This window comes from Streptomyces sp. NPDC050535 (genome assembly GCF_044457665.1).
Classification (GTDB): Bacteria; Actinomycetota; Actinomycetes; order Streptomycetales; family Streptomycetaceae; genus Streptomyces.
In genome coordinates this window covers 226,015-339,376 of sequence record NZ_JBITHE010000003.1, presented here as the reverse complement: position 1 = coordinate 339,376, position 113,362 = coordinate 226,015, and the positions used below count along the sequence as shown (strand labels likewise).

At 70.9% G+C, this 113,362-nt stretch carries 97 protein-coding genes and 2 pseudogenes (2 of these 99 running past the window's edge); 43 read left to right on the top strand and 56 right to left on the bottom strand.

Going from position 1 to position 113,362, the window contains the following annotated elements; genetic code table 11:
• Both ACIBLC_RS09560 and ACIBLC_RS09555 read right to left on the bottom strand, forming a co-directional pair.
• On the bottom strand, window positions 1-1,419 hold the 5' portion of the coding sequence (locus tag ACIBLC_RS09560) for an ATP-dependent DNA ligase (RefSeq protein WP_399210187.1). The gene continues 120 nt to the left of window position 1, outside the view; the window shows 1,419 of its 1,539 coding nt (coding positions 1-1,419); its start codon is at window positions 1,417-1,419; the stop codon falls past the left edge of the window.
• Window positions 1,420-1,763: 344 nt separating this feature from the next.
• Window positions 1,764-2,699, bottom strand: a complete 936-nt coding sequence (locus tag ACIBLC_RS09555; protein ID WP_399210186.1) for an NAD(P)/FAD-dependent oxidoreductase — start codon at window positions 2,697-2,699, stop codon at window positions 1,764-1,766.
• Window positions 2,700-2,776: 77 nt separating this feature from the next.
• On the opposite strand from ACIBLC_RS09555, the gene ACIBLC_RS09550 reads away from it, so the two are divergent.
• The 6 genes from ACIBLC_RS09550 (at window position 2,777) to ACIBLC_RS09525 (ending at window position 8,262) form a co-directional block, all read left to right on the top strand.
• Window positions 2,777-3,481 (top strand): helix-turn-helix domain-containing protein, encoded by a 705-nt coding sequence (locus ACIBLC_RS09550; RefSeq protein ID WP_399210185.1) that lies wholly within the window; start codon window positions 2,777-2,779, stop codon window positions 3,479-3,481.
• 86 nt (window positions 3,482-3,567) lie between these two features.
• A complete protein-coding gene (locus tag ACIBLC_RS09545; RefSeq protein ID WP_399210184.1) occupies window positions 3,568-4,545 on the top strand; it encodes an NADPH:quinone oxidoreductase family protein in 978 nt (325 codons plus the stop codon).
• Window positions 4,542-5,726: an acyl-CoA dehydrogenase family protein gene (locus ACIBLC_RS09540; protein ID WP_399210183.1), complete on the top strand. Its 1,185-nt coding sequence runs from the start codon at window positions 4,542-4,544 to the stop codon at window positions 5,724-5,726. The genes ACIBLC_RS09545 and ACIBLC_RS09540 overlap by 4 nt, the downstream gene beginning before the upstream one ends.
• A complete protein-coding gene (locus ACIBLC_RS09535) occupies window positions 5,723-6,808 on the top strand; it encodes an acyl-CoA dehydrogenase family protein (RefSeq protein WP_399210182.1) in 1,086 nt (361 codons plus the stop codon). The genes ACIBLC_RS09540 and ACIBLC_RS09535 overlap by 4 nt, the downstream gene beginning before the upstream one ends.
• Window positions 6,809-7,066: 258 nt before the next feature.
• Window positions 7,067-7,921 carry a phosphatidylinositol-specific phospholipase C/glycerophosphodiester phosphodiesterase family protein gene (locus ACIBLC_RS09530; RefSeq protein ID WP_399210181.1) on the top strand — a complete coding sequence of 285 codons (855 nt, stop codon included), beginning with the start codon at window positions 7,067-7,069 and terminating at the stop codon, window positions 7,919-7,921.
• Window positions 7,922-8,067: 146 nt separating this feature from the next.
• Window positions 8,068-8,262, top strand: coding sequence for a hypothetical protein (locus ACIBLC_RS09525; RefSeq protein WP_399210180.1), 195 nt, complete (start codon window positions 8,068-8,070; stop codon window positions 8,260-8,262).
• A 39-nt stretch (window positions 8,263-8,301) separates the two neighbouring features.
• Here the strand turns inward: ACIBLC_RS09525 and ACIBLC_RS09520 are convergent, their stop codons facing one another.
• Complete coding sequence (locus ACIBLC_RS09520) at window positions 8,302-9,531, bottom strand: phosphodiester glycosidase family protein (protein ID WP_399210179.1); 1,230 nt, start codon at window positions 9,529-9,531, stop codon at window positions 8,302-8,304.
• 739 nt (window positions 9,532-10,270) lie between these two features.
• Between ACIBLC_RS09520 and ACIBLC_RS09515 the strand changes: the two genes are divergently transcribed.
• From ACIBLC_RS09515 to ACIBLC_RS09500, 4 genes are all read left to right on the top strand, one after another.
• Window positions 10,271-11,266 carry a methyltransferase gene (locus ACIBLC_RS09515; protein ID WP_399210178.1) on the top strand — a complete coding sequence of 332 codons (996 nt, stop codon included), beginning with the start codon at window positions 10,271-10,273 and terminating at the stop codon, window positions 11,264-11,266.
• A gap of 270 nt (window positions 11,267-11,536) precedes the next feature.
• Window positions 11,537-12,460, top strand: a complete 924-nt coding sequence (locus ACIBLC_RS09510) for an aromatic prenyltransferase (RefSeq protein ID WP_399210177.1) — start codon at window positions 11,537-11,539, stop codon at window positions 12,458-12,460.
• On the top strand, window positions 12,460-13,773 hold the full coding sequence (locus tag ACIBLC_RS09505) for a cytochrome P450 (protein ID WP_399210176.1): 1,314 nt from the start codon (window positions 12,460-12,462) through the stop codon (window positions 13,771-13,773). The genes ACIBLC_RS09510 and ACIBLC_RS09505 overlap by 1 nt, the downstream gene beginning before the upstream one ends.
• Window positions 13,774-13,919: 146 nt before the next feature.
• Window positions 13,920-14,993: a methyltransferase gene (locus ACIBLC_RS09500; RefSeq protein WP_399210175.1), complete on the top strand. Its 1,074-nt coding sequence runs from the start codon at window positions 13,920-13,922 to the stop codon at window positions 14,991-14,993.
• A 75-nt stretch (window positions 14,994-15,068) separates the two neighbouring features.
• Here the strand turns inward: ACIBLC_RS09500 and sigJ are convergent, their stop codons facing one another.
• Complete coding sequence (sigJ, locus tag ACIBLC_RS09495) at window positions 15,069-16,007, bottom strand: RNA polymerase sigma factor SigJ (RefSeq protein WP_399210174.1); 939 nt, start codon at window positions 16,005-16,007, stop codon at window positions 15,069-15,071.
• A gap of 172 nt (window positions 16,008-16,179) precedes the next feature.
• On the opposite strand from sigJ, the gene wrbA reads away from it, so the two are divergent.
• From wrbA to ACIBLC_RS09480, 3 genes are all read left to right on the top strand, one after another.
• Window positions 16,180-16,791, top strand: a complete 612-nt coding sequence (gene wrbA, locus ACIBLC_RS09490; protein ID WP_399210173.1) for an NAD(P)H:quinone oxidoreductase — start codon at window positions 16,180-16,182, stop codon at window positions 16,789-16,791.
• Window positions 16,792-17,204: 413 nt separating this feature from the next.
• Complete coding sequence (locus ACIBLC_RS09485; RefSeq protein WP_399210172.1) at window positions 17,205-17,738, top strand: ParH-like protein; 534 nt, start codon at window positions 17,205-17,207, stop codon at window positions 17,736-17,738.
• Window positions 17,731-19,044 carry an MAB_1171c family putative transporter gene (locus ACIBLC_RS09480; protein ID WP_399210171.1) on the top strand — a complete coding sequence of 438 codons (1,314 nt, stop codon included), beginning with the start codon at window positions 17,731-17,733 and terminating at the stop codon, window positions 19,042-19,044. The genes ACIBLC_RS09485 and ACIBLC_RS09480 overlap by 8 nt, the downstream gene beginning before the upstream one ends.
• Here ACIBLC_RS09480 and ACIBLC_RS09475 read toward each other — a convergent pair.
• Window positions 18,961-21,336, bottom strand: a complete 2,376-nt coding sequence (locus ACIBLC_RS09475) for a LuxR C-terminal-related transcriptional regulator (RefSeq protein ID WP_399210170.1) — start codon at window positions 21,334-21,336, stop codon at window positions 18,961-18,963. The genes ACIBLC_RS09480 and ACIBLC_RS09475 overlap by 84 nt on opposite strands.
• 206 nt (window positions 21,337-21,542) lie before the next feature.
• Between ACIBLC_RS09475 and ACIBLC_RS09470 the strand changes: the two genes are divergently transcribed.
• A complete protein-coding gene (locus ACIBLC_RS09470) occupies window positions 21,543-22,019 on the top strand; it encodes a helix-turn-helix domain-containing protein (protein WP_399210169.1) in 477 nt (158 codons plus the stop codon).
• 76 nt (window positions 22,020-22,095) lie between these two features.
• Here the strand turns inward: ACIBLC_RS09470 and ACIBLC_RS09465 are convergent, their stop codons facing one another.
• From ACIBLC_RS09465 to ACIBLC_RS09410, 12 genes and pseudogenes are all read right to left on the bottom strand, one after another.
• Window positions 22,096-22,782, bottom strand: coding sequence for a 2OG-Fe(II) oxygenase (locus tag ACIBLC_RS09465; protein WP_399210168.1), 687 nt, complete (start codon window positions 22,780-22,782; stop codon window positions 22,096-22,098).
• Between the two features lie 67 nt (window positions 22,783-22,849).
• Entirely contained in the window at window positions 22,850-24,523 is a 1,674-nt protein-coding gene (locus ACIBLC_RS09460) for a B12-binding domain-containing radical SAM protein (protein WP_399210167.1), read from the bottom strand.
• Between the two features lie 292 nt (window positions 24,524-24,815).
• Window positions 24,816-27,995, bottom strand: coding sequence for an AAA family ATPase (locus ACIBLC_RS09455; protein ID WP_399210166.1), 3,180 nt, complete (start codon window positions 27,993-27,995; stop codon window positions 24,816-24,818).
• 145 nt (window positions 27,996-28,140) lie between these two features.
• Complete coding sequence (locus ACIBLC_RS09450) at window positions 28,141-29,691, bottom strand: MFS transporter (RefSeq protein WP_399210165.1); 1,551 nt, start codon at window positions 29,689-29,691, stop codon at window positions 28,141-28,143.
• Window positions 29,688-30,392, bottom strand: coding sequence for an iron-containing redox enzyme family protein (locus ACIBLC_RS09445; protein WP_399210164.1), 705 nt, complete (start codon window positions 30,390-30,392; stop codon window positions 29,688-29,690). Before ACIBLC_RS09445 ends, ACIBLC_RS09450 begins: the two co-directional genes overlap by 4 nt.
• Window positions 30,389-31,423 (bottom strand): hypothetical protein, encoded by a 1,035-nt coding sequence (locus tag ACIBLC_RS09440; RefSeq protein WP_399210163.1) that lies wholly within the window; start codon window positions 31,421-31,423, stop codon window positions 30,389-30,391. The genes ACIBLC_RS09445 and ACIBLC_RS09440 overlap by 4 nt, the downstream gene beginning before the upstream one ends.
• A gap of 82 nt (window positions 31,424-31,505) precedes the next feature.
• Window positions 31,506-32,606 carry a radical SAM protein gene (locus tag ACIBLC_RS09435; protein WP_399210162.1) on the bottom strand — a complete coding sequence of 367 codons (1,101 nt, stop codon included), beginning with the start codon at window positions 32,604-32,606 and terminating at the stop codon, window positions 31,506-31,508.
• Between the two features lie 4 nt (window positions 32,607-32,610).
• Window positions 32,611-33,243 (bottom strand): GAF domain-containing protein, encoded by a 633-nt coding sequence (locus ACIBLC_RS09430; RefSeq protein WP_399210161.1) that lies wholly within the window; start codon window positions 33,241-33,243, stop codon window positions 32,611-32,613.
• Window positions 33,224-34,183, bottom strand: a complete 960-nt coding sequence (locus tag ACIBLC_RS09425; protein WP_399210160.1) for a S8 family serine peptidase — start codon at window positions 34,181-34,183, stop codon at window positions 33,224-33,226. Before ACIBLC_RS09425 ends, ACIBLC_RS09430 begins: the two co-directional genes overlap by 20 nt.
• 321 nt (window positions 34,184-34,504) lie before the next feature.
• Window positions 34,505-34,627: pseudogene (locus ACIBLC_RS09420) on the bottom strand (IS5/IS1182 family transposase); the annotation flags it as partial.
• A pseudogene (locus tag ACIBLC_RS09415) lies at window positions 34,605-34,772 on the bottom strand (IS5/IS1182 family transposase); the annotation flags it as partial. The pseudogenes ACIBLC_RS09415 and ACIBLC_RS09420, both read right to left, overlap by 23 nt.
• A gap of 158 nt (window positions 34,773-34,930) precedes the next feature.
• Entirely contained in the window at window positions 34,931-35,851 is a 921-nt protein-coding gene (locus ACIBLC_RS09410; protein ID WP_399210159.1) for a LysR family transcriptional regulator, read from the bottom strand.
• A gap of 125 nt (window positions 35,852-35,976) precedes the next feature.
• Between ACIBLC_RS09410 and ACIBLC_RS09405 the strand changes: the two genes are divergently transcribed.
• From ACIBLC_RS09405 to ACIBLC_RS09395, 3 genes are all read left to right on the top strand, one after another.
• Complete coding sequence (locus tag ACIBLC_RS09405) at window positions 35,977-36,786, top strand: inositol monophosphatase family protein (protein ID WP_399210158.1); 810 nt, start codon at window positions 35,977-35,979, stop codon at window positions 36,784-36,786.
• 55 nt (window positions 36,787-36,841) lie between these two features.
• Window positions 36,842-37,486 (top strand): NADPH-dependent F420 reductase, encoded by a 645-nt coding sequence (locus tag ACIBLC_RS09400; RefSeq protein ID WP_399210157.1) that lies wholly within the window; start codon window positions 36,842-36,844, stop codon window positions 37,484-37,486.
• Window positions 37,487-38,189: 703 nt separating this feature from the next.
• The gene (locus tag ACIBLC_RS09395; protein ID WP_399210156.1) at window positions 38,190-38,717 is read left to right on the top strand and encodes a hypothetical protein; all 528 of its coding nucleotides are present in this window, start codon (window positions 38,190-38,192) and stop codon (window positions 38,715-38,717) included.
• A gap of 243 nt (window positions 38,718-38,960) precedes the next feature.
• Here the strand turns inward: ACIBLC_RS09395 and adh are convergent, their stop codons facing one another.
• The 5 genes from adh to xylB form a co-directional block, all read right to left on the bottom strand.
• Entirely contained in the window at window positions 38,961-40,484 is a 1,524-nt protein-coding gene (adh, locus tag ACIBLC_RS09390; protein ID WP_399210155.1) for an aldehyde dehydrogenase, read from the bottom strand.
• Window positions 40,485-40,540: 56 nt separating this feature from the next.
• Complete coding sequence (locus ACIBLC_RS09385) at window positions 40,541-41,890, bottom strand: GAF domain-containing protein (RefSeq protein WP_399210154.1); 1,350 nt, start codon at window positions 41,888-41,890, stop codon at window positions 40,541-40,543.
• A gap of 119 nt (window positions 41,891-42,009) precedes the next feature.
• A complete protein-coding gene (locus tag ACIBLC_RS09380) occupies window positions 42,010-42,609 on the bottom strand; it encodes an N-acetylmuramoyl-L-alanine amidase (protein WP_399210153.1) in 600 nt (199 codons plus the stop codon).
• A gap of 524 nt (window positions 42,610-43,133) precedes the next feature.
• Window positions 43,134-44,342 (bottom strand): ROK family protein, encoded by a 1,209-nt coding sequence (locus ACIBLC_RS09375; protein WP_399210152.1) that lies wholly within the window; start codon window positions 44,340-44,342, stop codon window positions 43,134-43,136.
• Window positions 44,343-44,387: 45 nt separating this feature from the next.
• Window positions 44,388-45,833, bottom strand: a complete 1,446-nt coding sequence (gene xylB, locus ACIBLC_RS09370; protein ID WP_399210151.1) for a xylulokinase — start codon at window positions 45,831-45,833, stop codon at window positions 44,388-44,390.
• Between the two features lie 182 nt (window positions 45,834-46,015).
• Between xylB and xylA the strand changes: the two genes are divergently transcribed.
• Together xylA and ACIBLC_RS09360 are read left to right on the top strand one after the other, a co-directional pair.
• The gene (gene xylA, locus ACIBLC_RS09365; RefSeq protein WP_399210150.1) at window positions 46,016-47,182 is read left to right on the top strand and encodes a xylose isomerase; all 1,167 of its coding nucleotides are present in this window, start codon (window positions 46,016-46,018) and stop codon (window positions 47,180-47,182) included.
• A gap of 503 nt (window positions 47,183-47,685) precedes the next feature.
• Window positions 47,686-48,303 carry a hypothetical protein gene (locus ACIBLC_RS09360; protein ID WP_399210149.1) on the top strand — a complete coding sequence of 206 codons (618 nt, stop codon included), beginning with the start codon at window positions 47,686-47,688 and terminating at the stop codon, window positions 48,301-48,303.
• Between the two features lie 81 nt (window positions 48,304-48,384).
• Here ACIBLC_RS09360 and ACIBLC_RS09355 read toward each other — a convergent pair whose 3' ends face one another.
• The 3 genes from ACIBLC_RS09355 to ACIBLC_RS09345 form a co-directional block, all read right to left on the bottom strand.
• Window positions 48,385-49,728: an esterase-like activity of phytase family protein gene (locus ACIBLC_RS09355; protein WP_399210148.1), complete on the bottom strand. Its 1,344-nt coding sequence runs from the start codon at window positions 49,726-49,728 to the stop codon at window positions 48,385-48,387.
• 88 nt (window positions 49,729-49,816) lie between these two features.
• Window positions 49,817-51,100, bottom strand: a complete 1,284-nt coding sequence (locus ACIBLC_RS09350) for an SWF or SNF family helicase (protein WP_399210147.1) — start codon at window positions 51,098-51,100, stop codon at window positions 49,817-49,819.
• Complete coding sequence (locus ACIBLC_RS09345; RefSeq protein ID WP_399210146.1) at window positions 51,097-53,955, bottom strand: SNF2-related protein; 2,859 nt, start codon at window positions 53,953-53,955, stop codon at window positions 51,097-51,099. The genes ACIBLC_RS09350 and ACIBLC_RS09345 overlap by 4 nt, the downstream gene beginning before the upstream one ends.
• A 324-nt stretch (window positions 53,956-54,279) precedes the next feature.
• Between ACIBLC_RS09345 and ACIBLC_RS09340 the strand changes: the two genes are divergently transcribed.
• The gene (locus ACIBLC_RS09340; protein WP_365440234.1) at window positions 54,280-54,462 is read left to right on the top strand and encodes a hypothetical protein; all 183 of its coding nucleotides are present in this window, start codon (window positions 54,280-54,282) and stop codon (window positions 54,460-54,462) included.
• A 299-nt stretch (window positions 54,463-54,761) separates the two neighbouring features.
• Here ACIBLC_RS09340 and ACIBLC_RS09335 read toward each other — a convergent pair whose 3' ends face one another.
• The 3 genes from ACIBLC_RS09335 to ACIBLC_RS09325 form a co-directional block, all read right to left on the bottom strand.
• Window positions 54,762-55,679 (bottom strand): hypothetical protein, encoded by a 918-nt coding sequence (locus tag ACIBLC_RS09335; RefSeq protein WP_399210145.1) that lies wholly within the window; start codon window positions 55,677-55,679, stop codon window positions 54,762-54,764.
• Between the two features lie 145 nt (window positions 55,680-55,824).
• Window positions 55,825-56,130, bottom strand: coding sequence for a hypothetical protein (locus ACIBLC_RS09330; protein WP_399210446.1), 306 nt, complete (start codon window positions 56,128-56,130; stop codon window positions 55,825-55,827).
• Window positions 56,131-56,314: 184 nt separating this feature from the next.
• Entirely contained in the window at window positions 56,315-56,848 is a 534-nt protein-coding gene (locus tag ACIBLC_RS09325) for a PadR family transcriptional regulator (RefSeq protein WP_399210144.1), read from the bottom strand.
• 111 nt (window positions 56,849-56,959) lie between these two features.
• Here ACIBLC_RS09325 and ACIBLC_RS09320 point away from each other — a divergent pair, with 111 nt between their 5' ends.
• A complete protein-coding gene (locus ACIBLC_RS09320; protein WP_399210143.1) occupies window positions 56,960-57,721 on the top strand; it encodes an alpha/beta fold hydrolase in 762 nt (253 codons plus the stop codon).
• Between the two features lie 7 nt (window positions 57,722-57,728).
• Here the strand turns inward: ACIBLC_RS09320 and ACIBLC_RS09315 are convergent, their stop codons facing one another.
• The gene (locus ACIBLC_RS09315) at window positions 57,729-58,328 is read right to left on the bottom strand and encodes a class I SAM-dependent methyltransferase (RefSeq protein WP_399210142.1); all 600 of its coding nucleotides are present in this window, start codon (window positions 58,326-58,328) and stop codon (window positions 57,729-57,731) included.
• Window positions 58,329-58,480: 152 nt separating this feature from the next.
• On the opposite strand from ACIBLC_RS09315, the gene ACIBLC_RS09310 reads away from it, so the two are divergent.
• From ACIBLC_RS09310 to ACIBLC_RS09290, 5 genes are all read left to right on the top strand, one after another.
• Window positions 58,481-59,254, top strand: a complete 774-nt coding sequence (locus ACIBLC_RS09310; protein ID WP_399210141.1) for an MHYT domain-containing protein — start codon at window positions 58,481-58,483, stop codon at window positions 59,252-59,254.
• A gap of 61 nt (window positions 59,255-59,315) precedes the next feature.
• Window positions 59,316-61,850 (top strand): nitrate- and nitrite sensing domain-containing protein, encoded by a 2,535-nt coding sequence (locus tag ACIBLC_RS09305; protein WP_399210140.1) that lies wholly within the window; start codon window positions 59,316-59,318, stop codon window positions 61,848-61,850.
• Entirely contained in the window at window positions 61,847-62,284 is a 438-nt protein-coding gene (locus ACIBLC_RS09300; protein WP_399210139.1) for a roadblock/LC7 domain-containing protein, read from the top strand. The genes ACIBLC_RS09305 and ACIBLC_RS09300 overlap by 4 nt, the downstream gene beginning before the upstream one ends.
• 19 nt (window positions 62,285-62,303) lie before the next feature.
• Entirely contained in the window at window positions 62,304-62,717 is a 414-nt protein-coding gene (locus tag ACIBLC_RS09295; RefSeq protein ID WP_399210138.1) for a DUF742 domain-containing protein, read from the top strand.
• Window positions 62,718-62,955: 238 nt separating this feature from the next.
• Window positions 62,956-63,561, top strand: coding sequence for a GTP-binding protein (locus ACIBLC_RS09290; protein ID WP_399210137.1), 606 nt, complete (start codon window positions 62,956-62,958; stop codon window positions 63,559-63,561).
• A gap of 107 nt (window positions 63,562-63,668) precedes the next feature.
• On the opposite strand, the gene ACIBLC_RS09285 is transcribed toward ACIBLC_RS09290, so the two are convergent.
• Entirely contained in the window at window positions 63,669-64,097 is a 429-nt protein-coding gene (locus ACIBLC_RS09285) for a PPOX class F420-dependent oxidoreductase (protein WP_399210136.1), read from the bottom strand.
• A 92-nt stretch (window positions 64,098-64,189) separates the two neighbouring features.
• Here ACIBLC_RS09285 and ACIBLC_RS09280 point away from each other — a divergent pair, with 92 nt between their 5' ends.
• Window positions 64,190-64,600, top strand: a complete 411-nt coding sequence (locus ACIBLC_RS09280) for a roadblock/LC7 domain-containing protein (protein WP_399210135.1) — start codon at window positions 64,190-64,192, stop codon at window positions 64,598-64,600.
• A gap of 127 nt (window positions 64,601-64,727) precedes the next feature.
• Window positions 64,728-65,825 (top strand): DUF6397 family protein, encoded by a 1,098-nt coding sequence (locus ACIBLC_RS09275; RefSeq protein ID WP_399210134.1) that lies wholly within the window; start codon window positions 64,728-64,730, stop codon window positions 65,823-65,825.
• 16 nt (window positions 65,826-65,841) lie between these two features.
• Here ACIBLC_RS09275 and ACIBLC_RS09270 read toward each other — a convergent pair whose 3' ends face one another.
• Both ACIBLC_RS09270 and ACIBLC_RS09265 read right to left on the bottom strand, forming a co-directional pair.
• Window positions 65,842-66,708: an acyl-CoA thioesterase gene (locus ACIBLC_RS09270; RefSeq protein ID WP_399210133.1), complete on the bottom strand. Its 867-nt coding sequence runs from the start codon at window positions 66,706-66,708 to the stop codon at window positions 65,842-65,844.
• A gap of 19 nt (window positions 66,709-66,727) precedes the next feature.
• Window positions 66,728-69,241: a DEAD/DEAH box helicase gene (locus tag ACIBLC_RS09265; RefSeq protein WP_399210132.1), complete on the bottom strand. Its 2,514-nt coding sequence runs from the start codon at window positions 69,239-69,241 to the stop codon at window positions 66,728-66,730.
• Between the two features lie 145 nt (window positions 69,242-69,386).
• Between ACIBLC_RS09265 and ACIBLC_RS09260 the strand changes: the two genes are divergently transcribed.
• On the top strand, window positions 69,387-70,181 hold the full coding sequence (locus ACIBLC_RS09260) for a metal-dependent hydrolase (RefSeq protein WP_399210131.1): 795 nt from the start codon (window positions 69,387-69,389) through the stop codon (window positions 70,179-70,181).
• 17 nt (window positions 70,182-70,198) lie between these two features.
• Here the strand turns inward: ACIBLC_RS09260 and ACIBLC_RS09255 are convergent, their stop codons facing one another.
• The 4 genes from ACIBLC_RS09255 to ACIBLC_RS09240 form a co-directional block, all read right to left on the bottom strand.
• Window positions 70,199-70,489 (bottom strand): type B 50S ribosomal protein L31, encoded by a 291-nt coding sequence (locus tag ACIBLC_RS09255; protein WP_399210130.1) that lies wholly within the window; start codon window positions 70,487-70,489, stop codon window positions 70,199-70,201.
• A 42-nt stretch (window positions 70,490-70,531) separates the two neighbouring features.
• Window positions 70,532-71,002, bottom strand: coding sequence for a DUF5709 domain-containing protein (locus ACIBLC_RS09250; protein ID WP_399210129.1), 471 nt, complete (start codon window positions 71,000-71,002; stop codon window positions 70,532-70,534).
• 234 nt (window positions 71,003-71,236) lie between these two features.
• A complete protein-coding gene (locus ACIBLC_RS09245; protein WP_399210128.1) occupies window positions 71,237-73,018 on the bottom strand; it encodes an ABC transporter ATP-binding protein in 1,782 nt (593 codons plus the stop codon).
• Entirely contained in the window at window positions 73,015-74,859 is a 1,845-nt protein-coding gene (locus tag ACIBLC_RS09240; RefSeq protein ID WP_399210127.1) for an ABC transporter transmembrane domain-containing protein, read from the bottom strand. The genes ACIBLC_RS09245 and ACIBLC_RS09240 overlap by 4 nt, the downstream gene beginning before the upstream one ends.
• Window positions 74,860-75,209: 350 nt before the next feature.
• On the opposite strand from ACIBLC_RS09240, the gene ACIBLC_RS09235 reads away from it, so the two are divergent.
• Window positions 75,210-76,826 carry a peptide-N4-asparagine amidase gene (locus ACIBLC_RS09235; protein ID WP_399210126.1) on the top strand — a complete coding sequence of 539 codons (1,617 nt, stop codon included), beginning with the start codon at window positions 75,210-75,212 and terminating at the stop codon, window positions 76,824-76,826.
• 164 nt (window positions 76,827-76,990) lie between these two features.
• Here the strand turns inward: ACIBLC_RS09235 and ACIBLC_RS09230 are convergent, their stop codons facing one another.
• Window positions 76,991-77,446, bottom strand: coding sequence for a MarR family winged helix-turn-helix transcriptional regulator (locus ACIBLC_RS09230; protein ID WP_399210125.1), 456 nt, complete (start codon window positions 77,444-77,446; stop codon window positions 76,991-76,993).
• 124 nt (window positions 77,447-77,570) lie between these two features.
• Between ACIBLC_RS09230 and ACIBLC_RS09225 the strand changes: the two genes are divergently transcribed.
• Complete coding sequence (locus tag ACIBLC_RS09225) at window positions 77,571-79,370, top strand: ABC transporter ATP-binding protein (protein ID WP_399210124.1); 1,800 nt, start codon at window positions 77,571-77,573, stop codon at window positions 79,368-79,370.
• Window positions 79,371-79,413: 43 nt separating this feature from the next.
• Window positions 79,414-80,256, top strand: coding sequence for an endolytic transglycosylase MltG (mltG, locus tag ACIBLC_RS09220; protein WP_399210123.1), 843 nt, complete (start codon window positions 79,414-79,416; stop codon window positions 80,254-80,256).
• Between the two features lie 16 nt (window positions 80,257-80,272).
• On the opposite strand, the gene ACIBLC_RS09215 is transcribed toward mltG, so the two are convergent.
• On the bottom strand, window positions 80,273-81,370 hold the full coding sequence (locus ACIBLC_RS09215) for an FAD-dependent oxidoreductase (RefSeq protein WP_399210445.1): 1,098 nt from the start codon (window positions 81,368-81,370) through the stop codon (window positions 80,273-80,275).
• A 99-nt stretch (window positions 81,371-81,469) separates the two neighbouring features.
• On the opposite strand from ACIBLC_RS09215, the gene ACIBLC_RS09210 reads away from it, so the two are divergent.
• Window positions 81,470-81,892 (top strand): secondary thiamine-phosphate synthase enzyme YjbQ, encoded by a 423-nt coding sequence (locus tag ACIBLC_RS09210; protein WP_399210122.1) that lies wholly within the window; start codon window positions 81,470-81,472, stop codon window positions 81,890-81,892.
• 30 nt (window positions 81,893-81,922) lie between these two features.
• On the opposite strand, the gene ACIBLC_RS09205 is transcribed toward ACIBLC_RS09210, so the two are convergent.
• From ACIBLC_RS09205 to ACIBLC_RS09185, 5 genes are read right to left on the bottom strand one after another with little or no spacing between them, the layout of a single operon-like run.
• Window positions 81,923-82,807, bottom strand: a complete 885-nt coding sequence (locus tag ACIBLC_RS09205; protein ID WP_399210121.1) for an STM4011 family radical SAM protein — start codon at window positions 82,805-82,807, stop codon at window positions 81,923-81,925.
• A 7-nt stretch (window positions 82,808-82,814) separates the two neighbouring features.
• Window positions 82,815-84,170 (bottom strand): STM4012 family radical SAM protein, encoded by a 1,356-nt coding sequence (locus ACIBLC_RS09200; protein WP_399210120.1) that lies wholly within the window; start codon window positions 84,168-84,170, stop codon window positions 82,815-82,817.
• Window positions 84,167-84,973: an STM4013/SEN3800 family hydrolase gene (locus tag ACIBLC_RS09195; RefSeq protein ID WP_399210444.1), complete on the bottom strand. Its 807-nt coding sequence runs from the start codon at window positions 84,971-84,973 to the stop codon at window positions 84,167-84,169. The genes ACIBLC_RS09200 and ACIBLC_RS09195 overlap by 4 nt, the downstream gene beginning before the upstream one ends.
• Window positions 84,974-85,031: 58 nt before the next feature.
• A complete protein-coding gene (locus ACIBLC_RS09190; RefSeq protein WP_399210119.1) occupies window positions 85,032-86,183 on the bottom strand; it encodes an STM4014 family protein in 1,152 nt (383 codons plus the stop codon).
• 34 nt (window positions 86,184-86,217) lie between these two features.
• The gene (locus ACIBLC_RS09185; protein ID WP_399210118.1) at window positions 86,218-87,186 is read right to left on the bottom strand and encodes an STM4015 family protein; all 969 of its coding nucleotides are present in this window, start codon (window positions 87,184-87,186) and stop codon (window positions 86,218-86,220) included.
• Window positions 87,187-87,405: 219 nt separating this feature from the next.
• Between ACIBLC_RS09185 and ACIBLC_RS09180 the strand changes: the two genes are divergently transcribed.
• Window positions 87,406-87,732: a hypothetical protein gene (locus ACIBLC_RS09180; RefSeq protein WP_399210117.1), complete on the top strand. Its 327-nt coding sequence runs from the start codon at window positions 87,406-87,408 to the stop codon at window positions 87,730-87,732.
• Window positions 87,733-87,856: 124 nt separating this feature from the next.
• Window positions 87,857-88,882: a DUF6745 domain-containing protein gene (locus ACIBLC_RS09175; RefSeq protein ID WP_399210116.1), complete on the top strand. Its 1,026-nt coding sequence runs from the start codon at window positions 87,857-87,859 to the stop codon at window positions 88,880-88,882.
• Window positions 88,883-88,921: 39 nt separating this feature from the next.
• Here ACIBLC_RS09175 and ACIBLC_RS09170 read toward each other — a convergent pair whose 3' ends face one another.
• Entirely contained in the window at window positions 88,922-89,407 is a 486-nt protein-coding gene (locus ACIBLC_RS09170; protein ID WP_399210115.1) for a hypothetical protein, read from the bottom strand.
• A 336-nt stretch (window positions 89,408-89,743) separates the two neighbouring features.
• Here ACIBLC_RS09170 and ACIBLC_RS09165 point away from each other — a divergent pair, with 336 nt between their 5' ends.
• The gene (locus ACIBLC_RS09165) at window positions 89,744-90,169 is read left to right on the top strand and encodes a PASTA domain-containing protein (protein ID WP_399210114.1); all 426 of its coding nucleotides are present in this window, start codon (window positions 89,744-89,746) and stop codon (window positions 90,167-90,169) included.
• A gap of 44 nt (window positions 90,170-90,213) precedes the next feature.
• On the opposite strand, the gene ACIBLC_RS09160 is transcribed toward ACIBLC_RS09165, so the two are convergent.
• On the bottom strand, window positions 90,214-91,389 hold the full coding sequence (locus ACIBLC_RS09160) for a spore photoproduct lyase family protein (protein WP_399210113.1): 1,176 nt from the start codon (window positions 91,387-91,389) through the stop codon (window positions 90,214-90,216).
• A 269-nt stretch (window positions 91,390-91,658) separates the two neighbouring features.
• Here ACIBLC_RS09160 and ACIBLC_RS09155 point away from each other — a divergent pair, with 269 nt between their 5' ends.
• The 6 genes from ACIBLC_RS09155 (at window position 91,659) to gap (ending at window position 99,282) form a co-directional block, all read left to right on the top strand.
• Entirely contained in the window at window positions 91,659-92,375 is a 717-nt protein-coding gene (locus ACIBLC_RS09155; protein WP_399210443.1) for a YqjF family protein, read from the top strand.
• A gap of 361 nt (window positions 92,376-92,736) precedes the next feature.
• Window positions 92,737-93,093, top strand: coding sequence for a VOC family protein (locus ACIBLC_RS09150; protein ID WP_399210112.1), 357 nt, complete (start codon window positions 92,737-92,739; stop codon window positions 93,091-93,093).
• Window positions 93,094-93,399: 306 nt separating this feature from the next.
• A complete protein-coding gene (locus ACIBLC_RS09145) occupies window positions 93,400-95,790 on the top strand; it encodes an ATP-binding cassette domain-containing protein (RefSeq protein ID WP_399210111.1) in 2,391 nt (796 codons plus the stop codon).
• A 71-nt stretch (window positions 95,791-95,861) separates the two neighbouring features.
• A complete protein-coding gene (locus tag ACIBLC_RS09140; protein ID WP_399210110.1) occupies window positions 95,862-97,031 on the top strand; it encodes a cytochrome P450 in 1,170 nt (389 codons plus the stop codon).
• Window positions 97,032-97,111: 80 nt separating this feature from the next.
• Window positions 97,112-98,068 (top strand): GlxA family transcriptional regulator, encoded by a 957-nt coding sequence (locus ACIBLC_RS09135; protein ID WP_399210109.1) that lies wholly within the window; start codon window positions 97,112-97,114, stop codon window positions 98,066-98,068.
• A 215-nt stretch (window positions 98,069-98,283) separates the two neighbouring features.
• Window positions 98,284-99,282: a type I glyceraldehyde-3-phosphate dehydrogenase gene (gene gap / locus ACIBLC_RS09130; RefSeq protein ID WP_399210108.1), complete on the top strand. Its 999-nt coding sequence runs from the start codon at window positions 98,284-98,286 to the stop codon at window positions 99,280-99,282.
• Between the two features lie 140 nt (window positions 99,283-99,422).
• On the opposite strand, the gene ACIBLC_RS09125 is transcribed toward gap, so the two are convergent.
• The 4 genes from ACIBLC_RS09125 to ACIBLC_RS09110 form a co-directional block, all read right to left on the bottom strand.
• Window positions 99,423-100,634 (bottom strand): PP2C family protein-serine/threonine phosphatase, encoded by a 1,212-nt coding sequence (locus ACIBLC_RS09125; protein WP_399210107.1) that lies wholly within the window; start codon window positions 100,632-100,634, stop codon window positions 99,423-99,425.
• A gap of 298 nt (window positions 100,635-100,932) precedes the next feature.
• Window positions 100,933-102,885 carry a primary-amine oxidase gene (locus ACIBLC_RS09120; protein WP_399210106.1) on the bottom strand — a complete coding sequence of 651 codons (1,953 nt, stop codon included), beginning with the start codon at window positions 102,883-102,885 and terminating at the stop codon, window positions 100,933-100,935.
• Window positions 102,882-104,426, bottom strand: a complete 1,545-nt coding sequence (locus ACIBLC_RS09115) for a gamma-glutamyltransferase (protein WP_399210105.1) — start codon at window positions 104,424-104,426, stop codon at window positions 102,882-102,884. The genes ACIBLC_RS09120 and ACIBLC_RS09115 overlap by 4 nt, the downstream gene beginning before the upstream one ends.
• Complete coding sequence (locus ACIBLC_RS09110) at window positions 104,423-105,076, bottom strand: cyclase family protein (protein WP_399210104.1); 654 nt, start codon at window positions 105,074-105,076, stop codon at window positions 104,423-104,425. Before ACIBLC_RS09110 ends, ACIBLC_RS09115 begins: the two co-directional genes overlap by 4 nt.
• 137 nt (window positions 105,077-105,213) lie before the next feature.
• On the opposite strand from ACIBLC_RS09110, the gene ACIBLC_RS09105 reads away from it, so the two are divergent.
• Entirely contained in the window at window positions 105,214-105,915 is a 702-nt protein-coding gene (locus ACIBLC_RS09105; protein ID WP_399210103.1) for a GntR family transcriptional regulator, read from the top strand.
• A 35-nt stretch (window positions 105,916-105,950) separates the two neighbouring features.
• Here ACIBLC_RS09105 and solA read toward each other — a convergent pair whose 3' ends face one another.
• The 7 genes from solA to ACIBLC_RS09070 all read right to left on the bottom strand — a co-directional run.
• A complete protein-coding gene (gene solA, locus ACIBLC_RS09100) occupies window positions 105,951-108,398 on the bottom strand; it encodes an N-methyl-L-tryptophan oxidase (protein ID WP_399210102.1) in 2,448 nt (815 codons plus the stop codon).
• Window positions 108,395-109,852, bottom strand: coding sequence for an aldehyde dehydrogenase family protein (locus ACIBLC_RS09095; protein ID WP_399210101.1), 1,458 nt, complete (start codon window positions 109,850-109,852; stop codon window positions 108,395-108,397). Before ACIBLC_RS09095 ends, solA begins: the two co-directional genes overlap by 4 nt.
• 409 nt (window positions 109,853-110,261) lie before the next feature.
• Window positions 110,262-111,110 carry a creatininase family protein gene (locus ACIBLC_RS09090; RefSeq protein ID WP_399210100.1) on the bottom strand — a complete coding sequence of 283 codons (849 nt, stop codon included), beginning with the start codon at window positions 111,108-111,110 and terminating at the stop codon, window positions 110,262-110,264.
• A 29-nt stretch (window positions 111,111-111,139) separates the two neighbouring features.
• Window positions 111,140-111,598: a cytidine deaminase gene (locus ACIBLC_RS09085; RefSeq protein WP_399210099.1), complete on the bottom strand. Its 459-nt coding sequence runs from the start codon at window positions 111,596-111,598 to the stop codon at window positions 111,140-111,142.
• A complete protein-coding gene (locus tag ACIBLC_RS09080) occupies window positions 111,595-112,359 on the bottom strand; it encodes an amidohydrolase family protein (RefSeq protein WP_399210098.1) in 765 nt (254 codons plus the stop codon). The genes ACIBLC_RS09085 and ACIBLC_RS09080 overlap by 4 nt, the downstream gene beginning before the upstream one ends.
• Window positions 112,356-113,357 carry an ABC transporter ATP-binding protein gene (locus ACIBLC_RS09075; RefSeq protein WP_399210097.1) on the bottom strand — a complete coding sequence of 334 codons (1,002 nt, stop codon included), beginning with the start codon at window positions 113,355-113,357 and terminating at the stop codon, window positions 112,356-112,358. The genes ACIBLC_RS09080 and ACIBLC_RS09075 overlap by 4 nt, the downstream gene beginning before the upstream one ends.
• Window positions 113,354-113,362, bottom strand: the 3' end of a protein-coding gene (locus tag ACIBLC_RS09070) for an ABC transporter ATP-binding protein (protein ID WP_399210096.1). It continues 1,044 nt past the right edge of the window; only the last 9 of its 1,053 coding nucleotides appear in the window; its start codon lies beyond the right edge, outside the window — the gene reads right to left on this strand; it ends in the stop codon at window positions 113,354-113,356. The genes ACIBLC_RS09075 and ACIBLC_RS09070 overlap by 4 nt, the downstream gene beginning before the upstream one ends.

Below are 113,362 nucleotides of genomic sequence, written 5' to 3'. Positions count from 1 at the left end.
GCGCGTGGACCGCTGGAGACCGTCGTACGCGATCTCGACGACGAGTTCGGGTCGTACGGTCACCACGTGGCCGTTGTCCTCCACGGCCAGCCCCCTCAGATGCTCGGTCTGCCAGGTCAGCATCGCGTCGGTCATGCCCTTGAACGTCTTGCCCAGCATCGCGAAGGACCCGTCGTCGGTCCGCGCGCCCAGATGCAGGTTCGACAGCTTCCCGGTGCGCCGCCCGTGACCCCACTCGGCAGCGAGAACCACCAGGTCCAGGGTGTGTACGGGTTTGACCTTGAGCCAGGACGCGCCGCGCCGGCCCGCGCTGTAGGGGGCGTCCAGGGCCTTGCAGACGACACCCTCGTGGCCGCGGGCGAGTGTGTCCGCGAGGAACCTCTCCGCCGTGGCGAGGTCCTCGGGGCCTTCCACGAGCGTGCGCCGCACCCGCATCGGCTCGGGCACCAGCCGGGCCAGCTCCGTGTGCCGCTCGGCGAACGGCAGGTCCAGCAGGTCCTGCCCGTCGACGGACAGCGCGTCGAAGAAGACGGGGGAGACGGGCACCGCGGCGGCGGCCGTCGCCACGTCCACGCGCGAGCCCACCCGCCCGGCGGTCTCCTGGAAGGAACGGGGCCGCCCGTCCGCGTCGAGGGCGATGACCTCGCCGTCCAGGATGAACGCCGTCTGCTTCAACTCCAGTGCGGCGGCGGTCAGTTCCGGCAGGCGGTCGGTGATGTCGTCGAGGGTGCGGGTGTAGATCCGCACCTCGTCGCCGTCGCGGTGGACCTGTACGCGGATGCCGTCGAGTTTCTCCTCGACCACGCAGGCGCCGAGCTTGCCGACCGCCTCGGACACCGAAGCGGCGGAGTGCGCCAGCATCGGCAGCACCGGGCGGCCGACGGTGAGCCGGAAACCGTCCAGCGCCGCCGGACCGTCGGAGAGCAGCGCCTGCGCCACCGTCTGCAACGATCCCGCGAGCATCACCGCCCGCCGTACGTCCGCCGCGGGCGCCCCGGTCGCCTGGGCGAGCCCCTCGACCGCGACCGCGTCCAGCGCGCCCTGCCGGACCTCGCCGGTGAGCAGCCCGTGCAGGAAACGCTGCTCGTCCTCGGTGGCCGCCGACATCAACTCGCCTACCAAGCGCGCGCGTTCGGCCTGCGAACCGGAGCCGGACACGCCGCCGAGTTCGGTGAGCCGTGCGTCCACCTCGCGGACGGTCAGGGTCGGGTCCGGCGCCGGGGAGACGGACGTACTGAGGATCTTCCAGCCGATGCCGAGGCGGCCCTGGGGGAGGCGGCCCGCCAGATAGGGGATCACGATCGGCACGTCGTCCGGCCCGGCGTCCCGGAAGAGCCCGGCGAGCAGGGCGGTCTTCCGGGACCGCGCCGAGGTGGCGGCGACCTCCTGGGACACTTGGGCGAGCCGGCTCAGCAGCATGCAGCCATGGTGCTACGGAGTCGGCCGCTCTACATCCGCACGGGTCGCCAGTGCCGGGCGCGGCCCGCCGTACACCCGCACGACTTGCCCCGACCCCGGTGGGTGACGCCGGACTCCCGCGCGGTTTGCCCGGCGCGGGTCGCCGTATACCCGTATGGCTGTCCCGACTCTGGCGCGGCCGCCGTGCACTCCCGTGGCTGCCCTGCACCCGCAGGGCTTGCCCGGTTCCTGGCGCGGCCCGTCGGATACCCGCACGGTTTGACCCGTGCCTGGCGCGGGCCGCCGTACTACCCGTATGGCTGTCCCGTGTCTTGCGCGGTCGCCGTCCCCCCCCGGCGGATGTCCTACGCCCGTACTGCCGCGTCGAGGTCCGTGAAGAGCAGGTCCGCGTTGATCGTGGCGCCTGCCCGGTATCCTCCGCTGGCCGCGTTGATCACCTGCTCCGCGAATCCCATCGCGTTGCCTGCCGCCCAGACGCCGGGCACGGTCGTCTGGCCGGTCTCGTCGACCACGGGGTAGGTGCCGAAGGGGGTCTCCTTCAGCTCGGCGCCCAGCCGCTCCAGCAGGCCGGTGCGCGGGACCGCGCGGGGGGCGACGAACACCACGGAGCGGTCGTGGACCGTGCCGTCCGCAAGCCTCACCCCCGTGAGCCGGTCGTCCTCGACGACGAGCCCCGCGACCTCGCCGGGCACCACGGCGACCCCGGCCGCGGCTAGCCGGCGCAGGTCGTCATCGGTCAGCTCGTTCTCGGCGACCGTGTGCAGGAACAGGGTCACGTCCTTCGACCACTGGCTGACGATCAGTGCCTGGTGCACGCCCAGCGGGGTGCTGGCCAGCACCCCGAACGCCTGGTCGCGGACCTCCCAGCCGTGGCAGTACGGGCAGTGCACGACATCCCGGCCGAACCGCTCGGCGACACCGGACACCGACGGCAACTCGTCGGCCAGGCCGGTGGCGAGGACCAGCCGCCGCGCGTGCACGGTGCGCCCCTCGGCCAGGGTCACGTCGAACTCCCCGGCGGCGTCCCTTACCACGTCCACCGCACGGTCCCGGACCAGCTCCACGCCGTAACCCTCGATCTCCCGCCGCCCCTCGGCGAGGAACTCGGCGGGCGGCATGCCGTCCCGGGTCAGATAGCCCTGCATGTGCGCGGCGGGCGCGTTGCGCGGCTCGCCCGCGTCGACGACCAGGGTGGAGCGCCGGGCCCGCCCCAGGATCAGCGCGGCCGACAGTCCTGCCGCGCCGCCGCCGATGACGATCGCTTCGTACCTCTCGGTCATGGTGACCACCTCCACTGAGAAGGTCCCTCAGAGGGGGCGGGATTGACAAATGGCTTTGCCGATTCTGCAATATGGGGATGAGTGACACCGATGCGAGCGAAACCGATGTGAGCAAGCCCGGCACGAGCGGGTCCGGCGTCAGCGGCACCGATGCGAGTGGGGGCGACCTGAGCGGCGGCGATTCGAGTGCTGCGGGAGCGAACGGGGACTCGGCGACGGACGAGGTGCTGGCCGAGGTCGGCCCGCGGCTGCGGCGGATCCGGAAGGAGCGGGGGGCGACGCTCGCGGGCCTGTCCGAGGTGACCGGCATCTCCGTGAGCACCCTGTCGCGCCTGGAGTCCGGGCTGCGCCGGCCCAGTCTGGAGCTGCTGCTGCCCATCGCCCGTGCCCACCAGGTGGCGTTGGACGAGCTCGTCGGTGCGCCCCCGGTCGACGATCCGCGGGTGCGGGCGAAGCCGATCTCGATGCACGGCCGTACGTACTGGCCGCTCACCCGGCAGCCCGGCGGGCTCCAGGCCTACAAGGTGCTCGAACCCGTTCGCAGGATGGAGCCCGATCCGCGGACCCATGAGGGCTACGAGTGGCTGTACGTACTGGCCGGGCGGCTGCGGCTCGTGCTCGGCGAACACGACGTGGTGCTCGGTCCGGGGGAGGCCGCGGAGTTCGACACCCGGGTGCCGCACTGGTTCGGGTCGACGGGTGAGGGGCCCGTGGAGTTCCTGAGCCTGTTCGGCCCGCAGGGGGAGCGGATGCACGTCAGGGCGCGGCCCAGCCGGTCGTGACGTGCGCGACTGTTCCCTGATCGGCAAGCGACCGCTTAGTATGCGATGGAGCCCGGTCAGACGAAGCAGTCCCGTGGAGGCCCCGCATGCAGGCATGGCAAGTGCACCAGAACGGCGAGCCGGGTGAGGTGATGCGCCTCGGCGACGTGGAGCGGCCGGTGCCCGGCGAGGGCCAGGTCCTGCTCAGGGTGCGCGCGGCGAACATCAACTTCCCGGACGCGCTGATGTGCCGCGGTCACTACCAGGTGAAGCCGCCGCTGCCGTTCACGCCCGGTGTGGAGATCTGCGGCGAGACCCAGGACGGCCGCCGTGTGATCGCCAACCCCGCGCTGCCGTACGGCGGTTTCGCCGAGTACGCCGTCGCGGACGCCCGAGCCCTGCTGCCCGCGCCCGACTCGCTCGACGACGCCGAGGCGGCGGCCCTGCACGTCGGCTACCAGACGGGCTGGTTCGCCCTGCACCGGCGCGCGGGCCTCGAGGCCGGCGAGACCCTCCTCGTGCACGCCGCGGCCGGAGGCGTCGGCAGCGCCGCCGTGCAGCTCGGCAAGGCCGCGGGTGCCACGGTCATCGGCGTCGTGGGCGGCGCAGACAAGGCCGCCGTCGCCCGCGAGCTGGGCTGCGACGTCGTCGTCGACCGGCGGGCGGAGGACGTCGTCGGCGCCGTGAAGGAGGCGACCGGCGGCCGGGGCGCCGACGTGATCTACGACCCGGTCGGCGGCGAGGCCTACACCCAGTCCACCAAGGTCGTCGCCTTCGAGGGCCGGATCGTCGTCGTGGGCTTCGCGAGCGGGACCATTCCCAGTCCGACGCTGAGCCACGCCCTCGTGAAGAACTACTCGATCCTCGGCCTCCACTGGGGCCTCTACAACACCAAGAACCCGAAGCTGGTCCAGCACTGCCACGAGCAGCTCACCGAACTGGCCGCGCGGGGCGCGATCAAGCCACTGGTGAGCGAGCGCGTGCCGCTCGGCGGTGCCGCGGCGGCCGTGCAGCGGCTCGCCGACGGTGTCACGACGGGCCGCGTCGTGGTGGTCCCCTCGCTCGGGAACGGAGCAACCGCATGACCGACGCCACCGAACTGCGCCGCCGCACACAGGAGTTGCTGGCCGCGAACCCGCCTCGAACCACGGACCGGACGGACTTCCTGAAGGCCCGCTTCGACGCCGGGCTCGCCTGGGTGCACTACCCCGAGGGGCTCGGCGGACTCGGCGCCCCGCGCACGCTCCAGGCCGTGGTGGACGCCGAGTTGGAGGCCGCGGGCGCGCCGGACAACGACCCCCGGCGTATCGGCATCGGCCTCGGCATGGCCGCCCCGACGATCCTCGGCTTCGGCACGGAGGAGCAGAAGAGGCGTTTCCTGCGCCCGCTCTGGGTCGGGGAGGAGGTCTGGTGCCAGCTCTTCAGCGAGCCGGGCGCCGGGTCCGACCTCGCCGCGCTCGGCACCCGCGCCGTGCGCGACGGTGGGGGAGACTGGGTGGTCAACGGACAGAAGGTGTGGACATCCAGCGCCCACCTGGCCCGCTGGGCGATCCTCATCGCCCGCACCGACCCGGACGCGCCCAAGCACCGCGGCATCACGTACTTCGTCCTCGACATGACCGACCCGGGCGTCGAGGTGCGGCCACTGCGCCAGATCACCGGCGAGGCCGAGTTCAACGAGGTCTTCCTCACCGACGTACGCATCCCCGACGCGCACCGCCTCGGCGAGATCGGCGACGGCTGGCGGGTCGCGCAGACCACACTGATGAACGAGCGGGTCTCCATCGGCGGCATGCGCATCCCGCGCGAGGGCGGCATGATCGGCCCGGTCAGCAGGACCTGGCGGGAGCGCCCCGAACTGCGCACCCACGACCTCCACCAGCGCCTGCTGAAACTGTGGGTCGAGGCCGAGGTCGCCCGGCTCACCGGCGAGCGGGTGCGCCAGCAGCTGGTGGCGGGACAGCCCGGCCCCGAGGGCTCCGGGCTGAAGCTCGCCTTCGCCCGCCTCAACCAGGAGATCAGCGGCCTGGAGGTCGAACTCCTCGGTGAGGAGGGCCTGTTGTACGAGGACTGGACAATGCGCCGGCCGGAGCTGGTCGACTTCACCGGTCGCGACGCCGGCTATCGCTACCTCCGCTCCAAGGGGAACAGCATCGAGGGCGGGACCAGTGAGGTCCTGCTGAACATCGTGGCCGAACGCGTGCTCGGCCTGCCCTCCGAACCGCGCACCGACAAGGACGTCGCATGGAAGGACCTGGCGCGATGAGCGACCTGCTGTACTCGGAGGAGGAAGAGGCGCTGCGTGCCGCCCTCCGCGACCTGCTCGCCGACCACTGCGACGCGGCGGGCGTCATCGTGCGCACGGAGTCGGAGGCGCCGCACGACCGCGAACTGTGGAAGGCGCTCTCCGACGGCATGGGCCTCGCCGGTCTCCTGGTGCCCGAGGCGCAGGGCGGCCAGGGCGCCACGCACCGCGAAGTCGCCGTAGTACTCGAGGAGTTGGGCCGCGCGGTCGCCCCCGTGCCGTATCTGACGAGCGCCGTCGTCGCCACGGAGGCGCTGCTCGGCTGTGGGGGTGAGGAGGCCGCGAAGCTGCTGAGCGCACTGGCGTCAGGACGGACGGTGGGCGTGCTCACCGTCGCCCTGTCCGTGGCACCGGGCGGCGCCCACAAGGCCGTACGGTACGAAGACGGGGGCCTGCACGGGGAGTTGACCGGCATCGCCGACGCGTCGGCGGCGGATGTGCTGCTGGTTCCGGCGACGGACGGGGACCTGTACGCGGTGGACGCCGACGCGGTCACCGTCACGCCGCAGGTCTCCCTGGACCTCACCAGGCCCCTCGCCACGGTCGCCTTCGACGGAGCGCCGGCCCGCCGTCTGGGCGCCGCCGAACCGGCCGTACGACGGGGCCTGCGCGCCGGCGCCGGGCTCCTCGCCTCCGAGCAACTGGGCCTGGCCGACTGGTCCCTGACCGAGACGGTCCGCTACCTGAAGGACCGCAAGCAGTTCAACCGGCCCGTCGGCGGCTTCCAGGCGCTCAAGCACCGGCTCGCCCAGCTGTGGCTGGAAGTCGTCCACACCCGCGCCGCCGCCCGTAACGCCGCCGACGCGCTCGCCACCGGCGGTGAGGACGCCGACGTGGCGGTCGCCCTCGCCGCGGCCTACGCGGCGCCCGTCGCCGTCCATGCCGCCGAGGAGGCCGTCCAACTGCACGGCGGCATCGGCATGACCTGGGAGCACCCCGCCCACCTGTACCTCAAGCGCGCCAAGGCGGACTCCATCGCCTACGGGACGGCGGGGGCACACCGCGAGGCGCTGGCCGGACTGGTCGACCTCCAGGCGCCCTGACCCGAGCCCTCTTCCCAGCAGGCCCGCCCCCACCTGGGGGCGGGCCTTCGCGCTGCTCTGCCCCGACGCCCTCACGGCCGCCGTGTGGCCCTCGTCCGAACGCGGGGCCGATGAGGTGAACGTGTGGAGGCGGTCCAGCCAACTCCCCGCACGGGCCTGCTCCTTGGGTGCCGGAGGATCGCATAATCTCCCCCAGTCCCGACTTCGCTCGACCGGGGGGACCTCCATGGTCCTTACGGCACTTCCAGGGAGGCAGACATGGCCCTTACCACCCGTCGCAGAGCCCTCACCACCCTTGGCGCCGCCCTCGCGGGCACCGTCGCGCTGCCCGCCACCTCCGCGCTCGCGGGCGACCGGAAGCACCGGCCGCGCCCGCTGTGGCGAGCCCACGCGCACAACGACTACGACCACCCGCGCCCCCTCTTCGACGCCCTCGACCACCGCTTCGGCAGCGTCGAGGTCGACATCTACCTGGTCGGCGACCAGCTCCTCGTCGCCCACGACCCCGTCGACCTCGACCCGTCCCGCACCATCGAGTCCCTCTACCTCGACCCCCTCGCCGCCCGCGTGAGGGCCAACCACGGCTCGGTGTACCGGGGTTACCACACACCCCTGCAACTCCTGATCGACATCAAGACCGAGGGCTCCTCGACGTACCTCGAACTCGACCGTCATCTGCGCCGCTACAAGAACCTCTTCACGACCTACGCGCACGGCCGCGTGCGCCCCGGTGCGGTCACGGCCGTGATCTCCGGCGACCGTGCAGCCCGCATCCCCATGGAGGCCCAGAGTGTGCGGCGCGCCTTCTACGACGGTCGGCTCGCCGACCTCGGCAGTGCGGCGCCCGCCTCCTTCGTGCCGCTGATCAGCGACAACTGGACGCTCAACTTCACCGGGCTGGGCAACGGCCCCTTCCCGGCCGCCGAGCGCGAGAAGCTGCGCGGCATCATCGCCGCCGCGCACTCCCGCCGGCAGAAGGTGCGGTTCTGGGCGACGCCCGATCTCGCGGGCCCGGCGCGTGACGCGCTGTGGAGCGAACTCCTCGCCGCGGACGTCGACTACTTCAACACCGACGACCTCGCGGGTCTCCAAGTGTTCCTCGACGCCCACTAGCCGGCGGCAGCACCCGTACGAACGGCCGTCCGACCGGTCGTGGACACCACACGTTCGGAGTACACGTCAGCCGCACGGACGAACCCTCCGTTACGCGACACTTGCGCCCGAAAGCCGCGGTGTCGACGTGGCGGAGGAGGTTGACGATGGCCATTTCCATCTCTGTGGTGGTACTGCTCCTGATCCTCGCGGTGGTCTTCGTGCGCAACGGCGCACTGAAGCTCTCGCACGCCGTGGTCTGTGTGCTGCTCGGGTTCTATCTGGCGAGCACGAACATGGCGCCGACCATCCATGAGGGGGTGACGGCGACGGCTAACGTCGTGAGCAGCCTCAAACCGTGACTCCGTGAGAGCCGTTGAGGTGTCCTCCCTGCCTGGGGATCACGGGGCGGAGAACACTCCGATGCCGTTCGGCACCGGGCGTTCGGCACCGCCGCTGGGGTGGTTGACGACACTGACGGCGCTCGTACCGGGCTGCTCGGCGACCATGGTCGTAGAGCCGCCGCCGTCGAGGCTGAAGGCGTCGTCGGATCCCAACTGCCGCATGGTGGAGGCGACTTCGGCGATGGTGAGCCCGGTTCGGTACTCGGGCGCGCCGTCGAGGGCGAGGAGCAGCAGGCGCCGTCCGCCGTCCGCGACTCCCACGGCGGTCCGTACGGCCGCGGTCCTGTTGTCGAGACCCGGCAGCGGCAGACCGGCGTTGAGCACCGGATAGCCGCCGACCGCGAAGCGGTAGGGGATCCCGGAGGTCTCCGCCACCAGACGGTGCCCCACCCGGACGGGCAGGCGCTCCGACAGCTTCCGCAACTGCTGGGCGCCCGCCTCGCGACCCACCAGGACGGTCGTGCCGGCGGCGATAGGACCGCTGCCGGGTGCGTCGGACCTCGACACGACCCGCCCGTCGCGGACCGTCACCTCGTAGGTGTCCGTACTGCAGGGCGCGGCCCGGTCGGTGTCCGTGCCGCAGGTGGCGCGCACCCGGGAGACACTTCCCCAGTCCGAGGTGAACGCGCCGATCGAACCCACCGGCAGCGCGTACTGGTTGAGTCCGCCGAGCGGCCACTTCCCCTCGTAACTGCGTACGTAGCCGTCGAGGGCCAGGCCGTCCAGCCGGGCCCTGCGGTCGACGCCCACGCCGAGCACGTCCTGGGTGCTCGTCCCCGGCGGCAGCGCCGGTCCGAAGCGCTGGCCGTTGGGGACCGCCGCCTTCAGCGTGCGCCCGCTCGCGATCGCCGGGCCGACGCTCGCGCCCGTCGCCACGACACCGGGATGCTGCTCTTCCGTGATGTTGAAGAAGTCGCCGTTGACGCCCGCGACGGCGCCTCTGGCGGCGGCCAACTGCGAGACGGGCGCCCGCGACGCGACGGCTCCGGGGTACAGGAGGTCGACCCGCACCTTCGGGTCGCGCAGATCGACGGTCAGCACATGCGCGTGAGCCACACCGCTCGCGGCCGGGATGTCCATCTCCGTGTACCGGACCCCGGCGGCGATACGGACGCCGTTGGTCGCGCCGCTGGCCGGCGCCGCCCCCACCAGGACGGTTCCGGCCAGCGCACCGCATGCCGCGACAACTGTCAGTACAGCTCTGAAACGTCCGTTACGACGTGTCACCGTGCCCCCTGATGTCTCGTCAACTGTCGAAGGACCTCGGGGGAGTTCATCAGACGCCGGGTGGCCGTGACAGTGGATGTCCGCCGACGGCTCGGGAACGGGTCAGAAAACGCACTCCTTCGGGTGCTCCCGTGAGAGGTCGCCGCTCGGGAAACTCGCCCTCCGGGAAGTCGCCTACGGAGTGACGTAGGTCACTCTCAGCTCTTCTTGGTGCGGGGCCCCGTCTGTGTCACGCTTTTCGCAAGTCCCTCCTGCCCAAAAATGCAGCAAGGCAGTAGAGAGTCTCCGCCGACGCTTGAGGACGAAGCCGAGCCCCCGGCTGATCAACAGTCCGGTGCTTGCCTTTCGGCCCGGTCGGCGCGTCCAACCGCCGTCGCCATGCGGAACGCCGAACTACGCGGCGAAGAAAGCCTGCTGACGTGCCCGTACGTGACGGGCGGCCATGACCGCGCCCGCGCCCGCAGACGTACACGGTGCTGGTCGATCCGGATGCGTACCGCGCGGCCGTCGCAACTCACCCGCGCGTCAAGGCCGTCGACCGCGGACACCGCCCGCCCGCGACCCGGGTTCAGCCCGTGCGCGACGCGAGGCACAAGTGTCCGGGCCCGCGCCCCGCACGCCATCTCGCCGTACCGCCGTGCGCGGAACTCACCACCAACCAGGCCGAACGGAGCGCTGACGCCCTGCGCAGCGCGATCCGGCCCCCTTCGCGGTCCACCCGAAGTCCAGGAGGAACAGCATGACGAGCAACCAACCTGCTCCGGACGGCGTACTGAGGTTGATCAACGGCTACTGGGCCACCGGCGTCGTCGGCGCCGCGGCCAGCCACTCGCTCTTCACCCACCTCGAGAACGGTGCGGGGACCGCCGCTGAGCTGGCCGAGCGCGCCGAGATCGCGGAGCGGGGCGCGCAGACCCTTCTGGACGGCCTTCTCAGCGTGGGTCTGGTCGCGCTGCACGAAGGCCGGTACCGCAACACCCCCGAGGCGTCCCTCTATCTGGTCGACGGCAAACCCACATCCCTGGGCGGTTTCGCCATGTTGAAGCTGAAGCACATGGCCGGCCTGTCCGTCCTGCCGGACGTGGTCCGGGCCGGAGGGCCGGTGCGGGACGCGACGATCGGGTGGGGCGACAGCCCGCACTGGGAGGAGATCGTTCCGGCCATCGCCGCGCAGTCGGTTTCCGCCGCCGAGACAGCCGCCGAGGCGCTCGGGCTGGCCGAGGCCGGCGCTGTCTCCATCCTCGACGTGGGTGGTGGTTCAGGTGTCTACTCCGCCATCTGGCTGGCCGCCAACCCGGAAGCCCGCTCGGCCCAGCTCGACTGGGAGCCCATCAACGTGATCGCCCGCCGACTGCTGGCGGAGCGCGGGGTGGCCGACCGGTTCACCACCATCGCCGGGGATTTCCACACCACCGACTTCGGCACGGCGAAGTACGACATCGCGTTGTACTCCCACATCGCCCACCAGGAGGCGCCGGAGGAGAACATCGCGGTCTTCTCCCGCCTGCGCGAGGCGCTCAAGCCCGGCGGTGCTCTCGTCGTCTGTGACTACGTTGTCGAAGACGATCGCAGTGGTCCTGCTCTCCCGCTCCTCTTCGCCGCCGAGATGCTGCTCAAGAGCAAGCAGGGGGGCACCTGGCGGCGGTCCGACTACCACGACTGGCTGGTCAAGGGTGGCTTCACGACCGTCTCGTTTCACGCCGCGCCGCCCGCCACCGTCATGATCGCCCGGTGAGCGGCCGACCATAGGCCACGGAGCAGACAGCCGGACGAACGGCCCTGTGGCTGCCCGACGGCCCAGTGGCTACTGAACGGCGCGGAAGCCCGCGCCGCCGCCATCGACCACTTGTCCATCGGCGAAGTCGACCTGTTCCGTCGGCGCCCTTTCCGCGGGCCAAGGCCGCGTGCCCGGTATCGCGGCATCCCTGTCGGGAGTCCGCCGAGTCCACCGCGCGAAAGCCGGACGTGAGTAACGCCCACCTGAACCGATTCCCTGGAGTAGCCCATGCCGGGTCCAACCGATGCCACCGTCGATGTGGCGAGTGTCTACTCAGCCATCGAGAAGTCAGCCGACCTGCTGGATGTGACCGCTTCGCGTGAGGCCGTCTGGCCCGTCCTCACCGCTTTCGAGGATGCGCTTCCGCAGGCCGTTATCGCCTTCAGAGTGGCCACCAACGCGCGGCACGAAGGAGATTTCGACGCTCGTTTCACTCTTCCCAAGGAGATCGATCCGTACGCCGTGGCCCTGTCGAGGGGCCTGATCGCGGAGACGGACCACCCCATCGGCAGTCTGCTCGCGGACATTCAGCGGCTCTGTTCCATCGACAGCTACGGAATCGACCTCGGAGTCCTCTCCGGATTCAAGAAGATCTGGTTGTATTTTCCGGCGGGGGAGCAAGAGAGCCTGTCCCGGCTGACGGGCCTGAAGTCGATGCCGCAGAGCCTGGCCGGGAACGCCGAGTTCTTCACCCGCTACGGCTTGGCCGAGAAAGTGGACGTGATCGGGATCGACTATCGCAGTCGAACGATGAACGTGTACTTCGCGGCGCCTGCCAAGTGCTTCGAGCGGGAAACCGTCCTGGCGATGCACCGGGACATCGGGCTGCCGAACCCGAGCGAGGAGATGTTCAACTTCTGCGAGAACTCGTTCGGGATCTATACCACCCTGAACTGGGATTCCATGGAGATCGAGCGAATCTCCTACGGTGTGAAGACGGACGACCCAATGGATTTCTTCGCCCGGCTGGGCACCAAAGTCGAACACTTCGTGAAGAACGTTCAGTACGGCGTCGGCGAGCCCAAGATGGTCTACGCCGCCGTGACGTCCAGCGGCGAGGAGTACTACAAACTCCAGTCGTACTACCGCTGGCGCCCCGTCAGCCGGTTGAACGCCGCTTACATCGCAGCTCGTGACAAGGAGTCGATGTGATGAATCGTGTCAATTTAGCAGGCACGCATCCGGGCGATCCGGATGGACGGGACATTCCCGAGTTCCAGTTCAGTCGGATGGAAGACCTCCTGCGCGGGCGTGCGCTCCGCCACCTGATGGTGGACGGCGTCAACGCGGTTTTCGTCAGGGACCCGGTCCTGGTCCGCGCCATCCTGGTGAGCGAGAGTAAAAGCTACGGGAAAGGTGAACTCTTCCGGAAGGCCAGGACCCTCAGCAGGGTGGGCTTGTTCTCGGAGGACGAGATCATGCATCGGCATTACCGGCGCCTGGCGAATCCCTACGTGCGGTCGGCGCAGGTCGATGAATATGTTCCGGACATGCGGGACATCGCTCGCGGATTCACGTCCGCGTGGCGCGCCGGGGAATCGGTGGACATCCAGTCCGAAATGTGCCGGATAACCTGTTCGATCGTCGTGCAGACGCTCATGGCCGGGCTGCCGTCGGAGACGACGGAAGCGCTGAGCGAGAGTCTTTCCCGCCTGGCCTGGGAAATGATCAGGAAGCCGCTCTACGGGAAGGCGGCGGCCCGAGCGGCGCGGCCGAATGGCGGCAAACGGCTGTCTCGGGCGCGCAAGGAATTCGGAGACATGCTGACGGTGTGCATCGCCGATCTCCTGGATTCCCCCGGATCGACAGCCGGCTACCTCTCGACACTCCTGTCGGATTCAGACGAGAAGGGGAACTCCCTCCTGACGGCGGAGGAAGTGTGTGAAGAGGCGGTCATGATGCTGACCGCTGCCACGGTCACCACGGCTTCCGTCATGTCATGGGCGCTCTATCTGATCTCCACGGATCCACTGGTGGAGAAAATGCTCGCCAATGACATGGCGCGAGGGCTGAGCGGAAGCGCCGTGGACGATCATGACGCGTCCGGGTACACTCGCCGCTTCCTGATGGAGGTACTGCGGCTCTATCCGCCGATATGGATCTCATGTCGGCAGGCCCTCTCGGACGTCGTGCTCGGCGACTATCCGCTCCCTGCGGGAACGAATCTGGTATTCAGTTCGTACCTGCTGCACCGGGACCCGGGGCGTTTTCCGGATCCGAGCAGATTTGATCCCGACCGGTGGCTCTCCATCCGTCTCGGCAATATCGACGCCTCCTACATTCCCTTCGGAATCGGATCGAAGGGGTGCATCGGAGAGACGTTCGCCTGGCGGCAACTCGAGGTGATCCTCGAGGCGGTGATGCAGGAATGGACGCTGAGCATCGAGCCTGACCGTAAGGTCCGCACCGCGCCGGAGACCACTCTGCATCCCCGCCGCCTTCTCATGACCCCCCAGCCGCGGTGACCGGAGTCCGCGCATGAGGGCGCGCACCGACTCCGGCCCCATATCCGGAATCTCCCTCAACCAGGGCTCGAGCGGTGCTGGTGAAACTCGGCGGCCCGAAGCACTGGGGCGGGGCCGCGCCCGGAACGTCCACGCGAGGGGTACCTGTGTCCAATTCTGAAGCCGTACTTGCCCGGATGCGCGAGTACATGGTGGGACCCACGAGATTCATGAATCTCTACGCCTGCTTCGAACTCGGCATCGTCGAGGCGCTGCGCAAGGAAGCCGGCCTGACCGCGACCGAACTCGGCGCGGTCGTCGGCGCGAAACCCGACGCGGTGGAGCAGTTGCTGTACCTGCTGGTGAAGGAGGGCTTCGTCGCCCAGGATGAGGGCGACGGCGGCTACACCCTCGACGCGCTCGCAGACGTCGCCGAGACAGACCTCCAGCGCGCGCTGACCTTCATGGGCATGATCAAGACGGGCATGCTGCGGCAGTTGTACTACCTGGCCGACAGCGTGTCGACCGGCACGGTGGTCGGTCTGAAGGAGTTCTACGGTTTCGACGGCACGATGTTCGAGGCGGCGGCCGAAGTGCCGGATGTGCGCGCCGCGTGGGGGCCGCTGGCGCAGAACGAGACCGCCAGCGTCTATCCCTGGTTCTTCCGCAGCTTCGACATCCCGGACGGCGCACGGGTGCTCGACGTGCTGGGCGGTACCGGCCTCGGCGCGATCATGACCTGTCAGCTGAAGGGGTCACCCGGTCTGCGGGTGACCACCTTCGACAGACCCGCCCTGGAAGCCGAGTGTCTGAGGAACTTCGAGGCGCGCGGTGTGGCGGAGCAATGCTCGTTCGTGGGCGGTCAGGTACTGGAGTCCCTCCCGGAGGGTTTCGACGTGCTGCTCCTCAAGCACTTCGTGGACATGTACGACAAGAACGAGGTTCTCACCATCCTCAAGAACGCTCATCGGGCGCTGGAGCCCGGCGGGCAGATCGTCGTCCTCGCCGCGGTGTACCCGGAGGGCATCGGGGACGTCGGCGACTACCAGGTCGACTTCTTCCCGTCCTACATCCTCGGCTGCGTCATGGGACGCGGCGGCCTGCAGAAGGTGTCCACATACCGTAGTTGGCTGGAGGAATGCGGGTTCGAGGTCACGAAGGTGACTGCCAAGGAACCCGCCGACATTCCGGCCGACGCCATCATCAACCGTGTCGTCATATGCGCGACGAAGCGGAGCTGAGCTGCCCGGAGCAGCGCTCTCGGCCGGCATCGGTGTTCGCCGGCCGACCATGCCGACGCGCTGTCCGAGCGCGGGTCAGCCGGCCCTCCAGGGCCGGAGCTTGTCGGGATTGAGTACCGCCCAGACCCGCCTGATCCGGTTGTCCTCGACGTCGAAGGCCAGCACCGACACGGATACCCCGTCCATCTGAGCGACCAGGCCGGGCTGACCGTTCACCGTACTTTCCAGGAGAGTCATGTCGGGCACCGCTTCCATCCGGCCGGCGAAGAAGTGCGCGACGGGCTCCGCGCCTTCGACCGGGTGGAGCGCTGCCGGCACGAGTCCGCCACCGTCGCCGGTCGCCGTGGCGTCGGGGGCCAGCAGGCTGATGAGGGCGTCGATGTCCTTCGCCTCCCATGCCTGCTTGAAGGCCCTGACGACGTCGGCGTGCTGGGCTGCCGGAGCGTCAGCGGACTGCGACGCGCGTATGCGGCGTCGGGCCGATGAGGCCAGTTGTCGGCATGCCGGCGGCGTCCGGCCGACGATCGCGGCCACCTCGTTGAAGGAGTAGCGGAAGACGTCGTGCAGGATGAACGCGACGCGCTCGGCCGGGGTCATCAGGTCAAGCACGACGAGGAAGGCCATGTTGACCGACTCGTCGAGGGTCACCCGGTCGGCCGGGTCGGCAGGGATGCCGCCGCCCCACCGTCCGCTGATCCACTCCGTGGCCGCGGGCAGGGGCTCCGGGACCCAGGCGCCCACGTAGCGCTCCCGCCTGGCCTGTGCCGAGCCGAGCAGGTCGAGACAGATACGACTGGCGACGGTCGTCAGCCAGCCACCGGGGGACTCGACGGCCTCCCGCCGCTGCGCGGACATGGCGTACCAGCGGGTGTAGGTCTCCTGTACGACGTCCTCGGCCTCGGTCAGCGAACCGAGGAGCCGGTACGTGAGATTGATCAGCTGTTTCCGCTCGCTCATGATCACGCTCAGGCTCGGATCGGGCCGGCTCTGCTCGGGCCCGGTTGCGTCGGTCATGATCCCGCAGACTCCCTCGGTCGCTGTGTCCCCGCTGGGTCCGACGAGACATCGCAGCGAGACGTGAGGCGGGCGCGTCACCTCACATTCCGTAGGGCTGCGTCGTCGTACCTCATGAACAAAACACTATCCAGGTGATCCACATGATCCACGTACTCGAGGAAGAGGTCCGATGTCGGAATCCGTGAACGTCTCGATCATCTACTACAGCGCGACAGGCACCGTGCATGCCTTGGCACAGGCGGCCGTTGAGGGGGCGGAGAAGGCCGGCGCGCAGGTGCGTCTGCGCAAGGTGGCGGAAACCGTGCCGCAGGAAGTGATCAACACCAGGGAGGAATGGGCTCAGCACGTACGGGACACGGCCGATGTCGCCCAGGCGACCCTCGATGACGTGGAGTGGGCCGACGTGGTGCTGCTCGGTACTCCCACCCGCTTCGGCAACCCGGCAAGCCAACTGCGGGCGTTCGTGGAAACCACCGGTCCTCTGTGGTTCCAGGGCAAGCTCGCGGGCAAGGTGTACTCGGCCTTCACCTCCTCCAGCACCGAGCACGGTGGCCAGGAATCCACCATCCTGGCGCTGGCCAACACGTTCTACCACTGGGGCGGCATCATCGTGCCCCCCGGCTACACCGACCCGGTCAAGGCGCAGCAGGGCAATCCCTACGGCACCTCCCACGTGGCCGGTACCGGTGCGCCCGGTGAGACCGCGCTGGGGGCGGCACGCCATCAGGCCCGCCGTACCGTCGAGATCGCCGCCGCTCTCAAGGCCGGTCGCACCGCCTGACCCGGTGCGGACCGTACTGACGCGCCGAACTCGGAGATACGACAGACACTGACGGTCGCTCAGCCGCCGCCGGGCACCACCGGCGGCGGCGAAGCGGGCCGAGCCGGAGCGGCCGCCCCCGCAGCCCTGCCTGAGTGCGCGTCAGCCTCTTCCCCTTGCCGCGCGGAGCATGTCCGTCGGCTGGATCTCGGGGGTCGCACGCGGTGTCGTCCGGGGGGCGGGAGGCGCACAACGGGAGCGCGATATGCGCTCTGTCGGCGCACGACTGGATGCCCATACAATCAAAAACGATGCTTTGATCGACGAGGTGATCCTTCATAGCGGATGTCGGAGCGGCCCGGGGGAGGGCCCCCGGGCCGCTCGACGGCAGCAGACGCGGAGCGGCGGCGCCGTTCCGGTGGGAGGGGTCCCAGATGCTCACCGATCGGTCCCACAGACGCCTGCTGTGGCGGAGGGTTCGCACCCTCTCCGAGGGGCTCGAACTGCCTGACCCCTTCGACGCCGAGGCCTTCCTGGCCCTCCTTGCCGAACGGCGTGGCCGCCCGATCGAGGTCCTGCCGGTCGCGGTGGACGCGGGGGTCCCGTGCGGCCTGCTGGTGACGACCGACCACGCCGACTACATCCTTTGCACCCCAGGGACCAGCGCACTGCACCGGCAGCACATCCTCGTGCACGAGGCGGCCCACCTGCTCTGCGGGCACGACCGGTCGCCCGCCCCCGAGGCGCCGGGCGTACGCGCGCTGCTGCCCGGACTCTCCCCCGACCTGGTGCGCCGGGTCCTGGGCCGCACCGTGTACGCCGAGCCCGCCGAGCAGGAGGCGGAACTGCTCGCCTCTCTCATCCTGCATCGCGTGCTGAGGCAGGGGCCCATGCCGGGACGGGACAACGGACGGGCCGGAACCCTCGTCGGGGCACCCTCCCGCCGCCCCTCGCGGCCACGTGTCTGACCTGCTCGCGTACCTCCCGGCCGTCGCCGCGCTGTGGCTGGGCTGCTACGAACTGCGTCTGCTGCGCACCGGAAGCGCCTCGCCCTTCGCGGTGCGCTGCCTGTGCCGCTTCGGATTCTGCATGGCCGCGGCGATGGCCCTGCTGGCCGCTCCGACGATGTACCTGGAGTGGCTGTGGCCGTGGTTCCCGCGGCTGACCCACCTCCTGGGCCGCGAGATGGAGATGACCGCCCTCGCCTTCCTCCCGCTGGCCGTCATCGAAATCGGTCTCAGCCGGCCCCGCCTGCTGACCGCACGGCTGCACATCGCCGTCACCCTCGCGGCCACCGCGCTGTGCGCGGTGCTGTTCCTCTCCTCCGGCGTACGCACCCGGGACGGTTCGCTTCTCGCGGAGGGGACCGGAGCCCTGCTCCTCGCCTCCTGCGACGCGGTCTTCACCGGCTACAGCTTGTGGTGCCTGGCCGTGTTCCTGGTCCCGGTGCACCGGTTCGCCCGGGGGCTGCGTCCGGGCGCGCTGCGCACGGGCCTGCGGCTGATCACGGCCAGTGTCACGGTGGGCCTCGTCTGGGCACTTTGGGGTGTGGCGTCGATCGTCTCCATGGCCGTGGACCACCGGCAGGGCGCCGGGCTGGACCCGGTGGGCCGGGTGCTCGGTCTGTGCTGTCTGGTGCTGGGCGTCCTGGGTGGCACCGCCGCGGGCTGGCTCTCCGTCACCACCGCGGCCGGGCGGCGGCTACGGGCCTACCGGACCTACCGTGCGCTGGAGCCGCTGTGGTCGGCGTTGCGGGCCGTCTCCCCCGGGACGGCCCTGGACCTTGGCTGGCCGTCGGTGCGTCTGTTCTCCCTGCGGCGCTCCGAGTTCGCCCTCTACCGCCGGGTGATCGAGATCCGGGACGGTTACCTGGAACTCCGCTCCTTCGTTCCCCCCGACGCCCGCGCGCTGTCGGCCGCCGCGCTGGACCGGTTCCCCGTGCCGCCCGCGGGCCGCGCGGCGATGGCCGAGGCCGCCGTCATCGCCGCCGCACTGGAGTCCGCAAGGATCGGCCCCGGTGAGCCCGGTGAGCCCGGCAATCCCGGCGGTCCCGACGGCCCGGGCGACCAGGACGTCGCGCTCGCCTACCCGGCCGACTGCTCGGTCGAGGAGGAGGCGGCGTGGCTGGTCCAGGTGGCCGAGGCGTTCACCGTGGCCGGGCTGGTGGAGCACATGCGCGACCGGCAGGCCCTAGGACGGGATGAGCGTCGGCCCGGACAGGGCGGTGGCGGACGGAGGAAGGGCCGAGCGGCGGAACAGGGGCGGTTCCGGTGACGGGCGAGGGGCGGAGTGGTGCATCCAGCCCGCTATCTCCACTCGGGAGGAACAGCCCAGCTTCTTCATCGTGTCCCGGATGTGGTTGACCACGGTCCACTCCGAGATCGCCAGCCGGTGGGCGATCTGCCGGTTGCTCAGACCGGCCGCCACCAGGCGCGAGACCTCGGTCTGTCGCGGCGTCAGCGGCCCGATCCGGATGCGGGTGTCCGGGGGTAATGGGTCCGCGGGTGTGGCGGCGGGAGGGGCGGGTGCCGGGACGAGGGTGGCCAGGAGATCCGGGAGCGATGCCCTGGAGCCCTCGACCAGGGCGCGGGCGAAGGCGGCCTCGCCCAGCAGCTCCCGCACCGGCTCCTCCAGCCGGGCCATGGCGAAGTCGGGCGTGCCCGCGTCCTCCGGGAACGCGCCGCGCCAGGTGTGGAAGGCGCCCAGGCCACGGGCGGTGCCCGTGGCGCGGTCGACCACGTCGGGCAGGGCGGGACTGCCCAGCGTGGTGGCGATGGCGCCCAGGACGGCCGTCGGACCCAGGGCGCGCAGGGCCGACAGAGCCCGCTCGCAATAGTGGACCGTGGCCTGCGCGCGCCCCTCCGCGGCGGCGAAGACGGCCAGGTGGAGCAGGGCGGCACCGGCGACGAGCGTGTCGCGCCCCTGCTGGGCCGCGGCCAGCACCTCCAGCGCGGTGGTCGCCGCGGCCGCCGTGTCGCCGAGGCGGAATCCCGCGAGTGCGGCCTCCAGTGACACGTAGCGGGCCTCGTGGCGGTCACCGTCGGACCGATGCCGGTCGGCCGCCCCGACGAGCAGGGCGGTGCCGCGACCGGGGTCGGCGGCCAGGACGCACAGGGCCCGCAGCCGCGTCACCCGCGCGGACAGCCCCGCGGCCTGGGCGGCATCCGGCGTGATCCGGTCCAGCAGGTCCGTGGCAGCCTCGGGCTGGCCCGCCAGGATGCCCGCCTCGGCGAGCAGCAGGTCGGTGCGGATCCGGTCGCGGTGGCCGGCCGTGGTCCACGACGGGTCGGGGAGGGTGAGCCCTTCGGCCCAGGTGCTCCAGCCGCCCGTGGCCCGCCAGTAGACACGGATGCCGTCGACGAGGTCGAGCGCCTCGCCGGTTCGCCCGTGGCGGAGCAGCGTCTCAAGTGCCGTACGGAGGTTGCGTTCCTCGCTCCAGAAGGCGATCAGGCCCGAGCGCTGGTGCCCCGAGATGATCCGGTCGGCGGCGGCCCGGGCCAGGTCCGCGTAGTAGCGGGCGTGCGCCAGCCGGGCCGCGGTGTCCTCGGGTGGCGGGAGGCGGCGCGCGGCTCCGTCCGGCGGCAGCCGCAGCCGGAACCGGGCCGTGCCGTCCAGGCGGCCGGACGGCAGGGTGGAGGCGGTGAGCAGGTGGCCGCGCAGCAGGGTCTCCAGCGCCGAGGAGAACTGCTCCGGCGCGAGGGCCGTGATGTGGCGCAGTGCCTCCGGGCCGAAACCGCCGCTGAATACCTGGCAGTGCGCCAGCAGCCGGACCGGCGCCGCGCCGGCGGCCCAGGGATCACCACCCGACGTCGCGGAGAGGGCGCCGTCCTCGGCGTGGACCGGGTGCGGGACGGTCCCGCCGCCCAGCGAGGCCCACGCCACCTCGGGGCTCTCCAGCGCGGCGACCCGCGCGGTGCGGCAGAGCGCGCCGGGGTTGCCGCCCACCTCGACGCAGGTCCGGGCGATGACCTGCTGGTTGTGCAGTTGGAGGGAGAACGCGGGGTTGATCGTGCGCAGGCAGGCGAGGTACAGCTGCACCGAGGGAACGCGCGCCAGTGCGCCGAGATCCAGCGCCGAGCAGTCGAGCGGCACGGGCAGCGGGTCCACCGGGAAGGGGGCGAGACCGTGGGCCGCGGGGGGCTGGCGGGCCGTGCCGAGGACCACGACGGACGCGACCGCGCAGGCCCGCAGCAGCCGGTGGTGGTCCGAGTGGTCGAGGTCGTCGACGAGCAGGAGCGGCCGGGCCCCTCCCGCGTCCCGGCCGGCGGTGAGGGCGGCGAGGAGGTCGAGCGCGCTGTCCGCGTACCGCTCGGCCGCGGCCTCCACGCGCAACGCGGTGGCGCCGGTCGACGCGCTGTACGCGGCGGCCGTCTCGGCCGCGAGCCGCGTCTTGCCCGCACCGGGGACACCGGTCAGCAGCACTCCGGGGGTCGACGGATCCGACAGCAGCGCCGACAGCGCGGCGATCTCGCCGTCCCGTCCGACCATGTCGGCGGGGAACGCGGTGGGCGGGCGCGGAGTGGACGGACGGGCGTTCTTCACAGGTGAGGGCACGGGGATCGTCAAGGACGGCTCCGGGAGGTGGACCCAGGCGGGCGGGGGCAGCCAGGCGGTTCAGCTGAGATGAACGGCCGTTTCGCAGATTTCATATCCGTTGACCACCTCAGCATGGCTGCCGACTTCGGGGGTGTCAACTACAGTGAAAATCAACGGACTTGCTTTCACCTGTGCGGGTAGGCGTACTTGAGGGCGGCGACAGAAGGGGGTAGGCGGTGGCCGAAACGGAACCCACGCCGTCGTCACTGAGCCGGAAGATCGACGGACTCCTCCGGCTCGCCCGCAGGCCCGACGGCCTGCCGTTCAGCAACGAGGAGGTCGCCGCCGCGTGCCGGGAGGCCACCGGGGTGTCCTTCTCGACCACGTACCTCTGGCAGTTGCGCACCGGGCGCAGGAACAACCCGACCAAGCGCCATCTGGAGGCCCTGGCCGACTACTTCGAGGTCCCGGTCGCCTACTTCTTCGACGACGAGCACGGTGCGAAGATCGCCGCGGAGATCGAACTCCTGGGCGCCCTGCGGGATGCCGGTGTGCGCAGTGTGGCACTGCGCGCGGTGGGGCTCTCCTCCGAGGCGCTCGGCACCGTCAGCGACCTCATCGACGTGATCGCCGTCCGTGAGGCGGCCGCCCGGCGCGCCCGGGGCGTGGGGGAGAACCTGCCCGCGGCGGAACCCGGCGAAGACCGCGCCTGAGGGACGGGCCTGAGGGACGACCGTCCATTGCGGGACGGCCCGTCCCGGCGGCGGACGCGTGCCGGGGCGGCCCCGGTCAGTGCGGCCGCTCGGCGGGCCGGCGCAGGAAGAAACCCGCGACGGAGCCCCGCACCTGGTCCCCGGCGTGCGGTTCCACCTTCTTGATCATGTGCGGTACGCCCGACCGCAGGACGACCAGCCGGTTGGGGCGCGGGGCGACGTAGTGTCCGACCCGCGAGGTGAGGTGGGCGTTCTGGTCGGCCGGCCGCGTCCCGGGCGTTCCGCCGGAGACGAGCAGCTCGGCGCCCCAGGACGCCTGCCACTCGGGGTGCGCGTACAGCACGAACGAGGCGGCCCGGTCGCCGGAGTCGTCGTGCCACGCCAGTCCGGAACCCTGCGGGTAGAGGAAAGGGCGGCAGGTGAAGGCGTGCCAGTCCGTTCCGAAACGCCCGGTCCACGGCTCGATGCGGGTTGCCTCCTCGGTCAGTTGCTTCACCACGGCGTCGGTCGCCCCGCCGGACGGGTGCAGAGCGTGGTCGGCGAAGCGTCCCGTGAAGTGGCCTTCCGGGTCGTTCAGCGTGCCGGGCCCGCTGAGGGGACTGCCGTCCAGCAGCCCGTAGACCTTGTTCCACGAGCCGTCCCGGCGGCCGTGCACGAAGTGGTAGTCCTCGGTGCGCAGTTGCTCCCACAGCGAGGCCGCGGCCCCGGGGGCGAGGAAGTCGTCGAAGACGGCGAAGTCATCCGTGCTCCAGGTGAGTTCCATGGTGTCCTCCTTGGGTGGGGAAGGCGGTACGGCAGGGGAGGGGGCCGGGGTGTGCAGGCGTGCTCGGTCAGGCGGTGGCGGTCTGGAGGCCTCCGGTGCCCACCGGAACGGGTGGCCGTGCGGTCGCCTCCTGGAGCAGCCGCCGCGTCATGGCCGCCGCTCGGGTGTCGCCCGAGTCCAGCACCAGCCGCAGCATCTCGGCCGCGGGCCCCGAACGTCCGTGCGCGAGGTGCACGGTGGCCACGTTGAGGGGGCGCAGCCAGTCCGGCTGCCGGGCCTCCTTCACCGGCCCCTCGTCGATGAAGGTCACTCCGGGGCAGTCGGACAGGCGGTCGGCGAGGTGGGCCGCCAGCTCTCGGGGCGGCATCGGCTCGCAGTACACCAGTGGTGTCAGCAGGTCGGCTGCGGGGACGGTGCGGGGTTCGGCGCCGCCGGTCGTGGAGAGCGGCCCGTCCGCCCGGTACAGGTGCCGGGGGTCGAGGGGTGTGCGGGCCAGCGGGGTGTGCGGGTAGACCCGCAGCCCGCAGGAGTAGCCCACCGACACGCCCCGCTCGGCCAGCCGGCGGATGTGGCGGATCGCGGTCTCCAGGGTGCCGGCCGTCTCGCCTGGCTGGCCGAACAGCACCCCGATCTGCACCTCCATCCACTCCGGCCGGCGGCGCAGCAGCAGACCGAAGGTGTCCTCGACGTCGGACATCCGGTAGTTCTTGCGGTGCCCGCGCAGCATCCGGTCGTCGAAGGCGTCCACCGAGAAACTCGGACGCACGCAGCGGGACCGGATCAGGGCGTCCATCAGCCGCTCGGAGAACGGCCTGACGTTGAAGTAGCCGTGCCAGCTGATCAGTTCGCCGTGGCGGCTTCCGGCCAGCGCCTCGCACACCTCGGTCAGCGCCCCTTCGTAGGGCAGGTTGACCTCCGGGGCGGCCAGGTGGAAGTGGGTCAGCCCGTACCGCTCGACGTAGTGCTCCGCCTCGGCGGCGACGGCGTGGGCGGGGCGCGCGTCCACCCTGCCGACGTTCAGCGGATCGACGCAGTACGAGCAGCGCAGCGGACAGCCCGCGTGGCTGCGCAGCGCGGTGGGAATGCCCCGGGCCTTGGCGAACAGCACGTACTCCGGTGCGATCCGCGGCAGCGCGGTGGTGGGCCGGGACACCACGTCGGGGCGCGGCCGCGGGCCGGGTCCCAGGACTCCGTCGGCGGTGCGCACCAGCCCGCCGGGGAGCGTGGACAGCGTCTCGGCGACCACCTGCCGCACGCCCCGGGCGCCGCCGTCGGCGACCACGCGCGCCAGCAGGGTGGTGAACGCCGCCTCACCGGGACCGGCGAGGCCGAGGTCCAGGCCGAGCCGGTCCATCACCTCCACCGGGCAGGAGGTGAACGCCGCGCCGCCCGCCACCACCGGCAGTCCGGGGTCCCAGGCGCGCAGCGTCCGGGTCAGCTCGGCGATCGGCGCCAGGTAGTCCACCACGTCGATCCACCGCCCGTCCGCGCCGGGCGCCGTGTCGCAGGCGACCACGGCGTTGTCGATGTTGCGGATCGACAGGGCGACGAGGTCGGGCCGGGTCCGGTCGAGCACCTCGGTCAACAGGCCGGTGTGATCCAGCGATTCGAGGAACGGGTTGCACACGAACACCTCGACCGGCAGTCCGCTTTCGGCGACCGCGGCCCGCAGGATCTCCAGGCCGTACGGGCCGACCGGCAGGACCTGGTGGGGGTTGGCGTAGAGCAGGAGGACGCGCACGGGCGGCTGCTTTCTCGGAGTTCGCTCGCGGGGGACGGGGCGTGCGGTGGGGCGGTGCGTACCGCTGGGGGTTTCCGGTGGATCTCCGTGGGCGAGGGAGCGCCCGCCGCGCGGCGGGCGACGACCGCGGCCGGTTCGCGCTCTGGGGGTCCCCCGGCCGGAGGCTGGTGAGTGCCGGGCGGAGGGCCCGTGTACTGGACGTACTTCGGTCCGCGCCCGGTGCGGCGAGTGCGGGTCCCCCCGGCCGGAGTGCCGGCCGTCGCGACGCCGTGGGGGATCCATCAGAAGCCCCCTAGGCCTGCGGGGCGCGCACGCCCAGGTCCTGTTTGGCTTCGATCGCCCGCCGCAGCGCGGTCAGCGCCCGCCCGGCCACCGGGAGGCCGGTACGCCGGGCGAGGACGGCGCTGCAGAGCAGCGGTGTGATCACCGCGCCGCTGCCGCGCACCGTGCCCAGATGACGGACCACGGCGTCCAGGTGTGTCGCGGCCAGCTCCGGGTCGTCGGCCCACAACGCCCGTACGGCGCGTGCCTGCAGGGCGACGGTGTACTCCGCCCAGGCCTCGGAAGGCGGAACGGCCACCTCGTCGAGCGCCGACCCGCCCCGCGCGCCGCCGGACCGCTCTTCCCCGGACGCCTCCCGGGCCAGCTCGGCCTGGAGGCCGGACAGCGACGCCTGGCGGACCATGCCGAGGGCGGCGCAGCGGTCGCCCTGGGCGGTCCACCAGTCGGCCGCGGCACCCCAGTCGCCGGACCGGGCCGCCAGCACGGCACGCCAGCCCGCGATGGTCGCTGCCCCGGTGCCCTGCCCCAGATCGCGCAGCCCACCCTCGGCCTCGTCCATCGCGGAGTCGGCCGCCGCCCGGTCGCCGGACATGTGGCGTACCAGCGCCAGCGCGACGCCGGTGGCCGAGCCCAGCAGCCGGGAACCGGCGACCTCCTGGTGCAGCCGCTCGCAGTCGGCGAGTGCGGCGGGGACCGGGGTGTCGCCGTTGACCAGGGCCATCGCCAGGTTGGCGTAGACCTCGGTCAGGCCCAGACAGGTCCCGGCACCGTCGGCCGACCGCAGCGCGGAGCGCAGCGCCCGCTCGGCGGCGGGATGGTCGCCCGCCCGCAGCGACTGGAGCCCGGCGTACAGGTGCGCCCCGACCCGGGCCTCGGGCGCCGGGGAGGCGACCGCGGCGAGGTAGTGCGGATCGTCCGGTACGGCGGGCACGTCGCCGGTCAGATAGGTGCGGGAGTACAGCGAGTTGAGGCGGGCGTGGATCCGGGCGGCCGGGGCGGCCCGGCCCGGGTCCGACAGCACGCGCTCGACGCGTTCGAGGGCGGCCTGCGGCATTCCCTGGCTGCCGAGGGCGTACGCGTCCAGGACGTCCAGGTCGTGGCCCTGCGCGCGGTCCGCCTCCGCCAGTGCGCGGGCGCGTCCGGTGTGCGTCAGCACCAGTTCGGGTCGCCCACGGGAGAGGGCGAAGCGGGCGGCGACGCCGAACGCGGTAACGGCGGACTCCGCGGCCCGGGCCGTCCGGTCGGAGCCGGGCTCCACCCCGCGCAACGCCGTGTGCGCCGCCTCCCAGTGCCCGGCCAGCAACTCGGCGACGGCGGGGCGCCGTTCGGCCACCGGTTCCAGGGAGCGCGCGAGTCTGGCGTGCACATCGGCGGTCTCGGAGAGTGTCAGCCGCCGCAGTGCCACCTCGGCCACCACCGGGAAGGCGGGGACCAGGCGGCCCTTGTGGGCGTCGGCGGACTCCACCAGCCCTGCTTCGAGGAGGTCGGCCGCGGCCACGACGACCCTGTCGGGGGCCATCAGGGCGCTCAGGTCCTCCAGGGACAGGTCCCGGCCGGCGGCGGCGAGCAGCACCAGGAGTTCCCGTGAGTCGGTGTCCAGCCGGTCCAGCCGGGCGCCGAGCGCGGCGTGCGCGCTGGGTGGCGCCCAGTCGTCGCCGGGCTGGGCGAAGCCCCGCAGGACGACCATCTGTTCGATGTACCGGGGGATGCCGCCGGCCCGCAGGGCGATCTCCTCGGCGGCGGAGCCGGGGGCGAGGGGGCCGGGAGGAGCCGGATCGTGCCCAGGGGCCCCGGTGTCGGTGGACTGGGACCGGGAATGGCCGGCGGCGGTGGACCGGGAATGGCCGGGGGCGGTGGGCTGGGACCGGGAGTGGTCGGCGGCGGACATGTCGTGCTGCGCTGTGAGCAGCCGGTGGGCCAGCCGCCGCGCGTCGGGCCGCCCGAGCGGTGGCACGGTGAGCCGGTGGTCACCCCGGTCGGCCAGCGCTTCGGGGGCGGAGACCCCTACCAGCAGCACCACGACCGGCCGCCCCGGTGCGGCGGTCAGCTCGTCGAGCAGGTCGGCCAGTGCCCCGGGGGTCCACTCGCTGTGCTCGACCACCAGAAGCAGGGGCCGCGGGCCCCGCAGACGGTCCAGTGCCGCGGTGAGCGCGCGGCCCAGCTCGCGGCGGTCCTGGGCCGGTGCCTGCTCGGCGCGGGTGGAGGCGCCGGTCAGCTGCACCGTCACGTCCACCCTGTCGTGGCCCTGCCGTGCGGCGTTCTCGATCTCCTCCAGGAACAGACAGCAGGCCAGCAGGCCGAGTCCGGTCCCGGCGGGCGGGCAGCGCAGGACGGCTGTGGCCAGGCCGGTGCAGTGGTCGAGCGCCTCGGCGACCAGCCGGGACTTGCCCACCCCGGAGGGGCCCCCGATCAGGATCAGGGTCGGGCCGGTGGCAGTGGCGGCCGCGCCGATACGGGCGGCCAGCTCGCCGACCAGGCCGGTCCGTCCGACGGTGCCCGTCCCGGGGGCCGGGGCGCCGGCCGGACCGACGATCCAGGCCGGGACGGGCTGGGCGAAGCCCTTGGCCGTGACCGGTTCGATCGCCCGCAGGGGGAAGTGGTCCTGCAGTTGGAGCCGGGTGGACAGGTCCACGATCACCCCGTCGTCGGGGGCGTACTGCTGGAGCCGGGCGGCCCGGTTGAGCACCGAGCCGATGACGAAGCTCGACGTCCGCCCGCTTACCGCGACATGGCCGGAGGCGACCGCGCAGCGCACCGGGAAGTCGCCCAGCAGGAGCTCGCCCAGGCCCCGCGCGTACTCGCCGGTGCGGTGCGCGATGGCGGTGGCGGCGGAGACGGCGGTGGCGGCGGCCGACTCGCCGTGCCTCTCGACGCCGAACACGGCGACGACCGCGTCGCCGATGAACTTCTCCACCTTCCCGCCGTGACTCTCCACCAGCGAGCCGACCAGGGCGAAGTAGCCGTCCAGGACGGCCGCCCAACGGTCGGGTTCGAGGGAGGTGGCCAGGGTGGTGGAGCCGACCACGTCGCAGAAGATGACGGAGACGAAGCGAAGTCCGCTGGTGGGAACGGACGTTGGGCCGATCGCGGCCCCGCAGGCCATGCAGAAGCGGGCAGCCGACGGGTTGTCGACACCGCATCCGGTGCACAGGCTCGCGCTGGTTACGATGGGACCGGTGGGCTGGTTCATGCTGTCCTCCCCGTTCACTGCGCGGCAACCGGGTGGTTCACGACGCTTGCCCCGTCGTGAACCACCCGGTCTGTGCTACGGCCCGGACGTCACCGGTCCGGGTGGGTGACCCGGCCCGGGGCCGATCCCCTGACGAGGGTCGGCACTACCAGAGGTAGCCGCCGCTGGGGTCGGAGACCGAGTGGCCCTCCACGTCCGAACCCGCGGCCTCGACCCGGGACTTGACACTCAGCAGGACGTTGACCTCGTCCTCGGTGAGGGACTTGAGCACGGCCTGCTGGGCGTCGTTGGCGTCGGTCAGCGAGAATCCGGCCTCGGCCAGCTTGTCGATCTTGTCTGCCATGGTGATCTCCTCGGTTGACGAGCCCGCGCGTTTCACGCACGGGGCTCTGGTTTCCCGGTGCGGCGCACCGGAGTTCAGAGGGGCCGGGCCGGGCGTCGGCTCCTCGGCCCGGCCGGCACCGTCGTCCGCGCCGGACGACGGATCGGTGTGCGGTACGCCGCCGAGCCGGACGGCGACCACGACAGCGGTGAGCAGCAGGGCGGCACCCGCCACCAGCAGCAGGCTTCCGAGCCCGATCCACACGACCAGGGCCGCCGCCAGCGCGGGGGCCAGCACATTCAGTACGGCCGGCACGGAATTCATGAGCGCCCATACCCGGCCGGTCAGTTCGACCGGCGTCTCGGAATGTACGACACTGGGGAAAGTGACAAGAATTCCGGCGCTTGCGATTCCCAGAAGGAAAATAACACACAGCCATATGGTGGAGTCAATACGTATCTCTTGAATAATGGCGAATCCGATGACGACGATGATGCAGCCGATTGCCAGGACCGACCCCGCCATGGTGAGGAAAGGTCGCAGTCGCGCCGCGAAACGGCCCATGAGCAGCGAACCCACGACCCCGCCCAATCCGACGGCGGACACCATGTAGCCGATGTAGGACGTGCCCATTCCGAGTGCCGGCACGATCAGAGCGGCCATCGAATCGTAAAGGAAGACGACGAACATCAGACTGCACATGACGAATAGCAGGGAACGCAGAAGGCGTGATCCGAAAACGTGCTGGAATCCTTCTCTCAGCTCTTTGAAATAGTGCAGATCTGTATTCCGGGAAGGCGACGACGTGGTGCGCAGGGCACCGGCGGCGATCACCCCGACGAGAAACGTGCACGCGTTGGCCGCGAACACGGCCCGGGGTGACATGAGGACGATCAGCAGACCACCGAGCGCGGGCCCGAGGATCTTGACCGACTGCATCGCGGTCTGGAGCAGCACCGTGGCGGCCTGGACACCGCCGGGCGGCACCGAGACCCGTAGCTGGATCTGCCCCGCGAGCCCGCCGACCGAGCCCAGCGCCGAACGGACCAGCACAAGTCCGGCCGCCCAGTACACCCCGGGCGCGACCACCAGGCCCAGGGTGAGCCCTGCCTGCACGAGGTCGGTGAGGATCAGCACCCGGCGCGACTGCCGACGGTCCACCAGCACCGCCAGGAACGGGGTCGCCAGCAGCGGCAGCATGCTCGCGGCCACCACCAGCGCCAGGTCGCCCGCGCCGCCGTGCCAGACCGTGGTGACCAGCACCAGCAGCGCCACCTGGTCCAGCCAGTCGCCCAGACCGGAGACCACCGTGCTGGTGTAAAGCAGCCGGAAGTCGCGGCCCGCCAGCGGGCCCGGAACCCGCGCGCGGCTCATCCGGCCAGGGCCACCGGGGAGCGCCGGTGGACCCGGCCGAGGACGTCCTCCATCACCTCGATCAGCCCCCTCAGGGAGTGCAGCGCGCTCACACCGAGCAGCTCCTCCTGCGCCGGGTCGAGCGGCAGCCGGTCGATCAGCCGGTGCACGTCGTCGCGGTGCTGCACGTCCAGCTGGGCGTGCCGGGCGATGGTGCGGAACGACTCGTCCGGCAGCCCGGTCCGGGCCGCCAGGTCACCGGCCAGCCCGGGACTGGGCGGGTTGCCCTCCAGCACCGCGATGTGCCCCACGAGCGCCACCGGATGCACATGGCGCAGCCAGTAGTACTGCGAGCCGACGAGCGAGGCGATGGCCGCCCCCGGCAGCGTCGTGCGCAGCGCCTCGGGATCACCCCCGGCCACCACGTAGTCGTCGGCCACCCACTGGTCGTGCCCGTACTCCTCACGGACGTGCTTGGCCAGGTAGCGGCCCACCAGATCGGCCACCGGGTCGCCCTGACGGGCCGTGCACTGCTCGACGGCCGCCAGCATCAGCGGCACCGTGGCCCGGATCGTCCCGTGCAGCGCCTTGAGCCACTCCAGGTACACCTGGTCGCTGTGCGGATGGGTCCACATCTGCCGGGACGCGGCGTCCACCGCCGGCATCAGCAGCCCGATCTTGTGGCGCAGCGCCCGCGACCTCGTCTGCTCCTCCACCGTCATCCGCCTTCCCTCAGGGCCACACCCAGAGCTGTCATGGAGTCCGCGGCCCGCCCCGGGCGGCCCGCTATGTCGTACGCCTTCCAGCAGCCGCCGCAGACGTTCTCGAAACGTTCCTCACGCAGGGCCTCGAAGCCGGGCAGGTCGGCCGCCGCGCCCGGGCCGAGGTGCCCCACCACCCTCAGCAGCGGGTCGTTCCGGAACCCGGTGAGCGCCCGCGCCACGCCCTCGGGCCGCCGGGTCGGGGCACGCAGCGCGGACGGCCCGTGTCCGGTGATCAGCCCCTCGTTGCAGCAGGGGATCACCACCCCGTCGTAGCGGACCGTGGGCGAGCCGAGCAGGGTGCACGCCGCCAGTGACCCCACCTCGTGCCGGCTCTGGAGGGCGAAGACCCCCGAGCCCCGCCCGTACCGCAGGGGGGTGATCAACTTGGTCTCGGCCTCGTCGGCCCACCGCGGGCCGAGCGCCTCGAGGAGCAGCCCCTCGGCCACCCGCGCGCCGTCGCCGGTGTCCAGTTCCTGGACGACGATGCGGCAGCCCGCCCGGTGGGCCGCGCGCAGCGCGCCGATGAAACGGTGGTTCGACACGCCGCCCTGGTGGAAGCCGTCCGTGCTCAGGAAGAGCGTGGAGATCCGCGGCAGCAGCCGCCGCACCCAGCCGGGCGCGGAGCCGTTCTCGCGCGCCCAGTACCCGCTGGTGAAGACGATGGTGTCGAGACCGGCGTCGGCGAACGCCCCGATCGCGTAAGGCAGCGCCCGCTGCTCGGCGAAGGGCTCGCCGCCGGAGACCGCCACCGAGCGCAGGCCGGGCAGCGCGACGATGCCGGCGACGACGTCGTGGAACGCCTCCCAGTCGGCGACCCTGCCGCCGTCCGCGCGGGCGTCCACCGAGCAGTGGGCGCAGCCGACCGGGCACTGGTCGGTGATGTACAGCAGGACCGACTCACCGCGACGGCGGCGCATCGCCTCGGTGTCAGCCAGCGTGGGGCGGTCGCGCACTGCCTCGGGGTCAGCGGGCGTAGGACGGCTGTTCACCGGCCCGGTGTCTGCGGGCGTGGGGCGGCTGTCCACTGCCCCGGTGTCCGCGCGCGGGGGACGGCTGTTCGCCGGCCCGGTGTCAGCGGGCGTAGGACGGCTGTTCACTGTCCGCCTCCCATCCCAGGGACACCAGGCCCCCGTAGCGGCCGGAGCGGCGGTCCGAGAAGGCGGTCCCGTCCACCTGCTCGACCAGGCGGCGGGCCGCGGCCTCCACCTGCCGCCCGGAGTCGGTGCGCAGGTACTCCGTCACCCGCCGCTCGGCCGTGGCGTCGCCGGACAGCGCGACGCAGTTGCCGCACATGCCCTTGTCGCACGGTCCGTCCGAGAACCGGCTCGCCACAAAGCTGGGTCCGAGCACGCGCAGCGCCCGGTACAGCTCCCGGCGCAGGAACTCCTCGCGCAGCTCGGGCCACGACTGGCGGGACGCGTGGCCGAGGATCAGGTGCTCCGGCATGCGCCGCTCCACCAGGTCCTGGTTGCAGCAGGCGTACACGGTGCCGTCGTAGGTGACCAGAGGCCAGGTGATCCGGTCGCACGGGTCGACGGGCGCGACAGGGACACCGGAGGAGGGCGTGGCGGTCAGCCCGCCGAGCTGGCGACCGCGGCCGATCGGACTCAAGGTGCCCACCAGGATGGGCACCTGGTCGTCGAACTCACGGCGCACATCGTCGATCAGACCCTGCAGATAGGGATCGTCGTCCCCGCGCCCGGTGAGCTGGAAGCTGACCTGCGGCACCAGCCGGCGTATGCGGTGCATCGCCCGGAAGACGTCGGCCCGGCCCACCTCGCGTTCGTGGAACTCGTCGAGGCTGGCCGCGAAGTGGTCCACCTCGCGGATCGCCGCGGCCACCGGGGCCGGCAGCCGCCGGTTCTCCCGGGCGAACCACATGCCCGACAGCACGTACGAACGGGAGCCCACGGACCGGGCGGTGCGCGCCAGGTCGGCGACGAGCGCGGCCCGCAGCAGCGCCTCACCGCCGGACATCAGCAGCAGGTCCGGGCGGGTCTCGCGGTCGAAGGACTCCACGAGCCGGCGGAACGGCGTCTCGGGATGCTGTTCGCTGGTGCTGGAGGAGTCGGTGGAGCAGTGGGCGCACGACAGCGGGCAACGGCGGGTCAGGGCCAGATAGAGGCCGGCGGCGGGCTTGTTGCGAATGGCGCCGATTTCCAGCAGATGCATGGGTTCACCCCCTTCTCGATGACAGGGCGCTGGCGATCTCCTCGAGCGAGGCGAGCGTCCGCGCGGCGTTCGGGTCGTCGGTGCTGGCCAGGTCGGCCACCAGAGTGGTCAGCCGTTCGGCGGCCGCCGCGTGCCGTCCGGCGGGGCCGGGCAGCGGGCCCGCCAGCGCCAGGGCCGCCGCGCACTGGCGCGCCAGCTCCGAGACCAGCTCCAGGCCGGAGGTCGTGCTGCGCGTGCCCAGCACCGGGTCGAGCACCTCCAGAACGCCGAAGACAGACCCGCCGGTGTCCAATGGCGCGGCGATGATGGCCTTCGGAATCCGGCCGGTGGAGGCAGCGAAGTCCCGGTTGAACTGCGCGTGGTTGTCGAGGTCGTCGGCGATCACCGCCTCCCCGCTCTGGAAGACCCACCCGGCTATGCCGCTGTAGTCGGGGATGGTCCAGCCCACCAGGCTGTCCTCCAGGGGGTCGGAGATCGCCTCCAGGACGAGTGCCTCGCCCGCCGCGTCGTGCAGGAAGACCGAGGAGGCGGGAGCGCTGAAGATCAGTCGGGCCAGCCGTACGGTCGAGCGCAACACCTCGTCGCGCCGGGACAACGGACGGCCGCTGAGGGGGGCGTCATGTGCCGGGTTCGTCATGGCCGGCTCCTTCGGCAGACGGGGCGGATGTGGCGGATGAGACGGGTACGGCGGATACGTCGGGCGGGGCGGACACGTCGGGCGGGCCCGGTGCGGCGGAAGCGATGACAGGGGCGAGGGCGCGGGCCGGGTCGGACGCGTTGGTGAAGTTGTCCGCGAGGGAGGCGAGAACGTGCTTGACCTCGCTCACCGGAAGATGCGGATGCTTTCCGAGGATGCGGGCCACGAATCCGGTGACATGCGGGGTCGCGAAACTGTTCCCCGACAGGAACGAACGGCCGCCGCCCACCCAGGGGACCTCGATTCCGACACCGGCCGCGAAGAATTCGACCGGAGGCTGCGGACTGACCTCGATGCGCTCCGGGTCGGCGATCTCGTGCGACCCGACGGAAATCACCGAGGGAAAGATCCAGGGATAGCTTTGGACCGGGCTGTTGTGCGCCGAGGCCACGATCGCCACCCGGTTGAAGTACGCCTCGTCCGCGATGTCGTGCAGCGAGGCCTTGAAGTCGCCCTTGCGTGAGGAGAGGCTGAGGTTGACGACATGGAAGCGCTCCGCCACCGCCCAGCGCAGGGCCGCCAGCAGCGCGTTGCCGTCGCCCGCGAGCCGCGGCCCCAGGATCCGTACGCTGGTCAGGCTCACGTCCGGTGCGATCCGCCGGATGATCGCCGCGCACGCGGTGCCGTGACCGGCGGCGTCGCCCTCGTCGTCCGGGACGATCCGGTAGCTCGGCCGGCCGTCGTCAGCGGCGTCCTGCTCGACGCGTTCCACCGCGTACGACCCCTCCAGGGGGCCGATCTCGGGATGGTCCGGCGTGACTCCGCTGTCGATGACGCAGATCCGGATCTCCGCACCGCGCGACCCACCCCAGGCCCATTCCCGGTCCACCGCCGTGGAGGCCGCGACGAATGACCGGTCGACGAGTTCCCCGGCATTCATGTGGGCGAATCGGATCGTTGCTCGACGAAACGCTGTAGTGGTCAATGGAGCCTTCCGGTCACTGGTGGCTCTCTCGGACGGCGCGATACCGAACCGTCGAACTGCCGGACTGTCCCGCTGTCGAACAGCTGAGCGGTGCCTGCGGACCGATTCTGTACGAGGTTCCCCGCCCCCGGACATCCCAGTTGTCTGGGGTGCTTTCCGGCCGCTCCTGCCCCTCACGGCCCGGAAACTGACAGTTCTCTGCGCCGTCGGCCGGCTTGCGTGGGGAGAGGGGGCACCGGCCGGCCACCATGGGAGCCGCGCCCAGTAGGTCCCTCGTCAGGTTGGTGTGGTCTCGCCCGTTATGCGCTTGGCGAGGTTGTTGATCGAGGCGACGTGCCGCCCTCGAACTCAGGGGTTCCTATGGGCGACTTCGACGTCGATTCCGAGCTGCGCACCGTGAACACGCGTCACGGAGTTCGACTTTCGCCGGCCGGCCGGTGGGGCGGCGGTCGAGGCGGGCTTTCCGTCATGCCGTCAGGGCCGGCTCGATCAGGGTCCATCGGGTGTCGGACAGGCCGCTGGGGTACGGCTTGTGCTGACTCACGGTCCAGCGTGATCACGGAACTGGCGGACCGTGAGGTTACGCCACCAGTCCGAGTGAATCGGGCGACTGGCTGGGCTGACCGGCAGCGGGCATAACTCGCATAGCGAACGAAGCGGGATGAAGTAGGGCTGCGTCGAAAGTCACGTACCGAACCAAAGCTATGAAAACGCCCCCGGAGAGGGGGTGAACAGGGCCTGGAGGGTTCGGGTGGCTGTTTCGCGCAGCCAGGCGTGGGCGGGGTCGTTGTCGTGGCGCTGGTGCCAGAGCAGGTGGAGGGGTACCTCGGGCAGGTCGAGCGGCAGCGGCAGTGTGGTCAGGCCGAGCTGGTGGCGGGCGGGGCGGGTGGCCGCGTCGGGGAGGGTGACCACGAGGTCGGTTTCGCGGGCGAGTTGCAGTGCGGTAGCCGTGGTGGGGGCGGAGGCGATGACGCGTCGCTCGTGGCCGAGTGCGGTCAGGGCGTCGTCGATCCGGTCGTGGAGGCGTCCGCGCCGGGAGACGGTGAGGTGATCCGCCGCCGCGTACCTCTCGGCGGTCACGGGCTGTTCGGTGAGGGAGTGGCCTGGGCGGACCGCGAGGACGAGCCGGTCGCGGCCGATGAGGCGGTGGCGGATGTCGGGCAGGGACGGCGGGCCGGCGCTGGAGGCGAGATCGACCTCGCCGCGGCGCAGCTCGGGGGTGTCGTCGCCGGGCTCGGCGGTCAGACGCAGCTGCACCCCGGGGGCCTGGCTGTGCACCGCGGCGATCAGGGCTGTCCCGCAGGTGGTGGCGAGGGCGTCGTGCCAGCGGACGGTGAACACCCGCTCCAGAGTCGCCAAGTCGAGTTCTGTCTGAGCGGACAGCAGGTGGTGGGCCTGCTGTACCAGGTCGTGGACCTGAGTGCGCATGGCCAGAGCGCGGGTGGTGGGAGTCATGTGGCGTCCGGTGCGGACCAGGATCTCGTCACCGGTTGCTTTGCGGATACGGCTCAGAGAGCGGCTCATCGCCGGGGAGGTGACGTGGAGGCGGGCCGCGGCACCCTGGACGCTTCCTTCCTCCAGGAGCGCGTCGAGCGCGGTGAGCAGATTCAGATCCAGTTGCATGGCGGTAACTGTATAAGTGAAAACCATGCACTTGTTGTTAATGGTCGTGGCTTCTACCTTCGAGATGCGGGGCGGGGACAACCTCCGAAAACACCCCCGCTTCCACCGGATCCAGGGAGTACGCCATGACCACAGCCGTGCCTTTCGACCTCGACGTCACGCTCCTGTCCGCGGTGACCGCTGTAGTGGAGGACGCCGGAGTCACCCTGCGGGAGCGCTTCACGACCCATGCCCGAGGCGTGAGCCTGGAGGAGGTCGTCGGCGAGATCCACGCGAACGACGACGCTGTCCTCGCCGTGATGCGCGAGCCGCTGCTGCGGGCGCGGCCGGGGTCGCAGTGGGCCGAGGACGAGCTGGCCGGCGGGGCACTCCCGCCTGGCGAGTGGTGGGTCGCCGACCCGGCCGAGGGCAACATCAACCACGTACACGGCATGCCGGACTGGGGCGTCACCGCCACCCTGGTGCGCGACAACCAGCCGATCCTCACGGTCGTCCACCTCCCGCTGACCGGCGACACCTACACCGCCACCGCCGGCGGCGGCGCCCACCTCAACGGCCGTACCCTGACCGTGTCGGCGAAGAACGACCTGGGCGCCGCGTTGATCGGCACCGGCCAGGCCCGGCCCGGCGAGAGCACCGACACCTTCCGCCGCATCGGCGCGTCGGTCACCGCCATGCTCACCGCCGGTCTCGTCGTGCGCGTGTCCGTCCCGGCCACGCTGCAGCTCATACACGTCGCCGCCGGACGCATGGACGCCTTCTGGCAGTTCTCCGACGTCCGCTCCGGCCTCGTCGCCGGCGCCCTGCTGGTCACCGAGGCCGGAGGCACCGTCACCGACCTGGACGGCAAGCCCTGGAACGCGGCCAGCCGCGACTTCCTGGCCGCAGCCCCGCACATCCACACCGCCGCGCTCGACGTCCTCGCCTCGCTCTGACCCCCCGGCCCGAACCACCCTGGCCCTCCCACCCCAGACCGCAAGGAAGACCCCTATGACCAGCATCGGCATCCTGGGCGCCGGCCGCGTCGGCACCAACCTCGCCCGCACCCTCACCGCGGCGGGACACCACGTCACCCTCGGCCGCCGCAAGAACGGCGACGAGAGGGGCACGCCGCCCGCGGACGGCACCGTGATCCGCTACGCCGATCACTCCACCACCGCCCGCACCGCGGACATCGTCATCAACGCCACCCCCGGCGACACCACCCTGGACCGGCTCACCGCCCTGCGGGCCGAACTCGCCGGCAAGATCCTCATCGATGTCTCCAACGCCACCCACGACGCCGACGACGGCCTGCCCGGGGACCTGTGCCACCCGGGCGGCAGCCTCGCCGAACAGCTCCAGGCCGCCCTGCCCGACACCCACGTCGTCAAGACCCTCAACACCATGCTGTTCACGGTCATGACCGCCCCCGAGGAACTGACCATCCCGCCCACCGCCTACCTCTCCGGAAATGACGAGCAGGCCAAGAAGACCGTCACCGCCCTCCTGGGCGACCTGGGCTGGCAGACCGACTGGATCGAAGACCTCGGCGACATCACCACCGCCCGCGCGACAGAAGCCATGATCCTCGTCGTCCCCCACGTCCTGCGCCGCCACGGCTTCACCCCCTTCGCCGTCTCCCTCGCCCGCTGACCCCGCCCCGCTGGGAGAGGCGTGCCCCGGCCTCGTCCGGGCCCGACAGCGCCGGGCGGGCAACGGCCCATCGGCGCCGGGTGCGCCGCGCAGCACAGCGCCGCCGCGCCCCCGATCACCGGCAGCGGAAGGAGCCGGGTGCTGTGGCCGGGTGCTGTGTCCGGGGGCCGTGGGCGCGCACAAAGGCGCGTATGCCCGGCCGTCAGGCTCGCCTCGTCGCGCCCGCGCTCCGCGCCGAGCGGCGCGCCGTCGCGCCGGGCGTAAAGGGAAGTCCTCACCGCCCACGCACAGTCCGCAACCGTCTCTCCCAGCACCGCTACGAACGCAAGGAGCAACGCATGACGACCACCGTGCCCTCCGACGTCGCCGAGCTGACCGAGATCAGGACCTGCACGCCGCACTGCTCCCCGCCCGCCTCCGCGCGGCCGTAGCCGAGGGCTGCCGATGGATCGTCGCGGAGACCGGTAGGGAGGGTCCCGGCGAACACAACCCGTCCCTGCGCAACCTGGTAGGCGCCGGCTTCGAGCCGATGTACGACCGGGCCGACTGACTGTGGCACGCGTAGACCGAAGTCACGGTCATGCACCGGAGGAACAGCCCGGACGGCCTCACACCGCAAGTCATCCACGCAGTGCAGGGCGGGCCCCGTCACAGGCTCCGGCTGCTGACCCGTACCCGAGACGATCCACAGACCAGGACGGCCATGACCACGCTCTCCACAGCCCGAACCACCTCACCGCAACGGCCCAACCGGGCCCGTTGGACCATCCCGGCCCGGCCGCGCAAGAGCATCCTGGTCACGCACGTCGTCTCGGCGGGAGCCTGGATCGGCATCGATGTCATCTCCGTCGTCCTGGTGGCGATCGGCTGGGGACGCGCGGGCGACGACCGCACCGCCGTATACCGCGCACTCGCGGACTTCTTCGTCGTCCCCCTCCTGCTGTCGGCCCTCATAGCAGGGACGATCTGCCTGATCACCGGCGTCCTGCTGGGGTTGGCGACCAAGTGGGGACTCGTACTCTTCCGGTGGGTCGCCGTGAAGCTGGTCCTCAACGTCGTCGCCTGCGCGATGATGCTGGCTTTCCTGGGCCCCATCACCGAACTCTCCACGGGCGAGCAACCGTTGCAGGACATCTGGTTCGTCTCGTTCCTCGGAGCCTCCGCCTTGGCGCTCCTTAGCTTTGCCACGGTGCTCTCGGTCTTCAAGCCATGGGGCCGAGTCCGCAAGTAATTCCCACCCGGCCCGCCACCAACCCCGGAAGCCGCGGGCAGCCGGCCGTGGGCACGGAGATACGTTCTCACCTGCACGGAGCTCGCCTCCGGGTTGGCCAAGCGGCCCTGCGAACTCCGGCATGCCGGGATCTCGTGCTGGCTGTAAATGCGAGTTGCAGCGTAAACCGGGCCCCGCTCTGAGTAGGTCGAGCGGAAGGCGCCTGACGGGCAAAGGTCCAGGTCAGGCGCCTTTCTCGTGCGTCTAGAAGAAGCCCAGTTTCTTCGGGGAGTACGACACCAGCAGATTCTTGGTCTGCTGATAGTGGTCCAGCATCATCTTGTGGTTCTCGCGCCCGATGCCGGACTGCTTGTAGCCGCCGAACGCCGCGTGCGCGGGGTAGGCGTGGTAGCAGTTCGTCCAGACGCGGCCCGCCTGGATGGAACGCCCCGCGCGGTAGGCGGTGTTGATGTCCCTGGTCCACACACCGGCTCCGAGCCCGTAGAGCGTGTCGTTGGCGATCTTGATGGCGTCGTCGAAATCGTCGAACGACGCCACCGAGACGACCGGGCCGAAGATCTCCTCCTGGAAAATCCGCAGCCGGTTGTTCCCTTCGAAGATCGTCGGCTGGACGTAGTAACCGCCCTTCAGCTCCCCGTCGTGCTCGATGCGCTCACCGCCGGTGAGAACCTTGGCGCCCTCCTGCCGGCCGATGTCGAGGTAGGAGAGGATCTTCTCCATCTGCTCGTTGGAGGCCTGCGCGCCGATCATCGTGTCGGTGTCGAGCGGGTGCCCCGGCTTGATGAGTTCGGTGCGAGTGACCGCCGCCTCCATGAACTCCCCGTAGGCTCCGCGCTGGACCAGCGCCCGGGACGGACAGGTGCACACCTCGCCCTGGTTGAGCGCGAACATCGTGAAGCCCTCGAGGGCCTTGTCGCGGAAGTCGTCGTCCTTGGTCCAGACGTCGTCGAAGAAGATGTTCGGCGACTTGCCGCCCAGCTCCAGCGTGACCGGCACGAGGTTCTCCGAGGCGTACTGCATGATCAGCCGCCCCGTGGCGGTCTCGCCGGTGAACGCGACTTTCGCCACCCGCGGACTGGACGCGAGCGGCTTGCCCGCCTCCTCACCGAAACCGTTGATGATGTTCACCACCCCCGGCGGCAGCAGATCCGCGATGAGGCTCATCCAGTAGTGGATGGAAGCCGGAGTCTGCTCGGCGGGCTTGATGACGACCGCGTTGCCCGCGGCGAGCGCAGGGGCGAGCTTCCAGACCGCCATCAGGATCGGGAAGTTCCACGGGATGATCTGCGCGACGACGCCGAGCGGCTCGAGGAAGTGGTACGCCACGGTGTCGTCGTCCACCTGGCTGAGCGAACCCTCCTGGGCGCGGATCGCCCCGGCGAAGTAGCGGAAGTGGTCGATGGCGAGCGGGATGTCGGCGGCCAGGGTCTCACGCACCGGCTTGCCGTTCTCCCAGCTCTCGGCGACCGCCAGCTTCTCCAGGTTCGCCTCCATCCGGTCGGCGATCTTCAGCAGGATGTCACCGCGTGCCCCGGCCGAGGTGCGCCCCCACGCAGGCGCGGCCGCGTGCGCCGCGTCGAGCGCTCGCTCCACGTCCTCGGCGGTGCCCCGCGCGATCTCCGTGAACGGCTGCCCGTTCACCGGACTCGGGTTCTCGAAGTACTGCCCACGCGCCGGCGGAACGTACTCCCCGCCGATGAAGTGGTCGTAACGCGCCTGGTAGGAGACGATCGCGCCATCAGTACCGGGCGCCGTGTAACGGGTCATGAGCGTCTGCCTCCTGGGGAAGCGCTGCCCGCCGTTGGGCAGCTCTCGCCGCGAGGCTAGAAGCGGCGACGTTGCAAGGACGTTGCGGAGGTTCTCGGGTCCCCCTGGCGGCCCGGCCGCGTCCGTGGCGGGTGTGCCAGGCGCGAGGGTGGTGCCGACAGCTCCGACTCCAACGCGCTCAGGCGCGCTCGCACGGCCGCTGTCGGTCGTACGGTGGCCAGCGCCCGCCACACGTCGAGGTCGTCCTCGCCCCACGGCGCGTGCGCCCAGTCCGCCAACAGGTCCGGATCCCGGCGGGCGATGAGCGCCATGCGCAGCCCGTCCGCGAGCCTGCGCCGCAACCGCACCACCGCCGGAGCCCTCGAACCGGGCAGCAACGGACCCGCGTACGCCGACGCGGCAGCCGCCACCGCACCGGTGTCCAGCCGCCGCTCGACGACCGCGACATCGGACTCGACCGGCGCGGTGAGCCGGTAGGGGCGCGACTCCAGCAGCCCCGGGCCCAGCAGCCGACGCAGCCTGTTGACTTCGGCGCGCAGCGTCACCGGGCTGACCGACTCGTCCTCGTACAGCGCGCACAGCAACTCGTCGCCCGTCAGCCCTTCCGGGTGCCGTGCCAGCAGCACCAGGATCTCGCTGTGCCTGCGGCTGAGCCTGACCTTCCGGCCGAACGCGACCAGTTGGGCCTCGTCGCGGCCGAGCGCGGACAGCTCGGTGGTGTCGGTGGTGTCGGTGGTGGCCCGCGACGGTGTGAGCAAGGCCAACTGGGACTCCGCGGCCCGCGCCACCGCCTGCACGAAGGCGAGACTGTGCGGATGCGCGAGCCCGTCCCCGCCGGTGATGTCGACCGCCCCGAGCACCCGCCCGGTGCGCGGATCGTGTACGGGCGCCGCCGCGCACGTCCAGGGCTGGACGCGGCGGAAGAAGTGCTCGGCCGCGAACACCTGCACCGGCCGGTCCACCGCGACCGCCGTGCCCGGCGCGTTCGTACCGACCGAGGACTCCGACCAGCACGCACCCGGCACGAAGTTCATCCGCCCCGCCTGCCGTCGGGTCGCCGGATGCCCCTCGACCCACAGCAGCCTGCCCTGGGCGTCGCACACTGCCAGGAGGTGCTCCCCGTCCGCCGCGAACGTCCCCATCAGCTCTCGGAACAACGGCATCACCCGGGCCAGTGGATGCTCCGCCCGGTACGAACCGAGGTCACCGTCCATGAGCTCCACGCTCGCGGTGCCGTCCGGTATGACACCGGCCCGCGCCGACCGCCGCCATGAGTCCGCCACCACCGAGCGGACCGGCCGCGGCACCGTGCCCGCCTCGGTGAACGCCTCGTGCGCGCGGCGCAGGATCCGAACCCGCTCGACGGGATCGGCGCCCGGTTCCAGGGCCACCCATGGATCGGTCAACTCGGCCTCCCGGAAGGCTGTGCGGCTGGGACCATCGTCACGCCGGGTGGGAGCCCGGACAAGCTCTGCGACCATCCCTTCGGCAGGGCCGCCGGGCGGACGGCCGACGGGCCTTTGGCTCAGGCGAAGTTGACGAGTCTGATGAAGCGCGTCCAGTCCCAGTTCGGCCCCGGATCGGTGTGGTCGGAGCCCGGTACCTGGTAGTGGCCGAGGATGTGTGCGCGGTCCTTGGGAATTCCGTATCTGTCACAGATCGCGGCGGTGAGCTTGGCCGACTCCTCGTACAGGGCGTTGGTGAAGTAGGCGGGCTTGTCCACCCAACCCTCGTGCTCGATGCCGATGCCGCGGGTGTTGTAGTCCCAGTTCCCCGCGTGCCAGGCGATGTCGCGCTCTCTCACGCACTGCGCGACATGCCCGTCGGCCGATCGCACGAGGTAATGGGCGGACACCTTCTTCTGCGGGTTCCGGAAGATGGACAGAGTGTCCGAGTAGTTCTCCTGAGTCACATGGATGATCACGTAGTCGAGCCGATGGCTGGTCGGCCGGTTGGCAGCCGTGTAGTTGGACGTGGTCGCCGGAACCCATTCGGCGGGTGGGTAGTCGACAGCCTCGGCCTGTGCTGTGGCCCGCGCGTCGGGGAGTAACGCGTAAGGGAGGGCGGCCAGGGCGGCGCCTTTGAGGAGGCGTCGTCGGCTGGGGGACGAGCTGGTTCGTTCCAAGGGGAATCCGCCTTTCGGTCGTGGTGGGGCGATGCGGTGCGCGCCGCGGGGGAGTCTCCGGCTCGGCTCAGCGCCGTGAGCCATGACCTCAGCTGCGCCTCGCGTGAATCACGGTACGGCGCTTGCCGGTTGAGCAGAGGAGACGGACACGAATCGGTGGACAGGAGCCGGCCTGTGGACAACTCGGCCACCCGAAAGGGGGAACGGGCGTCTGCGGCAGCGTCTGTGACGCGCGTTCGCGCCGAGTGTTCAGACGTGGGTCAGCCGAGTGTCAAGACGTTGGTCAGCGGCGCTTGGCGGCGGTTCTCAGAGACCGGCCGCCGCCGCTCGCTCGCCGCGCCCCGCTCCGACTGTCATCTGCCGTTCTGCGGCTCGTCACGGCTGTTCTCTGCTGTGCCGTTCGCCTGCTGCGGCTCGACAACGGCTGATCTTTGCCCCGCCGTTCGCCCCCTGCGGCTCGCCACGACCGCCCTGTGCCCTGTCGCTCGCCCCAAGGGCTTGCCACGACCGACGTCGCTCACCCGCTAGGGCCGCCCCGCCACCGCCACCGGATCGTCGAGCACGGCCCGTACCACCGAGTGGGCCGCACCCAGCAGCGGTCCCTCCGGCCCGAGTCGCGATACGGACACGGCACAGGCGGGCCCCGCCGTGCGCCGCGCCAACTCACGCTCCAGCGTGGGCAGCAGCCATGGCGCGAGCCCGGACAGCGCTCCGCCCAGCACGACGGTCTCCGGATCCAGCAGATTGACCGCCCCGGTCAGTGCGATGCCGAGCGCGGTTCCGGCTCCACGCAGTGCCCGTCGTACATCCGCGTCACCCTGGGCCGCGCGCTCGGCGAGCAGCCCCACCCGGTCCGCGCCCGGTTCCAGCCCGGCGGCACGCAGGACGGCCTCCTCGCCGGCGTACTGCTCGAGGCAGCCGCGTCCACCGCACGGGCACGGCGGCCCCTCCGGCCGGACCGGCACATGCCCCAACTCGCCCGCGAAACCCCGCGTTCCACGCAGCAGCCGACCGTCCACGAGCACGGCCGCACCGATGCCGATCTCCGCCGACACATGCAGGAAGTCGCGCGGGGTGCCCTCGCCGAGCCAGAGTTCCGCGAGGCCGCCGAAGTTGGCCTCGTTGTCCACGGTCAGCGGCAACTCGCCGGGCAGTAGCGCGCCGAGGTCAGTGTCGTGCCATTCGAGGTTGGGGGCGCGGACGACGGTCCGGGCGTCCCGGGCCACCAGACCGGGCACGGCGACCGCGAGGCCCGCGGGCCACAGCCCCTCCCGCTCCGCCTCGGCGACGACATGACGGACCAGTGAGGTCAGCTCCGCGATCACGGGACCGGGCGCCCTGCCGCGGTTCGTGCCGTGTCGTACCGCTCGTGCCCGCACCTCGCCGCGCAGATCGACGGCGCACACCGCGAGATGGTCGACGCCGACTTCCGCGCCGATCCCCGCCGGCCCGTGACCGCTGACGGCGAGCGCCGAGCCGGGCCGCCCCACCCGCCCCGGCCGCTCGGGTCCCAGCTCCTGAAGAAGCCCCGAACGGATCAGCTCGTCCACCAGCGTCGAGACGGCCGCCCGTGTCAGACCGATGCGTGAGGCGACGCCGGCGCGTGACAGCGGCCCCTCGGCGTTGACGGTGTGCATGACCCGGGAGAGGTTGCGGCGGCGCATGCCCTGCTGGGTGTCGGGCAGGCGGCGGCCGGAACCGGTCGGATGGGCCTCGTGCAGCGGTGCGGTCATGCCTCCCTCAGTCCTTGTGCGGCCCGTCCCTCCAGGCTGTTCGCGTCAGTTCCCGTTCGATTCGCGTTCCAGCAGCGGGGCCGCGTCGGAGAGTACCCCGGAGATCCTCGCCAGCGTCTCCTCGTCCCGCTCCACGGCATCGAGAACGGGCCCGCGGGCCGTGTCCCAGCGACGGGCGACCGCGGCCGGGTCCTCGCCGGTCAGCAGGCCCGCGGCCTGTGCGGCGGCCCCCAGCGCGACCAGTTCCCTGGCCTCGGGTACCTGCACGGGCCGCCCCGAAAGGCGGCGTACGGTCTGCTGCCAGGCCGCACCCTGAGCACCCCCTCCGATGAGCAGCAGCGGAGCGGAGCGGTCGGCGTCCGGGTCGAGCACCAGATCGAGGGCGCCCAGCAGGGAGTGCACGGCACCGTCATAGGCCGCCTGGAGCAGCTGGCCGCCGGTCGTGTCGTGCCGGAGACCGTGCAGCAGCCCCGAGGCGTGCGGCAGGTTCGGGGTGCGCTCACCGTCCAGGTAGGGGAGGAGCGTCACGCCTGTGCTGGGATCGACGGCCTCGCGGTCCAGGCCCAGCAGCGCGGCGACGCGGTCGACGGCGAGCGTGCAGTTCAGGGTGCACGCCAGCGGGAGCCAGTCGCCGCGCGCGTCGGCGAAGCCCGCCACGGTGCCGGTCGGGTCGGCGGAGCGCCGGGTCGAGACGGCGTACACCGTTCCCGAGGTGCCCAGGCTCAGCACCGGCGTGCCGGGGCGGAGCCCGAGCCCGAGCGCGGCGGCGGCGTTGTCTCCTGTACCGGCGGCGACCAGCGTGCCCTTGGAAAAGGGCAGCCCTCCTTTGGAGTGCACGGTTCCGGCGACCTCGCCGGGCCGGATCACCTGGGGGAGCAGGGCCGGGTCGAGACCGACGTGCGCGAGGACCTCGTCGTCGTACGCCTCGGTCCCCGACGCCCACCAGCCCGTACCGGAGGCGTCCGAGCGGTCGGTGGTGCCCTGGCCCGTGAGCCGTTCGGTGAGGTAGTCGTGGGGCAGGCGCACGGATGTGGTCGCGCGGACGGCGTCAGGTTCGTTCTCGGCCAGCCAGGCCCACTTCGTGACCGTGAAGGAGGCGGCCGGCACACTGCCGGTGCGCTCGGCCCAGGACTTCGGGCCGCCCAGGTCCTCCACCAGCCGACGGGCCTGCGGCGCCGAGCGCACGTCGTTCCACAGCAGGGCAGGGCGTACGGGTTCGCCGTGGGCGTCGAGTGTGACGAGGCCGTGCTGCTGGCCACCGATCGACACCGCCGCGGCTTCGCGCGCCGCGTCGCCGCACTGGTGCAGCGCCTCGCAGAGCGCGTCCCACCACTGCCTCGGGTCACTCTCGCGGCCCGCTCCGGACGTGACGGTGTGCGGCGCCTGCCCGCTCGCCACGACCTGTCCGGTCGACGCGTCGACGACCAGGGCCTTGGTGGACTGGGTGGACGAGTCCACCCCGACGACGAGCGGACCCTCGGCTGCTGACATCGGTTCTCCCTCTTCCGCGGCTCCGCGGGATCGGCCTGTTTCCTGGTGCTCCGGACCACTGTGGCCCGGGTCTCGCGCCTTGTCCCTGCCTCGGGACACGTTGTCTCTTCCCAGGGATGCCTCCGCATACTAATTTGTTAAGCGCCATGACGAAATAGTCGGAGCAAGCAAGGAGCCGCGACATGAACTACCAGCCCACCCCCGAGGACAGGTTCACCTTCGGCCTGTGGACCGTCGGCTGGCAGGGAAGGGACCCGTTCGGCGACGCCACCCGGCGAGCCCTGGACCCGGTCGAGTCGGTGCAGCGCCTGGCCGAGCTCGGTGCCCACGGAGTCACCTTCCACGATGATGACCTGATCCCCTTCGGATCCTCGGACAGCGAGCGCGAGTCCCACATCAAGCGGTTCAGGCAGGCCCTCGACGCGACCGGCATGAAGGTGCCGATGGCCACCACGAACCTGTTCACGCACCCCGTCTTCAAGGACGGCGCGTTCACCGCCAACGACCGTGACGTACGTCGTTACGCGCTGCGCAAGACGATCCGCAACGTCGACCTGGCGGCCGAGCTGGGCGCCCGGACGTACGTCGCCTGGGGCGGCCGCGAGGGTGCCGAGTCAGGCGCCGCCAAGGACGTACGCGTCGCACTGGACCGCATGAAAGAGGCCTTCGACCTCCTCGGCGAGTACGTGACCTCGCAGGGTTACGACCTCAAGTTCGCGATCGAGCCGAAGCCGAACGAGCCGCGCGGCGACATCCTGCTGCCCACCGTCGGACACGCCCTGGCGTTCATCGAGCGACTCGAGCGTCCTGAGCTGTACGGCGTCAACCCCGAGGTGGGCCACGAGCAGATGGCCGGCCTGAACTTCACGCACGGCATCGCGCAGGCCCTGTGGGCGGGCAAGCTCTTCCACATCGACCTCAACGGCCAGTCCGGCATCAAGTACGACCAGGACCTGCGCTTCGGGGCGGGAGATCTGCGCTCCGCGTTCTGGCTGGTCGACCTGCTGGAGAGCGCCGGTTACGCGGGGCCGAGGCACTTCGACTTCAAGCCGCCGAGGACCGAGGACCTCGACGGCGTGTGGGCCTCGGCGGCGGGCTGTATGCGCAACTACCTGATCCTGCAGGAGCGTGCGGCAGCCTTCCGTGCCGACCCCGAGGTGCAGGACGCCCTGCGCGCTTCGCGCCTGGACGAACTGGCGCAGCCCACCGCCGCGGACGGCCTGAAGGGGCTGCTCGCAGACCGTGCGTCCTTCGAGGACTTCGATGTGGAGGCTGCCGCCGCGCGCGGGATGGCCTTCGAGCGGCTGGATCAGCTGGCCATGGACCACCTCGTGGGCGCGCGAGGCTGATCCGATCCACGGGGGAGGTACGGGCGGGCCCCTTACGGGTCCGGCCCGTACCTCCTTCCGACGTCCTTCCGCAGGGCGACGCGGCCGCGCTGATCTTCGCGGCAAATTCACCGGAATCGTGCCATCCATGGCATGAGTCCGTATCAACTTCCGCGCGGGGGTCGCGCGGTGACCGGTTCGAGGCGACTCTTGACGGTATGGCCATGCCGCCCCTACCGCCTCAGCCTCCTCGGCCGCCGGGAGGACCACCGCCCTACGGCGGCGGTGGTTTCGGTCCACCGTCGTCAGGAGGCTACGGGCCTCCACCCGCAGGCTCCGGCGCCAACGGTCCGCCTCCAGGCGGCTTCGGCGATCACGATCCACCCACCCAGAGCGGCAGTTGGCCGCCGGGACAGGGCGGGGGAGGCTGGCAGCCACCGCCTCCTCCGGGTTCACCGGGCGGGCCCGGCGGTCATCGGGGAGGGCAGCGTCGCAACAGGCTGTTCCTCCTGCTCGCCGTACTCGTGGGCCTCGGAGTCATCGTCACCGTCGTGCTGGTGGCCACCAGTGGCGATGCCGATCAGGACAAGAAGTCACCCACGGAGAGCGGCGGGAGCACGCGTTCGCCCTCGCCGTCGTTCAGTATCCCGACCGAGCTGCCCAGCGAACTGCCTTCGGCACTGCCCAGTGAGCTGCCGTCGTTGCCCTCGGAGTTTCCGAGTGAGGTGCCGTCGCTGCCCTCCGAGTTGCCGAGCGGCCTGGAGTCGCTCTTCCCGACCCTGGCGGACGACGAAGTGCCGTTCTACCTGCTGAGGACGGGCGATTGTTTCAACACGAACGACAGCCTGCCCGGGCAGGCCGCCAAGCGCTCCTGCGGCACACCACATGACGCCGAAGTCGTGAAAGTCGCCGAACTGAACGGCAGTTACCCGACCGAGGCCGCACTCAAGGAGGCCGCGTCGGCCCTCTGCGAAGACCCGCTGGAACGCAAGGCGGCCCAGCAGCCCGCGGGCACCGTACGCGGCACCCTCGTGCAGTACCCGGACCCCGGCGGCTACGAGGTCGGGATAGACAACGTCGCCTGTAGCCTCGCCGCCGACATCGGCGGCGGTAGCCACAAGCTCACCGAGCCGCTGACGTGAACGGCACGCGCGCGTGGCCGTTGTTCACGGCTCACGCACGCGTGCCCTCCGAATTCCGAATGGGGTCCCAGGGAGTGAGGGTCAGATACCGCGAGGCAGCCGCACGTACGTGACGGTCGTCTCGATACCGCTGTCCACCAGCCGGCCCTGCGCGTCGAACGCGCCCGTCCCGTCGGTCATCCCGAAGTCGTTGTCGTTGATGAGGGCAAGCGTCCTGTCGTCCACGCGCGCGACGCCCTCGATCTTGCCGGGCACCCCTTCGACCGTGCCCAGGTCCACGACCAGCCGCTTGCGCAGCACCGGCACGCCGGAGGCCGCCGGATCGTCGAGCTGCTCCAGGGAGGGGGACGTCGTGTCCCTGTCCCACCGGCTGCCGAGGATGTTCGCACTGCTGGTGAGCTTGACCGTCTGGAGACGCGCCGCCTTGTCGGTGCGCTCCTCCACGAGCAGCTGGTCGCGTCCGACGGCCACCACGGAGGAGATCTTCAGCTCGGAGGTGTCGTCCTCGCTCGGGTCGACCACGTTCACCGGGTCGAAGCGGTACGCGTACTCGGCGGTGACGGCCCGCTTCTTCGTCGAGAAGCGCAGCAGCCGTGTCGTGAGCGAGGCGTCTCCCGTGTCGCCGTCGGGCAGGGAGAGCGGGCTCTGCACCGCGACCACCAGGTCACCGCCGGGGAGCAGGGCGAGCCCTTCGAAGCCGCGGTTGATCTTCCGGTGCAGCAGGACCGAGGGCAGCGCCTCGACCACCGGGTAGTCCGCGCCCTTGAGGTTCAGTCCCCTGGGCACGTAGCGCGTGAGCACCTTCCCGCGCGCGGAGACGTGGAGCAGCGACGGACCGTACTCGTCGACCAGCCAGAACGTGCCGTCAGCGGCCCGCACAATGCCCTCGGTGTCGACACCGTTCGGGTTGTACGAAAGCGGGGTCTGCGCGTCATAGGTGTACGGCGCCTCGTCGCGCCCCGCCTGGTTGGAGAGGCCGGTGACGGCCTTTCCATGGGATGTGGTGATCGGGATCGAGTCGAGCACCTTCACGGTGTCACCGGACACCCGGATCTTCACGATCGCCGGGTCGAAGCCGGCCACCGGGAACGTGCGGCGCTTCGTGCCGTCCGCCTTGATCTGGCCGTTGGGCCCGCGGTCGGTGATGGTCCAGAACTCACCCTTGCGCCCGGCAGGGTAGATGTCGCTGCCGATCCCGCCGAGGTCCACGCCTCGGTCGTCGGCCACGGTGCCGGGCAGCAGCGCGTTGCTGAACGTGCCCAGCGGAATGTCGCCGAGTGTCGCGGTGGCCGTCACCCGTGCCTGCGACCGGTGGCCCTCCGCGTTCGCCGTACCGGTCACCACAAGGGCGGCCACCACGGCGAGCGGCAGGCCCGCGGCGACGGATCGGCGGACGCGGCGCCTGCTGACGGCGTTCGGGGACATCTGGCCTCCTGGAGCACAAGTTCGTTGACAGTGGCAAGAGTTCGCCCCGGTACCCAACGTCGCGTGGCCCCGAGGTGAACGCGGTGCGTCAACCACTCGTCGGGTCGCCGCTGGGATCGCCCTCCGCCATGGCCAGAGCCGTTGCGGGGTCCCCGACCGCCGGTCCGGCCGGGCGCCATCGGCCGCCCTCCTTGCGATACGGCCACCACCGGCTGTCGCGCCCCAACCGAAGCTGACTCGACGCGCCGACCGCGGTCCAGCGGTTGTGTACGACACCCAGCCGGGGCCGCTCGTCCTTGTCCCAGGCCGACTCCAGCGCGGCACGCGCGCGTGCCAGCGACTCTCCCTCGACGGTCCACTCGTCCTCGAGGACGGCCAGCGCGGCCGCACCTCCGTACCGCCAGGCCCGTACAGCGAGTTCCAGCTCCTCACGGCCGCGTCCCGAACCTTCGGCGAGCCGCTGGAACATCGCCTCCTCCGGCCGATAGGCCGCCATCCGGACCGCGTCCTGGGAGAGCGTCAACTCCGCCTCGACCGCCCGCTGTCCGTGCCCGGAACGGAGCGCCTCGGCAAGCAACCGGTACGCCTCGTTCGCGGTCACGGCCGCGACATACTCCAGGGCGGCCGGGTCGACTCCGGATGCCGGGGCGGTCTCCGTGTCCAGGGAAGGCGGCTGCCCGGGCTCTTCCGGCAGCGCGGGAAGGGCCGGCAACGGCGGAAGGATGTCACCGACCGCGTAGGCCTCGGCTGCGTCCACACCCTCGGGACGGGGATCCGACACTGCCGCCGTCTCATGCACGGGTGCGCTGCTACGTGCCTGAAGCTCCTCCACGAGCGTGCGTTCGTCCCGCCCCCGCATCAGCAGCAGAACGAACGCGTCCTGGTCCAGCAACCGTGCCACCTGGTAACAGAGCGCGGCGGTGTGCCCGCAGTGGTCCCAGGCGCCGCAGTCGCACTCCGCCTCCAGATCACCGAGTCCCGGCAGGAGTTCGACTCCGGCGGCCGCCGCGTCCTCGACCAGGTGCGGTGGCATGTCGCGGTCGAGGAGCGCGGCGATGTGCCCGGCGCGTTCGACCGCCATGCCCAAAAAGCGGTCCCACTGGCCCGCGGACAGCTCCTGAAGCAGCACATCCGCCCGGTGTGTGGTGCCATCGCTGTCCCGCACGACGGCCGTGATGCGCCCCGGACGCACCGAGACGGCGCCCACCGCTCCCGCGCGGGCGAGCCTGCGGCCCGACTTGACCTGCTCCAAGTCCAACGCCGCGTCCTCCAGGGCTTGCAACCAGGCCCGGCCCCACCAGGTCTGCGCGAAACCCCGCCCCTGCGCGGGCGGCAGGGCGCCGAACGTGCGCTCCTTGTCGTGCTCCGTCATCGTGCGCCCCCTCGCAGCTCCACCAGGTCGGCCAGTTCCGCGTCGGTCAACTCCGTGAGCGCCGCCTCCCCGGCGCCGAGCACCGCGTCCGCCAACCGCTGCTTGCGCCGCAGCATGTCGGCGATCCGGTCCTCGATGGTGCCCTCCGTGATGAACCGGTGCACCTGCACGGGCCGACTCTGGCCGATGCGGTACGCGCGGTCGGTGGCCTGTGCCTCGACGGCGGGGTTCCACCAGCGGTCGTAGTGCACGACATGCTCGGCGCGCGTCAGGTTCAGCCCCGTACCGGCGGCTTTCAACGACAACAGGAAGACCGGGACCTCACCTTCCTGGAAGCGGTCCACCATCGCCTCGCGCTCGCTGATGGGTGTCCCTCCGTGCAGGAACTGCGTCGGCACACCGCGCGCCGCCAGGTGACTCTCCATGAGGCGCGCCATCCGCACGTACTGCGTGAAGACGAGGACACTCGCTCCCTCGGAGAGGATGGTGTCGAGCAGTTCGTCGAGCAGCTCCAACTTGCCGGACCTGCCCGGGATCTTGGGCCGGTCCTCCTTGAGGAACTGCGCCGGGTGGTTGCAGATCTGCTTCAGCCCGGTCAGCAGTCTCACGATCAGACCGCGCCGCGCCATGCCGTCCGCGCCCGAGATCTCGGCGAGGGTCTCGCGCACCACGGCTTCGTACAGCCCCGCCTGCTCCCTGGTGAGCGACACCGCGCGGTCGGTCTCGGTCTTCGGCGGCAGTTCGGGCGCGATCCCCGGGTCCGACTTACGGCGACGCAGCAGGAACGGCCGTACGAGCTTGGCGAGCCTCTCGCCCGCCGCGGGATCCTGACCGCCCTCGATGGCCTGGGCGTACCGCGTACGGAACGTGCCGAGCCTGCCGAGCAGGCCGGGAGTCGTCCAGTCGAGGATCGCCCACAGCTCGGAGAGGTTGTTCTCCACCGGTGTGCCGGTGAGCGCCACCCGCGCGCGTGCGCCGATCGTGCGCAGTGCTCGTGCCGTCGCCGAGTAGGGGTTCTTGATGTGCTGGGCCTCGTCCGCGACGACCATGCCCCAACTCACCTCGGCGAGCCGTGGCGCGTCCAGACGCATCGTGCCGTACGTCGTGAGCACGAACTCCCCGTCGGCCAGGCTCTCCAGTCTGCGCCGAGAGCCGTGGAAACGCCGTACGGGGGTGCCGGGGGCGAACCTCTCGATCTCGCGCTGCCAGTTGCCCATCAGGGAGGCCGGACAGACCACGAGTGTGGGGCCCGCGGCCGACTCGTCGGTCTGCCGATGCAGATGCAGCGCGATCAGGGTGATGGTCTTGCCCAGACCCATGTCGTCGGCGAGGCAGCCGCCCAGCCCCAGAGAGGTCATCCGGGCGAGCCAGCCGAGCCCTCGTAGTTGGTAGTCCCGCAGCGTCGCGGTGAGCGCAGCGGGCTGTCCGACCGGCTCCTGCGCCTCAGGGTCCGCCAATCGCTCTCGCAGCGTCGCCAGCCACCCAGTGGGCCGTACGTCGATCCGGAGGCCGTCGACCTCCGTGGAGCCCGTCAGGGCGGCGCTCAGCGCGTCGATGGGAGTGACCTTGCGGTCCTGCTGTGCCTGAGCACGGCGAACCTCTCGCGGATCGACCAGCACCCACTGGTCGCGCAGCCGCACCATGGGCCGGTTCGCCTCGGCGAGCCGGTCCAGTTCCCGCCGGGTGAGCTGCTGGTCGCCCAGCGCGAACCACCAGTTGAAGGCGAGGAGCGCGTCCGCGGACAGGAAGGACGGCGCGTCCGACGAGGTCTTGGCCGGACCTCCCTCGTCGTCCGGCGGACCGATGACCGCGCGTGCGGTCAACTTCCGCGCCAGCTCCTTCGGCCAGTGCACGTCGATACCCGCGAACGCCAGCGCGCGGGCACCTTCGCCGAGAAGCTCCGTGACGTCCTCGTCGGCGAGTTCGACGGAGTCCGGTACGGCCGCGGACAGCAGGGGAGTCAGCGGGGCCCAGGCCCGGCCCGCGCGGCGCAGCGCGAGCAAGACGTCCATCCGCGCGCGGGGGCCGAACGGCGAGGTCCCGGCCCAGACCGCGGAGGCGTCCGCGACGAGACTCGGATCGCTCACGCTGTGCACCTGGAGCACCGCGTGGAACGGCAGCCGGTTCTCCTCCGACACGGCCGACGCGAGCCCCGGTACCTCGACGCGCACCGAGATCCGTACGTCCGCGTCGTGCGCCGCGGCGATGTCAGCGGCCCAGGGGCGCTGCTCGGGCACGTGCCGGGGCTCCCGCGCCGCGAAGGCCGGGCCGCCCGCCGCGAGCGCCGCCGCCGGTGAGCGGGGCAGCGCGTCGGCGACCGAGTCGAGGAAGGCCCGCAGTAGCCGCTCCGGGTCGGGCAGCCGCAACGGTCCGTCGCCGTCCAGCGGCACCGCGTGCGCCTGGGGCGGCATCGCGGCGGCCAGGTCACGGAGCCGCTCCACGTCCTCGGGCCGTAGCGGTCCCGCGCGCCAGGTGTCGTGGTCGTCGGCGGTCAGCCCGGGGAGCAGCAGTCCGCGCGCGGCGAACTGGAGGGCGAGCACGGCGGCCGCGCCCCAGAACGAGGCCGCCGGGTGTGCCCGCCCGGCGGCACGCGCGCGCGTGAGGACCGGCAGAGCGGCCCGCACGGGCAGCGACACGGCGGGCAAGGTAACGAGGTCGACACCCCCGTCCTCGTCCGCGGGCAGGGCGACGGTCAGATCCTCGGTGGAGCCGGACGCCACCACGGGAGGAGCGTCGCCGTCCGGGTGCCAGAAAGCGACCCTGCCGGTGCCGGACGGACCGGCGGGTACGAACACGGCACTGCATCGGGCCAGTTCAGCGATCTCGGCGGGAGTTGCCGCAGGAATCCTCTGCACAGAGATGACGCATTCCTCAAGTTTGACTACTGGGGGCCGGTCGCCGAGGGTACAGCACTCCGGGCGGCAGGGGAGGGCGGCGGAATACGGTTCGCCGGCCTCTGGTGCGCGCGTACTGCCGAGAGTTGGGTATCCCCTCAGCGAACACCGGGTTCGTCGTCGTCGCCGGCAGGTTCCGCGCCACGCGCGCGAGGGCGGGGAAGCCTCTCAGGGTTGGCTAGGGGTAGGGCCTCAGGGTCCTTTCAGGGTCTCGGTCCGGAACCGTGGGAGGCACGGGCCCGTTCTCAAAACAGAGAGCGGCAGCAGCCGCGAAGGAGGCGACACATGTCGAAGAAAGCGAAGATCGCCGCAGGGGGTGTGGCGGTCGGGCTCATCCTGCTGATCTGGCTGCCCTGGTGGGCCGCCTTCCTGATCGTGCTGGGAGTGCCGGCGGCGGCGTACCTGGCGCTGGACCCCTCGCAGCGGCGCAGGCTGCGCCGTGTCACGCGCAAGGAGATCGGCCGCTGACGGGCCCCTGACGGGTGGCGCGGCCGTCGCGTCTTTGCTCAGCGCGTCCGAGTTCGGCAGCATCGTCGCTCGCGGGCCGGCCATTGGATTGGCGGGGTCCGCGAGCGGAGTTGCGTGCCCGGTTCCCGAGGCCGGGCACACGTTGGCTTCCCGGGCCGGGCTGCACCGCCGTCCCGTGCCGAGCCGTGCGGCGGCGTCCCATACGGCGCCGCACCCGCGTTCCACGCCGCGAGCGGTCTGGAAGCAGGCGCGCTGGCTTCATGAGGCCCGGGTCACGGGATATCGCGTGGCGCGACCGTTCAGCTGGGGCGCACCGCGATCTTGTCGAGGGCTTCCAGGAGGCCGGGAAGCTCCGGACCACGGCCGACGGGCAGGACTTCTCCGGGCTCCTCGTCGATGAGGACGAAGGCGATGTCGTCGGTCCTGGCGACCAGGGACCAGCCTGGTCCGTCGGCACGCAAGGTCCGTGCGTCGCTCGTGGCGAACGACGAGCGGACGCGGCCCAGTGGGGGTGGCGTGTCCACGTAGGAGCGCAGTTCCGCCAGGACCCGGCGGATGCCGCTGAGCTCCTCGGTGTCGGCGGTCTCGGTCTGGTCCGCAACGGTCCGGTCCCCTTCGACCGGTGCCACCTCGTTCAGGTCCGGCTCGGTCCTGTTCGCAGGATCGCGGGAGGCATTTTCTTCCGCCTGGGCCTCACCGTCGGGCATCACGAAATCCGCGTCGTTGATCTGTTCCCGCCAGGTCGCCCACTGAAGAGCGATCTCGTCGGCGCCGAGGCGACGCTGAGCCGCGCCCCAGATGGTGGTGTCCGGCGGGCGCAGCGGAGGCCGATCCGTGAGCTCGGGACCGGGGTCGTGCGGGGCCGGCACCCCCGGGGCCGCGACGGCCACGGCAAGTGGCCAGCCGGGCAGCGCGGAAATGACCGTGCGCTCGTCCGGCGACAGTTCGTGTTCCATGCCGCAGTCCCAGGAAGCGATGGCGACGGCGACCAGCGAGACGTCGTCGATGACGACCGTCCACCGCGCGCCTTCGCTGTCCTGGCCGATCACGAGACCGTACCCGTCGGCCAGGGGCGCCAGATCGAGCTCCGCGCAGGCCGCCGGATAGTCGTCCCCCAGCACACTGGGGAACTTCGCCGGTGTCAGCAGCACCGCCGTCAGCACGAACAGCGCGTCGTCGTCCCCGGCGGCGATGGCATCATCGTCCGTCCCGGCCATCCCAGCCTCCCCATCGCTACGTCCGTCGGCGCACCCTAATGCGACGGCGAGGCGCTTGTCACGAGCCCCTGGCGCACCCCAGCACACGTGGAGCTGCGGCTATCCGGCCGGACAGGGGCGAAATGACGTCCTGGGCGCCCACCCGTCACACGGCGGGCAGCCCGAGCAGGGTCCGGGTCACCGTCTGAGGGGACTCGTCACGCTCCCGCGCCAGGGCGATGACCGCCCGGCAGGCCAGCTCGGTCACGCCGAACGAAAGCGCCTCCGGTGACACCCAGGTCGCGGCCTCGTCGATCTGGTCCTGGTCGTCCTCCGCGCACGCCGACACGTACGCCGCGGCCGCCTCGAACAGGTTGTGCGTGGTCTTCTTCGGCCGTCGTGTCGAGGCCTGCCCTCGCGCGGACCGCTCGGACGTCTTCCCGGCCCATGTTTTGCGCAGTCTGCCGAACATACTGGACATCTGGCCGCCTTCCCCCTGCGACGGCCCGAGCGGGCCGTCGCTCACCGGTCATCTAATGCTACTCAAAGTAGAGTTGGAACTTCGGCGGCAAAAGGGGGTCAGCTCGGTGAAAAGGGATCTGCGGACGACTGTCGCGTCGCCGACCCGGGCGTCCCCGCCGTGTCCGGCGGGCGACTCACCCGCCGCCCCCGTCAAGTGAGTCGATCGTGGTCCGCAGCCACGCCAGTTCGGCCTTGCTGGTGGCCCGCGCGACGATGAGGATGCCGCGTCGGAAGGGATCGTCCAACTCCTCGGCGCGCAGCGGCTTGTCACCTTCGTAGAAGAAGCTCGCCGGCTCCTCCAGGAAGGTGAGCCTGCGCCGCAGGACGACGGCCTGTGCCCCCGGGTCTTCCAGATGCCTGAGGAAGGCGAGCACGGTGAACCAGCGGTTCTCGTCGGTGATGTCACGTTGTGCCGGTTCCGCGAGCCGGTGACGCAGCTCGCGACCGCCCTCCTCGGTGAGGGTCAGGACGTGACGCGGGGCTGCCACGGATCCGGGCCGTGTCGCCCGCGCCAGCAGGCCGGCCGTCTCCAGCCGCTTGATCGCGGGATACAGCGTGCCCTCGGCCACGGGCTTCACGTGGCCGGTCAGTGCGGTGATGCGTTTGCGCAGCTCATAGCCGTGCAGTGGGGTGTCGTACAGGAAACCGAGGATGGCCAGCTCGAGCATCCCCACATTCTGCCGCACCTCACTGCGCATACATCGCTTCGTCGATACATCGGTATCGATGTATTGTCCCGGGAGACCGGAAAACGGTGAAGCGGCACAGGGGAGAGCGTGATGAAGCAGGCCGAGTTCGACGGCAGGGGGAGCCACATCCGTTGGACGGAGACGGCGGGTGCCGAACCGGCGCGCGTGTACGTCCATGGACTGGGGGCGACTTCGACGGTCTACAGCGCGCACATCGCGGCCCGGCCCGAACTGGCGGGCCGCCGAACCCTGTTCGTCGATCTGCCCGGCCACGGCATCAGCGACAGGCCCCAGGACTTCGGCTACACGCTGGAGGATCACGCCGACGCGCTGGCCGCGGCTCTGGACGCCGGCCGTGCCGCCGGGGCGGAACTCGTCGCGCACAGCATGGGCGGCGCCGTCGCCATCGTGCTCGCCCACCGGCGGCCCGACCTCGTCTCGCGACTGGTTCTCGTGGAGGCGAACCTCGACCCGTATCCGCCGCTCAAGGCGGGCAGCAGCGGCATCGCCTCCTACGAGGAGGACGACTACGTCGAGAACGGCGGCCACGCGCGCGTGCTCGACAGGATCGGCCCCTCCTGGGCGGCCACCATGCGCCTCGCCGACCCGCGCGCGCTGCACCGCACGGCGACCGGACTCGCGCGGGGCACGCGACCTACGATGCGGCACATGCTCCTGGGCGTGACGGCGGACCGCGTCTGTCTCCAGGGTGAGCTGAGCGGCGAACTCCCGGGCAGGGAAGGCCTGGAGGCCGCTGGGGTGCGGGTGGTGACCGTCCCCGCGGCCGGGCACAACATCATGTTCGACAACCCCGACGCCTTCGTGGCGGAGATCGCCGGACAGGCCGCCTGAGGCGCTGTCAGCGGCGGCGCGCGGCCAGGGCGAGGAATCGGGCGTCCTCGTCCACGTACGACGTCATGTCCCAGCCGGAGCCGGCCAGCAGAGGACCGAGGTTGGCCTCGTCGCGCTGGTCGTCCGGAGTGATCCGCCGGCCCTGGCGAGCCGCGAGCGCCGCCCGGCCGATCGGGTGGAAAAGCGCCAGGGTGCCGCCGGGCCGTACGATTCGGGCCAACTCCCTCAGGTTCTCCGCGGGGTTCGGCAGGTGGGCGACGAGTCCCGCCGCGAACACGGCGTCCAGCGACTCGGTGCGCAGGGGCAGCCTGGCGACGTCGGCGAGCAGCAACTGCCCGTCGCGGTCCCGGCCGGCCTTTACGGCGGCCTCCAGCATGGCTGGAGTCAGATCGGCCCCGAGGACCACTCCGGAGGGGCCCACAACCGCTCGCAGCGGCGGCAGGGCGCGCCCGGTGCCACAGCCCGCGTCGAGAACGCGGTCGCCCTCGCGCAGCCCCGACTCGGCGACCGCGGCCGTGTAGGCGGGGGCGTCGTCGGGAAACCGGGTGTCCCAGTCGGCCGCGCGGGCCCCGAAGAACTCCTGGACATGTGTGTGGTGATCGCTCATGTTCCGCATGATCCCTCACCGACACGAAGTGTGACCCGGCGCACATGTTCGAGCGGGCCGCGATCGTTCAGTTGCACCTCTCCGTCATATTGCAACACCTTTCGAAATGCGCCCCCTTTGGGCGCCCCTGCTCGGACTAGCGTCCCTGAGCCATGGGACACCTGGACCACGCCGCCTTCGGCTGGCTGACCCCCGTGCTGTCGTACGCGATGGCCTGCATCGGCGCCGCCTTGGGGCTGCGCTGCACCGTCCGCGCGCTCGGCGCCACCGGGCGGTCGCGCCGCAACTGGCTCCTCACCGCCGCCTCGGCGATCGGCACCGGCATCTGGACTATGCACTTCGTGGCGATGCTGGGCTTCAGCGTCAGCGGTACGGAGATGCGCTACGACGTGCCGTTGACCATCGTCAGCCTGCTCGTCGCCATGGTCGTCGTCGGCGCGGGCGTCTTCGCCGTCGGCTACGGCCGCGACCGGGGTCGGGCCCTCGTCCTCGGCGGGCTCACCACCGGGCTGGGCGTCGCGAGCATGCACTACCTGGGTATGGCCGCGTTGCGGCTGCACGGCGACGTGCACTACGACCCGGCGCTCGTCGGGCTCTCCGTCGTGATCGCCGTGGTCGCCGCGACGGCGGCCCTGTGGGCGGCACTCAACATCCAGGCCCCGGTGGCGGTCGCCCTCGCGTCCCTCGTCATGGGAGCGGCCGTGAGCAGCATGCACTACACCGGAATGATCGCGGTGAGCGTGCGAGTCAGCCCCTCCGGTGACGCCCTGCCCGGGGCCACCGCGATGCAGTTCATCTTCCCGCTCGCTGTCGGCCTCGGGTCCTATCTGTTCCTGACGTCCGCGTTCGTCGCGCTGTCGCCGACGGCCGGTGAGCGCGAGGCGTCCGCGTCGGCCCAGCGGCCGGTCGAGAGCGTCGCCCGCTGACGGCGAAGCCGGTGCCATGAGGGCCGGCAGGCAGGACCCGAACCATCCGAGCGAGGAGGCCATGCGTACACCCCGTAGGACCCCCATAACCGGCGCCGAGCCGCCGCCCCGGCCTCCGGCACGAGGACGGCGCGCGCACGCGGGCCGGCCGGCCGACGAGCGCGTGGACACCGACGAGACCGTCACCGGGGTGCCACCGGAGACACCCCCGCGCGCGGGACCGTGGCGTATCCGCCCTCGCACCGTGCGGGCCAAGATCGTCTGCCTCCTGATGGTGCCGGTCGTCTCGCTGCTCGCCCTGTGGGCGTACGCCACGGTGACGACCGCCCAGGACATCGCACGGCTGAGGCAGTTGCAGAGTGTGGACTCCACGGTCCGAGGCCCGGTCGACGCCGCCGTCGCCGCTCTGCAGAGCGAACGCGTGGCGGCCGTCCGGTACGCGACCGCCCCCGCCGCCGAGCGCGAGAGCGACCTCAAGGAGCTGTCCGGGCGCACCGACCGGGCGGTGGCGAAGCTGCGACTCGGCGAGCGCAGCACTGTCGCCGACGGCGCGGACCTCCCCGCCGGAGTGGCCACGCGCCTCGAAGCCTTCGTCACCGAAGCCGAGAAACTGCGGTTGCTGCGAGCTTCCGTACTGGAGCGCCGTACGGGGTGGGACAAGGCGTACGGGACGTACACCAGGACCATCTCGACGGCTTACGCCGTGGGCGGCGCGCTCACCGGCATCCAGGACGCCGATCTGGGTTCGGACGCACGCGTGCTGCTCGAATTCTCCCGGGCCGGGGAAGCGCTCGCCCAGGAGAACGCGGTGCTGACCGGCGCCCGACTTGCCAGGACTCTCGACGGCGAGCGACTGCGGCTCTTCACAGGGGCCGTCGAAACCCGCCGTACCCTGACCGACGCGGCCGTGTCGGATCTCAGCGGGCCCGAACGAGCCGCCTGGGACGACCTCGTGGCGGGGAGCGCGTACGGCGACGTGCGCGCCGTCGAGGACAAGGTGCTCGCGGCCCAGCCCGGCGGCAGGGCGATCGCCGCCGCGCCGGAAGCGGACTGGCACACCGCCCACGCGCGCGTGCAGAACGGAATGCGGACGATCGAGGAGAACGCGGCCCGCGGTGTCGCGGACCGGGCCGATCCGTTCACCCGCGGCGTGCTCACACCGGCCGGTGCCGCGGTTCTGTTCGGGCTCGCCGCCGTCGTCGCGTCGCTTGTCATCTCGGTACGCATCGGACGTGGTCTCGTCATCGAGCTGGTGAGCCTGCGCAACAGCGCTCTGGAGATCGCGCGCCGCAAACTCCCGCAGGCCATGCGCAGACTGCGCGCGGGAGAGGAGATCGACGTCCGGGTGGAGGCCCCGCCGGGGCCGCCCGCGGAGGACGAGGCCGGACAGGTCGCGGAGGCACTGAGCACCGTGCACCGCGCCGCCCTGCGCGCCGCCGTCGAACGCGCGGAACTCGCCAGCGGAATCTCCGGGGTCTTCGTCAACCTGGCCCGCCGCAGCCAGGTTCTCGTGCACCGGCAGCTGAACCTGCTGGACAGCATGGAGCGCAGGTCCGACGACCCGAACGAGCTGAGCGACCTGTTCCGGCTCGACCACCTCACCACACGGATGCGGCGCCACGCGGAGAGCCTGATCATCCTCTCCGGAGCCGCACCCGGCCGCGCCTGGCGGATGCCGGTCTCCCTGACGAACGTGGTCCGCGCGGCCGTCTCCGAAGTCGAGGACTACGCGCGCGTGGAGGTGCGACAACTTCCCGAGGCATCGGTGGCGGGTGGCGCGGTGGCCGACCTCACCCACCTGCTGGCGGAGATCGTCGAGAACGCCGCGCAGTTCTCGCCGCCGCACACCAGAGTTCGGGTCAGCGGCGAACACGTCGGCAACGGCTACGTCGTGGAGGTCGAGGACCGCGGGCTCGGCATGGGCAAGGAGACCCTCGCCGAGGCCAACCGCCGGATCGAGCAGTCCGAGACGCTCGACCTCTTCGACAGCGACCGGCTCGGCCTCTTCGTGGTCAGCAGGCTCGCGGCCCGGCACGACATCAAGGTGCACCTGCGGACCTCGCCGTACGGCGGTACCACCGCGGTCGTTCTGCTGCCCACACCCCTGCTGCACGGCGGCACGGCGGAACGTTCCCCCCGCAGGGCCGGCCCCGCGAAACCCGCGGAACGCGAGTACGCGCGCGTGTCGGCCGCCCCGGAGCAGGACTCCGTTCAGGCCGTTACCGAGCGGCCGGCGCTGGTGCCCCCCGTACAGACCGCCGTCGAATCCCCGGCGAACGGTTCGCCCGAGAAGCCGCCCCCCGGAGTCACCACGTTGCGGCTGCACCGGCCTCCCGAAGACCCCGAGGAGTCCGACGACCTCCCCCGGCGGGTACGGCAGGCGAGTATCGCGCCCCAACTGCGCGAACAGCGCTCCGAGGAGCCGGTGGCAACGCCCGGCGACCGGACGGACGACCAGCGGACCCCCGAACTCGTACGGGACCGTATGTCGGCCTACCGCGACGGCTGGGCGCGCGGTAGCGGCAGGTCACCCGGCCGCCGTGCCACAGCCGTGCCCGAAGCGGGCGGCGACAGCAGCGAAGGAGACCCCGCATGATCCAGGATCCGAGCATGAGGGCCGCCCAGCAGTCCGGGGAACTCGACTGGCTGCTGGACGACCTGGTACTGCGCGTGGCTGAGGTGCGGCACGCGGTGGTGCTGTCGAACGACGGACTCGCGGTGGGCGCGTCCACCGACCTGCGGCGTGAGGACGCCGAGCACCTCGCGGCCGTCGCCTCCGGCTTCCACAGCCTGGCCAAGGGCGCTGGACGGCACTTCGGTGCCGGCGGCGTACGCCAGACCCTGGTGGAGATGGACGACGGTTTCCTGTTCGTGGCGGCCGCGGGCGACGGGTCGTGTCTCGCCGTCCTCACCGCCGTGACAGCCGACATCGGCCTGGTGGCGTACGAGATGGCGCTACTGGTCAAGCGGGTCGGCGAACACCTCTACACGCCGGCGCGCGTCGGTGCGCAGCCGCCCGCAGCCGGATGACCGAGGACGGTCGGTGCAGATGACCGAGGACATGCAGCGCGCCCTTCCACAGGAGGGCAGCCAGTGGTACGACAACGAGGCCGGACCTCTGGTCCGCCCTTACGCGATGACGGGTGGCCGCACCGAACCGGGTCCCACTGGCGTGCGCTTCGACCTGATTGCTCTTGTCACACTCGACGGCTCCGCACCTGGCGCCGACGACGACACCTCACTGGGACCGGAACACCGGGCCCTGATCGAGCTGTGCCGTGCCGAGACACAGTCGGTGGCCGAACTCTCCGCCGACGCCGACCTGCCGGTGGGCGTGGTCAGGGTGCTCCTGGGCGATCTCCTGGAACTCGGCTGCGTCACGGTGAGCCGCCCGGTGCCGCCCGCCCAACTTCCCGACGAGCGGATTCTCCGCGAGGTGATCGATGGACTGAGGGCGCTGTAGATGAACCAAGTCGACCTGACCTGCGCGCATTTGCCGACACCTTCGGACACCGGGTGGGCGCGAGCGGGCCGCAATGGACAACTGGCGTCCATTCCCTCGAAGGGGGACCGAAGTTGTCATGATGCTGACTCCGCGCACCCGCGCAGCTACCAGGCGCGCTTCCACAGACATACCGGCCCGGATCCCGAACGGACGTACCCGCGTCGACCGTTGCCGGCACTCCCGAGAGAAGTGATCGATGGGCCCCGAGAACTCCGATGCCTCGGATGGCGACATGACGTCCCTGGCATTGAAGATACTGGTCGCCGGTGGATTCGGCGTCGGCAAGACCACCCTGGTCGGCGCGGTCAGTGAGATCAGGCCGCTGCGTACCGAGGAACTGCTGAGCGAGGCTGGGCAGTCGGTGGACGACACCGAGGGCGTGGACCACAAGGTCACGACGACCGTAGCCATGGACTTCGGCCGCATCACCATCAGGTCAGGTCTCTCGCTCTACCTTTTCGGAACCCCGGGCCAGGACCGGTTCTGGTTCCTGTGGGACGAACTCTCGCAGGGAGCCCTCGGCGCTGTCGTCCTCGCGGACACCCGGCGGCTCGAGGACTGTTTCCCCGCGGTGGACTACTTCGAGCACCGGCACATCCCGTTCCTGGTGGCCGTCAACTGCTTCACGGGTGCCCGTTCCTACGGTGCCCAGGATGTGTCCCGTGCCCTCGATCTCGACCAGGGCACGCCCGTGGTGCTCTGCGACGCCCGCGACCGCGACTCCGGGAAGGAGGTGCTGATCCGTCTTGTCGAACATGCCGGGCGGGTCCACACCGCCCGGCTGCTCGACTCCGTCGGCTGAGGCCGCTCACGGTTGCCTCAGCCGACGGTGACCTCTGCCGGCCCTCCGCCCCGTCGGCCTTCGGCTCCCGGGGTGGGGCTTGGCCGGCCGCGTACGGATCGTGAGTCTCAGTCGGCCACGGCGGCGTAGGCCAGCACCTTGCTGATCCTTACGCGTACGAGGAGTTCACCGGGAACCCCGTTGCGCTCCCCGAACTCCGCGGCGCGCTCCTCGCCCATGTACCGGGCGCCGATCCGAGCCGCCCAGTGCCGTAGTTCGTCGAGATCCTCCGACAGTTCTGCCCGTCCTTCCAGCACGACGAAGTCGAAGGGTGGCCGGTCGTCGTCCACACACAACGCGACCCGCCCGTCCCGGGCCAGATTCCGTCCCTTGACGCTCTCCTTCGCGGTGTTGAAGACCAGGTCCTCGCCGTCCAGCAGAAACCAGATCGGCGTCACGTGCGGACCTCCGTCGGCCCGGACGGTCGACAGTTTTCCGGTGCGGGTTCCGTGCGAGACGAACGCCCGCCATTGCTCATCGGTCATCTTCTGTGCCATGCCCCCATCCTCCTTGCCGGGGCAGCGGCTGTGGTGAAGGCTGGCTGGTCAGATCCTCCTGCCAGGGGGAGAGACCACGGGGGGACGGGATCATGGCGCAGACGGGACTCGGCTGGCTGCTGGACGACCTCACGGAGCGTGTCGAACATGTACGGCACGTTTTAGTGCTGTCCAATGACGGGCTGGTGAGGGGCGCGAGTTCGGGCCTTCGTCGGGAGGACGCCGAACATCTCGCGGCCGTCTCGTCAGGACTGCACAGCCTCGCCAAGGGCTCGGGCCGGCACTTCGGAGCGGGCCAGGTGCGCCAGACGATGATCGAGTTCGATGCCGCGGTACTTTTCGTCACCGCGGCGGGCGACGGCAGCTGTCTGTGTGTCCTCAGCGACGCGGAGGCCGACATCGGCCAGGTCGCGTACGAGATGACCCTGCTCGTGAACCGCGTCGGCGAGCATCTCGGCGTGGACGCGCGGCATCCGGGAAACGCACCCCGCGAAGACCTCTGACCTGCGTATACGGCGTCGCGGCCCGAGTTATCCACAGGCTCGGCGCAAGATCCGCCGAACCGGCTACGGTTTTTCCCAGGCAAGCGCACGTCAGCGCGAGCAACTCGTACGACGGGGGAGAGCCACCATGTCGGGCAACACCATCACGGCCAACTCGCAGACCATCGAGTCCGCGGTTCGCATCGCGGTCACCGCCACTTCTGCGACGGGCCCAGTAGACACAGGCACCCGCCGACCGCACCTCGCGCTCAGCCGTGCCGCACGAGAACTCGACCTCAAGCGAGGTGAGTTCGACCTCGCCGTGCAACTCGGGTGCGTCCGGACTCTCCCCGACGAAGGGGGAGGAGGACGCCGGGTCTCCCGCGCGGAGATCGACCGGGTGCGCTCCCAGAGCGGCCATCCCGAGACTCTGCGGGATCGCGTCAAGGCCGTGGGCACGACAGAGGGAGCCGCCCTCATGGACGTGACGACCGCCAGGTTCACGCGCCTCGCCCGACTGGGTCTGGTGGTGCCGGTACGTTTTTACCTCAACCGCTACCGGGCGGTCGTGTGGCTGTATCTGGCAGAAGAGCTGCGGCAGTTCGCGGCCGACAAGGACAACGCCCGGCTGCTCAGCGGCCGTACACCCGAAGTATTCCGCGGCCAGTTGAACGAAGGCCTTGATCTCCGGCCCCGTAACTGGCGAGGGCGCCACATGGGATTCCTGCTGCGACAGACCGAGGACCCCTGGGAGCGGGCCGCGATTGTGGCGTCCCTGCTCGCCCCGGTCCAGGTCGCCGAGGTCGTCCGGGATCCGTACGAGCGTGCGTATGTGAACCGCCTCGGACCCGAACGCGCCTCCCATGGCGCACCTGACTCGCCGGCCGCGCACACCGCCTCACGGATCATGACCGCCGGCGACCCCGACGAGATCGGCTGGCTCCGGGCCGACTTGGGTCACTTTCTCGCCGAAGCCCGCGCTCTGCGACCTGCTCCGCGCCTTGTCCCGAGCCCTGAGCCAAGTGCCTCACAGCCGACCGATTCCCATCCGACGGCGTCACGTCTGACCGGCTCAAAGCCGCCTGCCGTCCAATCGCCTGCCGTCCAGCCACCCGCGGCGCGGATGTCTGCCTCACAGCCGTCGGCCTCCCGGCCGGGGCCGGCCGTCCCGCCGGAGCGGCCGATGACCGACGAGCCCGAGCGACCAAGGAAGTTGCTCGGCTGGCTGCGCCGCAGGAACCCCTGACCAGCCGAGCAATTCCTTACAGCGCCCGGAAAAGGCCCTCCTGGACGACCGAGACGAGCAGTCGACCCTCCAGATCGTAGATGCGCCCGCGGGCCAGCCCACGCCCGCCCGTCGCGATCGGGGACTCCTGGTCGTACAGGAACCACTCGTCCGCACGGAACGGCCGGTGGAACCACATGGCGTGATCCAGCGAGGCCATGTCGAAACCTCGCGGACCCCACAACGGTTCCACCGGAATGCGGACGGCGTCCAAAAGCGTCATGTCACTCGCGTACGTCAGCGCGCAGGTGTGCACGAGCGGGTCGTCGCCCAGCGGCCCGACGGCGCGCATCCACACCGCACTGCGCGGCTCGGCGTCCTTGATCTCCTCTGGGGTCCAGCGGAGCCGGTCCACATAGCGGATGTCGAAGGGCTGACGCCGGGCCATGCGCTCCAACGCTTCGGGGAGCGCGCCCAGATGGGCCTTGATCTCCTGCGCCAACGTCGGCAGTGATTCCGGATCGGGGACTTCGCGGGCCGGCGGCAGTTGGTGCTCGAAGCTCCCTTCCTCAGGCCTGTGAAAGGAGGCGGTCAGATTGAAGATCGTGCGGCCCTGCTGCACGGCGGTGACGCGCCGGGTGGTGAACGACCGCCCGTCCCGCACCCGTTCGACCTGGTACACGATCGGCACGCCCGGGATCCCCGGGCGCAGGAAGTACGCGTGCAGCGAGTGCACCGGCCGGCCGGCCTCCGTGGTGCGCCCGGCGGCGACCAACGCCTGGCCGGCCACCTGGCCGCCGAACACCCGCTGCAGTGACTCCTGCGGGCTGCGCCCACGGAAGATGTTGACCTCGATCTGCTCCAGGTCGAGCAGATCGACGAGGCTCTCGGCTGGATTCGTCATGTGTGGGTTTCTCCTGTGCTCACAACTGGCCGACGTCGGTGACGCGGACGACCGCGCGGCTCTCGGCATCGGACGCGGTGAGGTCGACCTCCGCGCTGATGCCCCAGTCATGATCGCCGTTCGGGTCGGCGAAGGTCTGCCGGACGCGCCACAGGCGGTTCTCCGGCTCCTCCACGATCGACAGCAGCTTGGGCCCGCGGGCGTCGGGTCCGGTCCCGAGGTCCTCGTACTCGTCCCAGTACTTGTCCATCGCCTCGCCCCAGGCATCGGCGTCCCAGCCGGAGTCGGCGTCCATCTCACCGAGCTCGTTCACATGGTCGAGGGCGGCGAGTTCTACGCGCCGGAACATGGAGTTGCGGACCAAGACGCGGAAGGCGCGGGCGTTCGCGGTGACCGGCTTGACCTCGTCGGCCTTCTCCTGAGCCTCCTCGGCCGTCATCACCTCGGGGTTGGCGAGCTGTTCCCACTCATCCAGGAGGCTGGAGTCGACCTGGCGCACCATCTCGCCCAGCCAGGCGATCAGGTCCTCCAGGTCCTCGGACTTGAGATCGTCCGGGACAGTGTGCTCAAGCGCCTTGTAGGCACTGGCCAGGTACCGCAGCACGATGCCCTCGGTGCGGGCGAGCTCGTAGAAGGAGACGAACTCGGTGAAGGTCATCGCCCGTTCGTACATGTCACGGATGACGGACTTCGGCGACAGCGGATGGTCACCGACCCACGGATGGCTCTTGCGGTAGACGTTGTAGGCGTGGAAGAGCAGCTCCTCCAGCGGCTTGGGGTACGACACGTCCTGGAGCCGCTCCATGCGGTCCTCGTACTCGACGCCGTCCGCCTTCATCGCCGCCACGGCCTCACCGCGCGCCTTGTTTTGCTGGGCCGCGAGGATCTGCCGCGGATCGTCCAGCGTGGACTCGACCACGGACACCATGTCCAGGGCGTACGAGGGGGATTCGGGCTCCAGGAGCTCGAACGCGGCGAGCGCGAAGGTCGACAGCGGCTGGTTGAGCGCGAAGTTCTGCTGGAGATCGACCGTGAGGCGCACGATGCGGCCCTCGGCGTCCGGCTTGTCGAGCTTCTCGACGACGCCGCCGTCGAGAAGCGAGCGGTAGATGGCGATCGCCCGCCGGATGTGGCGCAGCTGCTGCTTGCGCGGCTCGTGGTTGTCCTCCAGGAGATGCCGCATCGCCTCGAAGGCGTTCCCGGGCCGGGCGATCACCGAAAGGAGCATGGTGTGCGTGACCCGGAAGCGGGAGGCCAGCGGCTCTGGATCGGAGGTGATGAGCTTCTCGAAGGTGTTGTCCGTCCAGCCGACGAAGCCCTCGGGAGCCTTCTTGCGCACCACCTTGCGGCGCTTCTTCGGATCGTCGCCGGCCTTGGCGAGCGACTTCTCGTTCTCGATGACGTGCTCGGGCGCCTGGCCGACGACGAAGCCCGCGGTGTCGAAGCCCGCCCGTCCGGCACGGCCGGCGATCTGGTGGAACTCGCGGGCACGAAGAGTCCGGACCCGGGTGCCGTCGTACTTCGTCAGAGCCGTGAACAGCACGGTGCGGATGGGCACGTTGACGCCGACGCCGAGGGTGTCCGTACCGCAGATGACCTTCAGAAGTCCGGCCTGGGCCAGTTTTTCCACGAGCCGTCGGTACTTGGGCAGCATGCCGGCGTGGTGCACGCCGATACCGTGGCGCACGTAGCGGGAGAGGTTCTGGCCGAACTTGGTGGTGAAGCGGAAATTGCCGATCAGGTCGGCGATCTTGTCCTTCTCCTCGCGTGTGCACATGTTGATGCTCATCAGCGCCTGCGCCCGCTCCACGGCCTGGGCCTGCGTGAAGTGCACGATGTAGACGGGAGCCTGCTTGGTGGCCAGCAGCTCGGTGATCGTCTCCGTCAGCGGGGTCAGTACGTATTCGTAGGACAGCGGCACGGGCCGGGTCGCCGAGCGGACCACCGACGTGGGACGGCCGGTGCGCCTGGTGAGGTCCTTCTCGAACATCGAGACGTCGCCGAGCGTCGCCGACATCAGGATGAACTGCGCCTGAGGCAGTTCCAGGATCGGGATCTGCCAGGCCCAGCCGCGATCGGCCTCCGCGTAGAAGTGGAACTCGTCCATCACGACCTGGCCGACATCGGCGTGCTTTCCGTCGCGCAGCGCGATGGACGCCAGCACCTCGGCGGTACAGCAGATGATGGGGGCATCGGCGTTCACGGAGGCGTCGCCGGTCAGCATGCCGACGTTCTCGGTGCCGAACATCTTGCACAGCTCGAAGAACTTCTCCGAGACGAGCGCCTTGATCGGCGCCGTGTAGAAGGTGACCTCGTCGCGGGCGAGCGCCGCGAAGTGCGCACCCGCGGCGATCATGCTTTTTCCCGAGCCCGTGGGTGTCGAAACGATCACGTTCGCACCCGAGACCACCTCGATCAGCGCCTCCTCCTGGTGGGGATAGAGGGTGAGACCGCGTTCCCCGACCCACGACTCGAAGGCTTCGTAGAGGGCGTCGGGGTCTGCGGTCCGCGGCAGCTGATCGATAAGGGTCACGACCCCATCTTGCCTGTGAACCCACGCGAGGGGGGAATCGGATGCGCGTCCGAAGATCGCGAACGTTACGCTGTGGCGCCGACGAGGCGTCAGCACACGCGGGCAACTGGACAGCGGCACAAGAGCAATGGGGCGACGAACGGCCATGATGGGACCAGCACATTCACTGTCGGGGGCCGCGGCCTGGCTCGGTGTCGGAGCGGCGGCGGCCGCCGCCGGTCATGCCATGCCCTGGCCGGTCCTCCTGGTCGGCGCGCTGATCTGCGCGGGCGCCGCGCTCGCCCCCGACCTGGACCACAAGGCGGCCACCATCTCGCGCGCCTTCGGACCCGTGTCCAAATGGGTGTGCGAGGTCGTCGACAAGCTCTCGTACGCTGTCTACAAGGGGACGCGCAAGGCTGGCGACCCCCGTCGCTCCGGCGGGCATCGCACGTTGACGCACACCTGGCTGTGGGCTGTGCTGCTCGGTGCGGGCGGCTCGGTCGCCGCGATCACCGGGGGACGCTGGGCTGTCCTGGGCCTGCTCTTCGTGCATCTGGTGCTCGCCATCGAGGGCCTGTTGTGGCGGGCGACCCGTGGTTCCAGCGCCGATGTCCTGGTCTGGCTCCTCGCCGCGACCAGTGCCTGGATCCTCGCGGGGACCCTGGACAAGCCGGGCAACGGCGCGGACTGGCTGTTCACAGCACCGGGCCAGGAGTACCTGTGGCTGGGGCTGCCGATCGTCCTGGGCGCCCTGGTGCACGACATCGGGGACGCGCTGACGGTCTCCGGCTGCCCGATCCTGTGGCCCATCCCGGTCGGCCGCAGGCGCTGGTACCCGATCGGGCCGCCCAAGATGCTTCGCTTCCGGGCGGGCAGCTGGGTGGAGCTGAAGGTGCTGATGCCGGTGTTCATACTGCTGGGCGGGGTGGGCTGTGCGGCGGCACTCAACTTCATCTGAGTGACCGGGTCACGCGATCACGCCGTACCGGTCTCGCCACTGCCGGTCTTGTCACTGCCCTGGCCACCAGTCCCGTATCGCCTCTCGAACTGAGCGATCCGTCCCTCCGAGTCCACCGTCCGGGCCTTCCCGGTGTAGAACGGGTGGCTCTCCGAGGAGATCTCGACGTCCACGACGGGGTAGGTCTCGCCGTCGTCCCAGTCGATGGTCCTGTCGCTCGTGGCGGTGGAGCGAGTGAGGAAGGCGTAGCCGGCGGCGCGGTCGCGGAAGACGACGGCGTGGTAGTCGGGCTGCTTGTCCTGCTGCATGCGTGCTCCTCGGGTGGAAGGGGCGGGACGGGCCCGGCCCGGTCAGTCGTAGGGGGAGTCCTCGTCGACAATGTGCATGGCGGCCTCTTCAGCGGAGGCCGCGGCGCCGTCGATCCCGACGTCCGTGGCGAAGAGCTCTTTCTCCTCGTCCTCGTGTGCCCCCTCGTCGGGGGCCACGAGACGGCCGGAGCGGAGCGCGCCCACCTCGTTGTCGAGAGGCTCGCCGTCGCTGTCCTCCCAGTCGCCGATGCCGTCCCCGGGAGGTGTGGTGATGTCGGGGAGTTCCTCCGCGAGGCGCTGGTCCAGGGTCTCGCCCTGTTGGGCTTCCTCGGCGGTGACGCCGGAGTGCTCCACCGCCCACGGCCGTTCCGGTGGGGACCAGCCCCGGTCGAGTGGATCATCGACGCCGTCGGCGTCCAGGGTGTCCTCGGCGTCGAGCAGCCCCGCGTCGTCCTGCACCTCGGATCCGTCGGGCTGGTAGACGTCGTCTCCCCATCCGTCGGCGCTGTCCACGGAGACCTCCTGGTGATGCGGGCCGGGCCCGGTACCGAAGCGCTCGAGGGCGGGCGCTCGGGCCGCTGGACACAGGCGTCGCCCGGTGTGAACCAGGTGGTGCCCGGAGGTTCCCGGGGCCGGTGTCCACATCCAGCCTTCCACCCCCCTTCGGCAGCGCGCAACGCCACACGGTCCGGGAATGTGCGCTCCTGGGTGTCCAGGAGCGCACAGGGACCGGCCAGGTTCGTCCGCTCACCCGTGCCAGGACCGCCAGAGCGCCGCGTACGCGCCGTCGGCGGCGACCAGCTCGTCGTGACTGCCGAGCTCGCTTATGCGGCCGTTCTCGACGACGGCGATGACGTCCGCGTCGTGAGCGGTGTGCAGCCGGTGGGCGATGGCGACCACTGTGCGGCCGTCGAGGACGCGCGCCAGGGAGCGTTCCAGGTGACGTGCCGCGCGCGGGTCGAGGAGCGAGGTCGCCTCGTCCAGGACCAGCGTGTGGGGGTCGGCGAGTACCAGCCGGGCCAGCGCGATCTGCTGGGCCTGGGCCGGAGTCAGCGCCAGCCCGCCCGAGCCGACCTCGGTGTCCAGGCCGTCGTCCAGGGCCTGGGCCCAGCCGTCCGCGTCGACCGCACCGAGCGCCGCCCACAGCTCGGAGTCGTCGGCTCCCGTCCGGGCGAGCAGCAGGTTGTCGCGCAGGGAGCCCACGAAGACGTGGTGCTCCTGGTTGACCAGGGCCACGTGGGAGCGCACCTCTTCGGCGGGCATCCGCGACAGCTCGGCGCCGCCGAGGGTGACCCGCCCGTTTCGCGGGGCGTAGATCCCGGCGAGCAGGCGGCCCAGCGTGGATTTGCCCGCGCCGGAAGGGCCGACCAGGGCGAGCCGGGTGCCGGGGGCGACGGCGAGGGAGACGTCCCGGAGGACGTCCACCCCCGCGCGGTAGCCGAAGTTCACCTGGTCGGCCCGCACGTCGCGTCCGTCCGGGGCCACCCCGGGGTCGCCCGCGGCGGGCTCGATCTCCCGGACACCGACCAGACGGGCCAGCGAGACCTGGGCGACCTGCAGCTCGTCGTACCAGCGAAGGATCAGTCCCACCGGATCGACGAGCATCTGCGCGATGAGGGCGCCCGTCGTCAGCTGGCCCACGCCGATCCAGCCCTGGAGGACGAAGACGCCGCCGATCATCAGGACCGAGCAGAGGACGGTGACATGGGTGATGTTGACGACGGGGAAGAGCACCGAGCGCAGGAAGAGCGTGTAGCGCTCCCAGGAGGTCCACTCCTTGACCCGGCGGTCCGACAGGGCGATACGACGCTCGCCCAGGCGGTGGGCCTCGACGGTACGCCCGGCGTCCACGGTCTCGGCGAGAGCACCGGCGACGGCGGCGTAGCCGGCGGCCTCGGAGCGGTAGGCGGACGGTGCGCGCTTGAAGTACCAGCGGCAGCCGACCACCAGGAGCGGTACGGCGAGCAGTACGGCGGGGGCGAGCGGCGGCGCCGTCACCGCGAGTCCGCCCAGCAGCAGTACGACCCATACGACGCCGATGGTCAGCTGGGGTACGGCCTCGCGCATCGCGTTGGCGAGCCGGTCGATGTCCGTGGTGATGCGGGACAGCAGGTCGCCCGTCCCGGCCCGCTCCAGCACGCCGGGCGGCAGGCCCACCGACCGGACGAGGAAGTCCTCGCGCAGGTCGGCCAGCATCCGTTCGCCGAGCATGGCGCCGCGCAGCTGCACCTGCCGTACGAAGACGGCCTGGACGACGAGAGCGACCACGAACAGCGCGATCGTGCGCTCCAGGTGGAGTTCGCGCGCGTGGTCCGAGACCCGCTCGACGACGGAGCCCAGCAGGTAGGGCCCGGCCATCGAGGCCACGACGGACACCGTGTTGACGGTGAGGAGCAGCAGGAAGGCCCGGCGATGCCGTTGGAAGAGTTCGGCCACGTAGGCGCGTACGGTCGCGGGGGCGCCGACGGGCAGCGTGTTCGCCGTCGTCGGGGCGGCCGGGTCGTACGCCGGTGGCGCCAGGCCGATCATGCGGTCTCCTCGATTTCTTCCAGTACGTCGTCCAGTTCGTCCTCGCCGAGCTCGTCCAGGACGGCTTCTTCTTTCAGCACGGCCGCCAGGGCACTGTCGGCCGAGGCCTCCTCGTCGGTCTCCCGGGTCACCACGGCCCGGTACCGCGGCTCTGTGTGCAGCAGTTCGCGGTGTACGCCGACCGCCGCGACCTCGCCCTCGTGCACAAGGACGACGCGGTCCGCGTGGTCCAGGAGCAGCGGCGAGGAGGTGAAGACCACCGTGGTGCGGCCGGTGCGCAGGGAGCGGACGCCGTCGGCGATCCGTGCCTCGGTGTGTGAGTCGACGGCGGACGTCGGTTCGTCGAGGACGAGCACCTCGGGGTCGGTGATCAGCGACCGGGCCAGTGCGAGCCGCTGGCGCTGGCCTCCCGACAGGGAGCGGCCGCGTTCGGTGACGCGGGCGTCCATCGGATCCTCGGTGTCCAGGGTCCCCTCACGGAGCGCGTCCAGCACGTCGCCGCACTGCGCGGCCGCCAGCGCCTCGGCGGCGCTCACCGCGCCCGAGGAGGGCACGTCGAGCAGCTCGCGCAACGAGCCGGACAGCAGCACCGGGTCCTTGTCCTGGACGAGGACGGCGGTGCGGGCGGAGTCGAGGGGCAGTTCGTCCAGCGGCACTCCGCCGAGGAGCGCCGAGGTGCCCTCGACGCCGGGATGTCCGCCCAGCCGCTCGGCGAGCAGCCCGGCCACGTCCGGGTCACCGCACACCACGGCGGTGAGCCGTCCGGTCGGTGCCAGCAGCCCGGTCGCGGGGTCGTACAGGTCCCCGTCCGGCTGCTGCGCCGATCGTGACCCGCCGCTGTCCATGGCTCGTTCCAGGGACAGCACCCGGGCCGCGCGCTTGGCTGAGGGGCGGGAGAAGGAGTACGCCATGGCGATCTCTTCGAAATGGCGCAGGGGGTAGGTGAGCAGCATGACCGCGCTGTAGACGGTGACCAGCTCACCGACCGTGATCCGGCCGTCGCGGGCCAGACCCACGCCGTGCCAGATGACGACGATCATCAGCAGACCCGGCAGCAACACCTGGATCGCGGAGATCAGTGACCACATCCGGGCACTCCGTACGGCGGCGTGGCGAACCTCCTGGGAGGCTCGGCGGTAGCGGTCGAGGAACAGTTCCTCGCCGCCGATGCCGCGCAGCACCCGCAGGCCCGCGACGGTGTCCGAGGCCAGCTCGGTGGCGCGCCCGGCCTTCTCGCGCTGGAAGTCGGCGCGACGGGTGGCCCGGGGAAGCAGCGGGAGGACGGAGAGTGCAAGGAGGGGCATGCCCGTGGCGACAACCACACCGAGTGCCGGTTGGTAGACGACCAGGCCGACACAGACGAGCACGATGGTCAGCGCCGCCGCCGTGAACCGGGAGACCGCCTCGACGAACCAGCCGATCTTCTCGACGTCACCGGTGGAGACGGCGACGACCTCGCCGGCCGCGACCCGGCGGGTCAGCGCGGAGCCGAGCTGGGCGGTTTTGCGGGCCAGTAGTTGCTGGACGCGCGCGGCGGCCAGGATCCAGTTGGTGACTGCGGCGCGGTGCAGCATGGTCTCGCCCAGCGCGATGCCGGCGCCGCACAGCACCATCAGCCCGCCGGTCCAGGCCAGCCGGGTGCCGGAGCGATCGACGACGGCCTGCACGGCGAGGCCCACACAGAACGGCAGCCCGGCGACCGACACGAAGTGCAGCAGCCCCCAGGCGAGGGCCTTGAACTGCCCACCGAGCTGATTCCGGCCGAGCCACCACAGGAATCGGGGACCCGAGCGCGCGTCGGGCACTCCCGGGTCGGGATACGGAAGGTCTTGAATCTGCATGACGTCCAAGTGGCTCGTGTCAGGGGGTGGAGGACCCGTGGAATCCGCGGCCGATCGCCGCGGAGCTCGGCAACGGTCGGCAACCCTTGGCGACCGTTGGCAACAAACCGTGAAAGGTTCGCGTCACAGCGTGGTCGAAAGCAAACCATTTTCCGCCTCAGGGCAAAGAACCGGCCGCGGTCTGCCGCCTATGCGGTGGATTGCGCAAGAGAGGCATATCTCGGACGTATCTCGGGCCTGCCGCGCTGACCGGCAGCCCGATGTGTCCCTTTCCCGTCGGAGGCCGCGGTGACCCGCGAGGAGAGGAGGGGCCATTGCGGCCGGAGCCAACTCCCCGTAGAACACGGCCCATGAGAAGACGGATCATCATGTCCATGCTCGCCGGGGCGACTCTCGTGGCGAGCACCCTCCTCGGGGCCGGCCCGGCGTCCGCCGCCGAATTCGCCGCCCCGCCCGCCGAGTTCGGCACCGACTGGCACGATCCGCTCACCGCGGCACCGCCCGTCGCCAAGCCCGGCACGCGATCGTGTGAAATCACCGTCGCCCAGGCACAGTTCAGGGACTTCACGCCATATCGGGGCAACTACACGCCGCCCGAGGGCTGCGGAGATCGCTGGAGCAAGGTGGTGCTGCGGCTCGAAGGCAACGTCAAGGGCAGGCAGTACGACCGTCTCGGCTACCTCCACATCGGCGGCGTCGAGGTCTTCCGCACGTCCACTCCCCAGCCCTCGCCGGACGGCATCGAGTGGTCCGTCGAGAAGGACGTCACGCGCTACAGCGACACGTTGCGCGCCGAACAGCCCGTCGAGATGCTCATCGGCAACGTTGTCGACGACACGTACACGGGCATCATCGACGTCGAGGTCACGCTGACGTTCTACGCCGCCGAGGGAGCCGCCAAGTCGGCCACGGTCGCGGCCCCCGACCGCGTCCTCACCCTCGAGGACGGCGCCCTCATCACACCGCGCAACAGCGAGCGCATCGTTGCCGAGGTGTACGCGACCGGGTCCGGCGGCGGCTGTGAGGAGTACTGGTATCTGACGGTGCCCGACTCGGCGCCGTATTCATGCCAGGCCGACAACGGCCCCTACCGGGAGGTGCAGATCAATGTCGACGGCCAACTCGCCGGCATCGCCGCGCCGTTCCCGACCGTGTGGACCGGTGGCTGGTCCAACCCCTACCTCTGGTACGTGATTCCGGGCCCGCGCGCCTTCGACATCAAGCCCGTCGAGTACGACCTGACGCCGTTCGCGGGACTCCTCAACGACGGTCGCCCGCACCGGATCGACGTCTCCGTCGTGGGTGTCCCCGAGGGGCAGACCGGATGGAGCGCTCCGGTCAACGTCCTCGTCTGGCAGGACGCGAAGCGCGCTCACGTGGGTGGTGCGCTGACACAGGTCAAGGCGGGCACTCTCGTCAACTCCTCGACGCACACGCCTGGTCCGGAACACCGCCTGGACACCGAAGGCGGCCACCGGCTGACGGTCGCCGGGTACGTGGACACCTCGCACGGCCGGGTGAGGACGACGGTGAGCCGCGAACTGGCGAACACCTCCGTACACCGCTGGACCGACGGCGAGAACACGGACGGGCTCAAGGCCACCTGGACCGACGACGAGACGGTCACCGTCGACGGGCGGGGTCCGGCCGCGATGACCCGCACACAGCGCACGTACACGATGGACGGGACGACCGCACTCGGTGCCGGCGACCGGCTGCGCACCGTCCTGAGCCTCGGCGACCGGGCTGCTGTCGACGAGTTCCGGGGCGGCCGACGCGTCGCCTGGTCACGGCTCGACGACACCTACGCGGGCGATGCGACCTATACGGCGAACGTGCCGCGCGACCAGCGCCACGCGGTCGGCACGACGCGTGAGCGCTACCGGCTGTACGGCTCGGCCGGGTGTCATGACCGCACCCTGGTCACCGTGCAGGGCGTACTGACGCAGGACCGCGGCGGCTGCTGAGACGGTGCGGCGGCGCGGGGCGCCACCAGGGGGATCGCGGCGCCGACTCCGGCAGTACGGAGTCGGCGCCGCGATCCGTCGTGGGGTCTCTCGTGACGCGGGGCGGCCTTGTGTCCCGGCGGGTTCCCCGGCGGCCTCACGTCAGGCTCGCCCGGGACGCGGCCTCAGCAGCCCTGTTCCCGCCACGGCATCCCGTCCACCAGTGTGTTCAGCAGCCCGCCGAGTACCTCGCGCTGGTCGTCCGTCAGGGGGGCGAGGATCTCGTCCGCGGCCGACCGGCGCGCGGCGCGCAGTTCGCCCAGGGCTTTGCGTCCGTCGTCCGTGACCTCTATGCGGATCACCCGCCGGTTGGTGGGATCGGGGACGCGGCGCACCTTGCCGCTCATTTCCAGGCCGTCGACCAGCGTGGTCACGGCGCGGGGCACCACCTCAAGGCGCTCGGCCAGATCGGCCATCCGGGGCGGTGAGCTGTAGTGCGCGAGCGTGCGCAGCAGCCGGGACTGAGCCGGTGTGATGCCCAGCTCACGACGCTCCAGATGGCGCTTCTGGATGCGGTGCACTCGGCGGGTCAGCCGAAGCAGTTGCTCGGCGAGCAGGCCGTCGACATCGGGGGTGGTCATGTGGGAACAATATCAGGACCTTGTTCATTGTGAGTATAGGTAACAATGAGCTATGCTCCGCGAGTCGGCGGCAGTCGTCGTTCATTGCCGCAAGTCACCGTCGTCTCACCTCCCGTAGGAGCCCATGCGTCCCGAACGCCCCACCTGGAAACCGTCACCTGCCGACAAGGAACAGCCGCGGCAGGTGCGTCGCATCCTGAAGCTCTTCCGCCCCTATCGGGGCCGTCTCGCGATCGTCGGCCTGCTGGTCGGCGCCGCGTCCCTCGTCTCCGTCGCCACGCCCTTCCTGCTGAAGGAGATCCTGGACGTAGCGATTCCGCAGGGCCGCACCGGTCTGCTGAGCCTGCTTGCGCTCGGCATGATCCTCAGCGCGGTCGTCACCAGCGTCTTCGGCGTGCTGCAGACCCTGATCTCCACGACCGTCGGCCAGCGCGTCATGCACGACCTGCGTACCGCCGTGTACGGCCGCCTCCAGCAGATGTCGCTCGCCTTCTTCACCCGGACCCGCACCGGCGAGGTCCAGTCCCGTATCGCCAACGACATCGGCGGTATGCAGGCGACCGTCACCTCCACCGCCACCTCGCTGGTCTCCAACCTCACCAGCGTCATCGCCACGATCGTGGCCATGCTCGCGCTGGACTGGCGGCTCACCGTCGTCTCACTGCTCCTGCTGCCGGTGTTCGTCTGGATAAGCCGCCGCGTCGGCCGTGAGCGCAAGAAGATCGCCACGGAGCGCCAGAAGCAGATGGCCGCGATGGCCGCCACCGTCACCGAGTCGCTCTCCGTCAGCGGCATCCTGCTCGGCCGCACCATGGGCCGTTCCGACTCGCTCACGAAAACCTTCGGGGACGAGTCCGAGAGTCTTGTCGACCTCGAGGTGCGGTCGAACATGGCGGGCCGCTGGCGCATGGCCGTCATCACCATCGTCATGGCCGCCATGCCCGCCGTCATCTACTGGACCGCGGGCATCGCCTTCCAGCTCGGCGGCCCCACCGTCTCGATCGGCACCCTCGTCGCCTTCGTCTCTCTCCAGCAGGGGCTGTTCCGCCCGACGGTCAGCCTGCTGTCCACCGGTGTGCAGATACAGACCTCGCTCGCGCTCTTCCAGCGCATCTTCGAATACCTCGACCTCCCCATAGACATCACCGAGCCGGACAACCCCGTCCACCTCGACCGGGTCAAGGGCGAGATCCGCTTCGAGGACGTCGAATTCCGCTACGACGGCAAGAGCGGCCCGATCCTCGACGGCATCGACATCACCGTCCCCGCGGGCGGCAGCCTCGCCGTGGTCGGCCCGACCGGTTCGGGAAAGTCCACGCTGAGTTATCTGGTGCCGCGGCTGTACGACGTCACCGGCGGGCGGGTCACCCTCGACGGGGTCGATGTCCGCGACCTCGACTTCGACACGCTCGCGCGAGCGATCGGCGTCGTCTCCCAGGAGACGTACCTCTTCCATGCCTCGGTCGCCGACAACCTGCGCTTCGCCAAGCCGGACGCCACCGACGAGGAGCTGCGGACGGCGGCGCGCGCCGCGCAGATCCACGACCACATCGCGTCCCTGCCCGACGGGTACGACACGGTCGTCGGCGAGCGCGGCCACCGGTTCTCCGGCGGCGAGAAGCAGCGCCTCGCCATCGCCCGCACCATCCTGCGCGACCCGCCGGTGCTCATCCTCGACGAGGCGACCAGCGCCCTGGACACCCGTACGGAGCAAGCCGTCCAGGAGGCCATCGACGCGCTGTCGGCCAACCGGACCACGCTCACCATCGCGCACCGGCTGTCCACCATTCGTGGCGCCGACCAGATCATGGTCCTCGACTCCGGTCACGCGGTTGAACGGGGAACGCACGAGGAGCTGTTGGAGCAGGGTGGGCGGTACGCCGCCCTCGTCCACCGGGACGCCCAATTGGAGCCGACAAGATAAAGATATGTCGGGTTTATCCGCATTAGCGGGTTACCGTGCCCGCATGCAGATGAACACTCCGCCACGGAGCACCTTTCGACTGACGCGCCGGGGCCGGGGCGCCCTCATCGCGACCGGAGCCGTCGTGGCGGCCACCGCTGTGGCGGTGCCGCTGCTGAGTATGGGAGGCGAGGAAGCGCCGCCCGCGGCTCTCGTGATCCCGGAGGGCTGGCGCGCCGGCCAGATCTACGGCGCCGTGGACAAGATTCTCCGGGTGCCCCCGGGCACCGCGAAGAAGTCCCTGGGCAAGGCCAACCTGAAGCTGCCGAACGACGCGGAGGGCAACCCCGAGGGATACCTCTTCCCGGCGACGTATCCGATCGACAAGAAGGCGACTCCGGAGTCACTGCTGTCCTTCATGGTCAGCACCGCGAACCAGAAGTTCAACAAGGCCCCCATCGCGGCCGGGGCCCAGCGCAACTCGATGAACGTCTACCAGGCCGTCACCATCGCGAGCATCGTCCAGGCCGAGGCGGCGACCAAGGAGGACATGGGGAAGGTGGCCCGGGTCATCTTCAACCGGCTGGAGAGGGGCATGCCGCTCCAGATGGACTCCACCATCAACTACGCGCTGAACCGTTCCACCCTCAACACGAGCCAGAACGACACGCGGCTCAACAGCCCTTACAACTCGTACCAGCGCATGGGCCTGCCGCCCACCCCGATCGCCAACCCCGGCGAGGAGGCGATGCGCGCGGCGATCTCCCCGACGCCGGGCGGCTGGCTGTACTTCGTCACGGTCAAGCCGGGCGACACCCGCTTCACGGTCAGCTACGAGGACCACCTGAAGAACGTCGCCGAGTTCAACCAGAACCGGAAGGCCGCCTCCCCGAGTCCCCGCCGCTGAGCCGTCGTGCGGGGCATCACGCGGCGACCGGTGCCCCCGCCAGCAGCCGCCTGATGTCCCGGACCGCGGCGCGCCCGGCCCGGTTGGCGCCGATGGTGCTGGCCGAGGGGCCGTACCCGACGAGATGGACGCGCGGGTCGGCGACCGCGCGCGTCCCCTCGACCCGGATGCCGCCGCCGGGCTCGCGCAGTCGCAGGGGCGCCAGATGGTCGATGGCGGCCCGGAAGCCGGTCGCCCAGAGGATGACGTCGGCGTCCACGTGACGCCCGTCGTCCCACGCGACACCGTCCGGTGTGATCCGGTCGAACATCGGCTGCCGGTCCATGACCCCGTCGTGCAGAGCCTGCCGGATCGCGTCGTTCAGCGGCAGTCCAGTCACCGAGACGACGCTCTTCGGCGGCAGCCCCTGACGGACCCGCTCCTCGACCAGCGCCACCGCCTCCCGGCCGAACTCCTCGTTGAAGGGCCCCTCACGGAAGACGGGCGGCCGACGCGTCACCCAGGTGGTGCCGGCCGCGTACGGGGTGATCTCCATCAGATGCTGGGTGGCGGACGCGCCGCCGCCCACGACGACCACCCGCAGTCCGGCGAACTCCCGGGGACCGGGGTACTGGGCCGTGTGCAACTGCCGCCCGCGGAAGGTCTCCTGACCGCGGTAGCGCGGCCAGAACGGCCGGTCCCAGGTACCCGTGGCATTGATCAGCGCGCGCGTCGACCAAGTCGTGGCCGGGCTCTCCACGAGCAGCCGTCCCGACGACCCCTCGCGCACCGCGTGTACGTCGACCGGGCGGCGCACCCGCAACTCGAACTCGCGCTCGTACGCTTCGAAGTACTCCGCGATGACCTCGGCCGAGGGGCGCGCCGGGTCCGCGTCCGTCAGTTCCATGCCGGGCAGGGAGTGCATCCCGTGCACCTTGCCGTACGTCAGCGACGGCCAGCGGAACTGCCAGGCACCGCCGGGACGCGGCGCGTGATCGAGGACGACGAAGTCCCGCCCGGGTTCGAAGCCGGTGCGGCGCAGGTGGTAGGCGCTGGACAGGCCTGCCTGCCCGGCGCCGATCACCACTACGTCGACCTCGGCGGCCCCACCCGCGCCGACCTCGCGTTCTTGCATCCCGGTGTTGTTCACGCTTCTACCAACCTGAGCGAGGTCCCGGATCTTCCCGGACGCCAGGTCGTGGCCGCGCCGCTTCGCATGGGTGAGGATTGAGGCATGCCCGATGCCTTCACCACCCGAGTCCTGAACGTCACCACCGGTTCCTCGGAGACGATCGTCGACCTCACCCGTGACTGCGAGGCCTTCCTGAGGGAGGCGGCGGCCGGCCGCGACGGCCTCCTGAATGTCTTCGTGCCCCACGCGACCGCCGGCGTCGCGATCATCGAGACCGGCGCCGGCAGCGACGACGACCTGCTCACCGCCCTGCACGCCCTGCTCCCCGCGGACGACCGCTGGCAGCACCACCACGGCAGCCCCGGCCACGGCCGTGACCACGTGCTCCCCGCCCTCGTCCCGCCCCACGCGACGCTGCCGGTGCTGGGCGGGCGGCTGGAGCTGGGGACCTGGCAGTCGGTGTGCCTGGTGGACACCAACGTCTCCAACACCGACCGACATGTGCGGCTGAGCTTCCTGGGGTAGCCGTATCGGACCACGAGAACCGTTCGACCGTCACCGGGTCGTCGGGACCACCGGCAGGAGAGCCCGGTCGGGCAGTACACGCGGAACGCGTTCCAGGACGCCGCCGGCGAAGACGTCGTACAGCGGCAGGGTCTCCAGGTGCACGTATCCGATGTGGCAGTCGCACTCGGTCAGGGGGCAGGGGCGCGGGGCGAGGGCGGCTCGGTAGGAACCGTCGTACAGGCTGCCCAGTTCGCTCCGCACGAAGTGACAGCGGCGCACCGTTCCGTCGCCGTCCACCGAGATGACGGACTCGCCTGTACGGCAGGGCAGACCGGCCGAGCGGTGCGGGTGGCGGCTGAAGGGGAAGAGCGGGTCGAGCGCGGTCCACTCGGCGGCCTGCTCGTCCGTGTAGGTGTGGCCTTCCGCGGCGTTCACCCACAGGTACACCTGCTCCGGGAGTTCCGCGCGCAGTTTCAGCGCGGGCTCCAGGTGGTCGGGCAGGCCGACGACGCCGACACTGAAGCGGACGCCCAGGGCGGTGAGTTGGCGTGTCTTGTCGAGGAACCGTTCGTGTGGTGTCTGCCCGGGGTGGTATGTGCACCACAGGGCCACCGTGTCCCGGTCCGCCTCCTCGAGCCAGTCGGTGCGGCAGCTCAGATTCGTCTGGATCGCGACGCGCTGGACGTGCGGCCGGTGGGAGAGCTCCACGAGGGCGCGGCGGTACCAGGAGCGGACCAGGCCTTCGCCCCACGGGGTGAAGAGCACGGACAGCCGGTCCTCGTGCTGCTCGCCCGCCCACGTGGTGAAGCGTTCCAGCGCGGCGCGGTCGGTGCGCAGTTCGGCGGTGGTGTCGCGGCGCTTGGCGAAAGGACAGTACGGACAGTCGTAGTCGCAGGAGGCGAGCTGGCCGCGGTACAGGATCGTCAGGTCCACTGCGGTCTCACTTCAACTCGTAGGCGGCCATGGCGTCCCGCACGGCCGGGGAGAAGAACTCGGGGCCGATCGCGTCCGAATGGGCGAGTCCCTCCGGGGAGAGGCGCAGCTCGTCGTCGCCCGTGAGCGTGAGCCATCCCCGTGCGGCGAGTGTGTCCAGTTCACGGCGGAAGTCGTCCCGGGGGGCGGAGCCGAAGCGCAGCCGGTAGTCCGCCACGGGCAGTCCCTCCGCCTGGAGCAGGGACTGAAGCAGGTGTCGGCGTCGTGCCTCGTCCTCGTCGACGCGGCGGCCGTGCGGGATCTGGGAGAAGTCCTCGGCGGCGGTGTAGTCGTCGATGATGCCGCGGATCTCCCGCATCGACACGGCGTAGTCGAAGGAGTAGTGCAGCGTCGAGGTGTACGAACGGGCTCCGCAGCCGAGGCCGATCATGCCGTCGGTCTGGCAGGCGTAGTCGTCCGGTCCCTGGGGTGGCGCGTCCGCGCGCCGGAACATGCGCATCGACACCTGCTCGTAGCCGTGGGCGAGCAGGTGGTCGCGGCCCTCCCGGTACCGGCGCAGGCGCTCCTCGTCCCAATCCCGGTCGGCCGCGTGCGGGTCGGTGTGCCGGCCGAGGCCGGTGAGGGGGCGGATGTAGAGGGGGTAGAGGTAGATCTCCTCGGGTTGCCAGGCCAGGGCCGCGTCCAGGGAGTAGCGCCAACTGGCCGCCGTCTGACCGTCGATGCCGTAGATCAGGTCGATGTTGAGGACGGGGACGCCCGCCTCGCGGATCCGTCCGAGCGCCGTCTCGACGTCGGAGCGCCGCTGCGGCCGAACGGCGGCGCGGGACTCCTCCTCCACGAAGGTCTGCACTCCCAGGCTGAGGCGGGTGGTGCCACGCGCGACCAGTACGGCGAGCCGGTCGGCCGTGGCGGTGGCGGGCGAGGCCTCGACGGACAGGGGGATCGCGCGGAGATCGGCTCCCATCTCCCGCTCGGCGATGTCACACAGCCGTTCCAGTTCGCCGGCCTCCAGGAACGTGGGAGTGCCACCGCCGAACGCGGCGTTGGCGAACCGCGGGGCCTCCTCGTCGCCGAGGGCCTCGCGCACCGCGGCGGCCTGGCGCCGCACCGCGTCCAGGTAGCGTCCCGTCAGGTCGTCGGGCGCCCCGATCCGGGTGAACAGGTTGCAGAACCCGCAGCGGACCTCGCAGAACGGTATGTGCACGTACAGGGAGAGCGACCGCCGGGACTCGCCCGCCCACAGGTTTTTGAGCGCGGGGCGTGGGGTGAGGGGGCGGTAGGCGGTTTTGTGCGGGTAGGCGTAGGTGTAGCTCTGGTAGGGGCGCGGTGTATCGGTCGGGGTGGCCACGGGTGCGAGGGTCATGCGGTCGGCTCCAGGAAGAAATGGCTGTAGGGCACGGTCCACACGCAGTCGTGGCCGAGGCGGTGGCCGGTGTAGCCGTCGTCTCCGTAGGCGGTGCCGTGGTCGGAGCAGACGATGGCGAAACAGCGGCGCCGCGAACTCATGGCGGCGAACAGCCGTCCGACATGGCGGTCGACGTACTCAAGGGCAGCGGCGTGGGTGTCCCGGCTGTCGCCGGTCTCCCGCGTCGCGCCGGGCAGGTGGAACCAGTTCGGCTGGTGGAGCGCCGAGGCATTGACGAACAGGAACAGCCGCTGCTGCCGCGGAAGTTCGGCCACTGCCTTCTCCGCCCGCGTGACCTGGTCCTCGAACGAGGTCGGCGAGGCCACCGAGAACTCCGGTTCCCAGTGGCTCTCCTGGAAGAGTCCGGGCAGTACGTCGCCCAGCGCGCCCTGCTTGTTGAAGAAGCCGACACCGCCGACGCACACCGTGCGATAGCCGCGGGCGGCGAGGCCGGACACCAGATCCGGGGTGTCGAAGACGAACGTGCGCTCGGCTGTCGTCTCGCTGCCCGCGAACCGTGCCGCGAACAACCGCGGATGCGGTCCCGGCGACGCCGGTGTGGGGAGGAATCCCGCGAACATCGCCTGGTGCGAGGCGTAGGTGAAGTTACCCGGCGCGTGCCGCCGCTCCCAGGTGCCTCCGGGCAGGTGTGCGGCGAGGTTCGGAAGGCGGCCGGCGGCGGCGAGTTCGACGGCCACGTCGTAGCGCAGGGTGTCGAGCGTGAGCAGGAGCAGGTCGTCGCGGCCCACCACCTCGTTCATGTTCGGTGTGTCGGCCGGACCGGGAGTGGGAGCTGTCGCGTGCGACGTGCGGGCGGGATCAGGAGTGGGCATGCGCTGTCCTCGGTGGTGCGTCGAACGGGGGAGCAAGGCGTACGCCGGACAGGGATCGGACCGCCGCGACCTGCGTCGCGTACGTGTCCAGGCCCTCGGCACCACTGCCCGGCAGACCGGTCAGGCGGGGAAGCAGATCACCGAAGGCGTTGACCTCCCCGACGGCGTACCGGCGCCAGCCGATGGCGGGCAGCAGATCGACGCCCACACACAGGGTGTCGGGGAAGCACGCGGCGGCCTGTTCGCTGATGCCGAGAGCGTGTGCCCACCGGTCACCGGCCAGTGTGCGCACGGCCGAGAGATCGCCGCGGGTCCCGCCCAGATGAAGGTTGGTCAGGGGAGAGCGGCTGGTGCGGACCACGACGTGTGTCGCACGCCCCGCCACGACCACGACACGCAGATCCGCGGACCTGTCGCCGAGCGAGGCCTTCGGCAGCCAGCGCTCGATGTGCAGTCCGTCCGGCGCGAGCGTGTCCACGATCGCGGCGATCTCCGCCTCGTCCGAATAGCGGCGGACGCGCAGGGAGTTGTGGAGACTGCCGTCCGCCGTGCGCTCCACCGAGGTGGTGGCCCGGACCCGGCCGGTGGCGGACGTCTCGACGGCGAGTACTCCCGAGGCGGACGAACCGTGAGCGAGCTTGACGAAGGCGCGCCGCAGGCCGGCCTCCTCCATGAGACGCCGCACATCGCTCCAGCCTTCCACGGGCCGCGCAGCACCGGAGGTGGGGGACTGGGGCACCGGCACGCCCGCGGCGTCGAGGCGGGCGTGGCACAGCCGCTTGTCGAAGAGCACAGCCAGATCCGCCGGGTCGTCGAGGCGCCGGCCGCCGCGCAGCGAACGCACGCCGTCCAGGAACCCCGCGTACCAGCGGGCGGAACCTTCGACCCGGGTCGGCCCGTCGGCGCCGCGCAGCAGACGGTCCACGTCGGCGTTCTCGCCGGGTGAGTCCAGCCGGACCACCTCGTCGTCGGCGAAGTCGTGTCCACCGTCCCGCAGCACGTCGCTCCACTCGACGACCCGAGGCGTGCCGCAGCCCGCCTCCTCGGCCGCAACCGCGAACAGGTGTACCCGGCGGTTCTCCCCGTTGGCGACGACCGCCCACTTCACCGGCGTGCCCTGTGGCCGCATCTCGCCCATCGCCCCTCCTTGTCCCCCGTCGTGGCGGTCGGTTCTACTCGCCCACCGCGACGAAACGCCAGACGGTCCCGTCCTCCTCCTCGTCGGACTCCGCGTCGTCCTGGTCGGCGTCCACCTGCACGCCGGCAGGCTCCAGAGTCTCCAGGAGACGGGTGCGCAGCGCGGAGCTGAGGTAGTTGTGGTGCAGGTCGAGCTTCTTGAGGTGTGTCAGCGGCTGGCCCGACAGCAGGGCTGTGGCGCCGTCGTCCGTGAGTACGCCCATGGAGACGTCGAGGGCCTCCAGACGCGCCACGACGGGGGCCGAGGCCAGCGACCTGCACACGTCGTCCTGGATCTCGCTGTTGCGCAGCCCCAGTCGGAGCAGGCTGGGCAGCCGGTCACCCGAGAAGAACGGCTCCAGATCGGAGACATCGGCGTCGCCTCCGTACTCGGAGGTGCCCAGCCACAGGTCGAGCGCCACCAGGGCGGGCAGATCACTGCCCGCGATACCGCGCACCGCCGCGACGGGCAGACCGCCGGTCTCGACCGTCAGACTGCGCAGCCGCTCGTGCCGGACGGCGGGGAAGACCAGCTGATTGCCACCACGGACGCCGAACTCCTCAAGAGCGGGGAAGGCCTGGAGGAGCGGCGACACATCGCCCTGGACGATCCAGGAGATCTCACACTCCTCCATCACGATGTCGGCGAGGAAAAGGCCGCGCAACGAGGGCAGTTGGTCACGCGCGGCCACCAGGGCCTCGATCACCGCGTCCGGGGCCGTTTCGTACACGTCGCTCCACGCGCCGACGATCAGTGCCCGCACCTCCTTGGTGTCCACGGCCGCCAGGAAGCGCGCGAACGCGTCCTGCCACACTTCCTGGCTGTCGTAGGAGTCCACGGCGATGCGCCAGGCCACGGTCTCGGGCGCGGGAAGCGATGTCGTCCCGGTCGACGTGTCACCGGCATCCGGGAAAGTGAAGGCCGGCAGGCCGTGGAACTCCTTGAGGTGGCTCCCGATGGTCATGCGCGCCCGCTCCTTCGTACTGCTGCCGGTGGTCGACGATCGTGATGGGTCCGGCCCCGCGGACCGCATCCAGGTAAAGGAGTTCTACCAAGCCCCACTGACATCGCGACGGACAGGGGCGCCAATAGGGCGCGGAGGAGAGGGGAGAAGCCGATTGTCAGTGGTCGCCTCTACGGTTTTTCCCACGGCACACCTCGTGCCGCGACGGGAGGGAGACCCATGTTCCGCCAAGGAGACGTGCTGATCGTGCCGTTGGACGAGGGAGCGGTGCCGGACCACGCGCTCGACGCGCTGTCCGAGCCGCGGGACGGACGCGGACGGCTCGTGCTGGCCCTCGGTGAGGTCACCGGGCACGCGCATGCCGTGGTCGGTCCAGGACGGCTGATCCGGGAAGCCGGAGTGTTCGGCCCGATGCTGCTGCACGTTCCCGACGGCGCGCGGGTCGTCCACGAGGAGCACGGGGCGATCTCGCTGCACAAGGGCTGGTACCGGGTGATCCGTCAGCGGGAGTACGTGCCGGGCTCGGTACGGATCGTCGCCGACTGACACTTCCGGCGGCGGTCCACCCGCCGATGCGAAGCGGTTCATGAGGGAGCGGGACGGCATTCCCCCCCGGCAGGAGTGAGGGGACCGGCAGTGCCACACAGGGCGTTCGGAGAGGAACAGCGAGATGGAACAGAGCAGTTGGCGTGTCACGGCGACGCGGACCGGAGCGGGCGACCGGGCGGCGGCCGAGGAGGGCGTCCGGCGCGCCTACCGGCAGGCAGGGCTTGACGCACCGGCCCGCATCGTGTGGACGCGCTCGCCCCACGAGGCCGTGCGCATGCTGATGGGGGCCGCACCCGGCAGTGCCGCGGGACTCGGAGACACCGGTCACAGTGTCCGCGAGGCTGTTGTCGGCCGGAACTGGGCAGCGGAACGCGAGCGCGCGCACCAGCGGCTCGGACCCGCGGGATGGAGCGGTCACTGGCGGGCCACGGGGGAGGCTCTGTGGGAGTCGACCCGCACGTTGACCGAGCGGGTGCGGACGGCGATCGTCGAGGACCTCGCCACCGACCGGCACGAGGAGAGCCGGATCCGGCTGCTGCTTCTGGACGCGACGCTGGGCCAGCACGACGCGGCGTGGCTGAGCGCGTTCGACCCCGACGACGCGAGCCCTCTGGCCGGAATCGCGGCGGTGGCCCGCCACTCGGGCTGGTGGTGGCCCTACGAGAAAGTGGCGGTCATCAGCGAACGGCCGCTGAGTCTGCACCGCGACGAGGCCGGACGCCTGGACAGGGGAGACGGCCCGGCACTGCGCTACGCGGACGGCTTCGAGCTCTACGCGTGGCGCGGGATGCCCGTCCCGAGCACCTTCCTCGCCGAACTCGACGCGCTGACACCCGAGCGGATCCGCGGCGAGGAGAACGCCGAACTGCGCCGCGTCATGCTGGAGTTCTACGGCTACGACCGTTATCTGGAGGAGTCGGGCGCGGTTCCGGTGCACCGCGACGAGACGGGCGTCCTGTGGCGGGTCGCACTCGTCGGCGACGAGGACGTGGTGATGGTGGAGGTCGTCAACTCCACACCGGAGCCCGATGGCACGAGCCGCACCTACTGGCTGCGCGTCCCGCCCACGACCCGCACGGCCCGTGAGGGAGTGGCGTGGACGTTCGGACTCGCTGCCGAGACGTATGAGCCTGCTCAGCAGACATGAAGGCGCGTGGCGGGTGACATGCCGCGCGCGTCCGCGGGATCACATGCGCGGTTGAGTCAGCCGCTTCGCCGCGGCCGGATCGCCCGCGTCGGCGCGAGCCCGCAACTCCGCGAGCGCGGCCTCATCACCCCGCTCGGCCAGCAGTCCGGCCAACTCCTCCGCCTCTATGAAGGCCCAGTCCTCGGGATCGTCCTCGCACTCCAAACGGTCAAGGGCATCCAGCGTGTCCAAGTACTCCGCGTGGAGACCGGCCGGGTTCTGCCACACCACGTCCGAAAACGTCCACACCGTCACCGCGTCTGCCAAATCGCCACGTTCGGCGAGCAGTTCAGCCAGTCGCTTTGTGGTGGGCGAGTCGGCGCCGTAGGTCCGGGCCCACAACTCCAGGGCGCCTTCCTGATCACCGCGCTTGGCCAGCAGCTCTCCCAACCGCCCTGCCGCGTTCCTGTCCCCGGCGTCAGCCCGAGCCCGCAGCTCCGCGATCTGATCCTGGTTCGGCCCATCGCCGCCCGATCGAATGTCCACTACCGGTCACACCTCATCCGCGAGTCCAAGGAGCGCTGGCAACGGCACAGCCGTTCCCATGAGCGTAGACACACCTCGGGGCCAAGGCGAGTGTCAAAACGGACCGCCCAAAGCCTTGTCCCGACCGGTGAGTCGGACGAGTCGTCTGTAGCAACACGGGGCGGAGCCGGCATTACGCTCCGGCCGACCGCCGGCGCCGCAGTTGGTGCGACCTCCAGGGGCCTCGCCGCAGCGTGCAGGGCCACCCGTACGAGTGGCAACCGGCGACACCCGCAACCCCACGGCCCACACAGGTGTCGTACCCCCCACATCCACACCTGAGTTACCGGGGGACCCATGAACACCCGTACCGCCGTCGCACTCGCCGCCACCGCACTCCTCACGCTCGCGGCATGCGAGGCCGAGGACACCACCACCCAGACGCAGGCGCCGACGACCAGCCAGGAAAGCACCCCTCCCAAGGATCCCGCGCCCGCCGCCAGCGCCCCCGCCGCCACCCCGAGCGTCGATGAGGAGACCCCCGCCGCGGAACAAGAGACCGCGACGCTCCCCGACATGACGGGCAAGGTCCTCCAGACCGCCCAGGACGAAGCCCAGGCCCTTGGCTTCTACAGCCTCACCTCGTCCGACGCCACCGGCGCGGGCCGCTTCCAGGTTCTCGACCGCAACTGGCAGGTCTGCTCCCAGAACCCGGAGCCGGGCGAACACCCCGTCGACACGACCATCGACTTCGCCACGGTCAAACTGACCGAATCCTGCTGACGAACCCCGCACCGACAGCGGGCGGCCCGGCGAAGGCCGACCACTCAGAAGGCGTACCTGACGCGTAGCCACGCCGCGTGCGTTGCGAGGAGTTGCCGCATTCGCGTCAGAGAGCGCTGCTTGGTCGTCAGGTCGTAGCGGACGTTGAGGGCTCCGTTCTGGGAGCGCTTCGTCTCCTGGACGTCGGGTTGCCACAGCACGTCCTCGGCGCGGGGATGCCAGCCCAGGTTGACTTCGTGGAGCAACTGGTTGTGGGTCAGCATGATGATCTCGGCCGCTGCCTGCTCCTTCACCCGGGCGGGCAGGACGTCGTCGAGGTGGATGAGCAGGTCGGCCCAGTCCCGCTGCCACCCCGGGCGCAGCACGACGGGGGAGAGGTTGAAGTGGACCTCGTATCCCGCGTCGAGAAAGTCCGCGGCTGCCGCGATCCGCTCGGCGATCGGGGTGGTGCGGATGTCCAGCAGTCGGGCGTCGGTGGCCGGCATGAGGGAGAAGCGCACTCGGGTCCGCCCCTGCGGGTCCAGTGCGAGCAGGTCGGGATTGACGAACTTGGTCGCGAAGGAAGCCTTCGCCGTCGGCAGGCCGCGGAACGCGGCGATGAGATCTGCCGTGTTGTCGCAGACCAGGGCGTCGACGGAGCAGTCGCCGTTCTCGCCGATGTCGTAGACCCATGCCTGCGGATCGCACTGGTTGGGTTCGGTCTTGGGTCCCTGGGCCCGTACGTGACGCCGGACATGGGCCGTGATGGCTTCGATGTTGGTGAACAGCGTGATGGGGTTGGCGTAGCCCTTGCGCCGCGGGACGTAGCAGTAGGCGCAGGCCATCGCGCAGCCGTTGGAGGGGCCCGGGGCGATCCAGTCGGCCGACCTGCCGTTGGGGCGCGTCGTGAGCGTGTGCTTGACCCCGAGGACGAGCGTCTCGGTCTTGACGCGGACCCACCGGGCGATGTTGCCGTCGTTGCCGTGGAGGGAGGGGATGCGCCAGTGGCCGGCGACCTCGGTCACGCGTACTCCCGGCAGCCGGGCCATGATCTGCCTTCCGCGCGGGGAGTTGAGGGCTTCCGGCTCGGCGTAGACCTCCCGCACGTCGAGCATCCGACGCGCCTGTGGGCTGTCCCGGAACGCCCCTGCCTGTGCGGGCGCCGGCGCGGTGTCCGACCACTCGAAAAGCGCCTGCTGCTCAGGCTCTCCCGAGGCAGATCCTGCCGCCGCCTCATCCACGCGCTGTTCCTTTCGCCACCGAGGTCTCGGTCCCGGCGGTCGGGCTCCCGCTCAAGCATTCCCAGAAGGTGTCGCTACTGATTCCTGTGTCGTCCCGACAGAGTAGAACTGTCACCGGCGAGGACATCCGACATCCGGGTGAGAGTCGGGCGACCGTCGTGGGTTCCCGGGTGACCACGAGCGGTGGAGGTGTTCCCGCCTCCGTCTGGGATGCTGGCGCGGTGACGACCACACCGCGGATACCCGAGCCCGTCACCCCGGACCCGCCGATGGTCCTGAAGTGGCCGCTGCTCACCCAGCAGTGGCTGGATCTCGCCTTCGTCCACTGGGCGGTCGACCCGGACGACATCGCCGGACTGCTGCCGGACGGAACCGTCCCCGACACGCTCGACGGGGTGAGCTACGTGGGCCTGGTCGCCTTCCGGATGCACCGGGTGGGCTGGCTGTGGTCGCCCGGGGTGCCGTATCTGGGCACGTTCCCGGAGACGAACGTGCGCCTGTACTCGGTGGACGCCCATGGACGGCGCGGCGTGGTCTTCCGGTCGATGGACGCCTCCCGGCTCGTGCCCGTGCTGATGGGACGGCTCGGCTTCCGGCTGCCGTACGTGTGGTCCCGTATGGCCGTCCGTACCGACGACGACCTCGTCACCTACACCAGTTCGAGGCGCTGGCCGGGGTCCCACGGCGCGTACAGCCGAGTCGTCCTGCGCAAAGGTGAACGCGTCGTGGAACCAACCCAGTTGGAGCACTTCCTGACGGCGCGATGGGGGATGCACAACGCGTTCCTCGGCGACGTCGGATACCTTCCGAACCACCATCCGCGCTGGCCGCTGCACCGTGCGGAGCTGATCACGTGCGAGGAGAACCTCGTCGCGGCCGCCGGAGTGCCGGTACCGCTGGGCGAGCCGGTGAGCGTGCTGTACTCGCCGGGAGTGCCGGTCCGGCTCGGACGTCCCGCCCGGCCCGGTGGCATCCCGACCCCCTGAGCCTCGGCGGACCGAGCGGCAGCCTCGGCGGACCGTGCGGCAGCCTCGCTGGACCGTCCGGCCGAGCGGACCGGTCAGGATTCGAGAAGCGCCGGTCAGCGTGCCGGAGCTAGCGTGAAGGTTATGGACAGCGCGATTCACGACAGCTGCCTCGCGTACGACGGCCCGGACGCGTTCCCGGTCTTCCGGCGCGGCACCCGCGGCCCCCGGCACGTCGATCGCCGGGCGCCGGTCCCGGCGTACCGACGACGAACCCCGGACCGACGCCGGCGACGGTGACCGAGGGGCTCCGAGTTTCCCGTTCGTCTTCGAACCCGACCGTCCCACCGGGTCGATGTGACCCACGGCTTCAGGAGTGACCATGACCAGTTCTTCCACGCAGGGAATCAAGACCGTGCTGCACCCCGTGTCCGACCTGGCGAAGGCCAAGGCGGTGTACGCGGCACTGCTGGGCGTCGAGCCGACGGCCGACGAGTCCTACTACGTCGGCTTCGAGGTCGAGGGCCAGCACATCGGGCTCGTGCCGAAGGGGGGACCGCAGGACATGACCTCACCCGTGGCCTACTGGCAGGTGCCGGACATCAAGGCGAAGCTGGCCGAGGTCACCGCGGCGGGTGCCACCGTGAAGGAGCCCGCGCACGACGTCGGTGGCGGTCGTCTGGTGGCCGCCGTCGTCGACCTCGACGGCAACGTCCTCGGGCTGCTCCAGGACCAATGAGCGCCGCCCCCGCCTCCGCTCCCGTGCCCGGCGTCGGCGTCTGCGTGGCACCGGGCATCGCGGTGCGGTGATGCGTACACTCGTTCGATCTGCGTGTGCCGGTCACGCCGCTGACCGGTGCGCCGGCCACCGCATCGACCGGTGCGTCTGCCGCGCCGCTGATCGAACGGGCGGCGGACCATTGCCGCTACCGCGCCCGTAAATGTAGAACCAGACGTACTTCTCGAAGCCGACCGGAGACGAGCCGGGCGACGCCGACGGAGACCGCGCAGGCGGCCCCGCCCGACAGATGGAGACACCACGACCATGGCCACGAGGACGGACACGCAGTCGCCTGCGCCGCACACCGCTGCCGACAGCCACGACCTGATCCGCGTGCACGGCGCGCGCGAGAACAATCTCAAGGACGTCAGCATCGAGATCCCGAAGCGCAGGCTGACGGTGTTCACGGGCGTCTCCGGCTCGGGCAAGAGCTCGCTGGTCTTCAACACGATCGCCGCGGAGTCGCAGCGGCTGATCAACGAGACGTACAGCACCTTCGTACAGGGCTTCATGCCGACGCTGGCGCGGCCCGAGGTCGACGTCCTCGACGGGCTGACCACCGTGATCACCGTCGACCAGCAGCGGATGGGCGCCGACCCGCGCTCCACGGTCGGCACCGCCACCGACGCCAACGCGATGCTGCGCATCCTCTTCAGCCGGCTCGGGAAGCCGAGCATCGGTCCGCCCAGCGCGTACTCCTTCAACACGGCCTCGGTCCGGGCGAGCGGCGCGATCACCGTCGAGCGCGGCAACAAGACCAAGGCGCAGAAGGCGACCTTCAACCGCACCGGCGGTATGTGTACGCGCTGCGAGGGCCGCGGCTCGGTTTCCGACATCGATCTCAGCCAGCTCTACGACGACTCCAAGTCGCTCGCCGATGGCGCGTTCACCATTCCCGGCTGGAAGTCGGACAGCCAGTGGACCGTGCAGGTGTACGCCCAGTCCGGCTTCGTCGACCCGCAGAAGCCGATCCGCGAGTACACCGAGAAGGAGCTCCAGGACTTCCTCTACGGGGAGCCGGTCAAGGTCAAGGTCAACGGCGTCAACCTCACCTACGAGGGGCTGATCCCCAAGATCCAGAAGTCGTTCCTGTCCAAGGACAAGGAGGCGCTGCAGCCGCACATCAGGGCGTTCGTGGAGCGCGCGGTCACGTTCACCACCTGCCCCGAGTGCGAAGGCACCCGGCTCAGCGAGGGCGCCCGCTCCTCGAAGATCAAGCGGATCAGCATCGCCGACGCCTGTGCGATGGAGATCAGGGACCTGGCCGAATGGGTCCGCGGCCTCAAGGAGCCCTCGGTGGCACCGCTGCTCAGCGCGCTCCAGCAGACCCTCGACTCGTTCGTGGAGATCGGCCTCGGATACCTCGCGCTCGACCGGCCGTCGGGCACGCTGTCGGGCGGCGAGGCGCAGCGCGTCAAGATGATCCGCCACCTCGGCTCGGCGCTCACCGACATCACCTATGTCTTCGACGAGCCCACCATCGGGCTGCACCCGCACGACATCCAGCGGATGAACGACCTGCTGCTGCGGCTGCGGGACAAGGGCAACACGGTGCTCGTCGTGGAGCACAAGCCGGAGACCATCGTGATCGCCGACCATGTGGTCGACCTGGGTCCCGGCGCCGGTACGGCGGGCGGCACCGTCTGCTTCGAGGGCACCGTCGAGGGGCTGCGGACCGGCGGCACCATCACCGGCCGCCATTTCGACGACAGGGCAGCGGTCAAGGAGTCCGTGCGCAAGCCCACTGGGGCGCTGGAGATCCGGGGCGCCTCGACGCACAACCTGAAGGGAGTCGACGTCGACGTCCCGCTCGGGGTGCTGACGGTCGTCACGGGTGTGGCCGGATCCGGCAAGAGTTCGCTGGTGCGCGGGTCGATCCCGGCAGGTGAGAACGTGGTGTCGGTCGACCAGGGCGCGATCCGCGGCTCCAGGCGGAGCAACCCGGCGACGTACACCGGACTCCTCGAACCGATCCGCAAGGCGTTCGCCAAGGCCAACGGCGTCAAGCCGGCCCTGTTCAGCGCCAACTCCGAGGGCGCCTGCCCCACCTGCAACGGCGCCGGCGTGATCTACACCGATCTGGCGATCATGGCCGGCGTGGCCACCACCTGCGAGGACTGCGAGGGGAAGCGGTTCGACGCCTCGGTCCTCGAGTACCACCTCGGCGGCCGTGACATCAGCGAGGTGCTGGCGATGTCGGTGACCGAGGCCGAGGAGTTCTTCGGCACCGGTGACGCCCGCACCCCGGCCGCGCACACCGTCCTCGGCCGGCTCGCCGACGTCGGGCTCGGCTACCTCAGCCTCGGGCAGCCGCTCACCACGCTGTCCGGCGGCGAGCGGCAGCGGCTCAAGCTGGCGACCCACATGGCGGAGAAGGGCGGCATCTACGTTCTCGACGAGCCGACCGCCGGCCTCCACCTCGCCGACGTCGAGCAACTCCTCGGCCTGCTCGACCGGCTCGTCGACTCCGGCAAGTCGGTCATCGTCGTCGAGCACCACCAGGCGGTCATGGCGCACGCCGACTGGATCATCGACCTCGGCCCGGGCGCGGGTCACGACGGCGGCAGAATCGTCTTCGAGGGCACCCCCGCCGACCTTGTCGCCGACCGCTCCACCCTCACCGGCGAGCACCTGGCGGCGTACGTCGGCTCCTGACCGAATCCGCGTACGGAGCGGTTGTTAGCCTTGGCCGTGATCGGTTACCCCCTTCCCGGCCAAGGCTCGTCATGAGCGTCCTCGACCCCTTTCCGCTCGGTGCCGCGACCTCGCTCACCGAACTCGCCCAGGACCCGCATCGGCGACTGGCGCTGCTTCGTGAGCACGAGCCCGTCTCCTGGCTGCCCGAGCTGGACGGCTGGCTGGTGACCCGGCGCGACCTCGCGCTCAGCGTGATGCGGGACGCCACGACGTTCACCGTCGACGACCCCCGGTTCTCCACCGCCCAGGTCGTCGGCCCGAGCATGCTCTCGCTGGACGGCGCCCGACACGCCCGCCACCGTGAGCCCTTCACCGCTCCGTTCCGCCCCCGGGAAGTGCGCGAGGGCTTCGCCTCGTTCATCGAGCGGGAGACGGACCGGCTCATCACCGCGCTGGAACCCGCGGGCGCCGTCGAACTGCGGCGCGCCTTCGCGGGACCGCTCGCCGTCGCTGTCGTGACCGAGGCACTCGGGCTGGTCGGCACGACGGCGGCCACCGTCCTCGCCTGGTACGACTCCATCGTGCGCGCGGTCTCGGACATCACCGCCGGACACCAGGCGGCGCCCACAGGTGCCGCGGCGTACGCGGAACTGCGGGCCGCCGTGGAGGCCACCGTCGCGGACCGGGGAACGTCGTCGCTCCTCGGCTCCGCGGCCGGGCAACTGACGGTGCCCGAGGTCGCGTCCAACGCCGCGGTGCTGATGTTCGGCGGCATCGAGACCACCGAGGCGATGATCACCAACGCGCTGCTCCACCTACTGCCACGCCCCGACCAACTCGCCCTGGTCCGCGCCGACCTGGACCTGTTGGACGGCGCGATCGAGGAATCCCTGCGCCTGGAACCCGGAGCGGCGGTCGTGGACCGGTACGCCACCCGCGACATCGTCCTCGGCCCGGCCGCGATCCGCCGGGGCGACCTGGTCACCGTCTCCCTGACGGGTGCCAACCGCGACCCGGCCGTCTTCCCCGACCCCGATCGCTTCGACGTCCGCCGCGAGAACGCGCGTCTCCAACTGGCCTTCGCACACGGCCCGCACTACTGCCTCGCCGCGCACCTCGCCCGTCTGGAGACCCGCATCGCCCTCCAGCGTCTGCTCGAACGTCTCCCCGGCCTGCGCCTGGATCCGGACCACCCCACCGCTCCGCGCGGTCTGGTCTTCCGTAAGCCCGCCACGCTGCATGTGCTGTGGGACGGGTGAGCCGTTCGTTCACCTGCCCGCGCACGGCCGGCCCTCTGCCCTGGCTCTGATCGGGCCCGCGCCCTGCGTACCCTGTCCCGGTGTCAGCTTCCCGTCTGCGTCGTGTCGCCGTTCTCGTGCTCGAGGGTGCGAAGCCGCTCGACGTCGGAATCCCGGCGCAGGTGTTCTCGACGCGCGCGAGCATGCCGTACGAGGTGCGGCTGTGCGGTGCGGCAGCTGGTCTGGTGACGGGCGGCGACGGCCTTTCGTACCACGTCGCCCATGGTCTGGACACGCTTGCGTGGGCCGACATGGTCTTCATCCCCGGCTATCGGTTTCCGGACCGTGACGATCCACCGCGGGTTGTCGTCGAGGCGCTGATCGCCGCCCATGGCCGGGGTGCGCGGCTCGCGGCCATCTCGACGGGTGCCTTCGCGCTCGCCGCGACGGGCCTGCTCGACGGCCGGCGTGCCACGACGCACTGGCATTACACACGGGCGCTGGCGGTGAGGCATCCGCTCGTCCAGGTCGACGAGAACGTTCTGTTCGTCGACGAGGGCAGCGTGCTCACGTCGGCCGGCGCCGCCTCGGGCATCGACCTGTGCCTGCACGTCGTACGCGGTGATCTCGGGGTGGCCGCGTCGAACCACGCGGCCCGGCGACTGGTCGCCGCTCCCTACCGCAGTGGCGGTCAGGCGCAGTACGTGCCGCGGAGCGTGCCCGAGCCGCTCGGCGAGCGGTTCGCCGAGACCCGTGAGTGGGCGCTGCACCGGCTAGACGGGCCCCTCACCCTTGAGGTACTGGCCCGGCAGGCAGCGGTCTCGCCGCGCACATTCTCGCGGCGCTTCGTGGAGGAGACCGGCTGCACACCCATGCAGTGGGTCATGCGAGCCCGTATCGACATGGCCCGTGAGCTGCTCGAACGCTCGCAGCGGGGTGTCGAGCAGATCGCCACGGACGTCGGTCTGGGCACCGGTGCGAATCTGCGGCTGCACTTCCAGCGCATCCTGGGCACGACGCCGAGCGAGTACCGGCGTACCTTCGCGCACGGCGAGTAGCCCTCGGCGCCATGTCGAGCGAGTACCGGCGTACCTTCGCGCACGGTGAGTAGCCCCGCCGCCTTGGCCTGTAAAGGGTTGCCTCGCCCACGCCGTGTAGCCCGCCGCCAGTAGTGCCGCGCCTGGCGCGATTCTTTTGAACCATGGCGATCCCGCCACTGGCCGGGCCGGAGACCGCGAGCGAGCCTTGGTGGCGAACCGAAGGGACACCACTCATGACTCGCATCGCCATCAACGGATTCGGCCGCATCGGACGCAACGTGCTGCGCGCACTGCTCGAACGCGACAGCACCCTGGAAGTCGTCGCGGTCAACGACCTGACCGAGCCCGCCGCCCTCGCTCGACTGCTCGCCTACGACACCACGGCCGGCCGGCTCGGCCGCCCGGTGACCGCCGACGAGGACGCCCTCGTCGTCGACGGCCGTCGCGTCAAGGTGCTCGCCGAGCGCGAACCGGCGCGGCTGCCGTGGGCCGAACTCGCTGTCGACATCGTCCTCGAATCGACCGGCCGCTTCACGTCGGCCAAGGCCGCCCGCGCCCATCTCGACGCGGGTGCGAAGAAAGTGCTGGTCAGCGCGCCGTCGGACGGCGCCGACGTGACGCTGGCCTTCGGGGTCAACAGCGACACCTACGACCCGGCCGTACACACGATCGTCTCGAACGCCTCCTGCACGACCAACGCGCTCGCACCGCTGGCCGCGGTGCTCGACGAACTCGCCGGGATCGAGCACGGCTTCATGACCACGGTGCACGCCTACACGCAGGAGCAGAACCTGCTGGACGGTCCGCACCGCGATGCCCGTCGCGCCCGGGCGGCCGCCGTCAACATCGTGCCGACCACGACGGGCGCAGCCAAGGCGATCGGCCTCGTGCTGCCGAACCTGGCCGGCAAGCTGTCGGGCGACTCGATCCGTGTGCCGGTTCCGGTGGGCTCTCTCGTCGAGCTCAACACGACCGTCGCCCGTGACGTGACGCGCGAGGACGTGCTGGCGGCCTACCTCACCGCGGCCGAGGGGCCGCTCGCCGGCATCCTCGAGTACTCGGACTTCCCGCTCGTGTCCTCCGACATCACGGGCAATCCGGCCTCGGCGATCTTCGACTCGGCCCTCACCAGGGTCGACGGCCGGCACGTGAAGGTGGTCGCCTGGTACGACAACGAGTGGGGCTTCTCGAACCGCGTCATCGACACGCTCGAACTCCTCGCCACCCGCTGACACAGCGAGCCGCACGCTCGGCTTTCCGCACCGGCAGTCCTGGCTGCCGTCGCTGCCGTCGCTCCCGTCGGCGTCCGCGACGGTGAGGTGCGGCTGCCGTCGCTGGGTGTGTGAGCCGGAGTCCGGTCGGCCCACATCGCCTAGGGAGTGGGCCGCCGCGGCTCATCGCTGTCGGGCGGTTTGCTCTCGGACGGGAGCCGATTGCCGTGCCAGTCCAGGATCAGGACCGTGGCGTCGTCCCTGAGGCTGCCGCGGCAGGTGTCGAGCACCGCGGCGGTCAGGCTTCGGACGGCTTCTCGCGGATGCAGCGCGCGGGTGTCGCGAACGATCGAGGCGAGGTCGACGGCTGCGGCTTCGCGCTCCTGCATGCCGTCGGTGAGAAGGATCAGGCGGTCTCCGGGACGCAGCTGAAGTTCCTGAAGGCGGTAGGCGGTGGGTGCCACCACGCCGAAAGGCAGGTTGGCGAAGAGTCTGACCTCTTCGACTTTGCCGTCCCGCAGCAGCAGTGGCCGCGGGTGACCGGCGTTGACCAGTTCGCACAAGCCTGTATCCAGGCTGACACACAGTAGTTGCCCGGTGGCCAGGCCGAGGTCGTGGCTCAGCAGGGCCTGGTGAGCGTGGCGGGCCTGTCTGAGGGCGTCACAGCCGCTGCGACGGGCTTGCCGCAGCGCGCCGACCAGCAGGGTGGCCAGCAGCGCGGAGCTGGTGTCGTGCCCCATGGCGTCGGTGATGGACAGGTGCAGGGTGTCGCGGTCGAGGGTGTAGTCGTAGGTGTCGCCCCCGATGTCGTCGGCCGGGACCAGCCCGGCGGCGAGGGTGAACTGGGGCGCCTCGCAGCAGGGGGCCGAGGGAAGCAGCTGGTGCTGGATCTCCGCGGCCAGGCTGGTCTGGGTGGTACGCCCGCCCAGATGGTACAGATCGGTGAAGCGGCGGTCCGTGACGATGATGTAGGCCAGCGCGTGTGCCGCGTCGCGGACCTGCCGCAGTACGGCGTCGTCGGCGCTCTGCAGGGTCACCTCCAGGACGCCGATGCAGTCGCCGCGGTTGGTGACCGGCGTGATGACGAGCAGATCGCCCTGTCCGTCCGGTTCCACATGCTGAAGCTGGCTCCGCAGAACGCTGTCGTAGACGCTGCCCTGCAGGTCGACCGCCTCGGCAAGGTCGGCGGTCTCGGTGTCGGCCGCGGCGAGCCGTACCAGCCGCTGCCCGATGAGGTCGACGAACAGGAAGGACACCTGCTCGGCACCGAGCCGTTTTTGCAGGTCGTGTGCCACCACGTCGACGGACTCACCGGGCGGAGCCGCCTCCGCAGCGGTCAGCACCTCGCCCAGTTCCAGATCTCTACTCTCCACGGCAACCTCCTAGCGATTGCCGCAACTTCTTCCCCGACTCTCCGCAACATCACCTGCTGCGCCGATTTTGGCTGGTCAGGGCGGCGGGCCGAGGCGTGAGGGACGCCCTTGACGTACGGCGGCAGGCCTCCCCGCCACCCAATACCCGGACGGGGAAGGCAGCCGCCGTCAGCCCCGAGCCGAGGGCGGTTCAGCGGCGGAGCCCTCCCTCAGGTGAAGGCTCCGCCGCCCGGTGGACGGGGTCGACCGTCAGTGACCTCGTGGGCGAATGGTGCCGCTCGGGTCGGCCGGGGCGGGATCATCCGCAGCAGTGGTCAGGAGCCGGGTCCGCGGGACCCGGCGCATGGCAGGAGACGGGCGCCGGCACGTCCAGAGCGGGATTGCGGTCGAAGAACCCATCGGGCTCCAGCCGCAGCCGCGCCCTGGCAACCGGCATCACCGGCCACTCCTCGGGGCGCGGGAAATGGTGCGAGCCGACCGTCGCCCACAGCACCAGTTCGGTGCCGTCCAACGACCGGTTCTCCTCCTGCCACCTGTGTACGCCGTCCGCGCCCGGCTCGGCCTGGTTGGGATACTCCCCGGCCACGAACCGCCGGTCCGGGTCGTAGGCGGTCGCCCACAACTGCCGCCCCACGAAGGGGGCTCGCCGCGCACACACGCTGTCCTCGCGAACCGGAAGCACCGCGGTGTTCTCCAAGTGCACCCGGTAGGCGGTCGGTTCGCCCATCCGGTTGCGGGCCTCGCTGCTCTCCACCCGCCAGTGCAGCGCGCGCGACGGGTCGGTGCGCCGGCCGCCCTCCGCCTCGCTGAGGATCGGGCGCAGCACGGTCCGGGCGGCGTTGCCGTACGGGTCCAGCTCCGGGTCACTCTCGTGCTCGGCGGTGACCTCGACGAGCCGGTTGCGGGAGCCGTCCACCGCCATGTCGAGACGGACGCCGAAGAAGTGCTGGTGGTTGGTGACCGCGACGTTGGGGGCGACCCGGCGGGCGTACGGGGTCTCCTCGCCCTCCGCCACACCCGTGGCCGAGAGGATGCCGGTCATCTTGATCTCCAGCATCACCGAACCGTCCTGGTACAGCGACCAGTAGAAGCCGTAGTCGTAGTTGGCGACGGTGGCGAATGCCGAGATGATCAGGCGGCGGGAGCGGCGTACCTCCGTGCGGCCGGTGCGGCCGTCGTGGTGCTTCCAGAGGATGCCGTCGTCCTCCTCGTGCACGCAGACGGCGTTCGGGATCAGCCGGGGGACGCCGTCGCCGCCGAGCACCGCGGCGTCGAAGTACTGGATGACGCCCAGACAGTCGCAGCCGAGGGCAAGGGAGTTCGTGAGCGGACCCGCGCCGTACTCGCCCCAGTCGAAGAAGTTCTTGCGGTACTGCGTGGACGCGGTGTCGAAGTAGGGGACGTACATCTCGTTGACGGCGGCACGCCGGATCACCCGCCGCGGGCCCTTGCCGGCCGCGTCGAAGGTGAGGTCGTGCAGGACCAGGCCCTCGCGGTGGCTGAAACCGACCCGCACCGACCAGCCCTGCCAGTCGAGGCGCCGACCGGTGACCGTGAAGCTCGGACCATCGGGCTGGACGACCTCCAGCGGCCTGAGCCCCGCCCGCTCGGGCACCACCCCGGCGGCGAAGACCCCGGACTCCTCCGACAGCGGGACCAGCCCGTGGTCCTCGATGCGCAGGACCTCCATGGACTCCATGTCGATGATCGGCACCACACCCTGCACCGGGCGGGCATAGCCGTTGTCGTCCTCGGAGGTACGGTGCCAGACGCTGCCCCAGGTCAGCCGGCGGTCCGCGTACTCGGGCGGTTCGAAGCCGCCGATCGACTCCGGGTCCACCATCACCAGCGACACGTCGTGGATACCGCGCAGCGCGAGAGCCTCCCGGAAGCGCGGGTCCGCCCGGCAGACCGCCGCGGCCTGGCGGGCCTCCTCGGAGGAGCAGCCGGGGCTGCGCACGTCCAGCTCGCGCCAGGCGGTGGTCTGCGGCTTGTCACCGAGTTCGAGATCCACCTCGTAGGCGATGCGGGCGGAGGGGCAGATGACGACCGCGCGGGCCCGCCGGGCCTCGCCCGGGGCGGCCCGGCGGGCGTGGTCCTCGTCCAGGGTCACGCCCCAGAAGCGCGCGTCCTCGGTGACCCGGGCGTCGGACTTCAACACCTTCGCGGCGACGGCCAGTTCGGCGAGGGTGAGCGGGTCCAGCGGATCCGGTGCCTCGGTGGGTACGGGTTCGGGGGCGAGGGTGCTCACAGCGAGATTCCTTCCAAGGTGTGGTGCGTGGTTCCGCCGTCGGCGCGTGGATCGGCGGCGCCGTCCAGCCGGCCGTCCGCGGTCAGCCGTACGGCCTGGGTGTGACCGGCCAGATCGGTACGGCCGGGCGTGACGACGACCGGCAGGGCCGACGGGAAGGCGGCCGGTACCGATCCGGGCTCGGCCAGCAGGGTCGGTGTCTCGTGGCCGATGTCGCGGGCGCCGGTCACCCAGCGCGGGCGGTCCAGCACGGCGGCGGGGTCGGCGGCCGGATCCATCAGCTCCGGGACCGTCTGCGCGAGGATCTGCGGCTGGGCCCGGCCGCCCTGACAACCGGCCGCCAGCAGCAGGTCGGTTGATCGGCCGAGCACGGGACACAGGGTGTGCGGTGGCCGCAGCCCGGGGCCGATGAGCGCCGGATGCCCGAGCCGCAGGCTGAACGCCGAGCCCCGGTTGTGCAGCACGATGCCGGTGTCCGGATCGCAGATTCCGGAGCCGAAGGTCTGGTAGACGCTCTGGATCAGGGAGACGGCCAGTCCGGTCGAGTCCACCGCGGTGATCGCGACGGTGTCCCCGGCCGGCCGGAAGGACGGTTTCGGCGGCTCGGCACCGGCGAGGGGCGCCGGCCGCAGCAGCCCGTCCAGATCGGGTTCGCCACCGCGCGGATCGCCCAGCAGGCGGTCACGGGCCGCCGAGGCGTCCTGGCAGCGGGCCACCAGGACACCGGTCCGCTCAGGCTCGGGGAGCTTCGCGGCGGCCGTCGCGGCCTCCAGCACGGCCAGCAGGGTCGCGCCCTGGCTGGGCGGGGGCGCTGCCCACCAGCGGGTACCGGCCGCGTCGAACACCAACGCCTCGACGCTCTCCGCGCGGTGGGCCGCGAGGTCGCTCGCGGTGAGCGGACTGCCTGCCCGGCGCAGCCCGTCCGCCAACGCCCGCGCCACCGCACCCCGGTAGAAGGACGACGGATCGTCCGCGAGTGCGCGCAGTACGGCGGCGAGGCGCGGCTGCGGGAGCGGGTCGCCCTCGGCGAGCGGTGCCCCGTCGGCATCGCTCAGCAGCGTGTGGAGCCCGGGATCCACGGCGATCCGCGCGGCCTGCTCACGCGCGGCGCGCGCCAGACCCGCCGAGACGGTGGCACCTTCCTCGGCGAGTACGGCGGCGTCCCGCAGGGCCGCGGCCAGGGCGCCCGGAGTGCCGTGCGCCTCGGCGAGCGCGGTCCAGCCGGCCACCACGCCCGGCACGGTCACCGTCTGCGGGCCCTGCGCGGGCATCCGCCCGTCCGCGGCGCGCAGCGCCTCGACATCCACGTCGTGTGCGGCGGCGCCTGCCGACAGCACCGCCCGCACCGTGCCGTCGGGGGAGTGGACGAGGGCGGTCAAGTCGCCGCCCAGGGAGCACTGGTGGGGATAGACGACGGTGAGGGCGGCCGCCGCCGCCAGCGCCACGTCCACGGCGTTGGCGCCCCGGGCCGCGGCCTGCCGGGCGGCTGTCAGCGCCGCCGGGTGCGGTGCGGCCACGACCAGCCGGGTGGCGGCGGTCACGCCTCGTCCCTCGGCAGGAGCACGGTGCGCGAGGGGGCGGCCTCGGCGCCCTGCAACGGCAGCGGGAGGGAGAGCATGTCGTACACTCCGGCCGGAGTGTGCAGTAGATCGACCACTTCCAGGATCAACACGTCGGCGCCGCACAGCAGTTGGTGGGTCTCCCAGTGAGTGGTGTAGGCGACGGCCTCGATGCTCAGGTAGTCGATGCCCGCGGTGCGCACCCCGGCCTCGATGAGGCGTTCCGCGCCGTCCGGCGCCAGTCCGACCCACTCCCGGGCCTTCCACGGACTGCGCAGTACCCCCTCGGAGTTGCTGGTGCGCAGCAGCACGCGCTCCTCGTCGCCGAGACCGGCCGCGTCGAGATCGGCGGCGGTGACCTGCTTCTTCACATGGGTGAGGTCCAGCACCCGGGCGGTGCCGTTCAACGCGGACAGGTCGAGCCGGTCGACCGTCTTCCCGCCGTCGACGAAGTGGGCGGGAGCGTCGATGTGGGTGCCGGTGTGGGCACCGATGCGCCAGCGGCTGACGTTGGACGGGTCGCCCGCGGTACGGGACTCGACGATCTCCATCTCGGGGCGGCGCCCCCAGTGCAGCATGCCGGGGTGGACCGGGACCGACACGTCGATGGCCTTGGCGAAATCAAGAGTCATGTACTGCTCCCATTGGATGCGGATATTATGGAAGTGGATCCAAAAATGATTGACTGTGGACGCCGGCCACCGCGTGGCAAACTGCTCCACCACCGCGCACCCTCCGACCGACCCCGAGAAGGGTTTGACCGACTCCGATGACGCCCCAGACTGACGACGGCCCCCTCGTCGACGACATCGCGGCCCGAATCCGCGCGCGGATCATGAACGGCGAGCTGGCGATCGGCAAACCGCTGCGCCAGGCGGCGCTGGCCACCGAGTTCGGGGTCAGCCGCACGCCGGTGCGCGAGGCGCTGCGTCAGCTCCAGAACGGCGGGCTGATCGAGATGCAGCCCAACCGCGGCGCGGTGGTCCGGGTGCCCGCGCCCTGGGAGGTGCGCCAGGCGTACGAGGTACGCGCCGAGTTGGAGGGCCTGGCCGCCCGGCGAGCCGCCTCGCGTGTGACGGAGAGTCAACTCGCGGTGCTGCGTGAGCACAACGCCGTTCTGCGGGAGGCGGCCGAGCGTGTTGCCGACGATCAGGGCGGCGGCAGTCCGGCCACGACGGCCGCCAACGACTGCTTCCACACGGTCGTCTGCGAGGCGGCCGACAACCCCTGGCTGAGCCGGATGATCGACCGGATAAACGAGACCTTCCCGCGCAACGTCTCCTCGCTCGCCCTCGCCGGCGACGAGCGCCACCGCAAGCTGAACATCCGCGAACACGAGGCGCTCATCGAGGCGTTGACCGATCACGACGCGGACCGCGCACAGGAGGTCATGCGCGAGCACGTCATCGGCGCGGGCGAGCATCTGACGGCCTGGTACGAGCGCCGCTCGCAGACCGTCTTCCACGGCTGAGGGGACGCGGGGCCCGGCCGACCGGGTGGGGCCCCTCACCGGGCCTCACCGGGAAACAGCCGGGCCGGGGACAGGAAGCCGAGATCCGGGCGGGCGGTACCGCACACGAGATCCGCCAGTGCCTCGCCGAGAGCCGGTCCGAACTTGAAACCGTGCCCCGAACAGGCCGACGCCACCAGCACCTGCGGTATCCCCGGCACCTCGCCGACCACGAAACGCCGGTCGGCCGTCATCGTGTAGAGGCATGTCAGGCTCTCGGTCACCGGACCCACCCCGGGCAGTACCTGGGCCACCGCTTCGGTGAGCAGGGCGAGTTCACTGCCGGTGGCCGGTGGACGCGGCGCGTCGGGATCCCAGGCCGGGCCGTTGTCCAGGCCCGCCTTGAGACCGCGTCCGTCGGCCGCCGGGAACCCGTACAGCAGGCCTTGGGGCAGATCCACCGAGAAGCTGCCCAGACCGGACCGGCCAAGCGGGCCCGCCGGATCGGCGGCGAAGTAGGCATTGACGATTCGAGTGACCGTCAGATGGGATGCCAGTGACGGTATTTGGGACGCGGTCCACGGGCCGGTGCACAGCAGCAGACGCCGGGCGCGCAGCACGGCATCGGCGGTGCGCACCACGACCTGGTCGCCGTCCGGTTCCCAGCCGATGACCGGGCTGCCGTCCCGGATGGCGGCTCCCGACCGTTCGGCCAGGGCGAGTTGCGCCCGAAGAGTCTCCTGCGCGTCGATGATCCCGGCCCGGGGATCGTGTACCGCACCGAACCCGGCGGGCAGCCGCAGCCCCGGGAAGATCCGCGCGGCCTCCTCGGCACCGACCTGTCGGCAGCCGGGGCCGCGCACCGGATCGGGGCGGTCCACCGGCGCCGCGTACAACCCACCGGTGATGTCGACCAGTTGGGTCTTCGAGGCCCGCTCCAGCTCCGTCCAGGCCTGGTACGCGGTGTCCACCAGACCGTCCCAGTCGGGGTGGGGGTAGGCGCGCCGGATCATCCGGGTCGCACCGTGCGAGGAACCCAGATCGTGGCCCAGCGTGTACTGCTCCAGGCCCAGGACGTCGAGTCCGCGTGCGGCCAGCCGGTGCAGGGCGGCCCCGCCGTGCACACCGAGACCGACCACGATCGCGTCGCGGAGCCGGGAGTCGGGGCGCGCCGGACGGGAGACGGGGGCGGTGTCGGTCGGAGTCGCCGAGGACACGTGCACAGGAGCCGAACCGGCAGAGGGCGCGATGTTACGCGAGGCCGAGCCGCCGCGCGGGCGGGCGATCTCACGCACCGCCTCGACCAGGGCGTGCACATCGGCGTTGTCGTTGTAGACGTGCACCGAGGCCCGTACCACTTTGGCCAGGCCCCGGGGATCCATGTCCCAGCGGCCGTGCGACGCCGGTACCGCGATCAAGTGAACCTGGCGGCGGGCGAGTTCACGCTGCACGTCGGCCGCGTCCATCCCGTCGACCACGAAGGTGACGATGGCTCCGCCCGCGGCCGCCGGGTCGGTGACACGGACGCCGGGGAGGACGGCGAGGCGTTCGCGCAGCGCGCCGGCGACCGTCGCCAGGTGCCGGGCGACGGTGTCCACGCCCAGCGCGTTCAGATCGGCCAGTGCGGCACCGAGTCCGAGGCGCAGGGCGTGCGCGGCCTCCCACAGCTCGAACCGCTTGGCGTCCGGTACCAGTTCCCAGCTCCGTTCGGCGATCCACTGGGCGCCCCGGACGTCGGGCGCCTCGGGGACGAGCCGGTCCAGGAGAGGGCGCCGCACCGCGAGCAGGCCGGTGCCGCGGGGGGCGCGCAGGAACTTGCGGCCGGTCCCGATGAGCAGGTCGCAGCCGATGGCGTCCATGTCGACCGGCAACTGGCCGAGCGACTGGGTCGCGTCCAGCAGGAAGGGCACTCCGTGTGCCTGGGCCAACGCGCCGATTCCGGCGGCGGGTTCGACGAGACCCGAGGAGGTCGGCACATGAGCCGCCGTGACCAGGGTGGCGGGGCCGGTGCGCAGTGCTGCTTCCAACGCCTCCAAGTCCACAGCCCCATCGGACCCGTTGGGCAGCACCTCGACCCGGACGCCGTGATCACGCTCGGCCGAGAGCAGGTGCAGCGCGCTGCTGACATAGCTCGACCGGGCGGCCAGCACCCGGTCGCCGGGGCGCAGCCGCAGCGCGGACACGGCCCGTTGCCAGCCGGCGGTCGCGCTCTCCACGAGGGCGACCTCCTCCGGCCGGGCGCCCAGGAGTTGAGCGGTACGCGCGTAGACGGCGTCCAGGGCGGGGGCGGCGAGCTTGGCTGCCTCGTAGCCGCCCGACAGGCTCTCCGCGCGCAGATGGTCGATGACCGCCTCGACGGTGTCCGTGGCGAGCAGGGCCGCCCCGGCGGCGTTGAAGTGATGGCCGGTGAACGAGCCCGGTGTGCGGGCGCGTTCGGCCGCGACGTCCAGGGCGCGGCCGGGCGGCGCCGGGGGAGTGGAGACGGTGTCCACGGGGGCGCTCACAGGGCGACGGTGATGCTCTTGAGCTCGGTGAACCCGTCGACGGCGCTGTCGCCGAGGTCCCTGCCGAGGCCGGACTGCTTCATCCCGCCGAAGGACACGGCGGGGTCGAACTCGTTGTACGTGTTGATCCACACGGTCCCCGCCTCCAGTGCCGCGGCGGTGCGGTGGGCGCGGGCCAGGCTGCTCGTCCACACCCCGGCGGCGAGCCCGTACTCGCTGTCGTTGGCCAGGGAGACCGCCTCGTCCTCCGTGTCGAACGGAATGATGGTGGCGACCGGCCCGAAGATCTCCTCCCGGGCTATCCGCATGCCGGGGGCGACCCCGGTGAACACCGTCGGCCGTACGAACCAGCCGGGACCGGGCATCGGTTTGCCGCCCACGGCCACCTCGGCGCCCTCGGAGCGGCCCAGCTCGACATAGCCGGTGACCCGGTCGTACTGCTCCTGGGAGACCAGCGGACCGATGTTGACGCCGCCGTCCAGGCCGGGGCCGATCCGCAGGGCCTCCACCGCCGGGACCAGCCGCTCAACCAACTCCTCGAGGACCGTGCGCTCCACGAGCAGCCTGCTCCCCGCCGTGCACATCTGACCGGAGTGCCCGAACACCGCGCGTACGGCGTTCGGGACCACGGTGTCGAGGTCGGCGTCCGCGAAGACGATGTTGGGGGACTTGCCGCCGAGTTCGAGCGTGAGCCGCTTCACGGTCGGCGCCGCCGCGGCCATGATCAACCGCCCCACCTCGGTGGAGCCGGTGAAGGACACCTTGGCCACGTCCGGGTGTGCGACCAGCTCCGCGCCCGTTCGTCCGTCCCCCGTCACCACGTTGACCACACCCTCGGGCACGCCCGCTTCCAGGCAGAGCGCGGCCAGCCGCAGCGCGGTGAGCGGGGTCTGCTCGGCCGGTTTGACCACGACCGTGCAACCGGCGGCGAGGGCCGGGGCGAGCTTCCACGCGGCGATCATGAAGGGGAAGTTCCACGGCAGGACGGCGGCGACCACGCCCACCGGCTCACGCACGCTGTAGACGTGCCGGTCGGGAGCCGCGGCGTGCACGGTGCCTGTCAGCCGGGCCGGGGCGCCGGCGAAATGGCGGATGGCCTGGAGGCCCAGGTCCACGTCACCGCGCGCCCGTTCGATCGCCTTGCCGTTGTCCAGTGTGTCCAGGACGGCCAGCTGTTCGGCGTCGCGCTCCACCAGGTCGGCGAGGCGCAGCAGGACGTCACGGCGTTGCCGCGGCGGGAGTCCACGCCAGCGGCGGTCGCGGTGCGCGGCGACGGCGGCGGCGACCGCGGCGGACACCTCCTCGGGGCCTGCCTGGGCGATGGAGGTGAGCTGTTTCCGGGTGGCGGGGTCGAGCACCGGGATCCACTCCCGTGCGGCGCCCGTGGTCCACGCGCCGCCGATGAGCATGGGCTCGCGGTCCGGCAGTCGGGGGAGCGTGATGCTGGGGTCCAAGATGATCTCCTTCTGTTGCCGGCGGGGATGCCGGGGACCTTTGTTTCCGCGACCCGGCCGACGGGCGGGCCGGCGACCTTCACCGCGGCTCAGTCGGCAGGCGGACCGGTGACCTTCACCGCGGGGCGGGCGACGGGACGAGGCGCTGTTCGCGTTCACCGAGGCGCGCGAGTCGGGCCGGGGAACTTCATCCGCGCCCCGGTCGGCGGCCGGGCTGGGGTCTCGGCCCGGCCTGCGGTCGGACCAGGAGCCTTCCTCCGCGGCTCGGCCTCCCCGGCCTACGGTCGCGGTCCGGGCGTCTGGTCCGCCGTCCGGGGGTCAGGCCGGCGGTGCCGGCGTCAGGCTTGCGCCTGGCCAACGGTGCGGGCGTCTGGTCCGCCGCCCGGACGTCAGCCCAGCGGTCCGGACGTCAGACCCGCCGGCCAGGACGATGAGCCGGATCCGGCCACGGCTCGCGGACCGCCGCGGAGACCGCCTCGGCGGTGGTGAGGACACAGCGGTCGAACTCCGCCTCGCCGTGCTTCGCGTCGGCGTCGGTCACATCCCGGCCCCAGACCCCGGTCTCGCTGACCTGGTCCATGCGGTAGTCCCAGAAGGAGTCGACGTCGACATGGGAGGTGGCCCGGTCCATCCGGACCAGCTCCGGTGCCAGATGCAGCATCACGGACGTCTCGAAGAAGTTGGCGTGCATCAACGCCCGCCCGTAGGTGACGTGCCCGTCGACCTCGGGCCCCGGATACATCGTCACGTACCCCAACGCACGTACACGCGCGTCACGGTGACGGACCCTCAGCTTCTCGGCCGACACATCGAGCGCGCCGTTGTTCCAGATGTGCCCGTTGAGCAGGATGAACTGCCGTATCCCGGAGGCGTACAACGAGTCGATGACGTCCTCGACGACGGCGATCATGGTCTCCGGGCGCAGCGCCACCGTCCCGCCGAAGTCGCCGTGGGACGCGGACACCCCGAAGCTCAGGGGCGGCAGGACGGGCACACCGGTCAGGGCGGAGACCCCCAGCGCGACGGCCTCGCCGATCCGGGTGTCGACCGAGAGCGGAAGGTGGGGGCCGTGCTGCTCGGTGGCCCCGACGGGGATGATCACGGCGTCCTGGACGGCGGCCGTGGACTCCGCCTCCTGCCAGGTCAGCTCCTCCCACCGCACCGGCGAGCCGGTTCCGCCCCAACGCGCGGCGAGTCCGGCGACGTCGAGGCCGGTGGGTACGGCGCTTCCGTACGGCCCGGGGATGGTCGTGGGCATGGTTCTCCTCTCCTTGGGGCCGGTGGCGTTCACCACTGGCGCCGGCTCTTCTCGGGCAGCAGGTCAAGGGCTCGCAGCGGGACGGGGTCGTCGCCGTCGACGGTGGTGACCCACACGGTGGCGTCCGGGCAGTAGTCGCTGATCAGCTCCCGGCACACCCCGCACGGGGCGATGATCCGGAAGCGGCCCGCCGGTTTGATCTGCACCGAGACCACCGAGGTGACGCTCAGCGGTTCCCCGGCGGGCAGAGCGCCCCGGGCGGTGCCCATGGCCACCCCCTCGGCACAGATCGAACTGCGCCGGCAGGAACCCTCCACATGGACCCCGGTGTGGACCCGTCCGTCCGCGGTACGCAGCGCCGTCGCCACCTCATGGCGGCCCGACTGCCAGACCCGGGTCAACAAGTCCTGTGCCAGGACGAGGAGTTCGGTGTCGCTCGCGCTCATGGCCAAGGGGGCGGTCAGGGGCCGGACATCCGTCGCGCTCATGCCGAGAGCCCCAGCAGCCGAGCCATGTTGCCGCCCTCGACCAGCGCCCGGTCCTTCTCGTCCTCGACCGCCTTCGCGATCTTCATGCGTTCCAGGTCGAAGTCCGAGCCGGGCCACTCACTGCCCAACAGGATCTTCTCGGGCCCCAGCCGTGCGTAGGCGCGCTTCACATCGCTCATCAGGGTCGCCGAAGTCTCCAGGTACACGTGCGGCTGCCGCTCGGCCACGATGATGGCCTCCGGCACGTTCCACACCGCCCCCATGTGCGCGATGATCGTGGGCACTTGGGGATGGTCGCGGGCGATCTCCTCGATGGCCAGCGGCGCGCAGAACGCGTCGTCAAGAGCGTTGACGAGCACCAGCAGACCGCGCCGGGCGCACGCCTCGAACACCGGGTCGAGGAGGCCGTGGTCCGCGACGTGATAGCCGTGCAGACTCGGGTGCAGCTTCAGCCCCACCAGGCCCGCGTCGGCCATCCGGTCGATCTCGTCGAGCGCGTCGTCGGCCTGCGGAAGTACCTGCCCGAAGCCGAAGAACCGGTCCGGATACGTGGCCACCAGCGAGCTGATGAAGTCGTTCTCGATGCGCTGCGCGAGCGAGCAGACCATCGCCATGTCCACTCCGGCGGCGTCCATCCGGTCCAGGATGCGCCGGGGCTCGAAGGGTGTGTACGGCGGCGGGGCCTGGCCCTTGCGCGCGCCGGTCAGGTAGTCCGAGCGGCCACGGACGTCCTGCGTGGTGTTGTAAGCGTCGATGATCAATGTGGTTCCTCACTCGGTGGAGCAGGGGAGTTCACGGGACTGCCCGACACCAGGGGCAGATGGCAGCGCACACTCCGCCCGGGCGCGATCTCCCGCAGCTCGGGCCTGCTGATGCGGCATTCGTCCACGGCGACGGGACACCGGGTCCGGAACAGGCACCCCGTCGGCGGATTCGCCGGGTCGGGCAACTCGCCCTCCAGGACCCGCTGTTCACGTGGTGCACCGGGCCGCAGCACGGGGACCGACGACAACAGCGCGTGGCTGTACGGGTGCGCGGGCCCGTCGAAGAAGGCGTCCCGGGAGGCGACCTCGACGATCTCGCCGAGATACATGACGGCGATCCGGTCCGCGATGTGCCGTACGACGCCCAGGTCGTGCGAGATGAACAACATCGTCAGACCCCGGTCACGCACCAGGTCCGACAGCAGGTTCAGGACCTGTGCCTGGATCGACACGTCCAGTGCCGACACCGCCTCGTCGGCCACCACGAACTGGGGTGAGGACGCGAGCGCCCGCGCGATGCCGATGCGCTGGCGCTGGCCGCCGGAGAACTCGTGCGGCCTTCGGCGGCCGGCCTCCGCGCCGAGCCCGACCAGGTCGAGCAGCTCGTCCACCGCCTTCGCGGCCTCGGCCCGGGTGGCACCGCGCGCCCGCAACAGCGGTTCGGCGACGATGTCGGCGATCCTGCGACGTGGATTGAGCGAACCGAACGGGTCCTGGAAGACCATCGCCAACTCCGCTCGGGTTCGGCGCAGTTGTCGCCCCCGCATCAGGGTCAGGTCGCGGCCGCCGAACTCGATCCGGCCCGAGGCGGGTTCGATCACCCGGAGCAGCGCCCGGCCCAGTGTGGACTTCCCGCACCCTGACTCGCCGACCAGCCCCAGGGTCTCGCCCTGGAGGATGTCGAGGTCGATGTCGCGCAGCGCCCTGACCCGGCCGCCGGCCCGAGCCGGGTACTCGACGCGCAACTCGCGGGCCTTGATGAGCGTTTCCGTCATGCGCC

What these genes read in the sequence shown, in the direction of transcription:
- ACIBLC_RS09555 (WP_399210186.1), bottom strand. Translation starts at nt 2,699, where the DNA reads ATGACCGAGAGGTACGAAGCGATCGTCATCGGCGGCGGCGCGGCAGGA.
- ACIBLC_RS09550 (WP_399210185.1), top strand. Translation starts at nt 2,777, where the DNA reads ATGAGTGACACCGATGCGAGCGAAACCGATGTGAGCAAGCCCGGCACG.
- ACIBLC_RS09545 (WP_399210184.1), top strand. Translation starts at nt 3,568, where the DNA reads ATGCAGGCATGGCAAGTGCACCAGAACGGCGAGCCGGGTGAGGTGATG.
- ACIBLC_RS09540 (WP_399210183.1), top strand. Translation starts at nt 4,542, where the DNA reads ATGACCGACGCCACCGAACTGCGCCGCCGCACACAGGAGTTGCTGGCC.
- ACIBLC_RS09535 (WP_399210182.1), top strand. Translation starts at nt 5,723, where the DNA reads ATGAGCGACCTGCTGTACTCGGAGGAGGAAGAGGCGCTGCGTGCCGCC.
- ACIBLC_RS09530 (WP_399210181.1), top strand. Translation starts at nt 7,067, where the DNA reads ATGGCCCTTACCACCCGTCGCAGAGCCCTCACCACCCTTGGCGCCGCC.
- ACIBLC_RS09525 (WP_399210180.1), top strand. Translation starts at nt 8,068, where the DNA reads ATGGCCATTTCCATCTCTGTGGTGGTACTGCTCCTGATCCTCGCGGTG.
- ACIBLC_RS09515 (WP_399210178.1), top strand. Translation starts at nt 10,271, where the DNA reads ATGACGAGCAACCAACCTGCTCCGGACGGCGTACTGAGGTTGATCAAC.
- ACIBLC_RS09510 (WP_399210177.1), top strand. Translation starts at nt 11,537, where the DNA reads ATGCCGGGTCCAACCGATGCCACCGTCGATGTGGCGAGTGTCTACTCA.
- ACIBLC_RS09505 (WP_399210176.1), top strand. Translation starts at nt 12,460, where the DNA reads ATGAATCGTGTCAATTTAGCAGGCACGCATCCGGGCGATCCGGATGGA.
- sigJ (WP_399210174.1), bottom strand. Translation starts at nt 16,007, where the DNA reads ATGACCGACGCAACCGGGCCCGAGCAGAGCCGGCCCGATCCGAGCCTG.
- wrbA (WP_399210173.1), top strand. Translation starts at nt 16,180, where the DNA reads ATGTCGGAATCCGTGAACGTCTCGATCATCTACTACAGCGCGACAGGC.
- ACIBLC_RS09485 (WP_399210172.1), top strand. Translation starts at nt 17,205, where the DNA reads ATGCTCACCGATCGGTCCCACAGACGCCTGCTGTGGCGGAGGGTTCGC.
- ACIBLC_RS09465 (WP_399210168.1), bottom strand. Translation starts at nt 22,782, where the DNA reads ATGGAACTCACCTGGAGCACGGATGACTTCGCCGTCTTCGACGACTTC.
- ACIBLC_RS09455 (WP_399210166.1), bottom strand. Translation starts at nt 27,995, where the DNA reads ATGAACCAGCCCACCGGTCCCATCGTAACCAGCGCGAGCCTGTGCACC.
- ACIBLC_RS09450 (WP_399210165.1), bottom strand. Translation starts at nt 29,691, where the DNA reads ATGAGCCGCGCGCGGGTTCCGGGCCCGCTGGCGGGCCGCGACTTCCGG.
- ACIBLC_RS09445 (WP_399210164.1), bottom strand. Translation starts at nt 30,392, where the DNA reads ATGACGGTGGAGGAGCAGACGAGGTCGCGGGCGCTGCGCCACAAGATC.
- ACIBLC_RS09435 (WP_399210162.1), bottom strand. Translation starts at nt 32,606, where the DNA reads ATGCATCTGCTGGAAATCGGCGCCATTCGCAACAAGCCCGCCGCCGGC.
- ACIBLC_RS09430 (WP_399210161.1), bottom strand. Translation starts at nt 33,243, where the DNA reads ATGACGAACCCGGCACATGACGCCCCCCTCAGCGGCCGTCCGTTGTCC.
- ACIBLC_RS09425 (WP_399210160.1), bottom strand. Translation starts at nt 34,183, where the DNA reads ATGAATGCCGGGGAACTCGTCGACCGGTCATTCGTCGCGGCCTCCACG.
- ACIBLC_RS09410 (WP_399210159.1), bottom strand. Translation starts at nt 35,851, where the DNA reads ATGCAACTGGATCTGAATCTGCTCACCGCGCTCGACGCGCTCCTGGAG.
- ACIBLC_RS09405 (WP_399210158.1), top strand. Translation starts at nt 35,977, where the DNA reads ATGACCACAGCCGTGCCTTTCGACCTCGACGTCACGCTCCTGTCCGCG.
- ACIBLC_RS09400 (WP_399210157.1), top strand. Translation starts at nt 36,842, where the DNA reads ATGACCAGCATCGGCATCCTGGGCGCCGGCCGCGTCGGCACCAACCTC.
- ACIBLC_RS09395 (WP_399210156.1), top strand. Translation starts at nt 38,190, where the DNA reads ATGACCACGCTCTCCACAGCCCGAACCACCTCACCGCAACGGCCCAAC.
- adh (WP_399210155.1), bottom strand. Translation starts at nt 40,484, where the DNA reads ATGACCCGTTACACGGCGCCCGGTACTGATGGCGCGATCGTCTCCTAC.
- ACIBLC_RS09375 (WP_399210152.1), bottom strand. Translation starts at nt 44,342, where the DNA reads ATGACCGCACCGCTGCACGAGGCCCATCCGACCGGTTCCGGCCGCCGC.
- xylB (WP_399210151.1), bottom strand. Translation starts at nt 45,833, where the DNA reads ATGTCAGCAGCCGAGGGTCCGCTCGTCGTCGGGGTGGACTCGTCCACC.
- xylA (WP_399210150.1), top strand. Translation starts at nt 46,016, where the DNA reads ATGAACTACCAGCCCACCCCCGAGGACAGGTTCACCTTCGGCCTGTGG.
- ACIBLC_RS09355 (WP_399210148.1), bottom strand. Translation starts at nt 49,728, where the DNA reads ATGTCCCCGAACGCCGTCAGCAGGCGCCGCGTCCGCCGATCCGTCGCC.
- ACIBLC_RS09350 (WP_399210147.1), bottom strand. Translation starts at nt 51,100, where the DNA reads ATGACGGAGCACGACAAGGAGCGCACGTTCGGCGCCCTGCCGCCCGCG.
- ACIBLC_RS09340 (WP_365440234.1), top strand. Translation starts at nt 54,280, where the DNA reads ATGTCGAAGAAAGCGAAGATCGCCGCAGGGGGTGTGGCGGTCGGGCTC.
- ACIBLC_RS09335 (WP_399210145.1), bottom strand. Translation starts at nt 55,679, where the DNA reads ATGGCCGGGACGGACGATGATGCCATCGCCGCCGGGGACGACGACGCG.
- ACIBLC_RS09330 (WP_399210446.1), bottom strand. Translation starts at nt 56,130, where the DNA reads ATGTTCGGCAGACTGCGCAAAACATGGGCCGGGAAGACGTCCGAGCGG.
- ACIBLC_RS09325 (WP_399210144.1), bottom strand. Translation starts at nt 56,848, where the DNA reads ATGCTCGAGCTGGCCATCCTCGGTTTCCTGTACGACACCCCACTGCAC.
- ACIBLC_RS09320 (WP_399210143.1), top strand. Translation starts at nt 56,960, where the DNA reads ATGAAGCAGGCCGAGTTCGACGGCAGGGGGAGCCACATCCGTTGGACG.
- ACIBLC_RS09315 (WP_399210142.1), bottom strand. Translation starts at nt 58,328, where the DNA reads ATGAGCGATCACCACACACATGTCCAGGAGTTCTTCGGGGCCCGCGCG.
- ACIBLC_RS09310 (WP_399210141.1), top strand. Translation starts at nt 58,481, where the DNA reads ATGGGACACCTGGACCACGCCGCCTTCGGCTGGCTGACCCCCGTGCTG.
- ACIBLC_RS09305 (WP_399210140.1), top strand. Translation starts at nt 59,316, where the DNA reads ATGCGTACACCCCGTAGGACCCCCATAACCGGCGCCGAGCCGCCGCCC.
- ACIBLC_RS09300 (WP_399210139.1), top strand. Translation starts at nt 61,847, where the DNA reads ATGATCCAGGATCCGAGCATGAGGGCCGCCCAGCAGTCCGGGGAACTC.
- ACIBLC_RS09295 (WP_399210138.1), top strand. Translation starts at nt 62,304, where the DNA reads ATGACCGAGGACATGCAGCGCGCCCTTCCACAGGAGGGCAGCCAGTGG.
- ACIBLC_RS09290 (WP_399210137.1), top strand. Translation starts at nt 62,956, where the DNA reads ATGGGCCCCGAGAACTCCGATGCCTCGGATGGCGACATGACGTCCCTG.
- ACIBLC_RS09285 (WP_399210136.1), bottom strand. Translation starts at nt 64,097, where the DNA reads ATGGCACAGAAGATGACCGATGAGCAATGGCGGGCGTTCGTCTCGCAC.
- ACIBLC_RS09280 (WP_399210135.1), top strand. Translation starts at nt 64,190, where the DNA reads ATGGCGCAGACGGGACTCGGCTGGCTGCTGGACGACCTCACGGAGCGT.
- ACIBLC_RS09275 (WP_399210134.1), top strand. Translation starts at nt 64,728, where the DNA reads ATGTCGGGCAACACCATCACGGCCAACTCGCAGACCATCGAGTCCGCG.
- ACIBLC_RS09270 (WP_399210133.1), bottom strand. Translation starts at nt 66,708, where the DNA reads ATGACGAATCCAGCCGAGAGCCTCGTCGATCTGCTCGACCTGGAGCAG.
- ACIBLC_RS09260 (WP_399210131.1), top strand. Translation starts at nt 69,387, where the DNA reads ATGATGGGACCAGCACATTCACTGTCGGGGGCCGCGGCCTGGCTCGGT.
- ACIBLC_RS09255 (WP_399210130.1), bottom strand. Translation starts at nt 70,489, where the DNA reads ATGCAGCAGGACAAGCAGCCCGACTACCACGCCGTCGTCTTCCGCGAC.
- ACIBLC_RS09245 (WP_399210128.1), bottom strand. Translation starts at nt 73,018, where the DNA reads ATGATCGGCCTGGCGCCACCGGCGTACGACCCGGCCGCCCCGACGACG.
- ACIBLC_RS09240 (WP_399210127.1), bottom strand. Translation starts at nt 74,859, where the DNA reads ATGCAGATTCAAGACCTTCCGTATCCCGACCCGGGAGTGCCCGACGCG.
- ACIBLC_RS09235 (WP_399210126.1), top strand. Translation starts at nt 75,210, where the DNA reads ATGAGAAGACGGATCATCATGTCCATGCTCGCCGGGGCGACTCTCGTG.
- ACIBLC_RS09230 (WP_399210125.1), bottom strand. Translation starts at nt 77,446, where the DNA reads ATGACCACCCCCGATGTCGACGGCCTGCTCGCCGAGCAACTGCTTCGG.
- ACIBLC_RS09225 (WP_399210124.1), top strand. Translation starts at nt 77,571, where the DNA reads ATGCGTCCCGAACGCCCCACCTGGAAACCGTCACCTGCCGACAAGGAA.
- mltG (WP_399210123.1), top strand. Translation starts at nt 79,414, where the DNA reads ATGCAGATGAACACTCCGCCACGGAGCACCTTTCGACTGACGCGCCGG.
- ACIBLC_RS09215 (WP_399210445.1), bottom strand. Translation starts at nt 81,370, where the DNA reads ATGCAAGAACGCGAGGTCGGCGCGGGTGGGGCCGCCGAGGTCGACGTA.
- ACIBLC_RS09210 (WP_399210122.1), top strand. Translation starts at nt 81,470, where the DNA reads ATGCCCGATGCCTTCACCACCCGAGTCCTGAACGTCACCACCGGTTCC.
- ACIBLC_RS09200 (WP_399210120.1), bottom strand. Translation starts at nt 84,170, where the DNA reads ATGACCCTCGCACCCGTGGCCACCCCGACCGATACACCGCGCCCCTAC.
- ACIBLC_RS09195 (WP_399210444.1), bottom strand. Translation starts at nt 84,973, where the DNA reads ATGAACGAGGTGGTGGGCCGCGACGACCTGCTCCTGCTCACGCTCGAC.
- ACIBLC_RS09190 (WP_399210119.1), bottom strand. Translation starts at nt 86,183, where the DNA reads ATGGGCGAGATGCGGCCACAGGGCACGCCGGTGAAGTGGGCGGTCGTC.
- ACIBLC_RS09185 (WP_399210118.1), bottom strand. Translation starts at nt 87,186, where the DNA reads ATGACCATCGGGAGCCACCTCAAGGAGTTCCACGGCCTGCCGGCCTTC.
- ACIBLC_RS09180 (WP_399210117.1), top strand. Translation starts at nt 87,406, where the DNA reads ATGTTCCGCCAAGGAGACGTGCTGATCGTGCCGTTGGACGAGGGAGCG.
- ACIBLC_RS09175 (WP_399210116.1), top strand. Translation starts at nt 87,857, where the DNA reads ATGGAACAGAGCAGTTGGCGTGTCACGGCGACGCGGACCGGAGCGGGC.
- ACIBLC_RS09165 (WP_399210114.1), top strand. Translation starts at nt 89,744, where the DNA reads ATGAACACCCGTACCGCCGTCGCACTCGCCGCCACCGCACTCCTCACG.
- ACIBLC_RS09155 (WP_399210443.1), top strand. Translation starts at nt 91,659, where the DNA reads ATGGTCCTGAAGTGGCCGCTGCTCACCCAGCAGTGGCTGGATCTCGCC.
- ACIBLC_RS09150 (WP_399210112.1), top strand. Translation starts at nt 92,737, where the DNA reads ATGACCAGTTCTTCCACGCAGGGAATCAAGACCGTGCTGCACCCCGTG.
- ACIBLC_RS09145 (WP_399210111.1), top strand. Translation starts at nt 93,400, where the DNA reads ATGGCCACGAGGACGGACACGCAGTCGCCTGCGCCGCACACCGCTGCC.
- ACIBLC_RS09140 (WP_399210110.1), top strand. Translation starts at nt 95,862, where the DNA reads ATGAGCGTCCTCGACCCCTTTCCGCTCGGTGCCGCGACCTCGCTCACC.
- gap (WP_399210108.1), top strand. Translation starts at nt 98,284, where the DNA reads ATGACTCGCATCGCCATCAACGGATTCGGCCGCATCGGACGCAACGTG.
- ACIBLC_RS09110 (WP_399210104.1), bottom strand. Translation starts at nt 105,076, where the DNA reads ATGACTCTTGATTTCGCCAAGGCCATCGACGTGTCGGTCCCGGTCCAC.
- ACIBLC_RS09105 (WP_399210103.1), top strand. Translation starts at nt 105,214, where the DNA reads ATGACGCCCCAGACTGACGACGGCCCCCTCGTCGACGACATCGCGGCC.
- ACIBLC_RS09090 (WP_399210100.1), bottom strand. Translation starts at nt 111,110, where the DNA reads ATGCCCACGACCATCCCCGGGCCGTACGGAAGCGCCGTACCCACCGGC.
- ACIBLC_RS09085 (WP_399210099.1), bottom strand. Translation starts at nt 111,598, where the DNA reads ATGAGCGCGACGGATGTCCGGCCCCTGACCGCCCCCTTGGCCATGAGC.
- ACIBLC_RS09075 (WP_399210097.1), bottom strand. Translation starts at nt 113,357, where the DNA reads ATGACGGAAACGCTCATCAAGGCCCGCGAGTTGCGCGTCGAGTACCCG.